At 59.2% G+C, this 83,778-nt stretch carries 60 protein-coding genes and 2 other RNA genes; 20 read left to right on the plus strand and 42 right to left on the minus strand.

Annotation, left to right across the window (positions count from 1 at the left end; genetic code table 11):
• Positions 1 to 233: 233 nt before the first annotated feature.
• Positions 234 to 1,418, plus strand: coding sequence for a pyridoxal-phosphate-dependent aminotransferase family protein (locus tag FKG95_RS27185; RefSeq protein ID WP_142899616.1), 1,185 nt, complete (start codon positions 234 to 236; stop codon positions 1,416 to 1,418).
• 25 nt (positions 1,419 to 1,443) lie between these two features.
• Here FKG95_RS27185 and FKG95_RS27190 read toward each other — a convergent pair whose 3' ends face one another.
• The 3 genes from FKG95_RS27190 to FKG95_RS27200 all read right to left on the minus strand — a co-directional run bounded on the left by FKG95_RS27190 (position 1,444) and on the right by FKG95_RS27200 (position 4,187).
• Positions 1,444 to 2,085: an MlaC/ttg2D family ABC transporter substrate-binding protein gene (locus tag FKG95_RS27190; RefSeq protein ID WP_142899617.1), complete on the minus strand. Its 642-nt coding sequence runs from the start codon at positions 2,083 to 2,085 to the stop codon at positions 1,444 to 1,446.
• Positions 2,086 to 2,089: 4 nt separating this feature from the next.
• On the minus strand, positions 2,090 to 2,950 hold the full coding sequence (locus FKG95_RS27195) for an MlaA family lipoprotein (RefSeq protein ID WP_246116918.1): 861 nt from the start codon (positions 2,948 to 2,950) through the stop codon (positions 2,090 to 2,092).
• A 283-nt stretch (positions 2,951 to 3,233) separates the two neighbouring features.
• Positions 3,234 to 4,187, minus strand: coding sequence for a hypothetical protein (locus FKG95_RS27200; protein WP_142899618.1), 954 nt, complete (start codon positions 4,185 to 4,187; stop codon positions 3,234 to 3,236).
• A gap of 195 nt (positions 4,188 to 4,382) precedes the next feature.
• On the opposite strand from FKG95_RS27200, the gene FKG95_RS27205 reads away from it, so the two are divergent.
• The gene (locus tag FKG95_RS27205; protein ID WP_142899619.1) at positions 4,383 to 4,871 is read left to right on the plus strand and encodes a thioesterase family protein; all 489 of its coding nucleotides are present in this window, start codon (positions 4,383 to 4,385) and stop codon (positions 4,869 to 4,871) included.
• Positions 4,872 to 4,961: 90 nt separating this feature from the next.
• Positions 4,962 to 5,465, plus strand: coding sequence for a pentapeptide repeat-containing protein (locus FKG95_RS27210; RefSeq protein ID WP_246116919.1), 504 nt, complete (start codon positions 4,962 to 4,964; stop codon positions 5,463 to 5,465).
• A 175-nt stretch (positions 5,466 to 5,640) separates the two neighbouring features.
• Here the strand turns inward: FKG95_RS27210 and FKG95_RS27215 are convergent, their stop codons facing one another.
• A complete protein-coding gene (locus FKG95_RS27215) occupies positions 5,641 to 6,123 on the minus strand; it encodes a GNAT family N-acetyltransferase (protein ID WP_142899621.1) in 483 nt (160 codons plus the stop codon).
• Positions 6,124 to 6,359: 236 nt separating this feature from the next.
• Between FKG95_RS27215 and FKG95_RS27220 the strand changes: the two genes are divergently transcribed.
• Positions 6,360 to 8,150, plus strand: coding sequence for a chloride channel protein (locus FKG95_RS27220; RefSeq protein ID WP_142899622.1), 1,791 nt, complete (start codon positions 6,360 to 6,362; stop codon positions 8,148 to 8,150).
• A gap of 17 nt (positions 8,151 to 8,167) precedes the next feature.
• On the opposite strand, the gene FKG95_RS27225 is transcribed toward FKG95_RS27220, so the two are convergent.
• On the minus strand, positions 8,168 to 9,328 hold the full coding sequence (locus tag FKG95_RS27225; protein ID WP_142899623.1) for a succinylglutamate desuccinylase/aspartoacylase family protein: 1,161 nt from the start codon (positions 9,326 to 9,328) through the stop codon (positions 8,168 to 8,170).
• A 176-nt stretch (positions 9,329 to 9,504) separates the two neighbouring features.
• On the opposite strand from FKG95_RS27225, the gene FKG95_RS27230 reads away from it, so the two are divergent.
• A complete protein-coding gene (locus FKG95_RS27230) occupies positions 9,505 to 11,808 on the plus strand; it encodes an ATP-dependent helicase (RefSeq protein ID WP_142899624.1) in 2,304 nt (767 codons plus the stop codon).
• A gap of 10 nt (positions 11,809 to 11,818) precedes the next feature.
• On the plus strand, positions 11,819 to 12,706 hold the full coding sequence (locus FKG95_RS27235; RefSeq protein ID WP_179954305.1) for a 50S ribosomal protein L11 methyltransferase: 888 nt from the start codon (positions 11,819 to 11,821) through the stop codon (positions 12,704 to 12,706).
• 142 nt (positions 12,707 to 12,848) lie between these two features.
• On the opposite strand, the gene FKG95_RS27240 is transcribed toward FKG95_RS27235, so the two are convergent.
• A complete protein-coding gene (locus FKG95_RS27240) occupies positions 12,849 to 13,316 on the minus strand; it encodes a DUF1127 domain-containing protein (protein WP_142899626.1) in 468 nt (155 codons plus the stop codon).
• Between the two features lie 277 nt (positions 13,317 to 13,593).
• Between FKG95_RS27240 and FKG95_RS27245 the strand changes: the two genes are divergently transcribed.
• Positions 13,594 to 15,468, plus strand: a complete 1,875-nt coding sequence (locus tag FKG95_RS27245) for an aminopeptidase P family protein (protein WP_246116920.1) — start codon at positions 13,594 to 13,596, stop codon at positions 15,466 to 15,468.
• A 51-nt stretch (positions 15,469 to 15,519) separates the two neighbouring features.
• On the opposite strand, the gene FKG95_RS27250 is transcribed toward FKG95_RS27245, so the two are convergent.
• The 28 genes from FKG95_RS27250 to FKG95_RS27385 all read right to left on the minus strand — a co-directional run bounded on the left by FKG95_RS27250 (position 15,520) and on the right by FKG95_RS27385 (position 49,188).
• The gene (locus tag FKG95_RS27250; RefSeq protein WP_142899627.1) at positions 15,520 to 16,050 is read right to left on the minus strand and encodes a hypothetical protein; all 531 of its coding nucleotides are present in this window, start codon (positions 16,048 to 16,050) and stop codon (positions 15,520 to 15,522) included.
• 21 nt (positions 16,051 to 16,071) lie between these two features.
• Entirely contained in the window at positions 16,072 to 16,773 is a 702-nt protein-coding gene (locus FKG95_RS27255) for a nucleotide-binding protein (RefSeq protein ID WP_142899628.1), read from the minus strand.
• A 623-nt stretch (positions 16,774 to 17,396) separates the two neighbouring features.
• Complete coding sequence (ligA, locus tag FKG95_RS27260; protein WP_142899629.1) at positions 17,397 to 19,517, minus strand: NAD-dependent DNA ligase LigA; 2,121 nt, start codon at positions 19,515 to 19,517, stop codon at positions 17,397 to 17,399.
• A gap of 8 nt (positions 19,518 to 19,525) precedes the next feature.
• Positions 19,526 to 21,214 (minus strand): DNA repair protein RecN, encoded by a 1,689-nt coding sequence (gene recN / locus FKG95_RS27265; protein ID WP_142899630.1) that lies wholly within the window; start codon positions 21,212 to 21,214, stop codon positions 19,526 to 19,528.
• 42 nt (positions 21,215 to 21,256) lie between these two features.
• The gene (locus FKG95_RS27270) at positions 21,257 to 22,060 is read right to left on the minus strand and encodes an outer membrane protein assembly factor BamD (RefSeq protein ID WP_142899631.1); all 804 of its coding nucleotides are present in this window, start codon (positions 22,058 to 22,060) and stop codon (positions 21,257 to 21,259) included.
• A gap of 251 nt (positions 22,061 to 22,311) precedes the next feature.
• Complete coding sequence (lpxC, locus tag FKG95_RS27275) at positions 22,312 to 23,274, minus strand: UDP-3-O-acyl-N-acetylglucosamine deacetylase (protein ID WP_142899632.1); 963 nt, start codon at positions 23,272 to 23,274, stop codon at positions 22,312 to 22,314.
• A gap of 582 nt (positions 23,275 to 23,856) precedes the next feature.
• Positions 23,857 to 25,620 carry a cell division protein FtsZ gene (gene ftsZ, locus FKG95_RS27280; RefSeq protein WP_142899633.1) on the minus strand — a complete coding sequence of 588 codons (1,764 nt, stop codon included), beginning with the start codon at positions 25,618 to 25,620 and terminating at the stop codon, positions 23,857 to 23,859.
• A gap of 118 nt (positions 25,621 to 25,738) precedes the next feature.
• On the minus strand, positions 25,739 to 27,010 hold the full coding sequence (gene ftsA, locus FKG95_RS27285) for a cell division protein FtsA (protein WP_142899634.1): 1,272 nt from the start codon (positions 27,008 to 27,010) through the stop codon (positions 25,739 to 25,741).
• An 80-nt stretch (positions 27,011 to 27,090) separates the two neighbouring features.
• The gene (locus FKG95_RS27290; RefSeq protein ID WP_142899635.1) at positions 27,091 to 27,960 is read right to left on the minus strand and encodes a cell division protein FtsQ/DivIB; all 870 of its coding nucleotides are present in this window, start codon (positions 27,958 to 27,960) and stop codon (positions 27,091 to 27,093) included.
• Positions 27,957 to 28,892, minus strand: a complete 936-nt coding sequence (locus tag FKG95_RS27295) for a D-alanine--D-alanine ligase (protein ID WP_142899636.1) — start codon at positions 28,890 to 28,892, stop codon at positions 27,957 to 27,959. Before FKG95_RS27295 ends, FKG95_RS27290 begins: the two co-directional genes overlap by 4 nt.
• Entirely contained in the window at positions 28,889 to 29,827 is a 939-nt protein-coding gene (gene murB, locus FKG95_RS27300; RefSeq protein ID WP_218940392.1) for a UDP-N-acetylmuramate dehydrogenase, read from the minus strand. Before murB ends, FKG95_RS27295 begins: the two co-directional genes overlap by 4 nt.
• Positions 29,827 to 31,254 (minus strand): UDP-N-acetylmuramate--L-alanine ligase, encoded by a 1,428-nt coding sequence (gene murC, locus FKG95_RS27305; RefSeq protein ID WP_142899638.1) that lies wholly within the window; start codon positions 31,252 to 31,254, stop codon positions 29,827 to 29,829. The genes murB and murC overlap by 1 nt, the downstream gene beginning before the upstream one ends.
• Positions 31,251 to 32,450 (minus strand): undecaprenyldiphospho-muramoylpentapeptide beta-N-acetylglucosaminyltransferase, encoded by a 1,200-nt coding sequence (gene murG, locus FKG95_RS27310; RefSeq protein ID WP_142899639.1) that lies wholly within the window; start codon positions 32,448 to 32,450, stop codon positions 31,251 to 31,253. Before murG ends, murC begins: the two co-directional genes overlap by 4 nt.
• Positions 32,447 to 33,571 carry a putative lipid II flippase FtsW gene (gene ftsW, locus FKG95_RS27315; protein ID WP_142899640.1) on the minus strand — a complete coding sequence of 375 codons (1,125 nt, stop codon included), beginning with the start codon at positions 33,569 to 33,571 and terminating at the stop codon, positions 32,447 to 32,449. Before ftsW ends, murG begins: the two co-directional genes overlap by 4 nt.
• On the minus strand, positions 33,568 to 35,016 hold the full coding sequence (gene murD / locus FKG95_RS27320; protein WP_142899641.1) for a UDP-N-acetylmuramoyl-L-alanine--D-glutamate ligase: 1,449 nt from the start codon (positions 35,014 to 35,016) through the stop codon (positions 33,568 to 33,570). The genes ftsW and murD overlap by 4 nt, the downstream gene beginning before the upstream one ends.
• 4 nt (positions 35,017 to 35,020) lie before the next feature.
• A complete protein-coding gene (gene mraY / locus FKG95_RS27325) occupies positions 35,021 to 36,109 on the minus strand; it encodes a phospho-N-acetylmuramoyl-pentapeptide-transferase (protein ID WP_142899642.1) in 1,089 nt (362 codons plus the stop codon).
• Positions 36,099 to 37,547: a UDP-N-acetylmuramoylalanyl-D-glutamyl-2,6-diaminopimelate--D-alanyl-D-alanine ligase gene (locus tag FKG95_RS27330; protein WP_142899643.1), complete on the minus strand. Its 1,449-nt coding sequence runs from the start codon at positions 37,545 to 37,547 to the stop codon at positions 36,099 to 36,101. The genes mraY and FKG95_RS27330 overlap by 11 nt, the downstream gene beginning before the upstream one ends.
• Positions 37,544 to 39,052 carry a UDP-N-acetylmuramoyl-L-alanyl-D-glutamate--2,6-diaminopimelate ligase gene (locus FKG95_RS27335; RefSeq protein WP_246116921.1) on the minus strand — a complete coding sequence of 503 codons (1,509 nt, stop codon included), beginning with the start codon at positions 39,050 to 39,052 and terminating at the stop codon, positions 37,544 to 37,546. Before FKG95_RS27335 ends, FKG95_RS27330 begins: the two co-directional genes overlap by 4 nt.
• Positions 39,039 to 40,856: a peptidoglycan D,D-transpeptidase FtsI family protein gene (locus tag FKG95_RS27340; protein WP_142899644.1), complete on the minus strand. Its 1,818-nt coding sequence runs from the start codon at positions 40,854 to 40,856 to the stop codon at positions 39,039 to 39,041. The genes FKG95_RS27335 and FKG95_RS27340 overlap by 14 nt, the downstream gene beginning before the upstream one ends.
• The gene (gene ftsL / locus FKG95_RS27345; protein WP_142899645.1) at positions 40,853 to 41,287 is read right to left on the minus strand and encodes a cell division protein FtsL; all 435 of its coding nucleotides are present in this window, start codon (positions 41,285 to 41,287) and stop codon (positions 40,853 to 40,855) included. Before ftsL ends, FKG95_RS27340 begins: the two co-directional genes overlap by 4 nt.
• 2 nt (positions 41,288 to 41,289) lie before the next feature.
• Positions 41,290 to 42,312 carry a 16S rRNA (cytosine(1402)-N(4))-methyltransferase RsmH gene (rsmH, locus tag FKG95_RS27350; protein WP_281281510.1) on the minus strand — a complete coding sequence of 341 codons (1,023 nt, stop codon included), beginning with the start codon at positions 42,310 to 42,312 and terminating at the stop codon, positions 41,290 to 41,292.
• The gene (gene mraZ / locus FKG95_RS27355; RefSeq protein ID WP_246116922.1) at positions 42,309 to 42,773 is read right to left on the minus strand and encodes a division/cell wall cluster transcriptional repressor MraZ; all 465 of its coding nucleotides are present in this window, start codon (positions 42,771 to 42,773) and stop codon (positions 42,309 to 42,311) included. Before mraZ ends, rsmH begins: the two co-directional genes overlap by 4 nt.
• Before the next feature lie 588 nt (positions 42,774 to 43,361).
• Positions 43,362 to 43,834: RNase P RNA component class A (rnpB, locus tag FKG95_RS27360), an RNA gene on the minus strand.
• A gap of 74 nt (positions 43,835 to 43,908) precedes the next feature.
• The gene (locus tag FKG95_RS27365) at positions 43,909 to 44,625 is read right to left on the minus strand and encodes an N-acetylmuramoyl-L-alanine amidase (protein ID WP_142899646.1); all 717 of its coding nucleotides are present in this window, start codon (positions 44,623 to 44,625) and stop codon (positions 43,909 to 43,911) included.
• A 36-nt stretch (positions 44,626 to 44,661) separates the two neighbouring features.
• Positions 44,662 to 45,549 carry a DMT family transporter gene (locus FKG95_RS27370; protein ID WP_142899647.1) on the minus strand — a complete coding sequence of 296 codons (888 nt, stop codon included), beginning with the start codon at positions 45,547 to 45,549 and terminating at the stop codon, positions 44,662 to 44,664.
• Positions 45,549 to 47,408: an ATP-binding cassette domain-containing protein gene (locus FKG95_RS27375; RefSeq protein WP_142899648.1), complete on the minus strand. Its 1,860-nt coding sequence runs from the start codon at positions 47,406 to 47,408 to the stop codon at positions 45,549 to 45,551. Before FKG95_RS27375 ends, FKG95_RS27370 begins: the two co-directional genes overlap by 1 nt.
• A 21-nt stretch (positions 47,409 to 47,429) precedes the next feature.
• A complete protein-coding gene (locus FKG95_RS27380; protein WP_142899649.1) occupies positions 47,430 to 48,164 on the minus strand; it encodes a TerB family tellurite resistance protein in 735 nt (244 codons plus the stop codon).
• Between the two features lie 229 nt (positions 48,165 to 48,393).
• Positions 48,394 to 49,188: a DUF3750 domain-containing protein gene (locus FKG95_RS27385; protein WP_142899650.1), complete on the minus strand. Its 795-nt coding sequence runs from the start codon at positions 49,186 to 49,188 to the stop codon at positions 48,394 to 48,396.
• 148 nt (positions 49,189 to 49,336) lie between these two features.
• Between FKG95_RS27385 and FKG95_RS27390 the strand changes: the two genes are divergently transcribed.
• From FKG95_RS27390 to FKG95_RS27400, 3 genes are all read left to right on the plus strand, one after another.
• Positions 49,337 to 52,972 carry a hydantoinase B/oxoprolinase family protein gene (locus FKG95_RS27390; RefSeq protein ID WP_142899651.1) on the plus strand — a complete coding sequence of 1,212 codons (3,636 nt, stop codon included), beginning with the start codon at positions 49,337 to 49,339 and terminating at the stop codon, positions 52,970 to 52,972.
• Between the two features lie 36 nt (positions 52,973 to 53,008).
• Positions 53,009 to 53,545, plus strand: coding sequence for a winged helix DNA-binding protein (locus FKG95_RS27395; protein ID WP_142899652.1), 537 nt, complete (start codon positions 53,009 to 53,011; stop codon positions 53,543 to 53,545).
• A gap of 261 nt (positions 53,546 to 53,806) precedes the next feature.
• On the plus strand, positions 53,807 to 57,277 hold the full coding sequence (locus tag FKG95_RS27400; RefSeq protein ID WP_142899653.1) for an AsmA family protein: 3,471 nt from the start codon (positions 53,807 to 53,809) through the stop codon (positions 57,275 to 57,277).
• Positions 57,278 to 57,428: 151 nt separating this feature from the next.
• Here FKG95_RS27400 and FKG95_RS27405 read toward each other — a convergent pair whose 3' ends face one another.
• The 4 genes from FKG95_RS27405 to FKG95_RS27420 form a co-directional block, all read right to left on the minus strand.
• The gene (locus tag FKG95_RS27405; protein WP_179954306.1) at positions 57,429 to 57,656 is read right to left on the minus strand and encodes a ribbon-helix-helix domain-containing protein; all 228 of its coding nucleotides are present in this window, start codon (positions 57,654 to 57,656) and stop codon (positions 57,429 to 57,431) included.
• A gap of 3 nt (positions 57,657 to 57,659) precedes the next feature.
• Complete coding sequence (gene fumC / locus FKG95_RS27410) at positions 57,660 to 59,072, minus strand: class II fumarate hydratase (protein ID WP_142899654.1); 1,413 nt, start codon at positions 59,070 to 59,072, stop codon at positions 57,660 to 57,662.
• 109 nt (positions 59,073 to 59,181) lie between these two features.
• Complete coding sequence (locus tag FKG95_RS27415; protein ID WP_142899655.1) at positions 59,182 to 59,886, minus strand: DUF599 domain-containing protein; 705 nt, start codon at positions 59,884 to 59,886, stop codon at positions 59,182 to 59,184.
• 15 nt (positions 59,887 to 59,901) lie between these two features.
• Positions 59,902 to 61,548: a tryptophan halogenase family protein gene (locus FKG95_RS27420; RefSeq protein ID WP_142899656.1), complete on the minus strand. Its 1,647-nt coding sequence runs from the start codon at positions 61,546 to 61,548 to the stop codon at positions 59,902 to 59,904.
• A gap of 560 nt (positions 61,549 to 62,108) precedes the next feature.
• Here FKG95_RS27420 and FKG95_RS27425 point away from each other — a divergent pair.
• Positions 62,109 to 62,309 (plus strand): hypothetical protein, encoded by a 201-nt coding sequence (locus FKG95_RS27425; protein WP_142899657.1) that lies wholly within the window; start codon positions 62,109 to 62,111, stop codon positions 62,307 to 62,309.
• Positions 62,310 to 62,345: 36 nt separating this feature from the next.
• On the opposite strand, the gene FKG95_RS27430 is transcribed toward FKG95_RS27425, so the two are convergent.
• Together FKG95_RS27430 and ssrA are read right to left on the minus strand one after the other, a co-directional pair.
• Positions 62,346 to 62,951: an SspB family protein gene (locus FKG95_RS27430; RefSeq protein WP_142899658.1), complete on the minus strand. Its 606-nt coding sequence runs from the start codon at positions 62,949 to 62,951 to the stop codon at positions 62,346 to 62,348.
• 103 nt (positions 62,952 to 63,054) lie between these two features.
• Positions 63,055 to 63,442, minus strand: a transfer-messenger RNA (tmRNA) gene (gene ssrA / locus FKG95_RS27435).
• Positions 63,443 to 63,645: 203 nt separating this feature from the next.
• Between ssrA and FKG95_RS27440 the strand changes: the two genes are divergently transcribed.
• From FKG95_RS27440 to FKG95_RS27450, 3 genes are all read left to right on the plus strand, one after another.
• Positions 63,646 to 64,440: a thymidylate synthase gene (locus FKG95_RS27440; RefSeq protein WP_142899659.1), complete on the plus strand. Its 795-nt coding sequence runs from the start codon at positions 63,646 to 63,648 to the stop codon at positions 64,438 to 64,440.
• A gap of 15 nt (positions 64,441 to 64,455) precedes the next feature.
• Entirely contained in the window at positions 64,456 to 64,977 is a 522-nt protein-coding gene (locus FKG95_RS27445; RefSeq protein ID WP_142899660.1) for a dihydrofolate reductase, read from the plus strand.
• A gap of 88 nt (positions 64,978 to 65,065) precedes the next feature.
• Complete coding sequence (locus FKG95_RS27450; protein WP_142899661.1) at positions 65,066 to 66,088, plus strand: glycosyltransferase; 1,023 nt, start codon at positions 65,066 to 65,068, stop codon at positions 66,086 to 66,088.
• Positions 66,089 to 66,137: 49 nt separating this feature from the next.
• Here the strand turns inward: FKG95_RS27450 and FKG95_RS27455 are convergent, their stop codons facing one another.
• The gene (locus tag FKG95_RS27455) at positions 66,138 to 66,986 is read right to left on the minus strand and encodes a glycosyltransferase family 2 protein (protein ID WP_179954307.1); all 849 of its coding nucleotides are present in this window, start codon (positions 66,984 to 66,986) and stop codon (positions 66,138 to 66,140) included.
• 218 nt (positions 66,987 to 67,204) lie between these two features.
• On the opposite strand from FKG95_RS27455, the gene FKG95_RS27460 reads away from it, so the two are divergent.
• Complete coding sequence (locus tag FKG95_RS27460; protein ID WP_142899663.1) at positions 67,205 to 68,557, plus strand: O-antigen ligase family protein; 1,353 nt, start codon at positions 67,205 to 67,207, stop codon at positions 68,555 to 68,557.
• Between the two features lie 94 nt (positions 68,558 to 68,651).
• Here the strand turns inward: FKG95_RS27460 and apbC are convergent, their stop codons facing one another.
• Positions 68,652 to 69,824 (minus strand): iron-sulfur cluster carrier protein ApbC, encoded by a 1,173-nt coding sequence (gene apbC / locus FKG95_RS27465; protein ID WP_142899664.1) that lies wholly within the window; start codon positions 69,822 to 69,824, stop codon positions 68,652 to 68,654.
• Between the two features lie 201 nt (positions 69,825 to 70,025).
• Here apbC and hflK point away from each other — a divergent pair, with 201 nt between their 5' ends.
• From hflK to FKG95_RS27490, 5 genes are all read left to right on the plus strand, one after another.
• Positions 70,026 to 71,165 (plus strand): FtsH protease activity modulator HflK, encoded by a 1,140-nt coding sequence (gene hflK / locus FKG95_RS27470; RefSeq protein WP_142899665.1) that lies wholly within the window; start codon positions 70,026 to 70,028, stop codon positions 71,163 to 71,165.
• Between the two features lie 14 nt (positions 71,166 to 71,179).
• Positions 71,180 to 72,115, plus strand: a complete 936-nt coding sequence (hflC, locus tag FKG95_RS27475) for a protease modulator HflC (protein ID WP_142899666.1) — start codon at positions 71,180 to 71,182, stop codon at positions 72,113 to 72,115.
• An 81-nt stretch (positions 72,116 to 72,196) separates the two neighbouring features.
• The gene (locus tag FKG95_RS27480) at positions 72,197 to 72,382 is read left to right on the plus strand and encodes a DUF2065 domain-containing protein (protein WP_142899667.1); all 186 of its coding nucleotides are present in this window, start codon (positions 72,197 to 72,199) and stop codon (positions 72,380 to 72,382) included.
• Positions 72,383 to 72,627: 245 nt separating this feature from the next.
• A complete protein-coding gene (locus FKG95_RS27485) occupies positions 72,628 to 74,148 on the plus strand; it encodes a DegQ family serine endoprotease (RefSeq protein ID WP_246116923.1) in 1,521 nt (506 codons plus the stop codon).
• A gap of 356 nt (positions 74,149 to 74,504) precedes the next feature.
• Positions 74,505 to 83,501, plus strand: coding sequence for a T1SS-143 repeat domain-containing protein (locus FKG95_RS27490; RefSeq protein WP_142899669.1), 8,997 nt, complete (start codon positions 74,505 to 74,507; stop codon positions 83,499 to 83,501).
• The last annotated feature ends 277 nt before the right edge of the window (positions 83,502 to 83,778 follow it).

Genomic DNA, 83,778 nt, shown 5'->3' on the forward strand with positions numbered 1-83,778 from the left:
ATCGCTGTATCGCAGCTCGGACAGCATGAGTCGTCGTGGCGCTGCCGTGTAGTACCTGTCCCATAGTGCTTCCTTATCGATGGTCTTCAATGTGATACCATCACACCGTGGGACTATACACCTAGTCGTCCCTGATACGTCATATCCTCGTGTGGTCGAGGTTACCGGACTTGTTTTTACCCGCCCGCCGGTTAATAACGGCTGATAGGTTGTTTGGCGGATAGAGGGTCATCATGACGATACAGAGTGGACGTAACTTCCTGCACACTCCGGGACCGACGAATATTCCCGACCGCGTGCTCCGCGCGATGGTGCGTCCGGCCGTTGATCTAAATGACGCTGACTTCATGGCCATGGCCCTGAGTTGTTTTGGCGACCTCCAGAAGGTCTTCGAGACCGAGAGCAACGTTTATATCTATTCCGCCAACGGGCACGGAGCCTGGGAAGCGGCCTTGGTAAATGTGCTCTCGGCCGGCGATTGCGTATTGGTGCCGGAGACCGGCCACTTCTCCTTTAACTGGTCGGTTATGGCGGAATCACTCGGTCTGGAGGTCGATTACGTCGAGACGGACTGGCGGCGGGCAATCGACCCCGACATGATCGCGCAGCGGCTTCGCGCCGACAGCGGGCACCGTATCAAGGCGGTTCTGATGGTGCATACCGATACCGCGACGTCGGTGACCAGCAGTATTCCCGCCATCCGCAAAGCGCTTAACGATACGGGGCATCCGGCGCTGCTGCTGGTCGATACCATCGCCGCTCTGGCGACGGTCCCCTTCAAGTTCGATGAATGGGGCATCGACGTCGCTGTTGCGGCCTCTCAGAAGGGGCTTATGCAGCCCCCCGGCCTGGCCTTCAATGCCGTGAGCCAGAAGGCGCTGCAGATGTCAGAGAAAGCGACACTGCCGCGCAACTACTGGGATTGGCGCCGCCGGCACGGTCGGGAGTTTTACTCGCACTTTTGCGGAACGGCCCCGGTGCATCAGCTTTTCGCCCTGCGTGAGGCCCTCGATATGGTGCATGAAGAGGGGATGGAGGCCATTATTGCCCGCCATCAGAGTCTTGCCGGCGCGGTGCGCAGTGCGGTCGAGGTTTGGTGCGAGGGCGGCGCGCTCTCGTTCAACGTGACAGCCGCAGAGGAGCGGGCGAATTCAGTCACGACCATCCTGGTTGACGAAGCCTACAATGCAACAGCACTGCGAGAAACCTGCTCGTCTCGGTTCAATGTGTCGCTGGGCGCCGGTTATGGCCGCTTACAGGGACGGGCTTTTCGGATCGGCCACATGGGGTATCTCAACGAACCCATGATCCTGGGCGCGATCGCCAGCGTTGAGACCTGTTTGGCTGTCTGCGGAATCCCGCACGGCGCCGGCGGCACCCAGGCTGCTATTGCATCGCTATCTGAAAGCGGGAGTTAAGCCGGCAGGGGGCCGGTCCGCCTGCTCACTTGGGGGCGAAGGCGCCGGCCTTGACTTTGCGTGCCAGGAGCTGGGTCAGTTTCTTTACGTCGCCGCTGTTGTTCTTGAGGAACGACGCATATTCCGACTGATAGGTGATCCGCAGGCTGATGCCCTCGGCCTTCACATCGGACACCATGAAGGCGCCGCCTTTTTCGCGGATGCGCCACAAAACGGTCGCATCGGATCCGGTTGGCTGGCCGACGCGCGAGACAACGGTGCTGAATTCCGGTCGCTTGGCATCCGCGCGAACCGCTTCGACATTGAAGGTCTGGGTCGCGTAGTCATCAAAGAGCGGGAGGAACCGTTGAACCAGGACGTCTTCAAAGACCGACAGAAAGGCTTTCCGGTCTTCGTCGGAGGTCCTGCGCCAGTATCTGCCGATCACAAACTTGCCGATATCCTCGACTTCGAAGTTGCCGTTCAAGAGTGTCCGGAAGCGTTCTTCCTTGAGCGCTTCATCCCCGTTGGCCGCCGTGAGCTGCTGAACCGCGTTATCCTTGAGTTCAGTGACAAAGGTACCGGCGTCACCCGCCGCCGCTGTCCGAACGGGCATGTGCAAAACGAAGGCGCTCAGAGCAATGGCGGCACTGATACCTGATATGATTTGACGTTTCGAAAACAGCATCGGCTTATTCACTCAAGGGGACGCTGCGCGGGACGAGCAAGCCGAGTTGCTCGTTTTCGCGCGGCAGAGAGGTCAGGCCCGGACGAAGGAAATCGTCCTCTTCGACGCCGTTGGTGATTTCACTCTCACGGCGTTGGCGATAGAGCGAGCGGACTCTTGCGTAATAATCGATCGAGTCGCGCTTGATATCCTCGACCAGTTCAATGTTCCGGGAGCGCGTATCCACGCTGGAGAGTGCACGGCGGCCGATTGCGGCTTCCGAGGATAGAATGTAGGTCAGCGGATCCAGAAGGCTGTCCACAACCAAGCCGGCGCCATCGCGAACGTTGGACGGCCCAAGGAAGGGAAGAACCAGATAGAAGCCTTCACCGGTTCCGTAGGTCGCGAGGGTCTGGCCAAAGTCTTCGTCGTGATACTCGTATCCCATATCGTCGGCGACATCGAATAAACCCGCCAAACCGATGGTGGTATTGACGAAGAAGCGGGTCGTGGTGGACTCCGCCCGTTCCCACTCGCCTTGCAGCAAATCGTTTGCCAGGATCACAGGAGACGAGATGTTGCGCATGAAATTGCGGACCGAATCCCGGACTTCCTCCGGCAGCACAAAGCGATAGAGCGCCGAGGCCGGCTGAAACAGGGTCACGTCGACGGCATCGTTGAACGCGAAGACGAAGCGGTTCAGCAATTCGATGGGGTCATTGTCGGAGACTTCCGACGCGCCAGCCGATCCATCGGCCTGCGCCCACTGATCATCAGGGCCCTGGGACGTACTGGCACACCCAGAGACCATCAGCACAATGGCCAATGCTCTCAGCGCCTTGCCCGAAACGTGAGAGAAGAACAGTCCAAACAACTGTGAAATCACGATATACCGCCCTAACTTCAAATCCATACAGCAGAAGCAACAGCCTCTCTTTGCCCGGGTGCATGATGATCCGGACAGTTTTACGATTAGTTTACAGGTCGGCGACAAATCGCGGGATTAGCGCAAAAAATTTCCGACTCCACCAATCTGAGGTCGTTCTTCTTTCGTTTGCTTGTGAAAAACTGCGTATCACACCGAGCCGTGAAACGCTAGTGGTGACAAAATCTCGACTGGCGTCAATTTGCGCTATTGTTGCATTTATGCAGCAGTCTCTAACAAAAAATTAACCAGGATTTCCGCCAGCCGCCAGTTCATGTTTCAGGAGACGTTTATAAAGCGGCACCATGACGATCGGCAGCATATACATGGGCAACTGAGCGATCGCGAAGTACAGGAGCACGTCCGCGTCTCGCTCGGCGGGCAAGGCCGCAAGCATCAGCCCCATATTGCAGTTGCCGCTCAACAATCCAATGCTCAACGCCTTGCGCAACCCAAGCCAGGAAAACGCGGCAATACCAAGCAATTGCAGGACAGGATTGGCTATGAAGGCGGCAACTGTCCAAAGCGCTACGGTTTTTGGGCGCTCAAAAATGGCATCTGTCACGCCGGCCATAATGGCGATTGCGAAGATCAGCATGATCGTGACGACAATCCCGTCCAGCAGCTGAGCGCGTGACGCCAGATCCGCGGGCGTCACGAAACGGCGCACAATCAGGGCGCCGACAAAGGCGATAATCACGACCAGCCCGAGTCGCAGCATAAAATCGCCAAGGCCGATGTCCAGCTGGATGCCCAGAAGCTGCAGGGCCAGAGGGGGGACCGTGAGGGGTGTCAAAAGGGTTGCCAACAATGCGCCGACCACGACCAAAGCGCCATCCAGTTTCAAAATCATGGCGATCGAGGCGGAGCCGAGGATGGGCGGTGCAGCCGCCATCAGGATGATCGCGGCATTCAGGGATTGCGGGGCTGGAATCGCTTTCAGCAGGAACCAGGTCACGATCGGGCAGAACAGCAGCAGCCAAACAATTAAAGCTGCGGCAATGCCGGGTCGACGGATATAGCCGCTCATTGCCGTCCAATCGACGCGCAGGAGAGCTGCAAACAACAGCATCACAACAGAGGGGGCCAGTAAGGGGCGGAAGAGATCTGCCAGGCCCGGCAGCGCAAGACCAATAAAGACGCCGACAAACAGAAACTGTGTCGCATGGCGCCCCATAGCTGTGAGGAGCCACACCATTACGTCTCGACCATAGATGCAATTCCCGACGGATGAAGGAGGCAGACGCTAACCGCTTTGTTGCTGTTAGCCAATGGACTATCTTGCCTCGAATCCATGCTGAGGGCGCGGCTCAACCCAGTCGAGCCGCATGTATCCGCCTCGATCGGGGAGCGCTACAGCTGATTCAGGAGTGGGAAATTGGGAGAGTTACGGATGGAAATTGAGGCGCCTTTCGATCAGCACCGCACCGAGGTGCTGCCGGAATGGATCGATGTAAACGGTCATATGAACGTTGCTTACTATGTTTTGGCCTTTGACCACGCGACGGACCTCTTCTTCGACTACATCGGCCTGGACGACGCTTATCGTGAGCAAACCGGGGGGTCGACCTTTGCCGTGGAATCTTACGTCACCTACCAGCGTGAGGTGATGCTGGGCGATCCGCTGCGCATAACGACGCAGTTACTTGCATACGATCCAAAGCGGCTTCATTTTTTCCATCAGATGTACCACGCAAGGGAGGGCTATCTTGCCGCAACGTCTGAGTGGCTGAATCTGCACATCGACCTTAATATCCGGCGCGTCGCACCCATGCCTGAGCCGATTCAGCGGAGACTTGCGGCAATTTGGGCAAAACATGAGACGCTGGATATTCCCAAGGAAGCCGGGCGGTCGGTTCGCGGGATCGACAGGCCGGAGTAAAGCGTTCGTTTGCACGGTAATAGACGACTGAAGTTGCGTTTTTTTACTTTTGCCATTGCCGATCCGGCGAAGATGTCCAAATCTATGCAGATGAAATCCAATCCAATGCTGAAGCTGGCGGTTTTTTCCTGCCTGTTTTTCACCCCCGCAATCGCGCAAGCCGCGTGCACAGACCCCCCGGAACCGGGTGTCGACTGGCGCCGCTGTCTGTTCAACGGGGATAGTCTGAACGGCGTCGACCTTCAGGAATCCCGCCTCAGGGACGCGAGTTTTTTCCGCGCCGAGCTCATCGAGAGCAATCTGACGGGGGCTGACGCCTTCCGCGCGAAGTTCGTGAATGCCGTTATGACCGGCGTCCGGTTCGAATCGGCCAAGCTCTCAGAAGCCGACTTTACCAAGGCGGATCTGAGCAACGCCTCCTTCGTCGGCAGCGATATGAGGCGGGCAAAACTAAATCGTTCAAATCTGCGCGGGGCAGATCTGACGAACGCAAGGCTTCAGGGCGCGGATCTGACACGCGCAGATCTTTCGGGCGCCACCTGGACCTCGGGGACCAAGATCTGCGCTGAGGGCTCGATCGGCCGCTGCAACTAGAGCGTTTCACATTTTCCTTGAAACGTAGCGCGTCAAAATTTGCGTTCGAGATCAGCAGTTTGCTGATCGAGAGGCAGCGAATTTTGGGTCTATCTCAATGTGAATTTCTCAAACGATTTTTGATGCCTCGGCAGGACTGATTAAAAGCCAGAGGCTCGACGATCACATCAACTTCTCAAGCCTCGGAGGCCAAGTTCTCCAGGGCTTGGCCCTTGATGCGGTAGGGCAGCCACTCCTCGTTATGCTGAAAGCCCAGCTTTTGATAAAAGCCGCGGGCAGGATTCCAGTCGAGGACCGAGAGCTCCAGGCGGGCACAGTCACGCTCAAGGGCCAGCTGCGCGAGCGCGCGGATGAGCCCACGGCCGGCGCCAAGTTCTCGGGCGTCTTCCAAAACAAAAAGATCCTCCAGATAGAGACCCGTGCGGCCTTCAAAGGTCGAGTAGCTGTGAAAGAAAAGCGCGAAGCCAACCGCTTTTCCCGCATGCTCTGCAATCAGGCACTCAAAACGCGGCTGAGCTCCGAATCCATCCCTTAGCAGATCTGCCTCCGTGGCTTTGACCTGATCGCCGAGATCTTCGAATGCCGCCAGACCTTTGATGAGCCGAAGGATCGTCGGGACATCGTCCGCGGTTGCCAGTCTTACAGATGATTCGGGCATTGTTTTTGTCCTGTGATGAATTGGTTCGTTCGTGTCTGGCCAGATTCGGTAGTGCGGGTTGGTGCCGCAAATTAGCTCAGAACCTGTCCCGGCTCACGCATTTCGCATTCGATCCGAGATAATATTTACCTCGTCGACAGAGCTTTCGCCTGGCGAGCAAATTTTCGTGTCAGGGCAACAGGGCCTTAACGTGCCTCCCATTATGGTTTATACGGCGTTGGAGCAAGGACAGCCCTATGGCCGAAGTAGAGCCGAAGAAAATCTCCATTGGAACGACTGTCAGTTCTCTGAAAAAGTTTGGCAGGAACGATCAGGTCATCCTTTCCGTGCTGGCGCTGATAATCGGCGTTGCCGCCGGTCTGGCGGAAACGGTTTTCCGGAGTGCCATCGCCCTGGTGCAGGAACTTGGTTATGGGTTTTCAAGTGAGAAAGTTGCCAGCCTCGCTGCCGAGCTGCCCTGGTGGCAGTTGCTTCTGGTGCCTACGGTTGGTGGCCTGCTGATCGGTTGTTTTATTCACTTTTTCATGCCGGACCGCCGCCCTCAGGGGGTCGCCCAGGTTATCGAGTCCTCTGCATTGCATGGGGGGCGGATGTCGCTGACTCTGGGGATCAAGGCCGCCGTGGTCAGCGCGGCTTCAATCGGTGTCGGCGCGTCGGTCGGACGTGAAGGCCCGATCGTCCATCTCGGCGCAAGCCTCGGGGCATGGGTCTCGAAGCGCCTGCATCTTGGGCGATCTCTCTCGCGCACATTGCTGGGCTGCGGCGTTGCCGCGGCGGTTGCCGCGTCCTTCAATGCACCCATCGCGGGGACCTTTTTTGCCCTGGAAGTGGTGGTCGGGCATTACGCGATTTCGGCTTTCGCGCCAATTGTCATCGCCTCGGTGGCCGGCACGATCGTCAGCCGAATACAGTATGGCGATTTTCCTGCGTTTATTCTGCCCGATACCTGGACCATCGTGTCCTTCTGGGAGTTTCCGGCCTTCGCCTTGCTGGGGGTGGTTTCCGCGCTGGCGGCGGTCCTCTTCATGCGCTCGGTGATGTTCACGGAAGACGTCGTCGAGCGGATTGGTATTCCCCCCTGGGCTCAGCCGGCCGCAGGCGGTCTCGTCGTCGGGGTCATTGCTCTCGGCTTTCCGCAGGTGCTCGGCGTCGGTTACGAAGCGACCGACGCGGCTCTGTCGGCGAGATATGAACTCTGGCTTTTGATTGCGCTTGTAGTGACCAAGACGGCGGCGACGGCGGTTTCGCTCGGCTGCCGGTTTGGCGGCGGTGTTTTCTCGCCCTCGCTGTTTATCGGCGCCATGATAGGCGGGGCTTTCGGTATCATCGCGACCTCGGCTTTTCCGGAGCTCTCGTCCGGACATGGGGCCTATACCATGATCGGGATGGGGGCGGTCGCAGGCGCGGTCCTCGGCGCGCCGATTTCCACGATCCTGATGATTTTTGAGCTGACCAACGACTACACTCTGACGATCGGGGTGATGGTTGCAACGGCTGTTGCCAGCATCATCACACACCAGACCTTTGGCCGGTCTTTCTTCGCCTGGCAGCTTGAACGGCGCGGCGTCGTCATCAAAGGGGGGCAGGAGCTCGGCCTGTTGCGGTCGATCAAGGTGGGAAGCGTGCTCGACGGCACCTACGAGACCGTCAATCCGGAAACAGATCTTCAGACCGTGCGCGTACGTCTTCAGGAGGCGCCTTGGGGGGAGCTTTTCGTGGTTGATGAAAAAGGCGCGCTGGTTGGCACCATCACCTTTTCGGACCTGCATGAAGCGGCTTTTGATACCTGCCATGATGCCGAGTGGACTGCGATCAACGTGGCACGCGAGCATCCTGTGGTTCTCAAGCGGGACGACGACCTCGAGACCGCGGTCAAGGTTTACGGTTCGACGGGTGAAGTGCATGTGCCGATTGTCGAGGACGGCACCTCCATGATCATGTGCGGCGTTGCGCATGAACATGAGGTCATGTTGGCCTACCACAGGGCTTTGGACCAGGCCCGGGCCGAAGAGCGCGGCGAAGCGTAAGTGCCTTTTGGACTGTACTAATCCTCCAGGAGATATCCACCGCTGCGGCCTTCGAGCGGTTCCGTGCCGACGATCTTTGCGATGGACTCGTTTGCAGACACGTATTTGTGGCTTTTGCGCGAGAGCAGAAGGCCGTCGGTTCCGGCCGGGATTGCCTGCCGGCCTTCCAGAGGATTCTCCGCGGTAGGATCGATCAGCCAGGCCACGACATCGCTTTTCTTGAGCTTATCGCCCGGCGCTGCCTCGTAAGACAACAAGCCGGCCGCAGGCGTGCGAACGACCTCGGTTGCCGCAAGCTCCGTCGCTTCACAGAGCGGTTCGGGTATGGCCGGTTGAGGGGCCTCCACAAGAATGAAACCCCGATGACGCAGGAAGTTGGCGAGTGCCGCTGCATCCTGACGGCCAAGCTCATCCGACACGTCGGCGCGGCCGCGCAGCTCAATAGTGACCGCCAGGCAGGCGGGATCGATCGGATGTTTCGGAAAGCGTTTTGCCAGCCGGACCCAGGGCGTCGAAAAAGCTTCGTCGAAAGACGCCCCGCCCGAATCTTCCGCCGTCAATGCGGCTCGGCAGCCGAGCTCGGCGACCAGATCACGGGCGTCGGGCCAGTGTTGCGGCAGCAGGAAGATATGCATCAGAGAGTCGTCGTCGCAATGCAGATCAAGCACGAAGTCTGCGTCGGCGGCTTCGCGCGCCAGGGCAAAGCGCAGGCTCTCCATGGTGTCCCGAGGCTCATGATCGTTGAGAGCCTGCCGGAAGAGGGTTCGTATTTTCGCTGTGTTCTCTTCAGCGTCCCCGGTCAGCTCGCATTCCAGCCGCTCCAACGCCTCTTCTCCCACGAGCGAGAGTAAATCCGGCCAGCTGCGATTGAAGTTGCCCTCGCCGTTCAGGGCATAGCGGCCGAGCTGAATCTGATTGACGATCTGCCCAAGCCCGATGGGATTGGCATAGGGAACCAGGACGATTTCACCGCGCAGCCTGCCGGCATGATCGGCCTCGTCCAGCATCGGTATGAGATGGTGCAGAACCATCATCCCCGGGGTTTCGTCGGCATGCAGCGATGCCTGCAGGTAGATCTTGGGTCCCTTTCCTGCTGTTCCGAAGCGATGCAGCATGAGTTCCTGGCGGGTTCCGGGCGCGGTGCCTTTGAGCGCGATCCGCTCGATCTTTCTTGCCATCTTTACCTGTATCCAAACTCGGTTACACAAAGCGCGCTCCTGGGGGGCTCCCGAAGCGCGTTGCCAGAAAGGTAGCGCGTCTCACCTCATGTTGTCGAAGTCCTAAAGACATTATTCTCGTCACATCTGCTTTTGGGGCTGAGGTCTCGGAAGGGCTGGGGTATAAACGGCGGATCATGATTGAAACCGACTCCGCATCCGCCCCTTCGGCGACAGCTCTTGCCGATCCAAACCCCCGCTATCCCTATCTGGATGGTCTCAACGAGGCGCAGCGGGAAGCCGTTGAGACGCTCGAGGGCGCCGTGCTCATGCTCGCAGGCGCAGGCACGGGTAAAACCCGAGCACTCACAACGCGTTTGGCGCACCTGCTGAACACCGGGACAGCCTTCCCGGGCCAGATCCTGGCCGTGACCTTCACAAACCGGGCGGCACAGGAGATGAAGGAGCGGGTGGCGGCGCTGGTCGGGCAGCCGGTCGATGCCTGGTGGCTGGGCACTTTCCACTCGATTGCCGCCAAGATGCTGCGGATCAATGCCGAGCGGGTCGGGTTGCAGCCCAATTTCTCGATCCTCGACACCGACGACCAGTTACGCCTGATCAAGCAACTGCTGCAGGCGGCGGGCATCGATGACAAGAAATCACCCGCGCGGACCGTCCTGGCGGTCATTCAACGCTGGAAGGATCGAGGGCTTCTGCCGGATAAGGTTTCCGGCGGCGAGGCCGGCGATCTGGCCAACGGGCGGCTCGTTGAACTCTACAAGGACTATCAGGAGCGTCTGCGGACCCTCAATGCCTGCGATTTCGGCGATTTGCTGCTGCATTGCCTGACCCTTTTCCAAAACCATCCCGATGTGCTGGCGGGCTATCACCAGCGGTTCAAGTTCATCCTGGTCGACGAGTATCAGGATACCAACGTTGCGCAGTACCTCTGGCTGCGGCTTTTGGCGCAGGGGCATAAAAACCTCTGCTGCGTCGGCGACGACGACCAGTCGATCTATGGCTGGCGTGGTGCCGAGGTCGGGAATATTTTAAAGTTCGAACAGGATTTTCCGGGCGCAAAGGTGATCCGGCTTGAGCGTAACTACCGCTCGACGGGGAACATCCTGGGGGCGGCGTCGAGCCTGATCGCGCACAACGAAGGCCGGCTCGGCAAGACCCTCTGGACCGATGATGACGACGGAGAGTTGCTGCGGGTACGCGGTCTTTGGGACGGTGAGGCTGAAGCCCGTTTCGTTGGTGAGGAAATCGAGGACGCGCAGCGGCGCGGCCAAAACCTCAGTCAGATCGCGATTCTGGTCCGCACCGGCGCGCAAACCCGCGAGTTTGAGGAACGCTTTATTACGCTCGGGCTGCCTTACAGGGTGATCGGCGGTCCGCGCTTTTACGAGCGCATGGAAATCAGAGACGCCCTGGCGTATCTGAAACTGCTGATCGTCCCGGAGCACGACCTGGCGTTCGAGCGTATCGTCAATACACCCAAGCGCGGTCTGGGTGACGCGACGCTGCGGGTTCTGCACGAAATCGGCCGTCACAATGAGATCCCCCTGAGCAAAGCTGCGCGTATGGTGGTCGGCACCGATGAGCTGCGCCCGGCGGCGCGCCGGTCTCTGGGCAATCTCCTGAGCGACTTCGAGCGCTGGCGGGTGATGCTGGACGACCTGCCCCATCATGAGGTGGCGGAAATCGTCCTGGACGAGTCGGGTTACACGCAGCTCTGGATGAACGACAAGTCACCGGAAGCCCCCGGTCGGCTCGAGAACCTGAAGGAACTGGTCAACGCGATTGCCGAGTTCGAAAATCTGCCTGCCTTTTTGGAGCATGTCGGCCTGGTCATGGAGGCGCTGGGCAGCGACAGCCATGAAATGGTCAGCATCATGACCCTGCATGCGGCCAAGGGTCTGGAGTTCGATACGGTCTTTTTGCCGGGGTGGGAGGAAGGCCTCTTTCCAAACCAGCGGGCTTTGGATGAATCCGGTCTGCGGGCGCTTGAGGAGGAGCGGCGGCTTGCCTATGTCGGCCTGACCCGGGCGCGCCAGCGAGTGATTATCAGCTTCGCGGCAAACCGCCGGATGCACGGTTCCTGGGCGTCCGCCATTCCCTCCCGCTTTGTCGAGGAACTGCCCGACGAGCGCGTCGAACGCGAGAGCGATGTCGGCGTTTACGGTGGCGGGCAGCAGATGCAGAGCGGCTATGGCGGCGGCTTCAGTGAGAATTGGGGGCAGAAGTCTCTCAGCCCCGGGATGATGCGGGCCCAGTCCTTCCGCTCTTCGTCGGCCACCACGCGCACTCCCGGAAAGGCGTCTTCAGCAGCTTCCTCCGGGGGCGCGAAGTTTGCCCGGGGCGAGCGGGTTTTTCATCAGAAGTTCGGATACGGCACAATCGCGGCAGTCGAGGGAGACCGCCTGAGTATAACCTTCGATGTCGCCGGGGAGAAAAAAGTGATTGCGAGTTTTATCGTGCCTGCGGATCAGGCGGGTTGATCCGATGGTCGTGACACAATCCAGAGGCTCGAACGCCGCCTGGTGCCTTTCCTTTCCCGTGGACGCCGGAGCCTTACCGCTCTTCGAGACGATTTTCGAGGTTCTGGACGGGGCCATGGTGACCGGTGCGCCGGATCACGTTGGTGCGATGACACTGGAGATTTACCTTGCCGAGCCGCCGTCCGGCGAACGGGTCAAGGAACTGCTCACGACAGCCTCCGAAATCGCCGAAGTACCGCTGCCGGATTACAGCCTGGCGCAGTTGCCGGATGTCGACTGGGTCGCCGAGAGCCAAAAAGCCCTGCCGCCGATCTCGGCGGGACGGTTTTTCGTCTACGGCTCTCACGTCACCGAACGGCCGCCTTTCGGCAGTATTCCTTTGTTGGTCGAGGCCAATGTCGCCTTCGGCACAGGGCGTCACGAGAGCACCTTTGGCTGCCTGCTTGCGCTGACCCAACTGGCGCAACGCCGCCGCTTTCACAATGCGCTCGATATGGGATGCGGATCCGGGATCCTGGCCATGGCCATGGCACACCTCTGGCGCTGCCCGGTTCTGGCGGTCGACAATGATGCGGATTCCGTTCGGGTTGCCGGCGAGAATGCGCGGGAAAACCGGGTTGCGGAGTGGATCGAGCCCCATTGCGGCGATGGTTACAAGAGCCAATTGGTTGCGCGCCGCGGTCCTTTCGATCTGATTGTCGCGAACATTCTCGCAGAGCCGCTTTGTGCGATGGCGACGGACCTGAAGCGCAGTCTCGCGCCCGGCGGCTACGTCATTCTTGCGGGATTGCTGACTCGCCAGCAGCGCCAGGTCGTCGCGCGGCACCGGGGGCAGGGGCTGCGTCTGGTTCAGCGCCTTCATTTCGGCGAATGGACCACGCTGGTTCTACAGGGATAAACACCGACGCGCCTGTAAGTGCCGCAGCTGGTGATACTCTAAGTGACTGACCGACAAAAAAAAGAAACGGCGGTTTCCGAATGGAAGACCGCCGTGTCAGTTGGGAGTGTAGTCTGTACAGATCTGCGAGTCGTGAAGGCGCTTAAGCGGCGCGGTGCGAAGTCCGGTTGCTGTTGGCTGCTGCCTTCGGTGCGACCGACCCTACCGACTTCACCAGCTCAATGTCGCCGGCTACCAGCGGGTTGTGGGCTGTGGCAGGGTGGTCGACGCTGCCGGCCGACAGGTTGTCACGGGAAACCAGCTGCTTGACGACCGTGGGGATCATGGTGCGCTCGATGCCGATGTCCGCGAGAAGACGGTCATCCAGTTGCTGCAGGTTGGCCAGCGTGCGCCGGCGAAGCATCGCAACGCGAAGCGGGTTGACCAGCGCAGTCTTTACAACTCGGCCAAAGACGGCAAGTCCCGTGGCGCGCAAACACCAGTTGCTGGTCTTTGCAGCGAGCTTGCGGGCGGCTTCGCTCTGGCGGCGGCGGGTGTCAACCATCATCCATTCGAGGTCGTGCGGCTGGTTCGCAGCATCGAACTCCTTGGACGCATTTACATAGGGCATCTTTTGTTCTCCGTTTAATTTGTCTTGGACGGACGTCTGTGCAGATCTGTTTCCGTCGTTTGATGTAAAACAACTTATGCTCTTTTATATTTCTGAACAGAGAATTTATTGCAGCGCAGCATTGCATTTCAAACATGGCAAAAATTGGCTCAAAATATAGGGTTTTTTAACCTGCGGGCGGCTGGTTTGGTTAACGGCTTTGTTTTGGAGCAGGCTTGTCAAGCTATGGCCCGACGCTTAGCTTTTAAGGATCAGTTCATTCGATAACGAGGTCGTCGTGTCAGCATCCTCTATGGCGTCGCCCGCCGAAGCCACCGGCTCTTTAGCTCCCGAAGCCTCCAAAACCGGCGCTGGCGGCGGCGATCACCTTGCATCCTTGCGGGCCGAACTGGCCCGCCGCGACCTCCACGGCTTCATCGTGCCCCGCGCCGACGAGCACCAGGGAGAGTATGTCCCCGCAAGAGCTGAGCGCCTGTCCTGGCTGACGGGCTTCACCGGATCCGCCGGTGCTGCGGCTGTTCTGCCGGAAAAGGCTGCCGTCTTTGTTGACGGACGCTATACGGTTCAGGTGCGCGAAGAGATCGATCTCGCTCAGTTCGAGCCGCGTCATGTGACCGAGGAGCCGCTCTCGGCCTGGCTCAAAGAGAACCTTTCCGAGGGGCAGCGCATCGGGTTTGATCCCTGGCTCCATACGGACAGCCAGGTCCAGCAACTCCGCAAGGCCGTTGGCGCGGCACAGGGTGAACTGGTTGCCTGTGAGACGAACCCGCTGGACGCCGCCTGGCCGGACCAGCCGGAAGCCCCGCTGGCGCCGGTGATCCTGCAGGATCTGGACTTTGCCGGAAAGGCCTCCTTCGAGAAGCGGGCCGAGATTGCGGCGAAGCTGAAAGAAGCCGATTGTCACGCGACAGTCCTCACGCTGCCTGATTCGATTGCCTGGCTCTTAAACGTTCGCGGCGGCGATGTTCCCTGCACGCCCCTGCCGCTGTCGTTTCTGATTCTCGGGGATGACGGTGTGGCAAGCTGGTTTGTGGACGAGCGTAAACTCTCCGATGCCGTGCGCGAGGAGCTGGGCAATGGCATCGAGGTCCGGGACCCTTCTGGGCTGGCAGATGCACTCGATGCCTTGGGAGCACGCAAGGCCAAAGTGATGGTGGATCCGGCCTCGGCCCCTGTGTGGGTGTTCGAGCGTCTGGAAGCGGCCGGGGGCGAGATCTTCAAGGCGGCTGATCCTTGCCAGCTGCCGAAAGCGCAAAAGAATGCGGTCGAGCTGCAGGGGACCCGGAACGCCCATTTGCGCGACGGCGCCGCCCTGACAAGGTTTCTCTCCTGGCTGGATCGGGAAGCACCGGCGCAAATCACCGCGGGAGAACTGAGCGAACTCGATCTGGTCAGGAAGCTCCTGTCGTTCCGCGAAGGCGATTCGCGGTTTCGCGATTCTTCCTTCGAGACCATTTCGGCATCGGGACCGAACGGCGCGCTGTGCCACTATCGGGTCAGTTCGGAGAACGACCGGAGGCTCGGGACGGGAGAACTCTACCTGGTAGACTCCGGCGCTCAGTATCTGGATGGCACGACCGATGTCACCCGAACGATCGCAATCGGAGAACCCTCTGCGGAAATGCGGGATCGCTACACGCGCGTCTTGAAGGGACACATTGCGCTGGCGCTGGCGCGTTTTCCAAAGGGCACCAATGGCGGACAGTTGGATAGCCTGGCCCGCTATTCGCTCTGGCAGGCGGGTTTGGACTATGACCACGGCACGGGACACGGCGTCGGCAGTTATCTGAGCGTTCATGAGGGCCCGCAGAGAATTGCCAAGGCGGGTTCCACCGTGGCTTTGCTGCCGGGTATGATCCTCTCCAACGAGCCTGGGTACTATAAGGCCGGAGAATACGGCATCCGGATCGAGAATCTGGTGACCGTCGTCGAGCAGGGCCTGCAACCGGGCGAGGATCGGGCCATGCTGGCGTTTGAGACGCTGACCCTGGCGCCGATCGACACCAGCCTGGTCGAGCGGTCGCTCATGACCGACATCGAGGTTGCCTGGCTGGATGCCTATCACCTGCGGGTCCGCGAAGCTTTGCTCGGGCAGCTTGAGGGCGAGGATGCCGCCTGGCTGCGGAAAGCAACACAGCCTCTGGCGTCTTAGCGCCAGAGGCTGTGTTTGACGTGAATTCTCAAGGCCGTTCAGCCGAGGGTTCTACTTGCGTTCGGTGAAGAGCGCATTCATGTAGGCGTGCTGCACGTCGTTGATGTGTCGCGTGATATCGGCGAGATCCTGACCGATCCGCTCAGCCATTTGCAGGTTCTCATCGATGAAGAGGTCCGTCGGCTCCGCCCAGCGCTGAATCATGTGGATCAGGGCGCGGTAGGCTGCGCGTTCATGAGGCTGGCTGCCGCGGCCAAGCTCCTGGATCCGGTTCAGGATGAATTCCAGGCTGTCCTGGGCCTTCAGCATCTTGGTCTTGCCCAGACCGGCCAGGCGGGCTTTGTGCGTCGGCTTGGAAGCCCGGCGCGACGTCATCCGCATAATCTTGGCCTGCTGCGCAACCACCACGGGCTTGCTGTTCCGCTGCGACGAATGGAAAGGACGTGCGACGGCGGCCGCAATCTTTTCATTCTGCGTCGACGTGGCCTGAGGCGCCTCGGAATCGTTCGAAGGCTCTACGCCAGTTGGTATCGCGGCGCCCTTGGGTACCAGCAATGAACTGGTGAGGCTTGCTGCTTTCATGTTCATGTTCCTCCCGCCCCCTTAATGCGTGCCGACGTTGAAGGTTGGTTTTTCAACCGCCGGCGACACAGCCGACGAAGAAGGCATGATCGTCTTGCGATCACTCTCTACGAGACGGCTGTCGAGGTATTGCCATAACTTCTCGATTTCGTTTGCCGAGCGCGTCGCCTTGGAAATCTCCATGACAGTACGTCCGTCAATCATGCTGGCCGCGAAATCCGCCCGATGATGGATCATTACGGGGGCGACCGTGCCGTGTTGGGACAAGGCGCAGGCGGCTTCCGATGTCATCCGCGCGCGGGGTGTGGCGGCGTTAATGACAAAAACCAGCGGTTTGCCCATGTTCTCGACCAATTCGACCGTCGCACCGGCTGCCCGAAGATCATGGGGGCTGGGGCGGGTCGGGATCACAATCAGGTCGGCGACGTCAACCACATCGGCAATCGTATCGGTGATCGCCGGTGGCGTGTCGATGACCAGGAGCTTGATGCCGGCCTCGCGCATGCGCTCGATGTCGCCGGCAAGACGAGATACGTAGGTGCTCACAAAGACAGGCGTGTCGTCCTCGCGTTCGTTCCACCAGTCGGCCAGACTGCCCTGCGGATCGGTGTCGACCAGCGCCACCGGACCGCAGCCCATCCTCTGGGCCTGTACGGCTATGTGCCCCGAAAGGGTGGTTTTACCCGAACCGCCCTTCTGAGAGGAAACCGCCAACACTCGCATTCGTCTCTCGCTCCTTTTTCAAGCGGTCCAGCCTGGTGCCGATGATCCAGCAGGATCGAAAGCGGTATTTGTTCCGTATCCGATCCATTGTTCCGCAAGTTATGCGCTCGCTTTCGGACTGTTACCTTTGCGGATAACGGTTCTAAGCCTTTCTGCGCCTTTAACTTCCGCAAACAACCTAGGCAAGAGACATTAATAAGGCGTTACTCGAGTATATAATGCAAGTATTTTAAGTATAAAGATCGATAAGGTTTAATAATTAAATAAATTATATTTCCGATAAAATTAAAATACAATGCTCTATATGTTGGAAGTCGGCAATTTGAAAGACATTTGATGCGTGAGAATTTTGTGTCATCGGAGTGCTGATAAGAGTGTGGCAATAAGTACTTGTATTCGGTCGCCGTGATTACGCTTTCATGCCTATTCTTCAAGAGCTTGGCAGAGAATTCTCATTCGCGCAGCCATGACGGCGGCGGTGCCGGCTGTTTGCGGGGCAGGTGTGTGCGTTTGTATCGCAATGAGCCTTCAACGCGAGGCGGTGGGAGACTGATTGGTTTGCGGGCAAGCTCGCGCCTCGCGTGCGTCGTTCTTTATCTCTTCAGATCGAAAAACATCCGGCGCTAACCCCTCGGCGCGATGAACTCGAGCCATTCGAGCTCGCTCAACACCGTCAAGCCGAGTTCTTCCGCCTTGCGCGCCTTTGATCCGGCGTCGGCGCCGACCACCACGAAGTCGGTTTTCTTCGAGACCGAGCCCGCCACTTTTGCGCCCAGAGACTCCGCTTTTGCCTTTGCTTCGCTTCGGCCCAGGGTTTCGAGCTTGCCCGTAAAAACGACCGTTTTGCCAGTGATAGGTGAATCGCTGGCCTCTTCGACCACAAAGTCTTCGACCGTCAGCTCCGACGCGAGATCGTCCAGCACTTCGCGATTGTGCTGTTCCGCGAAGAAACCCAGCAGGTCGTCCGCCATGGCCGGGCCGATACCGTCAATATTGATCAAATCCTCGAAAGCATCGCTCTCGCGGTCGTTGGCCAGATCCATGGCAGCGCGCAGTTTTTCAAGGCTGCCATAGGTCTTGGCGAGAAGGCGGGCTGTCGTTTGGCCGATCTGACGGATCCCCAGAGCGTAGATAAGCCGATCCAGTGAAATCTGCCGGCGGGCTTCGATTGCCGCGAAGAGGTTCTCGGCAGACTGCTTGCCCCAGCCGGGCTGGTTGCGCAAGGGGGTGAGGCTGTCAGCATCATTGGCCGCCAGACGAAAGATATCGCCGGGTTTCCTGATCTGTTCTTTTTCGAAGAAGAACTTCACCTGCTTGTCGCCTAACCCCTCGATATCGAAGGCGTTGCGGCTGACGAAGTGCTTGAGGCGTTCAACGGACTGTGCGGGGCAGATCAGGCCGCCTGTGCAGCGCCGTACCGCCTCTCCGGTTTCTCTTATGGCGACACTCCCGCATTCGGGACAATGCTCCGGCACCTGAAAAGGTTTGCTGTCCTTTGGCCGATGTTCGAGAAGGACCGAGACGACCTGGGGAATGACGTCGCCTGCGCGCTGGATTATGACGCGGTCGCCTTCGCGGATATCCTTGCGCGCAATTTCATCCTCATTATGAAGGGTTGCCCGGGAGACGACGACGCCGCCGACTGTGATGGGCTCAAGGTTCGCGACCGGGGTCAGGGCTCCCGTTCGCCCGACCTGGATCGTAATCTCCCGCAACAGGGTTTGCGCCTGTTCGGCGGGAAACTTGTGAGCGACGGCCCAGCGGGGGGCACGGCTGACAAAGCCCAGGCGCTGCTGCAGATCGAGACGGTCGACCTTATAGACCACACCGTCAATATCATGCGGCATCTCTGCCCGGGCCGCGCCGATTTCGCGGTAAAACGCGAGGACCTCTTCAACGCTCTCGCAGAGCCGGCCGGGTTCGTTGATCGTGAAACCCCAGGCCGTCATGTTTTCGCGCGCTTCGATCATGGTGGCGCCGAGCGGTTCGGAAACTTCACCCCAAGCGTAAGCGTAGAAGGTGAGGGGTCTGGACGCAGTGATCGAAGCATCCAGTTGGCGCAGCGAGCCGGCGGCCGCGTTTCGTGGATTGGCAAAAACCTTGCCGCCGCGCGCTTCCTGACGTTCGTTCAGTTGACGGAAATCATCCCGGCGCATGAAGACCTCGCCCCGGATTTCGAGCGTTTGTGGCCAACCGCTGCCCGAGAGAGCCCGGGGGACACCTGCGACGGTTTGCACATTCGCCGTGATATCTTCGCCCGTGGTTCCATCGCCGCGCGTGGCGGCTTGGACGAGCTTTCCGTTTTCGTAGCGCAGGGCGCAGGACAGGCCATCGATCTTCGGTTCCGCGAGGACAGCGATTTGCGTATCTTCTGCGAGCCCCAAGAACCGCCTGATGCGGGCAAGGAACTCTGTGATGTCTTCATCGGCAAAGGCGTTGCCGAGGGAGAGCATGGGGACAGCATGACGAACCTTTGAGAAACCGGCCGCGGGTTCAGCCCCGACCCGCACCGAGGGACTATCCTCGCGGACGAGGTCAGGGAACCGGGCTTCTATGGCGTCGTTGCGCCGCTTCAGCCCGTCGTAATCCGCATCGGAAATCTCCGGCGCATCTTGCTGATGATAGAGCTGGTCGTGATGTAAAATTTGAGCGGCGAGCCGGGCAAGCTCCTCGGCGGCCTGTGGTTCAGTGAGTTCATCAGGCCCCAGGGCCGCCCAGTTTTCCGTCTCGGACTTTTCGCCCATAGTCTTCCTTAAACTCCCATCAAGCGATCTGCTGCGGCTCGTGCTTCGTCGGTGACCTCCGCGCCCGACAGCATCCGCGCCAGTTCCTCGCGACGTTCTCCGTCGTTCAGGTCCAGCACCTGGGTTGCTGTTGTCTGCTTCTTTGCACCGCTGTTCAGCGTGGTTTTTCTGACCTGCAAATGGTAATCCGCCCGGGCTGCGACCTGAGGCGAATGGGTGACCACCAGGATCTGCCGTTCCCTGGCGAGGCGGGCCAGCCGTTCGCCGACCGCATGTGCCGTGGCGCCGCCGACACCGCTGTCCACTTCATCGAAGACAAGCGCTTCCACCGGGCTTGTTCCGGCCAGCACCACCTTTAATGCCAGAAGGAAGCGCGCAAGTTCGCCGCCGGAGGCTATTCTCGCTAGAGACCCAGGAGCCGCGCCCGGATTTGTGGCGACCTCAAAAGAAATCCGCTCCAGTCCTGACGGACCCCATTCACGCTCTTCAAGCGCTTCAATGCGCGTTTGAAAGCTGGCTTTGTCGAGCTTTAGAGGGGGCAGCTCCCCGGAAATCTCCTGATCCAGGGCCTTTGCCGCCTTACGACGGGCTTTGCTCAAGGCCTCCGCTTGCTTGACGAAGGCGCACCGCGCCGCCACGCAGTCCTGTTCGAGGCGTTCCAGAACTTCGCCACCGGAGTCAATCGTTGCCAGACGCGCTTCGAGCGATACCCGTAAGTCGGTCAGCTGTTCCACCTCGGTCCCGTGTTTGCGGGCCATATCGCGCAGCGCGAAGTAGCGCTCTTCGATCTCTGCCAGGCTCCCGCCTTCAACATCGACATCACTGGCGAGAGACTGAAGCTGACCAAGCGCATCCTCGGTCTCTGCCATTGCCCGGTCCAAGGCGGCAAGCGCAGGATCCAGTCGGTCTCCGGCGGCGCCTGAGACACGCTCGAGCCGCCGCCGCGCCCCAATCAGCGCGTCTTCGGCGCCGGACTGGCCGTTTCCGCCCGTCAGGTCGTTGGCTGCCGCGTTGACGGCTTCGAGCAATTGCTCGCGATTAAGCAAGAGTTTACGGCGCTCCGCCAAGACCTGTTCTTCGCCGGATCGGGGGTCCAGAACCGCCAATTCCTCGACGCTGTGGCGCAGGTAGCTCTCGTCGCTGCGCGCCTGAGCGAGGTCCTGTTCGGCGAGATTCCGGGCCTTCAAAGCGTCGCCCAGCGCATTCCAGAGACTGGCGACCTTGGCGACCAATGCGGGCTGATCTGAAAAGGCATCGAGGAGGGCTCTGTGTGTCGCGGCATCAAGTAGGCCGCGCTGTTCGAATTGTCCCTGGATTTCGATCAATCCATCGCCCAGCCGCCGCAGAAGCCCGATCGATACGGCCTGATCGTTGACGTAGGCGCGGCTGCGCCCGTCCGCAGCTATAATGCGCCGCAGCACCAGGCTGCCGGGTTCGGGTTCAATGTCGTGCTCGGCAAGGATCCGCGTGGCGGGGTGTTCATCGCCGACATCGAAAACGGCAGTCACCGAGGCCTGCTTGGCCCCGGCGCGCACCAGGCCGGAGGTGGAACGATTACCGACGGCCAGGCCCAGCGCGTCTAGGAGGATCGATTTTCCGGCACCGGTCTCGCCTGTCAGGGCGCAAAGGCCGTTTTGAAAGGTCAGATCCAGGCGGTCTATAAGGACGATGTCGCGTATCGACAGACTGACAAGCATCTCATCGGCCCTTTAGGGTCTGTATGGCTTGGCGGAGCCTTTTTAAATGACGGAATTCCAAACCCTGGAGATCCAGGAGCCTTCGCTTTCCACGGGTCGCAGATCCTCACCGGTCAGAAGGGCGTAGCTGTCGATATACCAGTCGCTTCCGGGGAAGTTGTATCCCAGTACCGAAGCGGTTGCCTGTGCTTCCGTCACGACGCCGATCGAGACGTAGCTCTCGACCAGTCTGTGGAGCGCCTCCGGCACGTGGGTAGTGGTCTGATAATCCTCGACGACCGTACGGAAACGGTTGATTGCGGCCAGGTACTCTCCGCGGTTCAGATAGTAGCGGCCGATCTCCATATGCTTGCCGGCCAGGTGATCGCGGGCAAGGTCGATCTTCAGTTCGGCATCCCGGGCATATTTGGTCTCGGGAAAGCGCCGGACCACCTCATCGAGAGCTTCGAGCGCCTGACGGGTGGTTTTTTGATCCCGCGCCACATCGGAAATCTGCTCATAGTAGCTGATCGCCTTAAGATAATAGGCGTAGGCGATGTCCTTGTTGCCCGGGTGGAGCTGAATGAACCGGTCAAGAGTATTGATGGCGTCGTCGTACTTATTGTCCTGATAAAAGGCGTATGCGGCCATCAACTGTGCTTTGGAGGCCCAGACCGAATAAGGGTGCTGGCGTTCCACCTCGTCGTAAAGCCGGGCCGCTTCCTCGAAGTTCGACTGCAGAAGCTCATCTGTCGCGCCGTTATAGAGCTCTTCGACGGGCTGTTCCAGGTAGGGTGCTTCATCATCGGAGCTACAACCCGCTGCAAGACCCAGGATGCCAAGCGCGGCGACCATACGGATCGTCATCCTACGCAGAGAGCCTGGTCCGTGCGAGGAAGTTCCCGTTGCTGAAAATTCGAAAAATGGCTGTTTCATGCGTCTCAGGGCTGTTGTTAAGGTCGTCAGGCGACAAGCCGGTGCGCCTCAGACGCGACTATAAGGCCAACAATCCGCGCCCTCAAGCAACGCTGTCGCCTTTTCAAAAGCTTCTGAAAAGTCTGAAGACGTCAGGAACGCCCATGGACCCGGCTGCGACGTCCAATCAAGCCCCTTCGGGGTCAGGCCTGAGCAGCGACGGCAGGCTGAAGCCTGACAGGCGCGGCAAGCGGCGGCGTCATCAGGTCGCCGTGGGTCATATCGACCCATTCCCAGGCGTTTTCCTGGGCAAAGAGGGTCTTAATCAGCCGCAGCGTGAGGGCATGACCAGCGCGGACGCCATGAAAATGTCCGATGATCGGGCCGCCGATCAGGTATAGATCTCCGATCGAATCCAGCACTTTATGGCGGACGAACTCGTCATCGTAGCGCAAACCGCCCTCGTTCATCACGGTATCGCCGGAGATAACAACTGCGTTATCAAGCGAGCCACCGCGGGCGAGGCCAAGTTCCAGCAGCTTGTCGAACTCCTGCAGGAAGCCAAAGGTCCGTGCCCGCGACACTTCCCGTTTAAAGGCGGTCTGCGACATTTCAACAAACCACTCCTGGCGGCCAACCGCGCGGCTGTCAAAGTCGATTTCGAAATTAATCGAAAAGCCTTTGCCCGGCGCCATGGAGGCGGAGCGGTGACTTTCAGCTGTTTCCACGTGTTTGAGGATGCGAAGGGCACGCCGCGGCGTATCCTGCTCAACCGTTCCCGCGCATTCGATCAGGAAGACGAAAGGTGCCGCGCTGCCGTCCATAACCGGGACTTCCGCGCCGTTCAGCTCGACGATGACGTTATCGATCTCGTAGCCCGCAAGAGCGGACATCAGATGTTCCGTCGTCGCAATCTTGAGACCGTCTTTGCCGACCAGCGTTGTGCACAGAGGCGTCTCAATCGCGTTTTCCCAGCTTGCCTTAACCTCGTTGTGCCCGCCTTGAATGTCGACGCGTCTGAAGACAACACCTGTATTGGCCGGGGCCGGCAGCAAAGTCATGTTGATCTTGGCCCCCGAATGAAGACCGACTCCCGAGCAATGAATCGAGTTCTTCAGAGTTTTCTGGAAGACAAACTCACCTGGGGTCCTGATATGATCCGTCATGATCTTCACTAACTATCCGCTTCCTGCGTTTGCCAAAGCATCGTGTTTGGCAAACAAATGTTCAAACTCACTCTCATCGGGCTACACGATCAGTATCGTATTGCCCGATAGACTTACGTCGTATTTGTGAATTCCCCCCGGAACGACGACCTTACTTAACAGTATTGCTTAACGTCACAGTATGTGCAGCCTTGCAACAACTCAAATCACTCTTTGTTGCAATATGTTACGGTTTGAAGTGCCCTGCTTGTTCTGCACTGCACAATCATGATTGCGGCCGGTGAACGGTGCGATCTCTGGTTGGTGGCTCGGAGGATTTCAGGGTTGTGCATCAATTCTCGTATTTGGTTTTTTCCGTCACTGATCCTACTCTAGCGCGCCGGAGCGATCGGTGATCCGAAAGCTGTCCCCCTAAAACAAATCACCACCGAAGGGCAAGTATGGCCCTCCGGTGGTGATTTTTGCGTGGGTTGACCTAAATCTCTTTAGATCAATGTATTAGAAGCAATTTCTCAATAACTCTAATACCCCGACCAGCGCCTTTGCCGCCGGAGCGACACGTCGGCAAACACGCATGATCCCTTAGTTTGCCTGACGCCGCAGGAATGCGGGGATGTCGAGCAGATCTTCGTCCGTCTGTCTGGTGCCGATCCGTTCTGCGGGATCGAGGCCGGAAAGCCGGGGTTGCTGGTCCGTTTGTGCCGTAGCCGGCGCCGCCGGCGTTGCTGCGGGAGACGATGGCAGGCTCTGCTGTGGCTGAGGCATTGGCGGCATTGGGGTTGGCTGCGGTGAAGAGGCCATGGGAGACTCCGTCATCGCGGGCCGTGACACGGGCGAACTCGTCGGTGAGAGGGGTTTGCCCGCGTTCAAGGCTCTTGCCGCTCCGGTCATCTTGGCAAAGAGCCCACGCGGACGCTTTGGCGTGGCCGGAGCCGCGGCTTCCGCGGATACCTCAGCAGATGGTTCGATCGTTTGGCGGGTAGGAGCCTGGGGTTCCGGGCTCACTGGAACCGGCTGTTCCATTTGAGGCGCCGGCGCGTCTTCAGCGGTGACCGGAGCAGGTGCCATGAAGCTGTCGGTAACAGGCTGAGCGATGCTTTCCTGCTCAATCGGCTCCGGCATCTCGAAAGGATCTGCAGAGGTCTGCTCCGGCTCGTCGAAAAGCTGGCTCTCAAGCTCAGGCTCGTAGTCCGCAACCTGAGCCGTTGCGGCAGCCGAAGCGTAAGGTGCGCTGGAAACGGCCGGCATGGCCGCGACAGGGGCGGATGCGATCGAGACGGCTGCTGCAGGGGCAGGGGTCGCAGCCGTATCCGTCTTTACGGTCTCGGCGCGGGCCGAAACCAGGCTGATCGGTGCCGGGCGCGGTGCGGCGGCTTCATCGATGTCGATACCGGTTGCGACAACTGACACCCGCATTTTTCCGTCAAGCGTGGGCTCGAAGGTCGAACCGAAGATGATGTTGGCGTCAGGATCGACTTCGTCGCGGATCCGGTTGGCGGCCTCGTCGACTTCGAAGAGGGTGAGGTCCGGTCCGCCGGTGATGTTGATCAGAACACCACGGGCGCCTTTCATCGAGACTTCGTCCAGCAGGGGATTGGAGATCGCCGCTTCCGCCGCGTCGATAGCCCGGGTTTCGCCCTCGGCTTCGCCGGTGCCCATCATGGCCTTGCCCATCTCGGTCATAACCGCGCGAATGTCGGCAAAGTCCAGATTGATAAGGCCGGGCATGACCATCAGATCGGTCACGCCGCTGACGCCCGATTTCAACACGTCGTCGGCCATCTTGAAGGCGTCCGCGAAGGTCGTCTTTTCGTTGGCGATCCGGAAGAGATTCTGGTTGGGAATGATGATCAGCGTGTCGACATACTGGGTCATGTCGGCGATCCCGGCTTCCGCGAGACGCATGCGGTGCACGCCCTCGAAGTGGAAGGGTTTGGTGACCACGCCCACGGTCAGAATACCGGACTCCCGTGCCGCGCGGGCAATGACCGGGGCAGCACCTGTACCGGTGCCGCCGCCCATGCCGGCGGTGATGAAGACCATGTTCGAGCCTTCCAGGTGGCCAAGGATTTCATCCATGGCTTCCTCGGCGGCAGCCCGCCCGATGTCAGGGCGCGATCCGGCGCCGAGACCCTGGGTGATGTTCCGGCCCAACTGGATGCAACGCTCGCAGTTGGATCCGTTGATGGCCTGAGCGTCGGTGTTCGCAATCAGGAACTCGACACCTTCCAGGTTGGATTGAATCATATTGTTGACGGCGTTGCCGCCGGCTCCCCCGACACCGATCACGGTGATGCGGGGGGAAAGGTCGGATTTCAAGGTCGGTACATTCAAATTCAGCGTCATTATCGCCTCCACTTACCCACGCAATTGTTAGAGTCTGCTCGTATTTACTTTTGCCGCTCTGGCAGTCGCTCGTTGTTCCGATACGGCCGGAACCGCCGTTGTTACCACTTCGCTCTCGTTAAAAATGTTCGCGAAACCAATGGCCTACGCGGCCGACAAGGTTTCCGGGTTCTTTGATCTGCTGCGGAACATCGCGAGGCACCGCAATGTCCGAGGCAATGGCGTACAGCAGGAGTCCGGCACAGGTCGCATAGGCGGCACCTGCCGTGGCTTCGGCCAGACCGGTGACGCGCAGCGGCCGTCCGATCCGCACCTGCTTGTCGAGAATGAGTCCGGCCAGGTCGCCTATGCCGGAGAGTTGGCTGCCGCCACCGGTCAGGACCACGCGGCGCCCGGCGATTTTGTCGAAGCCGCTCGCCTCCAGGCGGGACCGCACCAGTTCGAAGGTCTCTTCCAGACGGGGCTGGATGATGCCCACCAACAGGGATCGCGGAACCTGCTGGGTTGCGTTTTGCTCGTCTTCGCCGACCTGCGGAACATCGATGATCTCGCGGTCGTCCGCAGCGGCGGCAAGGGCATGTCCATACAGGGTCTTCATGCGCTCGGCATGGACCAGCGGTGTGGAGAGGCCGCGCGCGATGTCATTGGTCACGTGCATGCCGCCAATCGGCGCGACATCCGTATAGATCACGTTGCCCTCGAAGAAGACGGCGATGGTCGTCGTGCCGCCACCCAGGTCGATGACGGTAACGCCCAGGTTCATCTCGTCCTCGACCAGTGCGGAGAGGCCCGCGGCGTAGGGCGAAACCACGAAACCCGAGATGTCGAGATGGCAACGGCGAATACAGGTCGCCAGATTGCGCACCGCGCCCGCGGCGGCCGTGATGATGTGCATATGAACGCCGAGCTGCTCGCCGTGCATGCCGCGCGGATCACGAATACCGCGGCTGCCATCGATGCTGTAAGCGGTCGGGATGGAATGGATCAACTGACGTCCGGGTTCGGAATCCCCGTTGCTGGTCTGCAGTTCCTGACCGTATTCCAAAGCGCGGCGGAGATCGGCGTCACCAACTTCATGACCGTTGATTGACACTTCAACACCGACGGAACTGGACGCGGGGTACCCGCCCGAAAGATTGACGACAACCCGGTCGATGGTCTCGCCGGCCATCTGCTCGGCGGCGTGGACGGCGTTGAGGATGGAGGTTTCAAGCTCCTCCATATCCACAACCGCCCCGGCCTTGATGCCGCGGCTTTCCTGATGACCGATGCCAACGATGCGCGGCTGCTGGTTGCCTTCGACCTTGGCGATAAAGCAGCAGACCTTGCTGCTGCCGACATCGAGCGCGGCAACCAAACCGTTGTGAATTTTATCCAGTCGCTTATTCATCGTTCATCAATCAAGTGCTGAGCCTGGAGCAGTGGCTCGATGTTTCGTATCGCGCAGGAACGAGGCTTTACCTTCGGACATCAGGTCTCTTCTCCCTTTGCGCTGCGCTTGGACTTCGGTTTTGTCTTTGAGTTGGTGCGGACCACCAGGCGATCGGGCAGACGGAGATCGATCACGACCACGTCGCGCTCGAGAACCCCTTGTTCCCGTTCAATCCGGGCGAGCTGCGCCCAGGCGCCGGCCGCGTCGGTTTCGGGCAGCTGCACATCGATCCCGCCCTGGAGTTTCAGATTCCAGCGCCGTCCGCTCACCCGCACGGCCGCCGTTACCAATTCGTGCAGGCGCGGTTCGCTGCTGACCACATCCAGCAATGCGGCGGTGTGTTCAGGGGCATCGGCACCGACGACCAACGGCAAACCGGTGAAGCCTTCCGGCTGCACGTTGGGGATCAGGTCGCCGCTTTGATCGATCACGGTGATGTTGCCGTTGTGTTGCCACAATGCCAAAGGTTGACGCTCGACGATCCGGACATAGACGTCGCGCGGGTAGCGCCGTTCGACGGCGGCGGTCTTGACCCATGGCAGAGCTTCGAGCTTGATCTTCGCGGCCTCAGGATCGAATGCCAGGATCGGGAAGCCGCGCTGCACGCCCAGGGTCTCAAGAATCCGCTCCGCTTGCGTCCTGTTCCGGCCTTCGACCAGTACGTCGTCGACACCAAGACCGGCATCGACAGAGAGCGCGTAGAAGCCTTGTGCCGCGGCGTCTGCCTGCCGGGTGAACCAGCCGTCGATCGAGAGCCAGGATACCCCGCCAATGAAAGCGGTTGCTGCGAACAGCATTCCGCCAATGCGCGCGCGCCGCCAGGTGAGCAACTTACGCTGCGGGCGCCGTGCCGGGCGGCGGCCCGGCTTGGCTTTCTTACGGGGCTGCGTTTTGGCTTTGAGGCTCATACGGCTTCTCCGGCGGTCTCGTTAAACGCAGACTCCACAATCCAGGCGCATAACTCGGGAAAGGACATGCCTTTGTAAGCAGCTTGCTCAGGCACGAGGCTCAGGGCGGTCATGCCCGGTTGGGTGTTGAGTTCCAGAAAATAGAGCGTTCCCGGCTCGCCGCCGGTGTCGTCGTAGCGGAAGTCCGAGCGGCTGACGCCACGGCAACCGAGGATCTCGTGCACCTTGGCGGCTGCGTCCAGCGCTTCGTTATAAATCTGCTCTGGAATTGGAGCCGGAACGATGTGCTCGGTTTTGCCCTCGGTGTATTTGGCTTCATAGGTGTAGAAGCCGACCTTCGGGCGCAGTTCCGTGACTGCGACGGCCCTGCCGTCCATGACACTGACGGTCAGTTCCCGGCCTGCGATGTATTCCTCGACGAGCCAGAGGTCATCGGCCTTTCCGGGATTCTCGGGCAGCACCGGACCGTTGTCGCCTTCTTCGACGATCTGGACCCCGACGCTGGAGCCTTCATCGAGAGGTTTTGCCACATAGGGGCGTGGCAGGACGTCCTCGCCCGCCAGCCGTTTGAGCGGAACCACGATGCCATGCGGCACGGTGATGCCGGCCTCGGCGGCCAGGGTCTTGGTACGGTCCTTGTTCATGGCCAAAGCCGAGGCCAGCACGCCCGAGTGGGTGTAGCGAAGCTCGAGCATGTCCATCAGGCCCTGGATGCAGCCATCCTCGCCCCAGCGTCCATGCAGCGCGTTGAAGACGACATCCGGCTTTGGATCAAGCGCTGCGATCAAGGCCGACATGTCACGTGTCACGTCAACTTCTTTGACGTCGTAACCGGCGTCGCGCAAAGCTTCGACGCAGGCTCGGCCGCTGGTCAGCGAGACCTCGCGTTCGGCTGAAAAACCACCCATGAGCACGGTGACCTTCTTGGTCATGCTGTCCCTCCTGATTGAAGCGGCACGCCGATCCGGCGGATTTCCCATTCCAGGGTGATGCCGCTGGTCTCGAGGACCTTCGCGCGCACCGTCTCGCCGAGCGTTTCGATATCCTCTGCCGTGGCCGACCCCGTATTGATCAGGAAGTTGCAGTGCAACTCCGAAACCATGGCGCCGCCCTGTTTCAATCCGCGGCATCCGGCGCGATCGATCAACTGCCAGGCCTTTTCGCCCGGAGGATTCTTAAAGGTGCTGCCACCGGTCCGGTTTCTGATCGGCTGGCTTTCGGAGCGGGAGATCTGGATCTCGCTCATGCGGGTGGCGATCACGGTCGGGTCGTCCGTGTGCCCGCTCAGGCGCGCGCCAAGGAAGATCCATTCTGCAGGAACTGAGGATTTCCGGTACGCAAACCCCATATCGGCGGGCAACAGGCGATGGACTAAACCCTTCTGGTCGACCGCCTCGGCCCAGACCAGAACGTCTTTGATCTCGCGGCCGTAGGCGCCTGCGTTCATGCGCAGCGCGCCGCCAATGGTTCCGGGAATGCCGCAGAGAAATTCAATGCCGCCGATGCTTTCGAGCTTCGCGGCAGTTGCGACGTTCAGATCCAGCGCCGCAGCACCGCAGAGCATGTCCTGTTCATCGCGGGAGATGTCGGCGAAGCCGCGGCCAAGGCGCAGCACCACACCGGGAATGCCGCCGTCCCGTACCAGCAGATTTGAGCCGACGCCAAACACCGTGACCGGCACGTCCTCGGGTTTGTCGCGCAAAAAGGCAATCAAGTCGTCCCGGTCCGCGGGGCGGAACATGACTTCAGCCGGTCCGCCGACGCGGAACCAGGTCACACCGTTCAGGGGCGCATTGACACTGTAGCGCCCGCGCACCTCAGGCAGGCGGTCGATAAGCGGCGTATCGGGGGTCTGTGCTGTGGCCATCATCCCGCTGCGCCTCCCTGATCTGAGAGTGCGTCCAGGGCTTTCGGGAGCGCGTGCGCCCAGGCGGTGATGTTGCCGGCGCCGAGACATACGACAAGGTCGCCCGGCTTCGCAATGTCACGGATCATTTCAGCAAGTGCGTCAGAGCTCGGCAAGGCTGAGACGTGGCGGTGTCCGCGATCACGCAAACCTTCCACGAGATCGTCCCGGCTCGCGCCCTCAATCGGTTGCTCCCCGGCTTCGTAGACATCGGCGACAATCACATGGTCGGCATCGTTGAAGCAGCTGCAGAAGTCTTCGAAAAGATCGCGCAGGCGGGTGTAGCGATGGGGTTGAACGACGGCGATCACCTGCGCGTCCGTTGCCTGGCGCGCGGCTTTCAGAACCGCCGAGATTTCGACCGGATGGTGGCCGTAGTCATCGATAATGGTCACGCCGCCTGAGACACCGGTCTTGGTGAAACGCCGTTTAACGCCGCCGAAGCTTGCAAGGGCCTCTCGGATCGCTTCGTCCGACATGCCCATCTCTTCGGCGACGGCAATCGCGGCCAGGGCGTTCAGAACATTGTGCTCTCCCACCATGGGCAACTTGCAGGCGCTGATGGTGCGGCTTTCCTCACCGCTGCGGCTGGTGATGATGACATCGAACCGGGTCTCGACTCCGGCAACGCTGAGCTCGGTCGCGCGGACATCTGCCTGCGGAGAGGTGCCGTAAGTCACCAAACGGCGATCCTGGATACGGCCGATCAGGGACTGCACCACCGGATGGTCGATGCAGACAACGGCGAAGCCGTAGAAAGGAATGTTCTTCACGAAGGTTTCGAAGGCTTCGTGAAGGGCTTCGACCGAACCATAGAAATCCAGATGTTCCGGGTCGATGTTGGTCACCACAGCGATCGTGGACGGCAGTTTGGTGAAGGTGCCGTCGCTCTCGTCGGCTTCCACCACCATCCAATCACCCGCGCCCAGACGTGCGTTGGTACCGTAGGCGTTGATGATGCCGCCGTTAATCACGGTGGGATCGAAGTCACCACCGTCGAGCAGGGCGGCGACAAGGGACGTGGTGGTGGTTTTGCCGTGGGTGCCGCCGACGGCAACCGACCACTTCAGACGCATCAACTCACCGAGCATCTCGGCGCGCCGGACGATGGGCACGAACTTCTCGCGTGCGGCGGCGATTTCCGGATTCTCCAGCTTGATGGCGGAGGAGACCACCACGACCTTGGCATTCTCGACGTTTTCCGCCCGATGCCCGATCTTGATGTCGATGCCCATGTCGCGCAGGCGCTGGACGTTCGCGCTTTCCGCGATATCGCTGCCCTGAACCTGATAGCCCAGATTATGAAGAATCTCGGCGATGCCGCTCATGCCGATGCCGCCGATGCCGACGAAGTGAACGATGCCGATGTCGAGAGGCAGGACCTTCATGCCGTGGCCTCCCTATTGGTGTTTTTGTTTTCAGCCGCGCGTTGCTCCGACTCCGCGGTGCTGGTGTCGCCGTTCAGGCTCTTGCCGGCCGTGCCCTGGAAGGTGCCGCAGACGACATCCGCCAGGCGGCCCGCCGCATTGTTCTCAGCGCAAGAGGCCGCGCCTTGAGAGGCTTGTTTGAGAAGGGCAGGCGTAGACAGCAGGCAACGCAGGCGTTGCGCCAGACTCTCGGCGGTCAAGGTGCCCTGCGGCATCAGCCAGCCGCCGCCGGCGCTGGTCAAAGCCTGGGCATTGGCGGTCTGATGATTGTCGATCGCGTAAGGGTAGGGCACCAGGATTGCAGGCCTGCCGGCAGCGGCCAGTTCACAAACCGTCGAGGCGCCGGAGCGGCAGATGATCAGGTGCGCTGATTTCAGCCTTTCCGGCATGTCGCTGAAGAAGGCGGCCAGCTCGTGCTTCACGCCGCTGTCGTCGTACTCTTGCGTGACTCTCTCGATCTCGCCGCCGGGAACCTGCTGCATCACCGCCAGACGTGCGCGCAGGCTTTCTGGTAGAAGCGCGACTGCGCCGGGGACCAATTCATTGAAGACCTTAGCGCCCTGGCTGCCGCCGATGACCAGCAGCCGGAAAACATCCGAGCCTTCCGGCGACTCGTAGGTCTCGGCGCCGACCGCGGCAATTGCCGCGCGGACCGGGTTTCCGGTACGCACGACCTTGTTCAGGTCGCTTTTCGAGATTGCATCCACTTTTTCGAAGGATGTCGCGATTGCGTTGGCGCGCCGTGCCAAGAGACGGTTCGCCCGCCCCAACACGGCATTCTGTTCGTGCAGGATGACCGGCTGACCCAGGTGCGCGGCTGCCAGGACCGTGGGAACGGAGGGATAACCACCGAACCCGACCACTGCATCAGGCCGTTGCGCTTTCAGGATCTTGCGCGCCTGCAGATAGCCGATGCCGAGTTGAATGACGCCTTTTACTTTCCGCAAGACTCCGCCGCCTGCGATACCTGCCGCAGCAATGCGTAGTGTTTTGACATTGGGCAGTTTGTTGCCGAAGCCGCCGCCGCGTTGATCTGTCACCAGAAGCACTTCGATGTCGCGGGCAAGAAGCTCCTGCGCCAGGGCTTCGGCGGGGAATAGGTGTCCGCCTGTGCCGCCGGCGGCAAGGATGACGCGGCGCGGGTTCTGCAACGTCATATCGCTTCCCCCATGCCAACCCGCCGCCGCGTCAGGGCAAGAACCATGCCCATCCCCATCGCCAGAGCGAGCAGGGAGGACCCGCCGTAGCTGATGAAGGGCAAGGTCATGCCTTTGGTGGGAATCAGGTGCAACGCGGAACCCATGTTGATCAGGGCCTGCAGGCCGAACTGCGCCAGCAGGCCGCTGCAGGCCAGCATGACGAAGAGGCTGCTTTCGCGCAGCATGTGCGTGAAGCCGCGCAGGACAACGAAGGCAAAGAGGCTGACGATCACCAGACAGGCGATAAGCCCCATTTCCTCGCCCGCGACGGCAAAGATGAAGTCTGAATGGGCATCGGGCAGATGCGCTTTTACGGTACCCTCGCCGGGACCTCGTCCGAAGAAGCCCCCATTCATGAAGGCTTCCATGGAGCGGTTGATCTGGTAGCGGTCGCCGGCGGATGGATCCATGAAGCCGTCGATGCGCGCCGCGACGTGAGGCAGGCTGAAGTATGCGCCGATCAGGGCAGCGATGCCGAGCGCGCCTAACAGGCCCACCCAGAGGATGGGCAGGCCTGCCAGGAAGAGCTGGATGCCGCCAATGGCTGTGATCAAAACGGTCTGGCCGAGATCGGGTTGAAGGAGCAGAAGCGAGACGATGACCAGCCAGATACCAACGGCAATCGGCAGTCCGGGCACACTCGGATCGTTCTTGGCCATTGCCAGGAACCACGCAATGGTGACCGCGAAGAAAGGCTTCACGAACTCGGATGGCTGCAATGAGAAGCCGGCGATGTTGAGCCAGCGTGACGCGCCTTTGATTTCCGTGCCGACCAGCAGGGTCAGCAGCAACAGCACCAGGGTGCAGAGCAATCCGATCACTGCGCAGCGGCGCACGCCGCGCGGGGAAAGCAGCGAGGCCCCGACGACGATCATCAGGGCAAAAGGCAGAAGAGCCAGTTGACGCTGGGCAAGCTGGAAGGACTCGATGCCGATCCGATCCGCAGCAGCGGGCGAAGCCGCCAGCATCAATACGCCGCCAAGCGCCATCAGAATGACCAGCGCGATCAGGGTCCAGCGATCGACCGTCCACCACCAACGTCCGAGGACAGATGTATCCGTGCGGGCGAAACTACTCATGCGGCATCGCCTCCGACCGATTGACCAGCGGCACCGTCGTCGTTGGCAGGCTGCGATCCATGAAGTTCTGCCACTGCAGCCTTAAAGGCCGTGCCACGCGCTTCGAAACTCGGGAACTGGTCGAAAGACGCACAGGCCGGGGAAAGCAGAACGACCGGGGAAGAGCCTTGCTGTGTATGAGCGGCTTTGGCCGCTGCGGCTGCAGCGCTCACCGCCTTCGCCAGGGTGCCGCAACGTTTCACGGGGAAACGTCCTTCAAGCACCGAGGCGAAGGCGGTTTCGGCTTCGCCAATCAGGAAGACTTCCGCGATGCGCGGGTAGAAACTCTCGAGACCGTCAAGGCCACCTTCCTTGGCGCGGCCGCCTGCGATCCAGTAAATCAGGTCATAGCAGGCAAGCGCGCGGGCGGCGGCGTCCGCGTTGGTGGCTTTGGAGTCGTTGACATAGCGCACGCCGTCGATCTCAGCCACCATCTCCTGCCGGTGCTCGAGGCCGCCGAAGGTCTTGAGGCCTTCGACGATCTGCACGCGGCTTACACCCAGCGTGACGGCCACGGCATAAGCGGCTGCCGCATTCTGTGCATTGTGCTCGCCTGGCAGGTTCGGAAGGTCACGAAGGTCAAGAACCTGCTCTTCGTCGCCTTGGCTGTTGTCGATCAGAATGCCACCAGCGACGTACACACCGTCCTTGACGGCGGAACTGCCGGAAATGGGAACGATGTTTTGCTCATTCGCTTCGGACAGGTCCTCGAAGATCTTGCGACAGGTATCGTCGTCTGTGCCGACGATTGCCGTGCAAGGCCGTGCCTGGCGATGAAATATCAGTTTCTTCGCTGCGACATAACCGTCGAAGCCACCATGCCGATCCAGATGATCGGGGCTGATATTCATGAGGACGGCGATGTCGAAGGTGATCGAACGGGTGATCTCAAGCTGATAGGACGACATTTCCAGAACGTAAATTCCGTCCTGGGTCAAGGCCTCCAATTCGAGCGCTGGAACACCCAGGTTGCCGCCGACCGCGACCGGGCGGCCCGCCTGCTTCAGGATATGCCCGATCAGGGTGGTCGTGGTCGATTTGCCGTTCGTGCCGGTGATGCCGACAAAGCGAACGCCCCGTTGCGCGCGGGCCAGAAGTTCGATGTCGCTGATGATTTCACAGCCGCTGTGACGCGCAAGCTCGACCACCTCATGGGGCGCCGGGAAGCTGTGGGGTATGCCGGGGGAGAGGATCAGGCTGACCGGCTGACTCCAGTCGCAGTCATGCAGATCGACAATCGGCAGGCCCTCGGAAGCGGCACGCTGCCGGCTGTCCTTGTTGTCGTCCCAGGCCCAGACCTCGGCTCCGGCGGAGCTCAACGCGCGCGCAGCCGAAAGTCCGGACTTACCGAGACCCAGCACCGCCACCGTCAAACCACCAAAGAAACCGAGATCGATCTGCGCCATTATCTCACCTCAGCTTCAGGGTCGCGAGACCCACGATTGCGAGGATCATGGCAATGATCCAGAAACGGATGACGATGGTCGGTTCCGCCCAGCCCTTCTTTTCAAAGTGATGGTGCAGGGGTGCCATGCGGAACACCCGCTTGCCGGTCAGTTTGAAGGAGGCAACCTGCACGATCACCGACACGGTCTCCAGAACGAAGAGACCGCCAATGATCGCCAGCACCAGTTCGTGCTTGGTCACGACCGCAATGCTGCCGAGCGCGCCACCCATGCTCAAAGAACCGGTGTCGCCCATAAAGACCATGGCGGGCGGGGCGTTGAACCAGAGGAACCCGAGACTGGCACCCACCAGAGCAGCACAGAAGACCGCGAGTTCGCCGCTGCCGGGAACGAAATGCAGTTGAAGGTATTCCGCGAAGACGGAGTTTCCGACCAGATAGGCAATCAGTGCGAAACAGACGGCTGCGATCATCACGGGAACGATCGCCAGGCCGTCCAATCCGTCGGTCAGGTTCACGGCGTTGGACGAACCCACCATGACCAGGATCGCAAACGGCAAAAAGAACCAGGTGAGATTGATCAGAAGGCTCTTGAAGAAGGGCACCGCAAGATGGGTCGCCATAGTATCGGGGCTGAGCTGCATCACCCAGAAGGTCGCGGCGGCACCGATAATGATCTGCGCGATCAGCTTGACTCGGCCGGGGAGGCCTTTTGTGTTGCGCTGGGTGAGCTTGAGGTAATCGTCGACGAAGCCGATCATGCCGAAACCGCCGGTGACAAGCAGCACGGACCAGACGTAACCATTGGTCAAATCAGCCCAGAGCAGGGTTGAGACCGTGATCGCGATCAGGATCAGAAAGCCGCCCATGGTCGGCGTGCCCTTTTTGGTCAGCAGATGACCTTCAGGACCGTCTTCACGGATGGGCTGGCCTTCGCCCTGTTTGGATTTCAGCCAGGAGATGATTCTCGGGCCTAGGATGAAGCTGATCACCAGGGCCGTGATCACCGCACCGCCGCTGCGGAACGTGAGATATCGAAAGAGATTAAAGACAAAGAAATCGTCGGACAGCGGGACGAGGAAATTAAAGAGCATCCTGGCCTCCCGTGCTTCCGGCTCCGCTGTCTGAACGGGAAGCACCCAATGCCTTCAATGCTTCGATCACAACCGCCATGCGACTGCCCAAAGAACCCTTTACCAGAACGACATCTCCTTTTGCCGCCGCATCCGATACCAGCGGAGCCACAGCGCTTGAGTCTTCGGCATGAACAGCCTGCATTTTGGTTGGCAGATTTTTATGAAGTGACTGCATGTGGCGGCCACAGGTAAAGACAAGATCGACCTTTGCCTCCACGAGCGGCTGAACGAGATCGCTGTGAAGCTTGCCGGCCGTCTTTCCCAGTTCGAGCATATCGCCCAGAACCGCGATGCGGCGGCCACCCTTCTCCGGCGCGCTCTGTGCGAGGAGCGAAATGGCGGCGCGCACAGATGCCGGATTGGCGTTGTAAGCGTCGTCGATCAGCAGGAACTTACCCTTAGGGCCGTCGATGCGGTGGCGCTCGCCGCGTCCGGCCAGCGCCGAAAGGTCGCTGAGCGCGGCTGCGGCCCGCTTTACATCCGCCCCGGCGGCATGGACAGCGGTCAAAACCGCGAGCGTGTTCATCGCCCAGTGCTCGCCGGGCTGGCCCACGTGATAGCTCAACTCCTGCCCGCCGATGAGCGCCGTGACATCGCTGCCGTGCTCTCCGGCCGAGAACTTGATCAGGCGGCTATCCGCTTTTGCGTCCCGGCCGAAACTCACGATCGTTTTGACGCCTGTCTCTTTGGCACGCTTGACCAGATGATCGTAGAGGGCATTGTCGATGTTCAGGATGGCGGTGCCGTCAGGTTTCAAAGATTCAAAGATCTCTGCCTTCGCATCGGCGATGGCTTCGAGGGATTCAAAGAACTCAAGGTGCGCGGCGGCAATCGTCGTGATGATGGCCACATCCGGCTTGACCAACCGCACCAGCTCCCGGATTTCGCCGGGGTGGTTCATGCCCAGCTCGAAGACCCCGTAGACGGTGTCGCGGGGCATGCGCGCCAGCGAGAGGGGAACACCCCAGTGGTTGTTGAGACTCTTTGCGCTCGCGAAGGTCGCCGCTTGCGGCCCCAGACAGCTGCGCAGCGCTTCCTTCGTGCCGGTCTTTCCAACACTGCCGGTGACCGCGATGAACTTTGCGGAGCTGCGGTCATGGGCCGCGGCACCGAGACGCCACAGCGCGCCGAGAGTATCGTCCACCAGAGACAGAGGGGCATCATCGTCGAGGTTCTCGGGACGCCGATGCACCAGAGCGCCGGCGGCGCCTTTGGCCAAAGCGTCAGCAACAAAGTCGTGACCGTCGAAGACCGGTCCCTGCAGGGCGATGAAGAGTTCGCCTGGCGCGATGGTGCGGGTGTTGATGGAAAGACCGCTGGCCTGCCAATCGCGGGTGTTGGTGCCGCCGGTCGCCGAAGCAACTTCGTTCGAGGTCCAGAGTGGCTGAGTGTTCATCGAACCCCGCTCCCCTCCGGCTTGGGCGCGGCCGCCGCCGCGATCGCTTCGCGGGCGACATCCCGGTCATCGAAGGGATGAACCTCATCGCCGATTTTCTGGCCGCTCTCGTGCCCTTTGCCGGCGACCACCAGAAGATCGCCCTCGGTCATGTCCCGGATCGCGCTGAAGATCGCTTCGCGTCGGTCGCCGATCTCGCGCCCATTAGGGGCTGCAGCCATCATCGCCGCGCGAATGCGGGCAGGATCTTCGCTGCGCGGATTGTCGTCCGTGATGATTGCGACATCCGCCAGGCGGTTCGAGACCTCGCCCATCATCGGGCGTTTCCCCGGATCGCGGTCACCACCACAGCCAACCACAACCCAGAGCCGCGCATCGCAGTGCGGACGCAGGGCGGTCAGGACGGTCTCAAGCGCATCAGGTGTGTGGGCGTAATCGACATAAACCGTGCCGCCCGCCGGGCTGTTGCCGACATATTCGACGCGGCCTGGAACGCCCGAGAGGGCCGGGACCGCTGAGATCGCGTCTTCAGGCTTAACGCCGCCGGAGATCACAAGTCCGAGGGCCGCCAGCAGATTCCAGGCTTGGAAAGACCCGGCGACCGGGAAAGTGACTTGATGCGCTTTGCCATAAATCTCGATTGTGAGCCGCTGGCCAGCGGCGGTAGGTGTGCGTTCGATCAGCTTGATGTCCTGTCCTTCACTCCCGAACGAAAGGATGCGGAGATCGCGCCGCTCGCAGATCGCCGCAAGCTTCGCGAACTCTGGAATGTCGGCATTCAGAACCGCTGTGCCGCCTCGTACCAGGAGGCTGTCGAAAAGCCGGCATTTGGCCGCGAAGTACTGCGCCATGTCGCCGTGATAGTCGAGGTGATCCCGGGAGAGGTTCGTAAAGGCGGCTGCGGTGACGGCGACACCATCCAGACGGGACTGGTCCAAACCGTGACTCGATGCTTCCATGGCCAGGTGGTCGAAGCCGTCGCGCGCCAGTTCCGCCAGGCAACGCTGCAGCTCGACTGGGTCGGGTGTGGTCAGAGCCGCCGGCGCATTCGGCCGTTCCGGCTCGACACCCAGGGTCCCGAGACTGGCGGCCTCGTATCCCAGTTGCTGCCAGATCTGGCGCGTGAAAGTGGCGACTGAAGTTTTGCCGTTCGTTCCCGTAACGGCCGCGATCACATGGGGCTGAGACCCATAAAACCGCGCCGCCATGATGGCAATCGCACGGCGCGGGTTGTCATCCGTAACCAGACTGACGCTGCCGGCGTCGTCTTTCAATTCCGTACCGCTTGCCGCGAGGACCGCAACCGCACCCTGTTTCACGGCCTGACCGATAAACTCACGACCGTCCACCTGAAAGCCAGGCAGGGCACCGAAGAGGTACCCTGGTTTAACCTGCCGGCTATCGATTGCCAGACCTGTGATTTCGACGTCGGGTCCCACCAGGGGCGGTGCGACCGAGTGCGGGTCTTGCTGCGGCCAATCTCTGGTCAGTTCACTGAGACGCAAGGCTGTGCCCTCCCGACCGTGCCGTTACGTCAACCAGGAACTGTTCGATGCGGTCGTCGGCGATGTGGTCTTCGATCGGTTCGATCGAAACCAGGGGACCCATACGCTCGACCAAACGTTTGATGACCGGTGCTGCAACCCACCCGCCTGTTGCGAAGCCATGGGTCCGCTTGATGCCTTTCGGTTCATCGATCATGGCGAAGACGACGTAGCGTGGATTTGTGATAGGGAAGGCGCCGAGGAACGACGACATCCGTGCGTTCTTGACGTAACGGCCATCCCGGATCTTTTCGGCGGTCCCGGATTTGCCGCCAACCATGAAGCCCTCGGCGTTCGCTTTGCGGCCCGTGCCATGCAAGACCACCAATCGCATGAGCCGGCGAATTTGCTGAGATGTACGCTCGCTGATGACGCGGGTCGCGGGAACCGTCTCGTCGTCGGAACGCTTTACCAGACTTGCCTGTTTCAGCTCGCCGCCGTTCACCAGCGCGCCGGCCGCGCGCACCAGCTGCAGAGGGCTCACGGCGATGCCATGGCCAAAGGAGATTGTCATGGTGTTCACGTCTCGCCATCTGTTGGGCAGGCGAGGGTGACCGATCTCCGAAATGTCGAATTTGGCAGGGCGGGTGAGGCCAAGGTTCGAGAGAAAGGCCTTCTGCTTGGAAGTTCCTGCTTCCATGGCCATGTGCACGGTGCCGATGTTGCTCGAATAGATCAGGATTTCCGGGATCGAGAGCCAGCGGTTCTTGGGTTTGTAGTCCCTGATCGTAAAGCGGCCGACCCGGATCGGGTCGCTTGTGTCATAGCCGTCGCTTATCCTGATGATGCCTTCATCCAACGCCATCGCTGCGGTGAAGAGCTTGAAGACCGAACCCATTTCGTAAACGCCGAGCGTCGCCCGGTTAAAGCGCGCGTCGTCGACGGCGCTGCCGGCTTCGTTGGGGTTGTAGCTCGGCAGCGACACCATCGAGACGACTTCGCCGTTCTGCACGTCGTAGACCATGCCGGCAGCGCCGATCGCGCTGAACTCCGCCATGGCGGCCGAGAGTTCTTCGGCCATGATGTGCTGAATTCGGACATCCAGGCTGAGCCGCAGCGGGTCGTCCGTGCCGTTCAGCATGTCGTCGAAAGACTGCTCGACGCCCGCCAAACCCTCGTTGTCGATCGAGGTAAAACCGACTGCATGCGCGGTCAGTGCGCCGTGCGGATAGAAGCGCCTTTGTTCGCGGCGGAAGTTCAGGCCCGGGATGCCAAGGCTGTTGATCTGTGACTGCTGACGCGGTGTCAGATGCCGCTGAAGCCAGACGAACTGCTTCCCGGACTTTAGTTTCGCGAGCAACTCCGCCCGCGACTTGCCCGGCAGAATTTTCTGCAGCTCGCGCGCGGCAAACTCGGCGTCGGGTACGAGACGCGCATCGGCGAAAAGCGAAGCGGTCGGAAGGCTGGTGGCGAGAATGACGCCGTTGCGATCGACAATATCGCCACGCACCGCGGTGCCGGGCAGGTTTTTCGCCGTCTGGCTGGATGCTGTACGCGTATTGCCCTGCAGCAGAGTGAGATCGACAAGCCGAACGCCGATCGCGAAGAACGCCACGGAGATGACCAATCCAGTCGCGATCAGACGGGTTTTGCCAACCTCCAACGCCTGCTTCACGGTTCCATCCAGAACCGTGTAGGCGGAGTGATCGATGTGCCGGTCCAACCCGCAGGGATTGCAGGCTGCGCCCGTTTGTTCGGTATCGGATGCGGCGCGTGTCTTGCCGCGGCCGTCGAGGCGGTCCGAGGGGTTGACGTGGATTGTCATTGTGAAGCCCCCGTCCGCATCAGAGGCACAGTGCGTTTACCGTTGCCATTGCTGTCGCTGTTACCGGCCTTCTTCGGGGGCTCAGGTGCATTGCGCAGAATTTCTTCGATAATGTCTTCCAGACCTTCACTGTCCTGACTGTCGCTCACCTGAGATTCGCGAACCGGCAGGTCGTCCAGATGCACAACCTGTTCGGCAAGAAGTGGCGCAAAATCCAGATGACGTTCGGACAGATCCGCCAGATGCGAGGGCTGGTTCAGGAAGCTCCATTCCGCCTCGAGCACCCGGATCGCTTCGCTGTCCTGCTGCATTTCGGCGCGGGCGATCCCCAGCTCGGTCTCAAGTTCCTGAACCTTGTACTTGATATGAAAGGCGAACCAGATCGACAGAGCGCAGGCTGCCAGCCAGGCACAGAGGGCTAGCTTGTTCATGCTCATGCGGCTTCCTCCACCCAGGGGGCCGCTGAAGTGCGCCGTGCGGCGCGCAGCCGGGCCGAACGGGAGCGGGGGTTCACGGCAGTTTCGTCGTCCGCCGGACCCTTTGCGCCCTTGAACAGCAATTCAAAGGTCGCTGCCGGGGAGCGATCGTCGTTGTTGGCGGGCAGGTGCCGCGAACCGCGTGGTGCAGCGCCGCAGCGTTCGATCAGGAACCGCTTAACGGCGCGATCCTCCAATGAGTGGAACGAGACCACCACGAGGCGTCCGCCAGGGGCCAGCAAGCGCTCTGCAGCGCGCAAGCCGCGATGCAGTTCGCCCAGTTCGTCATTGACGTAAATCCGCAGGCCCTGGAAGGTGCGGGTTGCCGGGTCGATGTTGTCGTCGCGCTTCTTTCCGCCCGCGGGGCGAACCACTTTACGAACGATGTCAGCCAATTGGCCGGTCCGCTCGATGCGGTTCTCGCGCCGTGCGTTGACAATCGCGCGGGCAACCTGACGGGCCCGGCGTTCTTCGCCGAAGTGGAAGATAATGTCCGCGAGCTCGCCTTCGGACAGGCTGTTGATCACGTCGGCAGCACTCGGGCGCTCGCTGTCTGCCGAACCCTCCATACGCATGTCCAGTTCGGCGTCGTAGCGGAATGAAAACCCGCGTTCCGCCTGGTCGAGCTGCATGGAGGAAACGCCGAGATCCAGGACCACGCCATCGACTTTATCGATGCCTTCCCGTTGCAAGAGACTGTCCATATCTCCGAAGCAGCCTTCGACAATCAAAAGCTTGCCGTTGAAGCGCGCGACCATTTCCTGGCCGGCCCTGATCGCCGTGACATCCCGGTCGATTGCAACGACACGGCAATCCGCGCTCTCCAGAATCGCACTGCTGTAACCACCGGCGCCGAAGGTGCCGTCGGTATAGGTTTCCCCGTCGCGGGGGGCGAGTGCGGCCAGCACCTCGCGCAGCATGACAGAGATGTGCGGGGCGTCTTGCTTGGCTGCGAATGTCTTTGAACGTGGCTCCGTCACTTTGCGGCGCCTCCGCTATCTCCCATGGGAACGGTTAGGTTCTGCTGCCGCGCCCGCTCACGGGCCTGGGCTTTTTGCTCTTCAAGAGCGGCCGGCTGCCAGATCTGAAACTGCCGACCTTTGCCGACAAAGGCGGCGCGTTCGGTGATGCCGGCATGCTCGATCAAGGGCGCGGGCAGAATGATCCGGCCTTCGCTGTCAAAAGGCAGCTGCAGCGAATCAGCGAAGATCATGGTCGCCAGATCGTCTTGGGTTTCCGAGAAAAAATCGTAACTCGAAACCTGGTCGTTTAATTTTTCAATGAAATCCATGCCGCAGGCTTCGATGGCGTCCGCGCGGTATGAGCGAAAGGCCACGATGCCGTTATAGGACTGGGACGCGAGCGCCTGGCGGAACGTCGCAGGAACGGAAACACGCCCCTTGCGATCCACCTTGTTCTCGAAGGTGCCAATGAACACCACGACCCGTTACTCCTGCGGCGATTGCCGCTCCATTCACAAACCCAGCTCCGGACATCCGGACCCCATTTTTGGACGCACGAAGTGCCCTAAGTGCCCATTGGGACAGTTTGGGATATCATGGGTTCTTATGGGTGTCAATGGTACGCAAGTAAAACTATGCGCATTAATAAAGGGTTAACAGTCGTTTTTACGCCTATGGCAGTATCGTTTTTCCTCCTTAAACTTGTCTTCACTTACCGGGTGGCAGAAGTTTGTACTAAGAATGTGGATTAATTGTGTTCACTTTATGTTCTGATCATCCAATTTGCCAGTACAGAAGCAATCTTCGGACAATTCTCAGAACGACACCAAAACCGGGATTTGCGCGCTACCGAAGCAAAAGAACAGGGCTCTTTCTGCCTCTTGGCGTCTGTTCTTGAGTCTGATTCACCTTGTGCCGCAATTCAACGAAAAACGATCAGGCTCTCTTTCTCCGGTATCTCGTGATTCAGAGCCTCAGACACTGGAAACGTAGCTTATCTCTATGATATAGGGCGTATTTTAGGGTTTTCACCGTTGTGGTGAAATTTCAGAAAAAGTGAGAAATTAGGTGTCAGACGATCTGTAAGCCGGGTTCTGTCCCCCGCGTTTCCGCGGATGGATGGCCATTCATCTGGGACGCCCGTTGCCGGGCGCCTCGCGCAACTTACCCGGACGGCGACGCGAAAATCCGCCTGATTCCTGTCGGACAAGCCAACAGAAACCTACCGTCCCTACATAGTTTTGCTCCCGGTGGGGTTTACCTTGCCGCTCACGTCGCCGTGCGCGCGGTGCGCTCTTACCGCACCCTTTCATCCTGGCCTGCAGGCCCGTCCCATGAAATCCCATAGGGGTGTCCCATGAAATCCCATATGCGGTCGGACCCCGGCAGGTGGTTTGCTTTCTGTGGCACTTTCCCTGGGGTCGCCCCCGCCGGGCGTTACCCGGCACCGTATTTCCGTGGAGCCCGGACTTTCCTCCCGCCTGGTAGCCTCGCGAACCACGTCCGCTGCTTGCCAGGGGGCGGCCATCCGACCGTCTGACACACTTCAGAGTTAGGCCTATTCGCGCCCTGCGTCAATGCTTTCGCGGCGCCACATTGCCTGCCGGAGAGGTTTTAGGCGGTCTCGAGCAGATGCCTCAAGGTGGCACAAGTGGCCGGACCGGGTTCGCCGGAGAGGTGGTCTGGCCGGAAATGCCGCTGAAAGGCCCGGATGACCGCGCGGGTGTCGTCGTTCAGGACGCCGTCCCGGGAGACCTGATAGCCATAGTCATGGAGCAGGGATTGCAGCTGCGCGATATCGCACTCGGCATCGGCGTGTTCCGGCAGTGTTTTGAGATCTGGCCAAACGCCGATACCTTCGGCGGCGAGGCGCGGCCAATCGAAGAATTCACCGGGATCCTCCTTGCGCAACGGCGCAACATCGGAGTGTCCCAGTACCCGGCGCGGCGGGATTGCCTGGCGCTGAAGTATATCCTTCGAGAGCGCGATCAGAGAGGCCATCTGGGCTTCGGGAAAGGGACGGTAGCCGAACTCGTGACCCGGGTTGATCAGTTCGATCCCGATCGAGCGGGCATTGATGTTGCTCTCGCCCGCCCAGGAAGCGACCCCGGCGTGCCAGGCCCTCTGTTCTTCCGGAACCAGCCGGTAGGTGACACCGTCTTCATCGATGCAGTAGTGCGCGCTGACCCGCCCTGGTTCCGCGTTGGGATCGCAAAGTCGTTCAAGCGCTTCTTCACCACTGCGCATTCCCGTGTAGTGCATCAACAGAATGTCGATGGCCTGGCCGCCGCGGGTGTCATGGTTTGGCGAAGGCCGTTCGACGATACGCATAAACTGGATCTCGTTGTTGCTGTCGTGGTGCGGCGTCTACTGACGCTCGGCGCCGGGCGATGCCGTCTTCGGGCGCCGCAGTACGATGATGGCAACCCCCACCACCGTCAAGCAGCCACCCGCGATGAGATAGGGTGTCAGGGCTTCGCCCAGAAAAAAGACGCCCGCAAAGACACCGATAACCGGCACCAGCAAGGTAAAGGGCATGGCCTGATTAAAGCTGTAGCGCCGCAGGAGCCAATACCAGCAGCCATAGCCGAAGACCACCACCATGATGCTCTGGTACAGGACCGCGAAGGTGGCGGGCCAGGGGATCTGGCCGACAGTCTCGATCTGGTTGTCTTCGAAAACCAGCGATGCGGCCAACAGCATCGGTGTGGCGAAGACGGCCATCCAGGCGTTGAGGGCAAAGCCATCGACGCCCTCCAGGAACTTGATCTGCACATTCGCAACGGACCAGGTGCAGGCGGCCGCGATCACCATGAAGAGTGAGAGATACTGGCCATCGAGCCGGGGCTCACCGGCAATCAGGGCGACGCCGACGAAGGCAATGGCCATGCCCAGCGCGCGGCGCCAGCCGAGCTTGTCCTTGAAAAAGACAGCTGCCAGCAGTGCTGCAAAGGGAACCTGAAGCTGGATCGCAATTGCCGCCGTGGCGGCATCGAGATCTTTCAGCCCATTGAACATCAGGGAGAAGTGCAAAAGCCCAAGGGTGAAGGCAATGGCCATGACCTGCCGCCAGCGCCCCTTTGGCGGCTTGACGAATGGAATGAGGACGATGGCGACCAAGGCAAAGCGCAGCGCCATGAAGAGCAGGGGCGGTAAATGCGTCAGGCCGATCTTCGCGACCGCGAAATTCAAACCCCAAACTAAAGCCACCGCCAAAAAGATGGCCAGATGCAGAGGCGAGATGCTTCCCGGCATTAACGCGGCGCGCGGTCTGCTGACAGAGCCTCGCGCTGCTCTTCGAGCTCCAGCCAGCGTTCCTCGGCGGTGCTGAGTTCACTTCTCGCGGTTTCGAGTTCCGCGGCGAGGCCGAACACGCGCTTTGGGTCGCCCTCATAGAGTTTCGGGTCGGCGAGCGAGGTCTCCAGCTCCGCCATCCGCGCCGATATCTCTTCCATTCTTTGCGGCAGGCTATCGAGCTCCCGCTGGTCCTTGTAACTGAGTTTACGCGAAGTGCTCTTGTTACCGGCCGGTTTGACTTGCCGCTGCGGCTGGAGTTTAGGTGGTTTGTCGGCTGCACTCTTGCTGGCCTTCCCGTTGCGCCGGGCGAGATAGTCGCTGTAGCCGCCGACATATTCCTGCACCTCGCCATCGCCCTCTACGGCAATGATCGAAGTGACGAGGCGATCGAGAAAGTCGCGGTCATGGCTGACCAGAAGAAGGGTGCCTTTGTAGCTGTCGAGCACGTCGAGCAGCAGGTCCAGCGTTTCCATATCCAGGTCGTTGGTCGGCTCGTCCAAGACAATCAGGTTGCTGGGATTGGCGAAGAGGCGCGACAGAAGCAGCCGGTTTTTTTCACCGCCCGAGAGCGTGCGCACCGGCTGGCGGGCCTGACCGTCATCGAAGAGAAAGTCGCGCAGATAGGCGACCACATGGCGTTGAACGCCTTGCACCATGATCGAGTCGCCACCGTCCGGCGCCAGCGCGCGCCAGAGCGTGGTGTCCGGATCGAGAGACTCACGCCGCTGGTCGAAGTACACCGGCTTCAGATTGGTTCCGAGTTTGACCGACCCGCTGTCCGGCGCCAGCTTGCCGATCAGCATCTTGACCAGGGTTGATTTACCGGCACCGTTGGGCCCGAGGATACCGATCCGCTCCCCGCGTTTGATCCGGGTGGAGAAGCTCTCGATGATCTTTTTCTCACCGCCGGTGCCGTTTGCGTAGGATTTGGAAATCTCCTTGGCCTCGATCACCAGATCGCCGCCGCCCTGGGCCGTGTCGACCGCCAACTTTGCCGTGCCCGGAGCGCTCAGCCAGTCCCGGCGTTTCGCCCGCAGATCCTGCAGGCGCGCCAGACGTCCCTCGTTGCGCTTGCGCCGGGCCGTGACGCCGCGCAGCAGCCATTTTTCCTCACGGTGGATCTGCCGGTCCAGGCGATGTTGTTCCTGCGCCTCGCGGTCCAGCAGTTCCTGTGACCAGTCCTCGAAGTGCGCGAAGCTTTTGTCCAGGCGCTGAATCCGGCCGCGATCAAGCCAGAGCGTGTTGCGGGTCAGGTTGTTGAGGAAGGTCCGGTCATGACTGATCACCAACAGGGCGCCCTTGAAACGCGCCAGTTCATCTTCGATCCACTCGATGGTGGGCAGATCCAGATGGTTGGTCGGCTCGTCGAGCAGCAACACGTCAGGTTCGATAATCAGGGCGCGGGCAAGGGCGCAGCGACGTCCCTCGCCGCCAGAGAGTTCCGCCAGCTGACGATCGCCACCCAGGTTGAGCCTGGCCAGGATCGCGTCGACCTGATGCCGGGTTGTCGGGTCTTGGTCATGATCCGCACCCAGACCGGCGGCAACGTGATCGGCGACCGTTCCGCCGGGCTCGAAATGCGGATCCTGGGGCAGATAGGCAACGGTGACGCCCGGCTGGACGAAGCGGCTGCCGCCGTCCAGCTCCTGGACTCCGGCGAGCACACGCAGAAGAGTCGATTTTCCGCTGCCGTTACGTCCGACCAGGCAGGCCCGGTCTCCGCGGGACAGGCCCATGGAGAGGCTGTCGAACAAGGGGCGCGGGCCGAAAGCGACCTTGGCTTCGTGAAGCGCAAGAAGAGGAACGGGGGGAGCCATTTACTTTGATCCGGACTGTCGTCAGCTGATTTCGCGCAGTTTGCGGATCTGGTCGTAGGCCGCATTGATATTGGCGAGCTTTTCGTTCGCCAGATCAACGAACTCCTGCGGCATACCCTGGGCCATCAGGCGGTCCGGGTGGTTTTCGAGAACCAGTTTGCGGTGAGCGGACTTGATCTCGTCGTTGCTGCTGTCGCGCGAAACGCCGAGCAACTGGAAGGGATCAAAGCTGGAGGGACTTACGTTCTCGCCATAAATCCGCTCCCATTGGCTTTCCGAAAAGCCGAATATCTCGGAGACGTTCGCCAGAAACTGCAACTCGTCGTCGGTCACCTTGCCGTCGGCGCGCGCAATATGGAACAGGCCACGCACCAGTTCTTCCAGAACCGCCGGATTGTTCTTGAACATGCGGGCAATCTGTTTCGCGTAGGGCTCAAAACCCTGGGAGTCTTTTCGGGCCTGGTCGAAAAGCCGCCCGACGTTTTTGACCTCATCGGGCGGAATGCGAAACATCTGCTTGAATGCCGTGACTTCATCGCGGGTGACGACACCATCGGCCTTGGCCATTTTCGCGCCGAGGACGATAACGCCGATGGTAAAAGCGATCTGTTTGGTCGCGTCACCGGCGTTCTCGTCTGCCGGTGTCTCGCGCAGCTTGTCGACGGCATGACCCGCAACGGCACCGATCAGTGCACCGAGGGGACCACCGAGCGCCAAGCCGGCTGCACCTCCAAGAATTTTGCCCCAAATGCTCATCTCGGTGTCTTCCGGTCCGTCTCTTTCATCTTTTGGGTGTCTTGGCCGTTGCGCCAGGCCGGCTGGTGGCCGAGGTCGTTTTAACAAACCACGGCCGTTTTAACGAACTGCCGCCCGTAATCAAGTGCAGCTCAACGCTGTTGTCTGACGTGTTATTTCATGCGCAGAAGATGTCGGCAAGCTGATCGCGGCTATATTCTATCCGGCCCGGATGCCCCGGGCAAAGAGATTACTGAAGCCGTCTTTGCGGTTTGTCGATCCCGCCGATACGTCCGATTCCCGGCAGTTTGATTGCCAGATCCAGAGGATCTACGCCAAAAGCCAGCCCGAGTACGGAGACTTCCAGCCCTTCTTCAAGACCGGCCATGACCCCCAAAAGACCCAAGGCTGAGAGCTGTACACCGGTCCCACTAGGGGTTCTTGCGGCCAAAGTGGTGGCGCCGAGATAGTCTTTGCCCACGGCTGTCGGAGGAAGTTCCAGCCTCAGTTCCGGGACTGCGCGCCCAATTGTCGCGGTGAAGGTGTTTGAATTCGGCCCCGGCCAGGTCTTGTAGTCATTTGCATGGGGGTAGCTCTGGATGGCCAGCTCTATTTTATCGATGACCGCCTCTACCTTCGGGCCACGCAGGTCCACATAGACCTCTGGCGTCGAACCGAACCAGCGCCGGTCCGGAGCTCCGTCACGGCGAACCAGGGGAGAGCGCCCGCCCCAAAAGCGCCAGCCAATCACTTCATAGGTCGAAAACTCAGTTGCATTCTCTCGTTTCACCGAAACCCAGGTGTGGACGGCAAAAGCACCCCGCCAGCCAAACGCGCGCGCGCCATAGACCTGTACCACCGGTTCCCGAACGAACGCCGGGTCCGGCGCCAGCCCCGTACTCGCGCGGCTTGCCTCGGACCAACTGCGCGAAACATTGACCTGTCCGGTGACGGCAGCCATCAGCGGACCCGCCAAAAGCAGGATAACCGCGAGCCCCAGATTTCGGAGGATACGGGCGACACTCTTAAAAACACTCCGTTTCATCGCAAAACGCTGCCATGCATCTGTGACCTAATAAAGGCAACTTAAAGTGAAGTGTCGAGTTTTCCACTCGAAACAACATTATATTGACATTTTATCTATAAATTGTTTATAAAATATATAATACTCCAACAAAGCGAAAGCGACGGACATGTCGGGAAAAAGCACTTCGGATCAGATCGAGCAGGCGGGCGAGTGGCAGTTCTGGATCGATCGCGGCGGCACCTTTACCGATATCGTGGCGCGCCGTCCCGGTGGCGAACTGATGACCCACAAGCTGCTTTCGGAAAACCCTGAGCAATACAAAGACGCGGCTATCCAGGGTATCCGCGATCTGCTCGGGTTGACTATGGACGAGCCGATTCCAACCGCGGCTGTCGAAGCCGTGAAGATGGGAACGACGGTTGCGACCAACGCACTGCTTGAGCGCAAGGGTGAACAGACTCTCCTGATCGTGACCGAGGGTTTCCGGGACGCCCTTCTGATTGCCTACCAGAACCGTCCGAACATCTTTGCCCGTAAAATCGTTCGCCCGGAACAGCTTTATAAACAGGTCGTCGAGATCGACGAGCGTATGAGTGCAGAGGGCGAGGTTTTAAAGCCATTGAACGAGGAGCGGGCGCGGGCAGATCTGCAAGCGGCCTTCGATGCCGGTTTCCGTTCGGTTGCGATCGTTCTCATGCACGGCTACCGCTACCACGACCATGAACGGCGTATCGCCGATCTGGCCAAGGACATCGGCTTCCCCCAGGTCTCAGTGAGTTATGAGGTGTCGCCGCTGATGAAGCTGGTCTCGCGCGGCGATACCACCGTGGTCGATGCTTACCTCTCGCCGATCCTGCGGCGTTACGTCGATCAGGTGGCCGGTCAGCTCGGCGATGCCCGCCTGATGTTTATGCAGTCCAACGGAGGACTGACCGATGCGAAGCTGTTCCAGGGCAAGGACTCCATCCTGTCGGGTCCCGCAGGCGGCATTGTCGGTGCGGTCCAGACCGCCGCGATGGGGGGGCTGGACAAGATCATCACCTTCGATATGGGCGGCACCTCCACCGATGTTGCGCATTACAACGGCGAATACGAGCGTGCCTTCGAAACCCAGGTTGCCGGCGTGCGTATGCGTGCACCCATGATGCAGATTCATACCGTTGCCGCGGGCGGCGGCTCGATCCTGCATTTTGATGGAGCGCGCTATCGTGTCGGTCCGGATTCCGCTGGCGCCAATCCGGGTCCGGCCTGCTACCGCCGGGGTGGCCCGCTGGCGGTGACCGACTGTAACGTCATGCTTGGCCGGGTGGTTCCCGCGTTTTTCCCCAAGGTTTTCGGACCGGAGGCCGATCAGCCTCTCGATGCAGAAGTCGTGCGCGAGAAGTTTTCGGCCCTTGCGGACGAAATTCATAAAACGACAGGAGATCAACGCAGTCCTGAGGACGTGGCCGAGGGCTTCCGCCGGATTGCGGTCGAAAACATGGCCAATGCCATCAAGGAGATCTCGACCCAGCGTGGATACGACGTCACCGAATACACCCTCTGCAGTTTCGGCGGGGCCGGTGGGCAGCACGCCTGTGAAATGGCCGACACTTTGGGAATGACCAAGATTTTCCTGCATCCCTTTGCCGGCGTGCTCTCCGCCTATGGCATGGGTCTCGCCGATCTGCGGGCCTTGCGGGAGCAAGCCGTCGAGGGCGGGCTCGACGATGCGATCGTTAGTCAGGTTTCGGGCGTTCTCGACGATCTTGCGGCCGATGCCGTGGAAGAACTGCGCGCCCAAGGCATTGGTGAGGAGCGTATTCATGTTCTGCGCAAGGTGCACCTGCGCTATGCCGGAACGGATTCCGCACTGGTCGTCGATTTTGGCGACCGCGCAAAAATCATCGAGGGCTTCGAGCAGGCGCATCGTCAGCGCTACGGCTTCGTGACCGACAAGGATCACATCGTCGAGGCGGTCTCGGTGGAAGCGGTCGGAACCACCGACAGCATTGAGGATAAGCACCTGGAGACGCCGGGACGTTCCGAGAAGCCGAAAGCCACGGCGGAGGTTGAGATCTACGCAAATGGATCCTGGCACGATGCGCCGGTCTACGAGCGTGAAGCCCTGCAGGCCGGTGATCTGGTCGATGGTCCGGCCATCGTGATCGAGCCGACCTCCACGACGGTGGTCGAACCGGGCTGGCAGGCTCGTTTGAGCGACCGAGACCATCTGGTTCTGGATCGGGTGATCCCGCTGGAACGCACGGTTGCCGTCGGCACCGAAGTCGACCCGGTCATGCTGGAGATCTTCAACAACCTCTTCATGTCGATCGCCGAACAGATGGGGTCGACGCTGGAAAACACTTCCTACTCGGTGAATATCAAGGAACGCCTGGATTTCTCCTGCGCGGTTTTCGATCCGAAGGGCAATCTCGTGGCCAACGCGCCTCATATGCCGGTGCATCTTGGCTCCATGAGCGATTCGATCCGCACGATTATCCGGGAGCGTTCAGATGTCATTTCACCCGGCGATGTCTATGTCCTGAATGCGCCGTATAACGGGGGCACGCATTTGCCGGATATCACCGTCATCACGCCGGTGTTCGATCCAAGCGGTTCACGCATTCTCTTCTTTGCCGCCAGCCGGGGGCATCATGCCGACATCGGCGGTATCTCGCCGGGTTCCATGCCGCCGCAAAGCCGGACCGTGGACGAGGAGGGGGTTCTGATTGACAACTTCCTCCTGGTCGAGAAGGGCCGGTTCCGGGAGAAGGAAACCCGGGAACTTCTGGCGTCAGGGACCTATCCGGCACGAAACCCTGAACAGAATATCGCAGACCTGAAAGCTCAGATCGCAGCCAACGAGAAGGGCGTTCAGGAGCTGCAGCGGATGGTCGATCACTTCAGCCTGGAGGTCGTTCATGCCTACATGGGGCATGTTCAGGATAATGCCGAGGAACAGGTCCGGCGTGTTCTGGATAAACTGGCCGATGGCAGCTTCACCTATGAGATGGACCAGGGCGCCAAAATCAGCGTGAGTATCCGGATCGACAAGGAAGCACGCCGCGCGGCGGTCGATTTCGAGGGAACATCGGCGCAGCTCGACAGTAACTTCAATGCGCCCTCATCGGTCTGCAGGGCCGCCGTGCTCTATGTTTTCCGCACTCTCGTCGACGATGAGATCCCCATGAACGAGGGCTGCCTGAAGCCGCTGGATATTCATATCCCCGAGGGCTCCATGCTGAAACCCCAGTATCCCGCAGCGGTGGTTGCCGGGAACGTGGAGACCAGTCAGGCCATTACGGACACGCTTTACGGGGCACTCGGCGTAATGTCAGCGTCACAAGGCACCATGAACAACTTTACCTTCGGTAACGACAAGTATCAGTACTACGAGACGATTTGCGGCGGTTCAGGCGCGGGCCCGGATTTTGACGGGACTGACGTCATCCATACGCACATGACCAATTCCCGTCTCACCGATCCCGAGATTCTGGAATGGCGCTTCCCGGTGCTGCTCGAGAGTTTCGGCGTTCGGCCCGGGACCGGCGGCAAGGGCCTGCATCGCGGTGGCGACGGATCGCGCCGCGAAATCCGGTTCCGCGAGGCGATGAATGCAGCCGTTCTGGCCGGGCACCGCCGAATCCCGCCTTTCGGTCTCGAGGGCGGAGAGCCCGGTGCGCTGGGCAGGAACTGGGTCGTGCGTGCAGACGGGACCGAGGTGCCTTTGTCGGGGACGGATTCGATCGATATGGAGCCCGGCGACCGTTTTGTGATCGAGACGCCCGGTGGCGGCGGTTATGGCAGCGGCAAGGCGTGATCATCCTGGTTGGAGGCTTTGGACGAGGACGGCACTATGACTGAGGAAACGGCCAAGCGGCGCAGCATCGTCTCATCATCTCATCTGGTTTCGGATGAGGCGTCAGAGCTCAGCGAATTCGAGTTCGGTCTGATCATCGCCTCCAATGCCTTTAACCGCTGGATTGTGCGCTGCATGAGTGCGGCCGGTTACAGCGACTTGAACACCCTGGATATCGAGGTGCTCCATTCGGTCAACCACCGGACGAGAGAGAAGAAGTTGGCGGATCTTTGCTTTGTCCTCAATGTCGAGGATACGCACACGGTCTCATATGCGCTGAAGAAGCTCGTTCGGCTCAACCTGGTGGCCGGGAACCGCAGCGGCAAGGAAATCTCCTACAGTGTGACGGATGAAGGGCGCGAGGCCTGCGAGCGTTACCGGCAGATCCGCGAGGATTGCCTGGTGAAATCCATGGGGGCGTTCGGCAAGGGCAGCGATGGCGAATTCAATCAGCAGATCGGTCAGGTCGCCGACGTTCTGCGGGCTCTCTCAGGTCTCTATGACCAGGCGGCGCGATCGGCGGCGTCGCTGTAGTAATTCCATAACCGGATCACGCACTGCTCTTGGTCCTGTTCGATCGCGTCGCGTAAAAACAGACTTTTACTGATTCCGCTGTCTTTTCAGGTGCCGAACTCTGATTGCCTTGCAGCGATTGCAGCGATGCCTTCCTTTCACTATATCTTGCAACGAGTGTCCAGAGCGCAAAAGGCCCGCTGAACCAAGTGATCTAAGGGCTTGTCGTTGTCGAAGGTATTGGTGCGGGACTGACGGCTGTCCCGAGGTAAAGGACCGGCTTTGAAGAAAATCCTACTTGGCGTTGCTGTGCTTTTCGGGCTCGCGATCGCCGCTGCTTTGATTGGCCCGAACTTTGTTGACTGGAACAACTACAAGGGCCAGATCGCGCAGCAGGCTGTCGAGATTACCGGCCGAGCGGTTCAGATCGATGGCGATGTGAGCCTGCGGGTCGTGCCGGCCCCCGAACTCTCAGCCAAAGGCTTGCGCATTGCCAACGCAGAGCAGGGCTCCGACGCCGATATGGCGACCGTCGAGCAGTTGCAAGTCCGGGTCGCATTCTGGCCTTTGTTGAAGGGCCAGGTGCAGGTCGAGAGCGTCTCGCTTGTTAAGCCAAAGCTGTTGCTCGAGGTCTATGCGGATGGCCGCAACAATTGGACCTTGGGTGCGCTATCCGCGCAAACCGGCGAGGCGGCTGAAGCGCCCGCGGATCCCCGCACGTCGCAACGACAGAGGGAAGAGCCGGCACCGGGAACAGCTGCAGATGCCGAAGACAGCCTCCGCATCGACAGCCTGTCGCTACGCGGCGCAACACTTCTTTACCGGGATGCCACCAGTGGCATTGAAGAAACCCTTCAGGACCTGGATGCGGATATTCTTGCAGAGTCACTCCGAGGCCCCTTTTCCCTGAAGGGCACGGGCCGTTTCCGCGGCCATAAGACTGAATTTGAGATTGCCAGCGGTCGTTGGGTGGATACAGGGGCTACCCAGCTCAGCGCAAGCCTTGCCCTTCCGGCGCAACAGGCCAAGGCACAGTTCTCCGGGACCGTTTCGCGCCACATTGAGGGGATTTCCCTGCGCGGCAACAGCAGGCTCTCGGGAGAGAACCTGGGCGAGGTGCTGTTGGCTGGCGGGGTTCTGTCCGAAGTGTCCGATGTTCTGGCCAAACCCTTTAGGCTCGAAACCCAGATCGCCGCGGACTCGGAGCGCTTCGCGGCCAGCGAAATTCTTTTGGCGCTTGCCGAAGTTGAAGTCTCGGGCGATATCGAGCTTGAGCATCGGGTGCCGCGCAAAGCACGTGTGACGATCAATGCATCGCGTCTCGATCTGGACAGCCTTTTCGAGATTGCTTCAAACGCCGAAGAAACGAACACTTCCGGCAGCAGCGATGCTGCCGGCCAAGGACCCGTACCTGCGCCTTCAACCAGCGGGGCGGCCATTCCTCAGACGACCGGTTTTTTCATTCCGTCAGATCTTGAGGCCTCCATCCAGATCGTCGTCGACGCCGCGATATACCGCCAACAGGTTCTGCGCCAGATTCTGCTCAGCGCCGATGTCACCGATGGACGGCTGGTGATCGCAGAAGCCGCGGCCCTCCTGCCGGGCGGCTCCGATATCGCCTTGACCGGGATGCTCTCAACGCCCGAAGGGGTGCCGAACTTTGACGGACGCCTTGATGCCGCTGCGGATAATCTGCGCGGCGTCCTGCAGTGGGTTGGGGTCGATGTCGGCGCTGTGCCGGCTGACCGGCTGCGGAAAACGACCTTCAGCAGCCGCGTGACCGCGACGCCCGATCTGGTCACCATCAGCGACTTGGATCTCTTGGTTGACGTCACGCGGATCAATGGCGGTATCAGTGTTGCCGTAAGGGAACGTCCCGGATTCGGCATTGGCCTTGCGGTCGACCGTTTGGACCTTGACGCCTATCTGCCTCGAACTGAGGGCGCGGAGACCTCCGGCCGGGCCGCTGGAGCGGCGCAGCCGGGAAGCGATCCTCAAGCAACAGAGAATGACACGGCGAGGAATGGCGGTTCCACCCGTGTTGATGAACCCGGGCCCGGTTTATCGCTTCTGGATCGTTTCGACGCCAATCTGGACCTTCGGGTCAATAGCTTGAGTTATAATGGCGCATCGGCCAGGAACCTGCATCTGGATGGTACCCTGCAGACGGCGTCTCTGGTTGTCCGCAGTCTCACGATCGCCGACGTTTCGGGAGCTGGCCTTCAAGCGGCTGGCCGGATCGACGATCTGACCGGCGAGCCGGCTGTCGATGGGCGGTTTACGGTAAAGGTCGATGATCCTTCGCGTCTCGAGCCCCTCTTCGGCAAAACGGCCCGCGATCTGGAGAGACTTGGTGCTTTCGATCTTGAGGCGACGTTGGCGGGGAGCCTGCAGGATCTGTCGGTCGACGGAAGTATCGCGGCGCAGGGCGGGCAGGTGGCCGTTGCCGGGCAGCTGCGTTCGATCGCCGTGAATCCCGCCTATGACCTGTCGCTTGACGCAAAGCACCCGGATTTCAATGGGTTATTGCGCGTCTTGGCGCCTGATGCGGAGTTTAGCGCTGGTCCCGGTGCTTTCGCGCTGACCGGTCAGCTCGCCGGTTCACAGTCGGCAATGAGCCTCAGCGGATTGAAGATCCGTGCAGGAGCGCTGACTGCCGAAGGACAAGTCGGCGCCGATTTCTCGGCAGATGTCCCGCGTGTATCTGTTGATTTGAGCACGGGCGAGATCAAAACGCGTGACCTCAAATCCGGCGATAAGACGCAAGCTTCGAGGAAAACCGCATCATCCGGGACGAGGGCCGCAAACCCAAGCCGCACAGGCGGCGGGTCTGGGTCAGACAGCTCAGGCGGAGGGGCGACGGCCGATCTTTCCGCCGTCCACCGCCGCTGGTCGCGCGACCCGATCGATCTTTCAGGGCTTGGTGCCGTGGATGGCGATATCGCCGTCCGCTCGAAGGCAATCATCGTCGATGACCTTCGTCTGGATAATGCAAGCCTTGAGGCGGCTTTGGAAAATGGCGTGCTTTCCGTAAAGCGTTTCGACGCCGGCGTGTACGGTGGCCGGCTGCGGGCGACCGGCACTGTAGATGGTCGTGGCGCTCCAACTCTGGTCATGAAACTCGATGCCACAGGGCTGAATGCGGGCCGGCTTATTCGGGATCTGGCCGATTCCGACCGCATTTCGGGGACGTTGGATCTATCGGCCGCACTTGAGACAAAGGGCGAAAGCGAAGCCGCCCTGGTGCGTTCTTTACAGGGTAGCGGTCAACTCGGCGGCCAGATGACGGCCCGGGTGAAGGCGGAGGAACAGCTCGGAAACGTCGTTCTCGGTATTCTGGGGACAAAGGTCAAGGAGATCAGGGGCGTGAGCGACGCTACCACCGCCCTCTTCAGTGCTTTCGCCGGCGCCCCAGCCAAACTGAGCGGCACTTTTAACGTCCAACAGGGCGTGGTCGAGACGGTCGATACCAGGATCGATGGCCGTGATGCCTCGATCTTTACGGCAGGCAAAGCGGATTTGCCCGCATGGCTTCTGAGCTCACGGAGCGACCTCTTTCGAAGCGGCGATGCCAATCAGGTGGACCCCTATGTGATCGCCGAGGCCAATGGCGTGCTCGACGCGCCCAATGTCAAGGTCAGGGGCGAGGCCTTCAAACGGAATAAATCGGGAAGTTCCGGGAGCTCCTCGTCTCCGCAGAAGATCGAGCCCGAAGAAGCGATCCGTGGACTGCTTAAGGACCTGATACGCTAGAGCGCGTCATGTTTTAACGGAAACACTCTGTGTTTTCGCTAACACATGTGAACCCGCTCTACATCTTATAGGTAGAGCAGATTCACCGGTGCGACGGATCGCCGAAGGCGATTCCATCTAAACCGGATCTGCTCTAAACACCGGATCTGTCTTATTTGCCGTCGGGCTGTCGCATGAGCGCCTGTTTGAGGAGATAGGTCCTCACGGCGCTGGAGAGATTGCCGGTCCTCGTTTCGTCGATTTGCTCGATCAGCGCGTTGATCGACATCTGCCGTTCGCTGGCCAGGGTTTTCAACACCGACCAAAAGGCGTCTTCCAGGCTAAGGCTGGTACGGTGGCCGGCGATCACAACCGACCGCTTTTTCAGTTCCTGTCCCATCGCTCACGTCCGCGGTTTCGGGGCAATCATCTCTTCGGGCCTGACCAGCCGGTCAAAGTCCGCAGCAGTGAGAAGGTCAAGTGCCACAGCGGCCTCTTTGAGCGTGGTGTTCTCGGTGTAGGCCTTCTTCGCGACCCTGGCGGCATTATCGTATCCGATGTGCGGGTTGAGCGCTGTGACCAGCATCAGCGACTGCTGCATCAGTGTGGCAATCCGCTCCTCGTTTGCTTCCAGGCCGTCAATACAGTTGCTCCGGAAGCTCTCGCAGGCATCGCCGATCAGTTTCGCCGATTGCAGCAGGTTGTAAATCAGCACGGGTTTGAAAACGTTGAGCTCGAAGTGGCCGTTCGAGCCGGCCACAGTCACTGCGACGTGATTGCCCATGACCTGCGCACAGACCATGGTCATGGCCTCCGCCTGGGTCGGGTTGACCTTGCCGGGCATAATCGACGATCCAGGCTCGTTCGCCGGTAGCAGCAGTTCCCCCAGTCCGCAGCGCGGGCCGGATCCCAGCATACGAATGTCGTGAGCGATCTTCATCAAAGACGCGGCCAGAACGTTCAGGGCGCCGGAGGTTTCGACAATGGCATCGTGGGCGGCGAGAGCCTCGAACTTGTTTTCAGCCGAGGTAAAGGGCAAAGCTGTGATGCCGGCGACTTCCCGCGCGAATGCTTCGGCAAAGCCCTCCAGGGCATTCAGTCCTGTTCCGACGGCAGTCCCACCCTGAGCAAGTTGGCCGAGCCTGGGCAGGGTGCCTTTGATGCGTTCGATGCCGTACTCAATCTGCTTGGCATATCCCGAAAACTCCTGTCCCAGGGTCAGAGGGGTTGCATCCATGAGATGGGTCCGGCCGATCTTAACGATCTTTTCGAAGGCCGTTGCTTTCTGGATAAGGGCGGTCTTCAGACGTTCAAGAGCGGGCAGGGTCTCGCCGGTGATCTGTTGGAGGCCGGCAATCGACATGGCGGTCGGGAAGCTGTCGTTGGAGGATTGACCCAGATTGCAGTGGTCGTTCGGGTGAACCGGCGACTTACCGCCACGATTGCCCGTTAGAATTTCGTTGGCTCGCCCCGCAATCACCTCGTTTGCGTTCATGTTGCTTTGAGTGCCGGAGCCGGTCTGCCAGACAACCAGAGGGAAATGATCCAGTAATTTACCAGCCGCAACTTCTTCGGCCGCGGCGCAGATAGCGGCTCCCAACTCGCGGTCCAGCAAACCGAGATCCATATTGGTTCGGGCAGCGGCAAGCTTCTGTATGCCCAGAGCTTTGACCATTGCCGGAGGCATCTTTTCGCCGCCGATTTTAAAGTTCTGCAGAGAGCGTTGCGTTTGCGCACCCCAGTAACGATCGGCGGGGACCGGTATCTCGCCCATCGAATCGCTTTCGAGCCGGGTTGCACTTTCCGAGCTTGTCATGATGCCGTCCCTTTGCCATTGGCGAACGCACAACGCCGGGTCCGCCGGAAGAAGACCGAAGTCTATCTTCGATGGCGACAGCGTCCAGCGGGAAATCGATCCCTCAGTCTCACCCAGGATCATCCTGAAACGCCCGCAACGACCGGGAATGAAAATCGCGGCGGTACAGCACGATCACGACCCAGGTGCAGGTGATGATAAAGATCGCGGAATGGACCAGCCACCCCAACGTGGCCAAGCCGAAGAAGTAAGCCCGCAGGCCGCGTTGGAAATGCAGGCTGGCGAGATCAATGATCTTTGCAGCTTTTTCGGCCGTGGCCCGGCGTTCCGGATCTTCGGCTGCCGCAAGATCGTTCTTTGGTGTTATGGGGGTCGCGCCGATCAGGATGGAGCAGTAGTTGAAGAGCCGGACTGACCAGGCGAATTTAAAGAAGCCGTAGACGAAGATCGTTACCAGGATCAGGACCTTAACCTCCCAGATCCAGCGAGTCGTTCCGACACTCAGAGGCAGTTCATCGAGTAACGCGGTCACCTGGTCAACAGAGCCGAGCACGGCGATCAATCCGCCGACCACAAAGATTGAGGTAGAGGCAAAAAACACTGCAGCATTCAGAAGGTTGCCGATAAGCGTGGAGTCGAGGATCCGGTTCTCCCGCTTCAGCATTTCGAACATCCACCGCCGCCGGTAGAGGCTCAGTGAGTGATTCATGCCCTTCGCTTTATGTGGGCCGTACTCGACATAGAAGGCGTAGCCGAACCAGCAGAACAAAAACCAGGCAAAAGAGATATAGTCGAGCGGAGTAAGTTCGGACACTCAGGTAACGCGCCGCTATGCCGTCGGTACCGAGATGGTCGGACGGACCGAAGCTCTGCTCTCGAAGACCGGTTTTGCGAGGCCATCGAGATTGAGTGCCTGTTGCAGGGGCTCGTCACCCCGGATGTTCGCAAGCAGCTGGTAGTGATCGGGCATGGTGCGCAGAAGCTCCGCCTTGCGTTCTTCCAGCCGGCGGCCAAAAGCCTGCCAGTGTTCGTGGCGTATAGAGCCCTCGAGCGGGAAGTGACGGTCTTTGAAAAAGCCCTTGGGGTGGAGCACGTAGAGGTAATTCCAGAAATTGAAGAGTTTCTGGTCCTGGGTATCAGTGATTTCCGGTAAGCGGGCCTTCCATAGCTCAAGCCTCTCCTGCAAAGACTCCGAGAGGCGGCAGTCGTAACGCGCGGCTTTCCAGAAAGGGTCCGGTCGGTTCGAAGTGTGGTAGTGCGTTGAGATAAAGTCCCTGATTTCTTCGTACAGCGAAGTCATAAGACCGTTGTAACGATTGGCAAGGGCCGGGCTTCCTTTCTTGTCGGGGAAATGCCCTACGAGCCAGCGCGCCGCCATCTCCACCGAGTAGATAGCGGTGGCTTCCAGAGGTTCTATGAAGCCGTTGGATAGGCCGATTGCAACGCAGTTCTTGACCCAGAAGCGTTGACTGCGGCCGATGCGCATTTTGATAACCTTGACGTCCGGATCCGGCGCGCCCGTCGGCAGGTCGCCAACCGCCCGCAAATGCCGGAAGAATTCGTCGCGCGCTTCATCGTCGCTTCTGAAGGCGCTCGAGAAGACGTAGCCGGTGCCAACGCGGCTGTACAGCGGAACGCGCCACACCCATCCTGCCCCCAGAGCCGTGGAACGGGTGCAGGGCTCAATCTTGGTGGGATCACGGTGGGGCAGCTGCACCGGAATTGCCCGATCGTTCAGGAGATAGTCACCGTAGGATATGAAGGGTTCTTTCAGAACTTCTTTCATGATCAGGCTTTTGAAGCCTGTGCAGTCGACGACGAATTCGACCGGGTGACGACCGCCTTTTTCCAGTTGAAGTCCTGACACGGCGCCAGTCTCGTCCTGAAAGACCTCGACGACGTCATCGCGGATGTGCTGCACACCGCGCGAGAGGGCAACATCCCGCATGAACTCGCCGAAAAGGCCGGCATCCAGATGATAGGCGTAGCCGATCGATTTCTCGTAGTTCTCACCATTGAGCGCGCGCGGACCCTTTCGGGCATGAATCAGGGCGGAGTTCGCGGTCATATTGTCGGTAATCGAGGGATCACCGCCGTAGGGGCCAAACCTGTTGAAGTGATAAGCGGGGTTGTAGCCGCCGACCGTGCCGGGAAAGTTGAAGGGGTGATAAAAGGCAAAGGGTTTGCCGCGACCGTCAACCGCCCAGTCGCCAAACCGCACGCTGACCTTGAAGGAAGCGTTGCAGCGCCGGAACAGCTCCGCTTCATCAATGCCGAGCTGCTGCATCAGCGAAGGCATGCCTGCAACCGTTGCCTCTCCCACGCCCACCGTGGGGATCTTGGGGGATTCGATCAGTGTGACCTTCACCGCAGGGCCTTCGCGGAAGGTGTTGATGAAGGTGTTGATGATCATGGCCGTCAGCCAGCCGGCTGTCCCGCCACCCACTATGGTTACATTTTCAACTCTGTCGCTCATGTTCCCCTCCCGGCATGTCAATCACCGAGTTGACACAAACACATCACTTCGCTTCACCAAATCAACTCACTGGCCTCATCGAGAGCCCACCCCAAGAGCGACCGGCCGTCCGGAAACCGCCAAAAGCCGGCGGCAGTGCCCGAAACCCGCTTTACATCATAAGTGTAGAGTAGATTCAACCAAACGTTAGCGCGCTGGCGTTCTTCCGCCGCAACCTGATCTACTCTATCCTCTGCCCGCGATCAATTCCCCGCATAAACGTCGGACATTAGGTTACACGCAAATGATTGTGTGATGCCAGTGCCCGCAGATCTTCGCGCACATCTATTCGCCGCATCTATCCCCCGCATCTATACTGGGACGGCCGTTACCGTCAGATCTGACTGGCAATCCTCGAGAGCGTTGGCGAACCCTCACATATATTGATCGTGTGGGAGGGGCGGGCAGGGCAGGAAGCGTCAATAAAAGCTTCGAAGCCGTGGCTAACGAAGTGTTAACCCGCCCTGAGGCAGGATGAAGGACGAGCCCATCGAAATCGTGACCCTTGCAAGGCTGTAGTGATGGATGACGACCTGAAACAGCGGGATCTTTCCAGCAAACCCGACGCTCAGCTGACCGCAGATGAGCGTAAGGAACTGAAACGGCGTTTCGACGAGTTCGTCGGAATCATGCGCTCGCAGGGTATGGTTCCGAACCAACCGGCGGCCAAGCCGAAACGCGTCGAAAAGTGGAACCCCATGACTCACAAGCGCCGACGCTGAAGCGGCTTCGGACAGGTTTTATTGCTGCTTGGCGCTCTATTTCTTTCTAAAGGTGTCCAGCGTCACAACATTGTCCGAATCATCGGGTGCCGGATCGCTATCGTCAGCGACCGTGTCCTGGGATTCAGTTTCCGTCGACTCGGTCTTGACCTTTCCCGATCGATTGCTGTTGTCTTGTGGCTCATGATCCGCAACGTTGCGTTCAAGTGCGGTCTCATCCGTGACCAGCGCCGTGTCACCGGCTTTGGCCTCGCTTTCGTCTGAATTATCCCCGACATCGAACTGTAAGCCGAAACGCACGGAGGGATCTGCAAACGCAGCCACCGCATCGAATGGGATGGTCAGTTTCTCCGGGACGTCCGAAAAACTCAGGGTCACGCTAAAAATATCGTCACCGACTTCAAGGTCCCAAAACTGGTATTGCAAAATGATTGTCATCTCGCCCGGATAGCGTTCACGCAGATGCTTGGGGATATCGACTCCGGGATGATCGGTCCGGAAGGTAATGTAAAAATGATGCTCGCCTGGCAGCCCTTTTTCGGCCGCATAGGTCAAAGACCGATGCACGACCGATAACAACGCATCCTCGACCATACGGTCGTAACGCAGCGCATTTTCTGAGCGATCTGTATCGTCCGCCATCCTCCGGTCGTCCTATCCCCCTGTGCCCAGCATTTTTTTCTGTGGCAACACCTGATCAATACTCCCAGCCTCGCCAGCCCCGGAAAATCCTGAAACGGCAAGCGGTGGGGCGCTTCTGTTGCCAGGTGCGCCCCGAACCCCGCCTCGACGTGTGAAGGCCGAGGACTTAATTTGGCTACCAACCGCTGTTAAGCGGCGACGGCAAGCCCACTATCGTTGTCATTTGCAACTATAGTTTCGGCCCGATAACGGCGGTACCATGCCGGGTACCAAACACATCTTTACCACGCACGTCGATCCTGTTTCGCCCCCTCGATCCCGGCCAACCTCACAACCCTGATAACGCGGGTTTGTGATGTGCTGGGCGGTTTTGGTGGAGGCGCCGGGTACTGCCCCCGGGTCCGTAACGCTTATTCCACATGCCTGTGTAGCACCATAGTCGGTTTCCCGACCTCTCTAATATAGGGGGATTCCATCAATCTTGAAAGCCTTGGTCGAGGGAAAGACGCAGACAATTCGCTCTGTCACCGCAGCGTGCTAAAGCGGTGGTGCCGCGTCTCCGGGAACGCTATGATTTACAACTCGGTCGAAAGACTCCGTAAGGCCGCCGGATCGGCGAAAAATGAACGCATTGAAGCGGATGAGAGAGCAATCTCGGCGCTGGTAAACAAGAATTAACCAATAGCGGAAGCGAATGAGACAATACCTTGATTTGCTGCACCACGTGCGGACCAACGGCGTAGACAAGTCGGATCGGACGGGAACCGGGACGCGCAGCGTGTTCGGCTACCAGATGCGGTTTGACCTCTCAGAGGGCTTTCCGATGGTCACCACAAAGAAACTCCATGTTAAATCGATCATCCATGAACTGCTCTGGTTTCTCGCCGGCGATACGAATATCGCCTATTTAAAGGCGAATGGCGTGCGTATCTGGGACGAATGGGCTGATGAAAATGGTGACCTGGGCCCGGTATACGGCGCGCAATGGAGATCCTGGCCCGGCCCGGACGGAGAGCAGATAGACCAGATTAAAGGTCTGGTTGATCAAATTCGCACGAATCCGGATTCGCGACGTTTAATCGTAAGCGCCTGGAATGTGGCGAACGTCGAATCCATGGCGCTTCCCCCCTGTCATTGCCTGTTTCAGTTCTACGTCGCGGACGGCAAGCTCTCCTGTCAGCTTTATCAGCGCAGCGCCGATATCTTTTTAGGTGTTCCGTTCAACATTGCGTCCTACGCCCTGTTGACTTTGATGGTTGCACAGGTGACGGGCCTAAAACCTGGCGAATTTGTTCATACACTCGGAGATGCGCACCTCTACAGCAATCATTTTGAGCAGGCGGACCTGCAGCTCGCGCGTCAACCGCTGCCGCTGCCAAGGATGCTTTTTAAGCGGGATGTCAGGGATATCTTCGATTTCTCCTATGATGACTTCGACCTGCAGGGCTATGAGGCGCATCCGCATATTGCTGCCGCGGTTGCAGTCTAGGCCGGGATGAACGGAATGGGCAGCAGTGCACCCCGTTTGGCCATGATTTGGGCCATGAGCGAAAACCGGGTCATCGGCCGTGACAACGCCTTGCCGTGGCGCTTGTCGGCAGACCTGAAGTATTTCAAAGCAGTCACAATGGGCAAACCCGTGATCATGGGGCGCCGGACTTTTGAATCCATTGGCCGTCCGTTGCCCGGCCGTACCAATATCATTGTGACGCGCCAACCTGACTATCGTGCCGAGGGAATCGTTGTCGTGAATGATGTGGATGCCGCGATCGCCGAGGGGAGGCTGGCCGCCGAAGCGACCGGGGCTGACGAAATCATGGTGATCGGAGGGGCTGAGATCTATGCTTTGATGCTGAATCGGGCGCAGCGTCTCTATATAACCGAGATCAGCGGTCAATTCGATGGGGATGCATTCTTTCCCGAGTTCGACCCGGAAGGCTGGTTGGAGACGAGCCGGGAGCAGCACGGATCAAACGAGGATGGACAGCCGGCACATAGTTTCGTCGTATTGAACGCGGTGGGTTAGTGCGATCATCGAGGTGATCAAGTTGCCCAGCTCACTGCGTGTGAATGCCGTCTAACTTCGGCGTATTTTCAAGGTTTCTAACCAGTTTATGAATATTCTATACGTTGGCAGCTGTCAGGGATTTCGGGAAGCCGGTAAATCCTATTACATTCCCAAGAAACTCGTGAATGGCTTTACCCGGAACGGCCACAACGTTTACTGCTTTAACGACCGGGACTTCGCGCGCTACTCGAACATATTCAGATCGCGGAAGTGGGGTATCGCACCGCTGAATAAAAAGCTTCTCGAGGTCTGCGAGGAGCTTGGGCCGGATCTGATCGTTCTGGGCCATTGCGAAATGATTTCCAATGAGACACTCAAGGCGATCCGGGGGATCTGTGCCGGGGTAAAAATTGTCTACCGTAATGTCGATCCTTTGATTCATGAGCAGAATGTGAAGGATATCCAGCGCCGGGTCGGCGTCGTGGATGGCATTTTTATCACGACGGCAGGCGAGAGCCTGAAGCAATTCAGCAGCTCGGGTGGCTTCGTGACCTTCATGCCAAACCCGGTCGACAGCGCGGTTGATACGGTAAGAAGTTTCGAGAACGATTGCGATTTTGATCTGTTTTTTGCAGGTGGGCCGCTCGGCGCGGAGGATCCGCGTCGCGATCTCATGAACAGCCTGCTGACGAACCGCTCGGATTTACGAATTTCCGTTCATGGCTGCGCGATCAACAGGGATTACCTCTCGGGTAAGGCCTATATGGACCGCTTGGCAAAAAGCAAGATGGGGCTCTGCCTGAACCGCACATACGATTACCACTGGTATTCGTCGGATCGGATGACCCAGTATATGGGCAACGGTCTCGTGACCTTTCTGCGCAGCGGGACCGGCTTCGAAGAATTTTTTGGCGAGGAAGACTTGGCTTTTTACGCCGATGAAGCCGAACTTTTACGTAAACTGGATCTTTTCATAGCGGATGACGCGCAGCGCCGCGCGGTGGCCAGGAACGGATGGGAGAAGGTTCACGCAGCCTTTTCCGCCGAGAATGTCACGCAATACATCCTGGACACGACTTTCGAAAAAAAATTGTCCCTTGATTATTGCTGGCCCACTGAAAAGTACTAGAAAGCTCTAAGCTGCGATCCGGAACTTACGGCCATACTTAGGGCTTTCTTCAAGCTTTTCCGTTGGCGGCGCGTCGCGCTTCTGCAGAACGCTCTTCTTGGATGAACAGCGCTTTGTAGTAGGAGAAAAGCTGGAAGAGTGCTGCCATCACGGCAAGCAGGAATCCCATCTTGCCTTCCTTGTAACCCTTGCGGCCCCATAAGGCCTTGATAAAGCGGTGACAAGATCGCCGAAGCACCGTTCTGAACCGCGGTAGTGGCTTTTGAACCATGTCAAGAGCACGCATATCGCTATACCACATCAGGCGCCGGATCATGTCATTCAGGTCGCGATCGACGAGATGTGTGATGTGTCCATCCAGCTCGTGGCGATAATTCTTCATTTCGAGACTCGGGTGGATACGTTGAAGTCCCCAGATTTTACTGCCTTTGGTGAAGAGGCAGCAAGCCGCCGACTTCCCGAACGATCCGGCCCAGCCGTAACGGACGAGACGATGTCCTACATAGTTGTCGAAACGGATCTTATAACAGCCTTCGACACCCCCTTTAACGACCTGTCGTATTTCCTCTGCAGTTTCCGGAAGTACGCGCTCATCCGCGTCAAGCTCCAGGATGAAAGGACCCGCGCAGCCCTCTATCCCGAGATTCCGGCGCACGCCCTCGATATCCCAGGCACCTTCCAGGATATTCGACGTGTACTGCTCGACGATTTTTCTGGTTCCATCCGTGCACTTATCGAGAACCACAACGATTTCGTCGCAAAAGTCGAGCGATTTGAGCGCGTCCTCGATCATATCTTCTTCGTTATGCGCCACGATCAGCCCTGTGAGCTTGTTACTCTGTTCCATCTGTTTTCCGGTGCCATTGCGGACGCGACCGGATCGTTTCACGGCGGTCATGCCGCACTGATTCCAGCGCATGCGAGATTTATAGCCAATCAACTTGCGCCGTACAGGGTTTTTGAAGGTTGGATGTCTAATTCTGCAGAATAGGGTCGGACGGCGCAGTTGGCGGCAACGGTTGACAGCGGACTCCCGCTGGAAAATGGGGACTTGCGCCGGATAGATAGCCCCGATAGATAGCGTTGTGGAATCCGCCGCAGGGGCGAACACGGGGAATGGTGCAACGGATTTCTTTGACGATCAGTCATTCTTTCCGTACACGCTGCGTGATAATTCGGTGCAAGGCCGCGGATAGATATTTTTTTGAACTGTTTGAGATAAAAAGCGTGATGCTCTCCGCTGGCGTTACAAATAGAACTCTTTCCGAGAGACATTCGTCGATCCAGCTGATTTGCGAGAAGTACGGTCTGTTTCAATGGTTGTACTTAGGCATGATCGTTTCTTTTTTTCTATTCGATACGCTCTATCACCGTTTGTATTTTTATGTTTGTGTGATTCCGGCTTTTCTGATTTTCGCCCGTTGGGATGAAGTGCGGCGTGTCATTGGAACGCCATTTTGGCGGTTTTCCGCTCTCTATCTCGTCTATCTCTGGATGACACTGTTCTGGAGTGCCGAGCCAGACTTTCCCGGATTCTTGAATCAAACCCGACTGCTCTTCCTGGTTTTGTTCTTTATCACCGCAACTCTCTATCTTTTGGCGAAGAGTCCCGACTTCTCTGCAAGGATACTGCGCTATTTCGGTTGGGCAGGCGCAATCGGTGCCACCGCTGCAATTGGCTATCATTTGATCATGGTCGGTGATCTCGGTGCCCGGATGGCGGGGCCCGGCCGGGCAGAACACGTGATTATCGGTGCGACGCTCTACGGCGTCGCCGCGCTGTGCCTTCTTGGTACCGTTCTGCGCGACACCGAGCAGCCAAAGATGAAGGTCCTTGGGTGGGCGTCTTTTCTGGTGCTTATCCTTGCAATGCTTCTCACGCACAGCCGCGGCCCGGTTCTGGTAATCGGTGGCGTTATCTGGCTCTATCTTTTTGCACTGGGCCACCGGAAGATCGCCATTTTCATCCCCTTTGCAGGGCTCGCATACCTTCTGCTGATGTGGGCCGATGTGGTTGAGACGGGAAAATGGATCGAACGCGGATCGACACACCGTATCGGGATCTGGATGCAGTCATGGGATCTGATTTCGGCAAGTGCCAAGAGCGTGCTGATCGGTCAAGGCGGTCTGACGGAATATGCCTTCAGGCTCGGAAACGGAAATTTTGTGAAATCGCCGCACAGTCTCTTTATTGCCAATCAGCTCTACGGTGGACTGGTCGCGACCGTTCTGTTGTTCGGTTTGATTGCCTTTGCCCTGCTGAAGGCGATCCAGGGCTATCACCGAAGCGGTAATTTTGTGGTTTGTGCGCTGCTCCTCTTTGGGCTCGGCGTTTGCATCTTCGACTACCGGACGGTCCTGATCAATCTAAGCCACGAGTGGGTCTCCTTCTGGCTACCGGCACTGATCGCGGCCGCCGGCTGGCCCCAAGTGCCGGTCAAGGAACGAGAAACCGCACCGGCCGCTTAAATCCGGCAATCTGGCTGCTCGCAGCACTCAAAGCGTTAGGGCTTGTCGAAGCCTGTGATTTGTCCTCAACACTGAAGCTAAAGTTTGACCCGGTCTACTGCATGACGATTGTGGGGGATTGCCGGGGCGCCGTCGTGCCGGTGGACAGGCGATCCCATATGGATTTTGCAATATCGATGTAGCGTTTGGCGTGCTCTCCGTCAGGTTCCGAGACCACGATCGGGCGGCCTTCGTCGGAGGTAATGCGGATATCGATGTTCAGGGGCATCTCGCCCAGGAAGTTCATCCCCAGGGTCTCCGCCTCTTTCTTCGCGCCGCCGTGGCTGAAAATATGGGATTCGTGGCCGCAATTGGGACAGATAAACACACTCATATTCTCGATTATACCCAGCACCGGAACATCGACCTTGCGGAACATGTTCAGGCCTTTTCTGGCGTCGAGCAGTGCGATGTCCTGAGGTGTTGAGACAATGACCGCGCCGGCAAGCGGAACCTGCTGTGCCATTGTGAGCTGCGCGTCGCCTGTTCCCGGCGGCATGTCGACGATCAGCACGTCCAATTCGCCCCATTCGACATCCCGAAGCATTTGCTGAAGCGCGGATTGCACCATGGGGCCGCGCCAGATCATGGGGGTGTCCTCGGCGACGAGAAAGCCCATCGACATGCATTTGATGCCGAAGTTTTCCATCGGCTTTAGGATTTTTCCATCGGGAGAGGTCGGCTTGCCCGAAATCCCCATCATGCGCGGCAGGGAAGGGCCGTAAATGTCGGCGTCGAGCAAGCCGACCTTCAACCCAATGCGTGAAAGAGCGAGAGAGAGATTGGTCGCAGTGGTCGATTTGCCGACGCCGCCCTTGCCGCTCGCGACCGCGACAATGGCACCGACGCCCGGCACCATCTGACGCTGTTGTCCCGCGCCGCCTTGTGCAGGCGGACGCTGGCCCGCTGCTTGAGGCGCGCCACGGGCCGGGGGAGGCGGTGGTGCGGCATTCTGGTTGCCGGCGTTCTGGCCGCCGGAACTGTGAGCTGTCAGAACCGCTGTGACCGAGAGAACCCCCGGAAGCGCGTGAACCGCATCTTCAGCCGCTTTGCGAAGGGGCTCGAGTTTCGGTCCGCGTTCGGGCGCAACTTCGATTGCGAAGCCGACGTTACCGTCCTTGATGACAAGTCCGGAGACCATATTTAGGCTTACAATATCGTTGTCGTTTTCCGGGTCTCGAACACTTTTCAATGTATCGAGAATTTGCTGCTCGGTGATCTGGCTCATCCTTGAAACCAACGCCCTTCTGCCAATATTCCGTCTATGGCTGTAGACATGGTATAAATGTCCGCTGGATGCAAATAATTCCGGAGTCGAGCCGTATCCGGGCATTACGCCCGTGATATTGAGGCGAAATAGGTCTATATGAACATCGTCGTGCGAAAAATCGCGCTTTGAGTGTCTGAATAGTTAACGGGAAAAGCTTGAATGCCCTGGGAAAATAAAGGCGGCGGCGGCCCATGGGGCGGCGGCTCCGGCGGTGGCGGTAATGGTGGTGGCAATGGTGGCGGCCCTTGGGGCCGTGGCGGCGGTGGTGGGCCTTCCGGTCCAACGCCACCGGACATCGAGGACCTGATTCGAAAGAGTCAGGATAAAATCAAGGATATCATGCCCGGTGGCGGCGGAATCAACGGCCCGGTCGTGGGCGTGATTGCAGCCCTGGTGTTGGCCGTCTGGTTCGTTGTCGGCGGATTTTATCGCGTCGAGAGTAACCAGGAGGGCGTTGAACTCGTTTTCGGTAAGTGGGTCAACTCCACCGGGCCTGGCTTGAACTGGAACTGGCCTTACCCGATCGGGTCCGTACAGACACCTGGTGTGACCAATATTACCCAGACCGACATTGGGTTCGCCCGTACAAGCCGGGGCGGAACGACTGCTCAAAAGCGCGATATACCCGAAGAAAGCCTGATGCTGACCGGTGACCAGAACATCATCGATATCGATATGTCAGTTCAGTGGCGCATCGGCAACGCGGGCGACTATCTCTTCAACATTCGGGACCCAGACCAGACCGTGAAAAAGTCGGCGGAGAGTGCTCTTCGTGAAATTATCGGTCAGACGGATATCCAGCCAGCTCTGACGGAAGCCCGTCAGGACGTCGAGGCGCAAACCAAGACCTTGCTGCAGGATATCCTCAACGATTATCAGGCCGGTATCGAGATCACGGTGGTCCAGCTGCAAGAAGTGCAGGCCCCAAGTGCTGTGACGGATGCTTTCGATGACGTTGCGCGTGCGCTGCAGGATCTAAACCGCTCGCGAAACGAAGCCGACAAGTATCGGAACGATGTTCTGCCCCGAGCCCGCGGTGAAGCGCAAAAGATGATCCAGGGAGCTCAAGCCTACAAAGAGCAGTTGGAGAACGAAGCAGAGGGTGAAGCGCAGCGCTTCCTCTCAGTCTATGAGGCTTACAAACAGAACCCCGAGGTCACCAAGCGCCGGATGTATCTCGAGACGATCCAGGGCGTTCTGAGCCAGACCGATAAGGTCATCATGGATGGTTCCTCGACGGGCGCTATTCCTTACCTGCCGTTGAACGAATTGCGCGGCAACCGCGTGCTCGGCAATTAAGGAGGGCCGGAAACATGTCTCAAACTAAAGTATTCGTTGCGGCCATTGTCGTCATCCTTCTTGGCGTGGTCGTATCAGCGACCCTCTTCACGGTCCACCAGACTCAGCAGGCGATCGTGATGCAGTTTGGTAACCCGAAGCGGGTCATCACCGAGCCCGGGCTCTGGTACAAGATCCCGTTCATCCAGAACGTGCAGTACTACGAAAAACGCGTACTCAATCTGGATCCACAGTCCGAGAGCGTCATCCTAACCGACCAGAAGCGTGTCGTGGTCGATACTTTCGCGCGTTACCGGATTGCCGACCCGCTAAGATTCTTCCAGACGGTTCGGACTGAGTCAGGTGCACGACAGACTCTGTCCTCAATCATCAACGCCAGTACGCGTGGTGTTTTGGGTAATGCGACCTTGGCATCTGTCTTATCGGCAGACCGGACACCGATCCTGCAGCAGATTCGCGAGCAGGTGAACACCGAGGCCGATAAATTCGGGATTGCAATCCTTGACGTGCGTCTTGTCCGGGCAGACTTGCCGGAACAGACGGTTCAGTCGGTCTATGATCGGATGAAGTCAGAGCGTGAGCGGGAAGCGGCGGAATTCCGGGCCCAAGGTAAAGAGCTGGCGCAGCGTATTACTTCCGCTGCCGATCGTGAGGCCACGGTTATCATTGCGGAAGCGACGCGTGAGTCCGAAATTCTTCGAGGTCAGGGCGAAGGTGCGCGCACCAGGATCCTGAACGATGCTTACGGTCGGGACGCGGAGTTCTTTAACTTTTACCGCTCCATGCAGGCCTACGAAGCAACGTTCGCGAACGACAATTCCTATCTCGTGCTTTCACCGGATAGTGAATTCTTCGACTTCTTCAATAGTGTCGACGCTGGCGATACGGTGCGGAGAGACGCAAATGCGGCACGCAGAGAGGCAGAGGCAGCACGGCGTTCAGGGAACTGAGCGGCGCAGGCGGCTGCTGTCGTGATATAAGCCGGCCGCAAAGAAAATATTGCTTTTCTTTGCGGCCGGCGGAAGACAGTTATGACTGACTTTCTGACGGGACTTGCGCTGGTCCTTGTGATCGAAGGCCTATTCCTTGCTCTTTTTCCGATGCGTTTGAGGGAAATCCTGACCCTGCTTGAGAGATCGCCGACGGACGCTTTGCGCATCGGCGGTCTGACAGCGGCGGCGATCGGTGTTTTGGGCGTATGGTTGCTGCGTGGCTGAGCCACTCTTTGGCATTTAAAGCAATCGCAGATGGCGGCCGATGTGAGGTCAAACAGGCGGCGTGTTGACAAAGCATTGTGACAAACGCCACATTTACGCCCCTTTTCTCTCACAGCTTATTGATGACGTGCCCGTACGTATTTTAAAGGCTTTCCCTTGATCGCAGGGAAGAGAATAATAGATACCGGTTACCACGCGACGGGCGAGGGAACGTCGTTCTGAACACAAAACATGAGGTGATGACGGTGACGCTCGGACATCGATCCCAACCACGCTGCCGCGCGAAGGCCGTGGCCAAAGCGCAGGAGAGCCGCAACACCGGTCTTGTGGTGTTAGCGGTCACGACAATCATTGCGCTAACGCTCTGGTCTTTTTCCGCTCAAGCGCGCAACGCGCCCGAGAGTTTTGCTGACCTGGCGGAGAAGCTTTTGCCTTCGGTCGTAAACATCTCGGCGAGCCAAAGGGGAACAGGCAGCGGCGGCCGGGCGGAAGATCAACAAGAAGGACCTGCGCCAGGACAGGATTTCGAAGAATTCTTCAAGGATTTCTTTGAGCGCCGCGGTCGTCCGCCCGAGAGACGCCGTGGAGGTTCGCAGGGCTCCGGCTTCATCATTTCAGAAGAAGGCTTCATCGTTACCAACCATCACGTGATCGAGGGAGCTGACGATGTTTCGGTTCGCCTGCATGATGGTGTGACCCTGAAAGCCGAGGTCGTTGGCAGCGACGAAAAGACTGATTTGGCGCTTTTGAAGGTTGATCCGCCGAAGGATATCGTGGCGGTTGGATGGGGCGATTCCGACGAGACCCGGATTGGCGACTGGGTGGTTGCCATTGGGAACCCCTTCGGATTGGGCGGAACAGTGACGGCGGGGATCGTCTCCGCCCGCCAGCGCGACATCAATGCAGGTCCCTACGATGATTTCATCCAGACGGACGCTGCGATCAACCGAGGCAACTCCGGCGGACCGATGTTCAACCTGGATGGCGATGTGATTGGTGTCAACACGGCTATCTTCTCGCCCTCGGGCGGATCAGTTGGCATCGGCTTTGCGATTCCCTCGACGCTTGCTCGCAATATTGTCAGTCAGCTCCGTGAATTCAAAGAAGTAAAGCGAGGCTGGCTTGGCGTCCATATTCAGACGGTAACCGATGAACTGGCTGAAGGGCTGCGCCTCAAAGACTCAAAAGGCGCGCTTGTGGCTTCGGTGACCGAGGGCGGACCGGCTGAGGAAGCGGGCATTCTTCAGGGCGATGTGATCTTGAAGTTTGATGGCCGCGTTGTGCCCGATATGCGGAAACTGCCGCGCATGGTGGCGGAAACCCCCATTGGGGAATCTGTGGATGTCGTTGTTTGGCGTCGCGGTGAAGAAAAGGTCGTAAAGGTTGATCTGGGCCGGCTGCAAGACGAGCCGCAGGTTGCCGCAGTGCCCCAAAACCCGACCCCGGACGACGTGACCGGCGAAGTTTCGGATCTGGGACTGGCGCTCGGGCAAATTACGCCGGAACTTCGTCAGCAGTTCGAGCTTGATGATAAGACGAACGGTGTGGTGATCACCGATGTTGAACAGGACAGCACCGCGGCGGAAAAAGGTCTGCGTCCTGGCGATGTGATCGTCGAGGTCGATCAGGAAGAGGTCGGAAACCCTGCTGAGGTCCAGCAACGGGTCGAAAAAGCCAAAGAAGAGGGCTATCGGGTCGTGACGCTTCTGGTGTATCGCCAGGGTGACTTCCAGTGGGTGGCTGTTCGCCTGAAGAAAGACGGCTAGGTTTAGACGCTTTTGCCGCGGCGCGTCTGTGGCATTAGAAAAGGCGGCAACTTGTACAAGTTGCCGCCTTTATTTTTTTTGATTAATCGTCTTTAAAATCTATTTTAAATGAAAATAAAATAGTAATAATTTCGTAAATACTATATTTTTAATTATTTTTACTAAAATAAAATAGAATTAATTTAAAATTTTATACAAATATATTTATTAAATTTATTAAACTCATATATTTATGTGTTGTTTTCGTAAGTATTCTAATCGATTTTTTAATCTCGTTCAAACAAACTGCGGCCTCAAGTTTGACACAGGAAGTGCTGCTCCAGGACGGAGCGGTTTAAGTCAAGGAGACGCCCGCAATGACCGACGACCTTTCCCCGAGGTTTCCCGAAACCAGCGCAGATCCCGATGAGAATTCGCAGACTGATGTTGCGTATGGTGGCGACTCGGTCGATGTGGTCGGGCAGGCTGCGCTCGCGAGTGTTGCGGTTCAGCAACCTGCGCCTGGGGCCACCCAGGAGTATAGCAACCTGGTTGGGCGCAGCTTCTTTCTCGACTTTGACCCTTCGGCTGCCGAGTTTCTGGTTGAGGGAAACAACGTCGTTCTTGGCTTCGACAATGATGGCGACAATGTCATCGACAGCCGGATTGTCTTTCTGAACTTGGTCGATTCGGCCAACGGTGATGCCGCGCCCACCTTTCAAGTCGGTTCGGTTCAGATCCCCGTGTCGCAACTGATCGCGCAGGCGCAACAGCTCTCCGCTGAAGGTGCTCCGCTTGAGACGGCAGCGGGAACCGAAGCCATTGGTGGCGGCGCCTCCAACTATGGGGACAACCTCGGTGATCTTCTGAGCCTGCTCTCGGCGCAGGGTGTGATCGATGGAACCGCACTGGCCTTTGGCGTGCCTGATCTCGAAGCTTCCCTGGATCCGGTTGATATTGTCGAAGGCACGATCTCCATCGACTTCGTGACGGTCGTGACCGAGGTGCCCGAGGGTGAGGGCAGTGTTGCGGGTGCCTTTGATGGTGGCTTTGAGGATTGGCAGCCGAACCAGCATCAAGGCGACATGGGTCAAAGCCCGATGCGGCTGAATGTGACCTTCAATCAGCCGGAAGGTGACGACGAGGTTCTCAATTTCATCTCGATTACCGATATCCCGGAAGATGTGGTGATTTTTATCGGTGATCCGGGCAATCCTGCAAACGCACAGACAGGAGCGGTCATTCAGATCGACGCGGCGGACCTCGATGAAATTTACATTTTGCCGCCTGAAAACAGTGATGCGGATATTTCCCTCACGGTGACGGCAAACGTCACCGACCCGACGGACGGCATCACGGCGACGACGGCGCCTCTAACGGTCGTTGGCATTGTTGACGCGGCCGCGGATAAGCCCATCCTCTCGGTCCGTTCCTCGTTCCCGGAGATCATGGAGCGGAACGCCCAGGACCTCGATACGCGCGACGGCGATCAGTCCGGGCGAGAAGGCGGCCGTCCGGAAGAAGCCCTGGTGAGTTTCTCCATCGCCGCGACCTTCCCCGACTTTGAAGATGGTTCAGAGAGCCACAGCATCGTGCTACGCGGCGTTCCATCAGATTGGAGCCTGGTCGACAACGAAACACTCGCGGAAGGCAGCTTAACGCATGTCGTGGGCGGGAATGGCCTGGATAGCTACGTTTTTGCGGTGACTGAGGGTTCCTTTGTCGAGACCGTCAGCTTCGATCCGCAAGACTGGTCATCGGAGCGCTTAAGCGATGGCTCACCCAACGAGGCCGGCGATGCGGGCATTACGGTTGAAGCCATCGCCGAGGAAGTGGTCTTCTCGGGCCAAGAATTAACTGAACTGAACGATGTGGCGGTCACGCGCGCCGAGATCCAGATCAATATCGCTGAAGATGTTCCCGAAGCGCAGAATGCTTCGGTTGTTTATGACGAAACCCCTGGTCCCGACGAGGATGCGGATGACATCGCTCAGCTCGAGGAAGCTGTTGCTGAAGATCTGGCGGTTGCTTTGGGTGGCGGGGGGCTGCCAAAGGTCCTGGGGCAAGCTCAGACACAAGTGAATTGGGAGATCTTCACCGACGGGATCGTCGATGCGGAAACGGCGGAACCGTCTCTCTACGCCGTTGCATTTAGTTACGACGGCGAGTCATCGGGCCTCTTTACCGGTGGTAGCGATAACCCGGAGGAGGTCTTCCTCTTCAGCGACGATGGCGACCCGACGATAGTCTGGGGCCGTACAAGCGGCGGGGAACTGGTGTTTGCCGGTCACCTTGAACCGAATCTCGCAGATGAGAATGCGGATTTTACCTTTGTGCAGTTTCAGCAGATCAACCATCCGGATGCCGGCACCGCGGTGGAAGGAGCCCACGACGAGAACGCAACGCCCGGCCTGTCGCTGACCTATGTGGTTACCGATGACGAAGGCGATCAGGATTCTGCGCAAATCGCCGTCGCGATCCGGGACGATGGCCCTTCCGCAGAGGTAGCGACGATCGACTATGACGAGACGCGGGGGCTCGGTGTTGTTGACGGTGATCCGCAAGGTGCGGATGAGACGGACGCCGAATTACCGGAAGGTCTGGCGCTTCCAGCCGACGCCGAGGTTCTTGGTGTGGCTCAGACGACGCTCAGCTATGACTTCGGAACGGATGATCTGGGCAGTTTCCTTCAGATCACCGACGGAGACGGTGCGCTCCATGACGGAACCGACAGCGGTCTTTTCGCGACCGGGGGCGGCGAGTCTATTTATCTTTATGGTGACGGAACAGCGCTCGAGGGCCGGATCGGCGGTGAAGAAGGCGACGTTGCTTTTACGGTCCACTTGGATGGCGACGACCTTTGGTTCGTGCAGCTGGCCGCGATTCAACATCCCGACGGCGGGTCCGCGGACGAGTCGGTCTTTTTGCAGAACCTCGCCTATACGGTTACTGACGGCGATGGAGATACCGCGACGAAGGCGATCACCATCCAGATTCAGGATGATGGTCCGACGGCAAGCGATGTCGTCGAAGACAGGACGCTCGCGGAACGGAATCTGACCGATCGCAATCCCTTCAATGACTCGGCAAGCGGCACTCTCGACTTTGAAGGCGGTCGTGACGGCGCAAGCGTTACGGATATCAGCTTCGCCAAGGCGGGCGATCCGGGCGCGGACTCTGACTTCAATGGCAGTCTTAACTCTGGCGGCGCGCCTGTCGTCTTTGCCGCTGCCGCCGACACTGGAAGCTTTCTCTATTTGACGGGCTCGGCCGACGGCAACGACGTTATCGAGATACGAGTTGAGAAGGCGACGGGCAACTATGTCACAACCCTGCTGGGGCCCATTGATCATCCCGATGCCGGTGAAACCGGTTCGCGCGATAATCTCGATCTCTCTTTCGAATATACCGTGACCGATGGCGATGGAGACAGCGACACCGCGCTTTTGACGGTCCGGGTCAGCGATGATGGTCCTGACGCCAGATGGACGCTGGCGAGCAGCCTGAGGGAATCCGATCTCGACAATCAGGGGCAGGAGTCCGTCAGCGGGCATCTGCGTTTTGACTTTGGCGCGGACGGCGCCGGCGACGTCACTGTAACGGACCTTTCCTGGGCCCATGACGTCGGCCAGGACGGTGTATTCGACGGAGTCCTGACGGCCGGCGGCGAAGCGGTTGTTTTCGGTGCGGCCAGTGAAGACGGCCTGGGGAATATCGTCCTGACCGGTCGCGCCCCGATTGGCGAGAGCGGTTCGTCGCTCGACGTCATTTCCGTCACGGTGAATCAGACAAGCGGCGCCTACAGCATCGACCTGCAGCGGGCCTTGGACCATCCGGATGCCGGTCAAACCGGGTTCCTGGACCAACTGCTTCTTGCCTTTAAATACACCGTCACCGACGCGGATGGGGACAGCGACTCCAATCTCCTGAAAGTTTTTGTCCGGGACGATGGTCCTGATGCCCGCTGGACTGCTTCCGAAGAAGCGCTCAAGGAGAGCAACCTGCACGACCAGGGCTTCGAAAAGCTTGAGGGACAGCTCAAGATCGACTTCGGCGCCGATGGCCCCGGGAGCGTGTCGGTTGATGATTTGCGCTATGTTGCCGATCCCGAAGGCCGCTTTGGCCGCGGACTCTCGCTGACATCCGGCGGTCAGCCGGTCACCTTTGGTGATGCTGTCGATGATGGCGAAGGCAATATTATTCTGACTGGTTCCGCGCCGATTGGCGAAGGCGGCGCACCCCTGCCGGTGATGACCATCACGGTCGACAAGTCGTCGGGTGCTTACAGCGTTGAGCTTCAGCAGCCGGTTGATCACCCGGATGTCAATCAGACCGGCAGCCGTGACCCGATCCGGCTTTGGTTCGAGTATAGCATCAGCGATTTTGATGGCGACAGCGATGCGAGCTGGCTGCAGATTGACATTTGGGATGACGGCCCGCGCGCGGGTAGCACGATCGCGGATGAGCCACTCAGCGAGGCCGGGTTTCATGACGATGGCAGCGAAGCTATCCATGGGGACCTGGACTTTGACTTCGGTGCCGACGGTGCGGGGAGTATCTCCAGCGTCAGCTATGCCGGTGCGCAGGACTCTGAGGATGCGTCCGCGACGCCTCTGACGTCTGGCGGCGCGCCCGTGGTCTTTGGAGCCACGGCCGTCATCGACGGCATGTTGGTTTTGAAAGGCGTTGCCGCCGACGAAGATGTCATCGAGATCAAAGTTGATCAGCAGACCGGTGAATACTGGGTGACTTTGCTTGGTCCCCTCGATCACCCGGATGTGGGCGAGGCCGGGTCTGCGGACCCGTTGGAACTGACTTTCGACTTCATCGTCCAGGATAGTGATAGCCCTGACTTTGCGAGAGGCAGCTTGAGCGTCACGATCGAGGATGACGCACCGGTTCTGGTTGACCCCTGCGTGCATGGCAATCTGATCGTCAACGGCAGCTTTGAAGAGGGTCACGGCCTCGGTAGCCGAAACTGGAACACCTACGGCGAAGGCCGGATTCCAGGATGGAACCCCGACCTAGACGCTTCGAACGCTCCAATCGAAATCCAGAACGGCAACCTCGGCGGTATTCGCGCCCAGGACGGTACGGCCAAGCTGGAGCTCGATTCACACGCACGGGGATCTTTTTCGGACTCCAACGCGCATGTCTATCAGGATGTGAATACCAAGCCTGGAGAGACGTACGAATTGAGCTTTCAGTACGCACCGCGACCACGCGACGGGGGCAGCGGCAGTAGCGATGCCGAGGTCTGGTGGAATGGCGAGAAAGTCGCCACCCTGACCGACGAAACCTCCGGCTGGCGTGAAATCACCTTGAACGTGAAAGGCGGGGAGGCAGATATAACGCGTCTTGAGTTCCGTGCCGTCGGCAAGGAAAACACGCTCGGCGGTTACATCGACAATGTGTCGCTCTGCCCCTGTGCGGCTGTCGACGAAGACGACCTGCCGGACGGCAGCGATGGATCCCAGGCGGCCTCGATCGTTGCGGTGCTTGGCGTGGACTTCGGCGCCGATGGCGCGGGCTCAATCATTGCCGCGGACGGCCCGAACGGACTGATGTCTCAGGGTGAGGCTGTGAGCTACAGCTACGATACGGCTAAGCAGACTTTAACCGCGATGGCTGGCGGGACCGTCGTCTTCACGGTGATCTTCGACGCCGCAGCGGGCGAGTTTGGTGAATTCACCTTCACCCTGGCGGAACAACTCGACCATCCCCTGACCGGCGAGGATATTCTCGATCTGGGCATCACCTTCACGGCAACGGACGGCGACGGCGACTTCGTCGAGGGAACCGCCAACGTTAAAGTGGTCGATGACGTTCCGGTCGCGGAAGACAATCTCGCGGAGGTAACGGAAGGCGGCGTCGTAACCGGCAGCCTGATTTCCGATGCCGGCCCAGACGGTGTGGACGAAGTCGGAGCGGATCAGGCCGGTGTCATCAGTAAGATCGTTCACCGGGGAGTCTCTTACGAACTGAGTAGCGACGGTACGGATTTGGCTGTGACCGGGGGCGACCCGGCACCGGTCGAAAATACAGATTACAGCTTCGACGGCTCGGCGCTGGTTATCAATTCGACAGAGTTGGGTGGAACGCTCACTGTCCAATTGACCGGAGAGAATGCTGGCGAATACAGCTATCAGTCGGTCGATGGCGAACATGCTACGACAACGGTGACGGCTGGTTTCGCTGCGGGCGAAAGCCTGAGCAAATCGCCTGCCGAATGGGTTGCATCCTTTGAAAGCGAAGGCTTCACGCTCTCCGCGTCACGATGGAATCCCAACACTCAGAGTTACGAGGATGGCGTTGCGCTTGCCAGCAAGAATATTCGCATTGAAGGCAGTAACCTCTACGGCGGTGTTGGGACAAACGGAGACGGCAACGCCGGCAATGACGCCGAGATCTCATATCGGAATGTCGCAGGTCTACCGGACGGCGCACCGTTCGAGTATATCGACATCGGCCTGCCTGGTGAGACGGATTCAGCGAGCGTTCTGGTGGGTGCGCTCTTTGACGGTGTGCTCTACGACGCAGGCAACATCGAGCAGTTAACAGTTGAGGTTTCCAGTGATGGCGAAACCTGGACGTCTGCAACGATCGATCCGGTGCGCGGCGATTACGACGGTCTCGTATCCATCAACGTCAGTGCCGATGAGGCCTTCAGTCAGATCCGTGTGACTCCGATCCAAAGCGACAACGGTTCAAGTCATCACAACAGCGATTTCCTGATCCTGGGAGTGACTGCGCATGACTGTGAAATGAAGCTTGAGGAGAGCTTTGATTACACGCTGCGTGACAGCGATGGCGACACTTCAAGTGCGGTGCTGACGGTTAGTGTCGAGCCGGGTGTTGCCGCGCCCTCAGTAGAAATCCTCCTCGAGGGCGAAGCGGACGCGATCGTGATCAAGGAAGACACGACCGGAACCATCAACTTCACTGCGACCGCAGAGGGTGACGATGTGGTCACCGAGATTGAAGTCACCGGACTCGATCCGACCGCGACCTACAACTTCAGCCAGATCGAACTGGATCATCCGGGCGCGAGCGTTGCGGTCTCTGCCGATGGGACATCAGCGCAAGTGACCGGTTTGAATACCGCGTCGGTGCAGAGCAGCTTCAACGTCACCGCTCCGAACGACAGCGACGTCGATCTCGGCACCGTCACGGTGACGGCGACGGCGCGCGATGAGGGTTACTGTCATACCGGCCTGACGGCGAGCGCCAGCGACACCGCAGATGTGATTGTCGACGCCGTTGCCGACCCGATCACGATCACCAGCTTTACGGTGACGGACTCTGCGGGTGATGAGGATGTCACCTTCACAGCCGGTGAAATCGGCAGATTGCACATTGCGGCGGTCTGGGGCGACGGCGTCGATGGGTCCGAACAGCACAACGTGAAGATCGAACTGCCGGAGGGGTTCGTCTTTACGGAGTTTGCAGAGGGTCAGTCTACGCTTTCGCTCGACGATGTCGCGCTGCCGTTCGACATGACACTCGCTGTCCAGGCCACCGATGCGGTCACCGACGCCGAGAATCTTGCCTTCACGGTTAAGATCGATGGTCTTGAACTCGCGACCTTGAACGGCGGTAACGGGGACAGCGGGTTCGAGACGGATCTCTCCGACAATAGCGAGACCGCCGAAGCTACGGCTTACGCGTCGGTGCAGGTGATAGAACCCGATCCGATCCTTGTCGTCGGCAGCAATGCGGACGACGACAACGAGAGCACGACGGCGCACAGGGTCCCTTCTGAAACCGCGACCGAAGGCGAGATCCTTGGCGCAGATGGCGACGACATTCTGATCGGCGATGTTGGTGGATCTGGTTCTACAGAGGTGCCGGTCAATGTGTCCTACGTTATCGACGTCTCCGACTCCATGAGCTTTGTCCGCGTCAATATACCCGACTTCCAGACTTCGGGTCCGAACGCCAGCGGCTATCGCCTCAAAGGCCTGCCGCCTGGCGCCCGGATCCAGTATGGCGATGACTATGCGGACTCAGTTCATGTAAACAGCTCCGGAACGGCGGTCCTGCGCGACGAGCAGATGGGCGATCTCATCATCCGTCTGCCTGGCCGCGCGCTCGATATCAATGAGCCCGGTTTTAACGTCACGGTCCAGCCGATTAAGTTTACCTGGTTCGGTACGAGAAATGTCGGTCGCCCCATCACCAAACATGTGGAACCGTCAGAGGCCGGACTGGTGGAGGCGAAGGAGGCCTTCACGGCGCTGCACGAGTCCCTGCGCGGCCAATTGGTCAACGATAATCTGACCACCTTCCAGCTTGTAGCCTTCAACGGTGGGCTCGCGATCAACCAGGTCTTCACCTACGACCCGACGAGCGACCGCTTCGAGAATGCGTCCGGCAAGTCGCTGGAGAGTGTGATCGCAAAGTTGGACGCCAGCGGTGCGACGCAGTTCGAAGGACCGATCCAGGCTGTCGAAGACTTCCTGAATCAGGACGACCGGCACGAGAATGCCGTCAACAAGGTCTATTTCTTGAGTGATGGCGAGGACAATAATGGCTATGATGCTTCTGTCGGGTTCGAGGGTATCGACGTCAACATCCAGGTCTTCGGTGTTGGCACGGAGATCGTCCCCGAAGAGCTTGCCAGGGTTGCGGGCGAGGGTAACGAAGACTCGAGCGTAACGATTGTCGAGGAAACCGAGAGTCTCTCCGCGCTTCTGGGAGAGCAGACCCTGACCATCATGAATGCGGTCGGCGAGGACGAGATCCTCGGTGGTGATGGAAATGATCTGATTTTCGGCGACGTTATCAACAGTGACTGGATGTTGGACTCACTCGAGGATGGCGGCCTTGGCGCGGCCGGTGAAACTGGCGGCGGCTATCAGACACTGGTCGATCACCTGACCACGACTCTTGGCCATACGCCGAGCAAGCTGGACATGATGACCTTTGTCCAGGATTATCAGGATCGCTTTATTGAAGAGGCCGCGCACGATACGCGGGGCGAAGCAGACCTGCTGAACGGCGGAGATGGCGACGATATCCTGCTTGGCCAGGGCGGGGCTGATATTCTGATTGCCGGCGCGGGTGACGATGCGCTCTACGGCGGTGCCGATGGGGATACATTCGTGTTCAACCTGGGCTCTGACGAGGGGAACAATACGATCTTCGATTTCTCGGTCAGCAGCGGCGACTTCCTGTCGTTCGAGGATGTCACGGACGGCGGTGACGCCGGCGAAGATATCTCGATCGAAGACGCGGTCGCGTCCTTCTCCAAGACCGACAACGTTGTGACGTTGGAACTGCAAAGCGGCACGACCATCGTCTTCCAGGATATCGACAATGCGATCAATGACCTGGTCGATCTCGATACAAGCACATTGATCAACGGCGCCTGATGGGCTCTTGAGGCCTTACTCCTGAGGCAGTTGAAGGAAAGCCGGCCGAAAGCAGTTATGCTTTCGGCCGGCTTTTCCGATTGATGAAAGAGCGTCAGGCGGAGTGAGGGTGACCGGGGGCAACCTGTCTCCCTTAGAGCAGATCCGGATTAGGTGTATAGTCCCACGGTGTGATGGTATCACATTGAAGACCATCGATAAGGAAGCACTATGGGACAGGTACTACACGGCAGCGCCACGACGACTCATGCTGTCCGAGCTGCGATACAGCGATCGA

Origin of the sequence: Denitrobaculum tricleocarpae (assembly GCF_007004665.1) — a bacterium.
Lineage (GTDB): Bacteria > Pseudomonadota > Alphaproteobacteria > Kiloniellales > Kiloniellaceae > Denitrobaculum > Denitrobaculum tricleocarpae.

Coding starts and splice junctions, on each gene's coding strand:
- ligA (WP_142899629.1), bottom strand. CDS start 19,517: ATGGGCGAAAAGTCCGAGACGGAAAACTGGGCGGCCCTGGGGCCTGAT.
- FKG95_RS27480 (WP_142899667.1), top strand. CDS start 72,197: ATGACTGACTTTCTGACGGGACTTGCGCTGGTCCTTGTGATCGAAGGC.
- FKG95_RS27225 (WP_142899623.1), bottom strand. CDS start 9,328: ATGGCAAGAAAGATCGAGCGGATCGCGCTCAAAGGCACCGCGCCCGGA.
- FKG95_RS27425 (WP_142899657.1), top strand. CDS start 62,109: ATGGATGACGACCTGAAACAGCGGGATCTTTCCAGCAAACCCGACGCT.
- FKG95_RS27215 (WP_142899621.1), bottom strand. CDS start 6,123: ATGCCCGAATCATCTGTAAGACTGGCAACCGCGGACGATGTCCCGACG.
- FKG95_RS27395 (WP_142899652.1), top strand. CDS start 53,009: ATGACTGAGGAAACGGCCAAGCGGCGCAGCATCGTCTCATCATCTCAT.
- FKG95_RS27365 (WP_142899646.1), bottom strand. CDS start 44,625: ATGCGTATCGTCGAACGGCCTTCGCCAAACCATGACACCCGCGGCGGC.
- mraY (WP_142899642.1), bottom strand. CDS start 36,109: ATGCTCTTTAATTTCCTCGTCCCGCTGTCCGACGATTTCTTTGTCTTT.
- FKG95_RS27340 (WP_142899644.1), bottom strand. CDS start 40,856: ATGACAATCCACGTCAACCCCTCGGACCGCCTCGACGGCCGCGGCAAG.
- hflC (WP_142899666.1), top strand. CDS start 71,180: ATGTCTCAAACTAAAGTATTCGTTGCGGCCATTGTCGTCATCCTTCTT.
- ftsZ (WP_142899633.1), bottom strand. CDS start 25,620: ATGACGCTGAATTTGAATGTACCGACCTTGAAATCCGACCTTTCCCCC.
- murG (WP_142899639.1), bottom strand. CDS start 32,450: ATGACGTTGCAGAACCCGCGCCGCGTCATCCTTGCCGCCGGCGGCACA.
- FKG95_RS27205 (WP_142899619.1), top strand. CDS start 4,383: ATGGAAATTGAGGCGCCTTTCGATCAGCACCGCACCGAGGTGCTGCCG.
- fumC (WP_142899654.1), bottom strand. CDS start 59,072: ATGACAAGCTCGGAAAGTGCAACCCGGCTCGAAAGCGATTCGATGGGC.
- FKG95_RS27450 (WP_142899661.1), top strand. CDS start 65,066: ATGAATATTCTATACGTTGGCAGCTGTCAGGGATTTCGGGAAGCCGGT.
- murB (WP_218940392.1), bottom strand. CDS start 29,827: ATGGCCACAGCACAGACCCCCGATACGCCGCTTATCGACCGCCTGCCT.
- murC (WP_142899638.1), bottom strand. CDS start 31,254: ATGAAGGTCCTGCCTCTCGACATCGGCATCGTTCACTTCGTCGGCATC.
- FKG95_RS27270 (WP_142899631.1), bottom strand. CDS start 22,060: ATGACGATCCGTATGGTCGCCGCGCTTGGCATCCTGGGTCTTGCAGCG.
- murD (WP_142899641.1), bottom strand. CDS start 35,016: ATGGCGCAGATCGATCTCGGTTTCTTTGGTGGTTTGACGGTGGCGGTG.
- ftsL (WP_142899645.1), bottom strand. CDS start 41,287: ATGAACAAGCTAGCCCTCTGTGCCTGGCTGGCAGCCTGCGCTCTGTCG.
- FKG95_RS27440 (WP_142899659.1), top strand. CDS start 63,646: ATGAGACAATACCTTGATTTGCTGCACCACGTGCGGACCAACGGCGTA.
- FKG95_RS27370 (WP_142899647.1), bottom strand. CDS start 45,549: ATGCCGGGAAGCATCTCGCCTCTGCATCTGGCCATCTTTTTGGCGGTG.
- hflK (WP_142899665.1), top strand. CDS start 70,026: ATGCCCTGGGAAAATAAAGGCGGCGGCGGCCCATGGGGCGGCGGCTCC.
- FKG95_RS27220 (WP_142899622.1), top strand. CDS start 6,360: ATGGCCGAAGTAGAGCCGAAGAAAATCTCCATTGGAACGACTGTCAGT.
- FKG95_RS27405 (WP_179954306.1), bottom strand. CDS start 57,656: ATGGGACAGGAACTGAAAAAGCGGTCGGTTGTGATCGCCGGCCACCGT.
- FKG95_RS27445 (WP_142899660.1), top strand. CDS start 64,456: ATGGGCAGCAGTGCACCCCGTTTGGCCATGATTTGGGCCATGAGCGAA.
- FKG95_RS27430 (WP_142899658.1), bottom strand. CDS start 62,951: ATGGCGGACGATACAGATCGCTCAGAAAATGCGCTGCGTTACGACCGT.
- lpxC (WP_142899632.1), bottom strand. CDS start 23,274: ATGACGGATCATATCAGGACCCCAGGTGAGTTTGTCTTCCAGAAAACT.
- FKG95_RS27455 (WP_179954307.1), bottom strand. CDS start 66,986: ATGACCGCCGTGAAACGATCCGGTCGCGTCCGCAATGGCACCGGAAAA.
- FKG95_RS27190 (WP_142899617.1), bottom strand. CDS start 2,085: ATGCTGTTTTCGAAACGTCAAATCATATCAGGTATCAGTGCCGCCATT.
- FKG95_RS27200 (WP_142899618.1), bottom strand. CDS start 4,187: ATGGTGTGGCTCCTCACAGCTATGGGGCGCCATGCGACACAGTTTCTG.
- FKG95_RS27420 (WP_142899656.1), bottom strand. CDS start 61,548: ATGAGCGACAGAGTTGAAAATGTAACCATAGTGGGTGGCGGGACAGCC.
- recN (WP_142899630.1), bottom strand. CDS start 21,214: ATGCTTGTCAGTCTGTCGATACGCGACATCGTCCTTATAGACCGCCTG.
- FKG95_RS27330 (WP_142899643.1), bottom strand. CDS start 37,547: ATGAACACTCAGCCACTCTGGACCTCGAACGAAGTTGCTTCGGCGACC.
- ftsA (WP_142899634.1), bottom strand. CDS start 27,010: ATGAATAAGCGACTGGATAAAATTCACAACGGTTTGGTTGCCGCGCTC.
- FKG95_RS27295 (WP_142899636.1), bottom strand. CDS start 28,892: ATGACCAAGAAGGTCACCGTGCTCATGGGTGGTTTTTCAGCCGAACGC.
- FKG95_RS27210 (WP_246116919.1), top strand. CDS start 4,962: ATGAAATCCAATCCAATGCTGAAGCTGGCGGTTTTTTCCTGCCTGTTT.
- FKG95_RS27390 (WP_142899651.1), top strand. CDS start 49,337: ATGTCGGGAAAAAGCACTTCGGATCAGATCGAGCAGGCGGGCGAGTGG.
- FKG95_RS27490 (WP_142899669.1), top strand. CDS start 74,505: ATGACCGACGACCTTTCCCCGAGGTTTCCCGAAACCAGCGCAGATCCC.
- FKG95_RS27185 (WP_142899616.1), top strand. CDS start 234: ATGACGATACAGAGTGGACGTAACTTCCTGCACACTCCGGGACCGACG.
- FKG95_RS27385 (WP_142899650.1), bottom strand. CDS start 49,188: ATGAAACGGAGTGTTTTTAAGAGTGTCGCCCGTATCCTCCGAAATCTG.
- FKG95_RS27290 (WP_142899635.1), bottom strand. CDS start 27,960: ATGAGCCTCAAAGCCAAAACGCAGCCCCGTAAGAAAGCCAAGCCGGGC.
- FKG95_RS27255 (WP_142899628.1), bottom strand. CDS start 16,773: ATGCGAGTGTTGGCGGTTTCCTCTCAGAAGGGCGGTTCGGGTAAAACC.
- FKG95_RS27460 (WP_142899663.1), top strand. CDS start 67,205: ATGGTGCAACGGATTTCTTTGACGATCAGTCATTCTTTCCGTACACGC.
- FKG95_RS27230 (WP_142899624.1), top strand. CDS start 9,505: ATGATTGAAACCGACTCCGCATCCGCCCCTTCGGCGACAGCTCTTGCC.
- FKG95_RS27240 (WP_142899626.1), bottom strand. CDS start 13,316: ATGCCCTATGTAAATGCGTCCAAGGAGTTCGATGCTGCGAACCAGCCG.
- FKG95_RS27250 (WP_142899627.1), bottom strand. CDS start 16,050: ATGAAAGCAGCAAGCCTCACCAGTTCATTGCTGGTACCCAAGGGCGCC.
- ftsW (WP_142899640.1), bottom strand. CDS start 33,571: ATGAGTAGTTTCGCCCGCACGGATACATCTGTCCTCGGACGTTGGTGG.
- FKG95_RS27375 (WP_142899648.1), bottom strand. CDS start 47,408: ATGGCTCCCCCCGTTCCTCTTCTTGCGCTTCACGAAGCCAAGGTCGCT.
- apbC (WP_142899664.1), bottom strand. CDS start 69,824: ATGAGCCAGATCACCGAGCAGCAAATTCTCGATACATTGAAAAGTGTT.
- FKG95_RS27380 (WP_142899649.1), bottom strand. CDS start 48,164: ATGAGCATTTGGGGCAAAATTCTTGGAGGTGCAGCCGGCTTGGCGCTC.